The 115,343-nt window shown below is 39.8% G+C and carries 116 protein-coding genes, 1 tRNA gene and 1 pseudogene (2 of these 118 only partly in view); 59 read left to right on the forward strand and 59 right to left on the reverse strand.

Annotation, left to right across the window (positions count from 1 at the left end; genetic code table 11):
* From rsmG to rpmH, 7 genes are all read right to left on the reverse strand, one after another.
* Positions 1 to 301 carry the start of a 16S rRNA (guanine(527)-N(7))-methyltransferase RsmG gene (gene rsmG / locus R8G33_09755; protein MDW3095944.1) on the reverse strand. The gene continues 317 nt to the left of window position 1, outside the view, so 301 of the gene's 618 nt are visible here — the first part of the coding sequence; its start codon is at positions 299 to 301; the stop codon falls past the left edge of the window.
* Positions 302 to 362: 61 nt separating this feature from the next.
* Entirely contained in the window at positions 363 to 2,276 is a 1,914-nt protein-coding gene (gene mnmG / locus R8G33_09760) for a tRNA uridine-5-carboxymethylaminomethyl(34) synthesis enzyme MnmG (protein MDW3095945.1), read from the reverse strand.
* A gap of 58 nt (positions 2,277 to 2,334) precedes the next feature.
* Entirely contained in the window at positions 2,335 to 3,654 is a 1,320-nt protein-coding gene (gene mnmE, locus R8G33_09765; GenBank protein MDW3095946.1) for a tRNA uridine-5-carboxymethylaminomethyl(34) synthesis GTPase MnmE, read from the reverse strand.
* A gap of 9 nt (positions 3,655 to 3,663) precedes the next feature.
* Positions 3,664 to 5,340, reverse strand: a complete 1,677-nt coding sequence (gene yidC / locus R8G33_09770) for a membrane protein insertase YidC (GenBank protein ID MDW3095947.1) — start codon at positions 5,338 to 5,340, stop codon at positions 3,664 to 3,666.
* Entirely contained in the window at positions 5,333 to 5,569 is a 237-nt protein-coding gene (gene yidD, locus R8G33_09775; protein ID MDW3095948.1) for a membrane protein insertion efficiency factor YidD, read from the reverse strand. The genes yidC and yidD overlap by 8 nt, the downstream gene beginning before the upstream one ends.
* Positions 5,562 to 5,927 carry a ribonuclease P protein component gene (gene rnpA / locus R8G33_09780; GenBank protein MDW3095949.1) on the reverse strand — a complete coding sequence of 122 codons (366 nt, stop codon included), beginning with the start codon at positions 5,925 to 5,927 and terminating at the stop codon, positions 5,562 to 5,564. The genes yidD and rnpA overlap by 8 nt, the downstream gene beginning before the upstream one ends.
* A gap of 3 nt (positions 5,928 to 5,930) precedes the next feature.
* The gene (gene rpmH / locus R8G33_09785) at positions 5,931 to 6,065 is read right to left on the reverse strand and encodes a 50S ribosomal protein L34 (protein ID MDW3095950.1); all 135 of its coding nucleotides are present in this window, start codon (positions 6,063 to 6,065) and stop codon (positions 5,931 to 5,933) included.
* 166 nt (positions 6,066 to 6,231) lie between these two features.
* Here rpmH and dnaA point away from each other — a divergent pair, with 166 nt between their 5' ends.
* The 8 genes from dnaA (at position 6,232) to R8G33_09825 (ending at position 15,339) form a co-directional block, all read left to right on the forward strand.
* Positions 6,232 to 7,569, forward strand: coding sequence for a chromosomal replication initiator protein DnaA (gene dnaA / locus R8G33_09790; GenBank protein MDW3095951.1), 1,338 nt, complete (start codon positions 6,232 to 6,234; stop codon positions 7,567 to 7,569).
* A gap of 213 nt (positions 7,570 to 7,782) precedes the next feature.
* On the forward strand, positions 7,783 to 8,877 hold the full coding sequence (dnaN, locus tag R8G33_09795; protein ID MDW3095952.1) for a DNA polymerase III subunit beta: 1,095 nt from the start codon (positions 7,783 to 7,785) through the stop codon (positions 8,875 to 8,877).
* A gap of 17 nt (positions 8,878 to 8,894) precedes the next feature.
* The gene (gene recF, locus R8G33_09800) at positions 8,895 to 9,965 is read left to right on the forward strand and encodes a DNA replication/repair protein RecF (protein MDW3095953.1); all 1,071 of its coding nucleotides are present in this window, start codon (positions 8,895 to 8,897) and stop codon (positions 9,963 to 9,965) included.
* 28 nt (positions 9,966 to 9,993) lie between these two features.
* Positions 9,994 to 12,411, forward strand: a complete 2,418-nt coding sequence (gene gyrB, locus R8G33_09805) for a DNA topoisomerase (ATP-hydrolyzing) subunit B (protein MDW3095954.1) — start codon at positions 9,994 to 9,996, stop codon at positions 12,409 to 12,411.
* A 156-nt stretch (positions 12,412 to 12,567) separates the two neighbouring features.
* Positions 12,568 to 13,191, forward strand: a complete 624-nt coding sequence (locus R8G33_09810; GenBank protein MDW3095955.1) for a TIGR04211 family SH3 domain-containing protein — start codon at positions 12,568 to 12,570, stop codon at positions 13,189 to 13,191.
* 3 nt (positions 13,192 to 13,194) lie between these two features.
* Positions 13,195 to 13,959 carry an exodeoxyribonuclease III gene (gene xth / locus R8G33_09815; GenBank protein ID MDW3095956.1) on the forward strand — a complete coding sequence of 255 codons (765 nt, stop codon included), beginning with the start codon at positions 13,195 to 13,197 and terminating at the stop codon, positions 13,957 to 13,959.
* Between the two features lie 87 nt (positions 13,960 to 14,046).
* On the forward strand, positions 14,047 to 14,685 hold the full coding sequence (locus tag R8G33_09820) for a ParA family protein (GenBank protein ID MDW3095957.1): 639 nt from the start codon (positions 14,047 to 14,049) through the stop codon (positions 14,683 to 14,685).
* Positions 14,686 to 14,742: 57 nt separating this feature from the next.
* Entirely contained in the window at positions 14,743 to 15,339 is a 597-nt protein-coding gene (locus tag R8G33_09825; protein MDW3095958.1) for a L,D-transpeptidase family protein, read from the forward strand.
* Positions 15,340 to 15,358: 19 nt separating this feature from the next.
* Here R8G33_09825 and R8G33_09830 read toward each other — a convergent pair whose 3' ends face one another.
* Genes R8G33_09830 through R8G33_09840 form a run of 3 tightly spaced genes read right to left on the reverse strand, consistent with a single transcriptional unit; the run spans position 15,359 to position 18,262 of the window.
* Positions 15,359 to 16,108, reverse strand: coding sequence for a DUF4197 domain-containing protein (locus R8G33_09830; GenBank protein MDW3095959.1), 750 nt, complete (start codon positions 16,106 to 16,108; stop codon positions 15,359 to 15,361).
* On the reverse strand, positions 16,108 to 17,472 hold the full coding sequence (locus R8G33_09835) for an AmpG family muropeptide MFS transporter (GenBank protein ID MDW3095960.1): 1,365 nt from the start codon (positions 17,470 to 17,472) through the stop codon (positions 16,108 to 16,110). The genes R8G33_09830 and R8G33_09835 overlap by 1 nt, the downstream gene beginning before the upstream one ends.
* Before the next feature lie 4 nt (positions 17,473 to 17,476).
* A complete protein-coding gene (locus R8G33_09840; GenBank protein ID MDW3095961.1) occupies positions 17,477 to 18,262 on the reverse strand; it encodes an exodeoxyribonuclease III in 786 nt (261 codons plus the stop codon).
* A 79-nt stretch (positions 18,263 to 18,341) separates the two neighbouring features.
* Between R8G33_09840 and pyrE the strand changes: the two genes are divergently transcribed.
* Positions 18,342 to 18,980 carry an orotate phosphoribosyltransferase gene (gene pyrE / locus R8G33_09845; protein MDW3095962.1) on the forward strand — a complete coding sequence of 213 codons (639 nt, stop codon included), beginning with the start codon at positions 18,342 to 18,344 and terminating at the stop codon, positions 18,978 to 18,980.
* Positions 18,981 to 19,072: 92 nt separating this feature from the next.
* On the forward strand, positions 19,073 to 19,681 hold the full coding sequence (locus R8G33_09850; GenBank protein ID MDW3095963.1) for a DUF4124 domain-containing protein: 609 nt from the start codon (positions 19,073 to 19,075) through the stop codon (positions 19,679 to 19,681).
* Here R8G33_09850 and argB read toward each other — a convergent pair.
* The 4 genes from argB to coaBC are packed head-to-tail and all read right to left on the reverse strand — an operon-like array spanning position 19,668 to position 23,641.
* Positions 19,668 to 20,552 carry an acetylglutamate kinase gene (argB, locus tag R8G33_09855; GenBank protein MDW3095964.1) on the reverse strand — a complete coding sequence of 295 codons (885 nt, stop codon included), beginning with the start codon at positions 20,550 to 20,552 and terminating at the stop codon, positions 19,668 to 19,670. The two genes, R8G33_09850 and argB, sit on opposite strands and share 14 nt — an antisense overlap.
* Before the next feature lie 6 nt (positions 20,553 to 20,558).
* Complete coding sequence (locus R8G33_09860) at positions 20,559 to 21,929, reverse strand: phosphomannomutase/phosphoglucomutase (GenBank protein ID MDW3095965.1); 1,371 nt, start codon at positions 21,927 to 21,929, stop codon at positions 20,559 to 20,561.
* Between the two features lie 31 nt (positions 21,930 to 21,960).
* Positions 21,961 to 22,434: a dUTP diphosphatase gene (gene dut, locus R8G33_09865; protein ID MDW3095966.1), complete on the reverse strand. Its 474-nt coding sequence runs from the start codon at positions 22,432 to 22,434 to the stop codon at positions 21,961 to 21,963.
* Positions 22,409 to 23,641: a bifunctional phosphopantothenoylcysteine decarboxylase/phosphopantothenate--cysteine ligase CoaBC gene (gene coaBC / locus R8G33_09870; protein MDW3095967.1), complete on the reverse strand. Its 1,233-nt coding sequence runs from the start codon at positions 23,639 to 23,641 to the stop codon at positions 22,409 to 22,411. The genes dut and coaBC overlap by 26 nt, the downstream gene beginning before the upstream one ends.
* 59 nt (positions 23,642 to 23,700) lie before the next feature.
* On the opposite strand from coaBC, the gene radC reads away from it, so the two are divergent.
* On the forward strand, positions 23,701 to 24,372 hold the full coding sequence (gene radC, locus R8G33_09875) for a DNA repair protein RadC (GenBank protein MDW3095968.1): 672 nt from the start codon (positions 23,701 to 23,703) through the stop codon (positions 24,370 to 24,372).
* On the opposite strand, the gene bioF is transcribed toward radC, so the two are convergent.
* Both bioF and bioB read right to left on the reverse strand, forming a co-directional pair.
* Positions 24,364 to 25,539: an 8-amino-7-oxononanoate synthase gene (bioF, locus tag R8G33_09880; protein MDW3095969.1), complete on the reverse strand. Its 1,176-nt coding sequence runs from the start codon at positions 25,537 to 25,539 to the stop codon at positions 24,364 to 24,366. The two genes, radC and bioF, sit on opposite strands and share 9 nt — an antisense overlap.
* An 11-nt stretch (positions 25,540 to 25,550) precedes the next feature.
* The gene (gene bioB, locus R8G33_09885) at positions 25,551 to 26,504 is read right to left on the reverse strand and encodes a biotin synthase BioB (protein ID MDW3095970.1); all 954 of its coding nucleotides are present in this window, start codon (positions 26,502 to 26,504) and stop codon (positions 25,551 to 25,553) included.
* Between the two features lie 62 nt (positions 26,505 to 26,566).
* Here bioB and R8G33_09890 point away from each other — a divergent pair, with 62 nt between their 5' ends.
* Positions 26,567 to 27,289, forward strand: coding sequence for a ComF family protein (locus R8G33_09890; protein MDW3095971.1), 723 nt, complete (start codon positions 26,567 to 26,569; stop codon positions 27,287 to 27,289).
* Here R8G33_09890 and ubiA read toward each other — a convergent pair.
* Positions 27,282 to 28,154 (reverse strand): 4-hydroxybenzoate octaprenyltransferase, encoded by an 873-nt coding sequence (ubiA, locus tag R8G33_09895; protein MDW3095972.1) that lies wholly within the window; start codon positions 28,152 to 28,154, stop codon positions 27,282 to 27,284. The genes R8G33_09890 and ubiA overlap by 8 nt on opposite strands.
* Positions 28,155 to 28,241: 87 nt before the next feature.
* Between ubiA and R8G33_09900 the strand changes: the two genes are divergently transcribed.
* Entirely contained in the window at positions 28,242 to 28,772 is a 531-nt protein-coding gene (locus R8G33_09900) for a gamma carbonic anhydrase family protein (protein MDW3095973.1), read from the forward strand.
* A gap of 2 nt (positions 28,773 to 28,774) precedes the next feature.
* On the opposite strand, the gene aroE is transcribed toward R8G33_09900, so the two are convergent.
* From aroE to R8G33_09940, 8 genes are all read right to left on the reverse strand, one after another.
* On the reverse strand, positions 28,775 to 29,593 hold the full coding sequence (gene aroE / locus R8G33_09905) for a shikimate dehydrogenase (protein ID MDW3095974.1): 819 nt from the start codon (positions 29,591 to 29,593) through the stop codon (positions 28,775 to 28,777).
* Positions 29,594 to 29,603: 10 nt separating this feature from the next.
* Positions 29,604 to 30,599: a porphobilinogen synthase gene (gene hemB, locus R8G33_09910; protein ID MDW3095975.1), complete on the reverse strand. Its 996-nt coding sequence runs from the start codon at positions 30,597 to 30,599 to the stop codon at positions 29,604 to 29,606.
* A 10-nt stretch (positions 30,600 to 30,609) separates the two neighbouring features.
* Positions 30,610 to 31,524 (reverse strand): oxygen-dependent coproporphyrinogen oxidase, encoded by a 915-nt coding sequence (gene hemF, locus R8G33_09915; GenBank protein MDW3095976.1) that lies wholly within the window; start codon positions 31,522 to 31,524, stop codon positions 30,610 to 30,612.
* A gap of 9 nt (positions 31,525 to 31,533) precedes the next feature.
* Positions 31,534 to 32,079: an L-threonylcarbamoyladenylate synthase gene (locus R8G33_09920; protein ID MDW3095977.1), complete on the reverse strand. Its 546-nt coding sequence runs from the start codon at positions 32,077 to 32,079 to the stop codon at positions 31,534 to 31,536.
* A 21-nt stretch (positions 32,080 to 32,100) separates the two neighbouring features.
* A complete protein-coding gene (locus R8G33_09925) occupies positions 32,101 to 34,425 on the reverse strand; it encodes a DNA topoisomerase I (protein ID MDW3095978.1) in 2,325 nt (774 codons plus the stop codon).
* 36 nt (positions 34,426 to 34,461) lie between these two features.
* Positions 34,462 to 34,935, reverse strand: coding sequence for a DUF494 domain-containing protein (locus R8G33_09930; GenBank protein ID MDW3095979.1), 474 nt, complete (start codon positions 34,933 to 34,935; stop codon positions 34,462 to 34,464).
* 18 nt (positions 34,936 to 34,953) lie between these two features.
* Positions 34,954 to 35,898, reverse strand: coding sequence for a DNA-processing protein DprA (gene dprA / locus R8G33_09935; protein ID MDW3095980.1), 945 nt, complete (start codon positions 35,896 to 35,898; stop codon positions 34,954 to 34,956).
* 237 nt (positions 35,899 to 36,135) lie between these two features.
* Entirely contained in the window at positions 36,136 to 37,341 is a 1,206-nt protein-coding gene (locus R8G33_09940) for a LysM peptidoglycan-binding domain-containing protein (protein MDW3095981.1), read from the reverse strand.
* A gap of 107 nt (positions 37,342 to 37,448) precedes the next feature.
* Between R8G33_09940 and def the strand changes: the two genes are divergently transcribed.
* The 8 genes from def (at position 37,449) to R8G33_09980 (ending at position 46,639) form a co-directional block, all read left to right on the forward strand.
* The gene (gene def / locus R8G33_09945) at positions 37,449 to 37,985 is read left to right on the forward strand and encodes a peptide deformylase (protein MDW3095982.1); all 537 of its coding nucleotides are present in this window, start codon (positions 37,449 to 37,451) and stop codon (positions 37,983 to 37,985) included.
* A gap of 33 nt (positions 37,986 to 38,018) precedes the next feature.
* A complete protein-coding gene (fmt, locus tag R8G33_09950) occupies positions 38,019 to 38,972 on the forward strand; it encodes a methionyl-tRNA formyltransferase (protein ID MDW3095983.1) in 954 nt (317 codons plus the stop codon).
* 87 nt (positions 38,973 to 39,059) lie between these two features.
* The gene (locus R8G33_09955) at positions 39,060 to 39,617 is read left to right on the forward strand and encodes a DUF4390 domain-containing protein (GenBank protein ID MDW3095984.1); all 558 of its coding nucleotides are present in this window, start codon (positions 39,060 to 39,062) and stop codon (positions 39,615 to 39,617) included.
* Positions 39,605 to 41,818, forward strand: a complete 2,214-nt coding sequence (locus R8G33_09960; protein MDW3095985.1) for an ATP-binding protein — start codon at positions 39,605 to 39,607, stop codon at positions 41,816 to 41,818. The genes R8G33_09955 and R8G33_09960 overlap by 13 nt, the downstream gene beginning before the upstream one ends.
* A complete protein-coding gene (locus R8G33_09965) occupies positions 41,815 to 43,152 on the forward strand; it encodes a sigma-54 dependent transcriptional regulator (GenBank protein MDW3095986.1) in 1,338 nt (445 codons plus the stop codon). The genes R8G33_09960 and R8G33_09965 overlap by 4 nt, the downstream gene beginning before the upstream one ends.
* A gap of 60 nt (positions 43,153 to 43,212) precedes the next feature.
* Positions 43,213 to 44,586 (forward strand): Trk system potassium transporter TrkA, encoded by a 1,374-nt coding sequence (trkA, locus tag R8G33_09970; GenBank protein ID MDW3095987.1) that lies wholly within the window; start codon positions 43,213 to 43,215, stop codon positions 44,584 to 44,586.
* A gap of 16 nt (positions 44,587 to 44,602) precedes the next feature.
* Positions 44,603 to 46,057, forward strand: coding sequence for a TrkH family potassium uptake protein (locus R8G33_09975; protein ID MDW3095988.1), 1,455 nt, complete (start codon positions 44,603 to 44,605; stop codon positions 46,055 to 46,057).
* The gene (locus tag R8G33_09980; GenBank protein ID MDW3095989.1) at positions 46,058 to 46,639 is read left to right on the forward strand and encodes a class I SAM-dependent methyltransferase; all 582 of its coding nucleotides are present in this window, start codon (positions 46,058 to 46,060) and stop codon (positions 46,637 to 46,639) included. It begins immediately after the preceding gene.
* A 9-nt stretch (positions 46,640 to 46,648) separates the two neighbouring features.
* On the opposite strand, the gene R8G33_09985 is transcribed toward R8G33_09980, so the two are convergent.
* On the reverse strand, positions 46,649 to 47,524 hold the full coding sequence (locus R8G33_09985; GenBank protein ID MDW3095990.1) for a lysophospholipid acyltransferase family protein: 876 nt from the start codon (positions 47,522 to 47,524) through the stop codon (positions 46,649 to 46,651).
* Positions 47,525 to 47,545: 21 nt separating this feature from the next.
* A complete protein-coding gene (locus R8G33_09990; protein ID MDW3095991.1) occupies positions 47,546 to 48,295 on the reverse strand; it encodes an ATP-binding protein in 750 nt (249 codons plus the stop codon).
* A 29-nt stretch (positions 48,296 to 48,324) separates the two neighbouring features.
* On the opposite strand from R8G33_09990, the gene pip reads away from it, so the two are divergent.
* The 11 genes from pip (at position 48,325) to gpmI (ending at position 56,024) form a co-directional block, all read left to right on the forward strand.
* On the forward strand, positions 48,325 to 49,275 hold the full coding sequence (pip, locus tag R8G33_09995; GenBank protein MDW3095992.1) for a prolyl aminopeptidase: 951 nt from the start codon (positions 48,325 to 48,327) through the stop codon (positions 49,273 to 49,275).
* Positions 49,272 to 49,709: a D-aminoacyl-tRNA deacylase gene (gene dtd / locus R8G33_10000; protein MDW3095993.1), complete on the forward strand. Its 438-nt coding sequence runs from the start codon at positions 49,272 to 49,274 to the stop codon at positions 49,707 to 49,709. The genes pip and dtd overlap by 4 nt, the downstream gene beginning before the upstream one ends.
* Positions 49,710 to 49,762: 53 nt before the next feature.
* The gene (gene hisB, locus R8G33_10005) at positions 49,763 to 50,356 is read left to right on the forward strand and encodes an imidazoleglycerol-phosphate dehydratase HisB (GenBank protein ID MDW3095994.1); all 594 of its coding nucleotides are present in this window, start codon (positions 49,763 to 49,765) and stop codon (positions 50,354 to 50,356) included.
* 57 nt (positions 50,357 to 50,413) lie between these two features.
* A complete protein-coding gene (gene hisH / locus R8G33_10010) occupies positions 50,414 to 51,058 on the forward strand; it encodes an imidazole glycerol phosphate synthase subunit HisH (protein ID MDW3095995.1) in 645 nt (214 codons plus the stop codon).
* Positions 51,059 to 51,076: 18 nt separating this feature from the next.
* Complete coding sequence (gene hisA, locus R8G33_10015; protein ID MDW3095996.1) at positions 51,077 to 51,814, forward strand: 1-(5-phosphoribosyl)-5-[(5-phosphoribosylamino)methylideneamino]imidazole-4-carboxamide isomerase; 738 nt, start codon at positions 51,077 to 51,079, stop codon at positions 51,812 to 51,814.
* A 7-nt stretch (positions 51,815 to 51,821) separates the two neighbouring features.
* Complete coding sequence (gene hisF, locus R8G33_10020) at positions 51,822 to 52,595, forward strand: imidazole glycerol phosphate synthase subunit HisF (protein MDW3095997.1); 774 nt, start codon at positions 51,822 to 51,824, stop codon at positions 52,593 to 52,595.
* An 85-nt stretch (positions 52,596 to 52,680) separates the two neighbouring features.
* Positions 52,681 to 53,004, forward strand: a complete 324-nt coding sequence (locus R8G33_10025; protein ID MDW3095998.1) for a phosphoribosyl-ATP diphosphatase — start codon at positions 52,681 to 52,683, stop codon at positions 53,002 to 53,004.
* A gap of 40 nt (positions 53,005 to 53,044) precedes the next feature.
* A complete protein-coding gene (gene tatA / locus R8G33_10030; protein ID MDW3095999.1) occupies positions 53,045 to 53,227 on the forward strand; it encodes a twin-arginine translocase TatA/TatE family subunit in 183 nt (60 codons plus the stop codon).
* 18 nt (positions 53,228 to 53,245) lie between these two features.
* Complete coding sequence (gene tatB / locus R8G33_10035; protein ID MDW3096000.1) at positions 53,246 to 53,569, forward strand: Sec-independent protein translocase protein TatB; 324 nt, start codon at positions 53,246 to 53,248, stop codon at positions 53,567 to 53,569.
* Positions 53,570 to 53,631: 62 nt separating this feature from the next.
* Complete coding sequence (gene tatC / locus R8G33_10040; GenBank protein ID MDW3096001.1) at positions 53,632 to 54,474, forward strand: twin-arginine translocase subunit TatC; 843 nt, start codon at positions 53,632 to 53,634, stop codon at positions 54,472 to 54,474.
* An 11-nt stretch (positions 54,475 to 54,485) separates the two neighbouring features.
* Positions 54,486 to 56,024: a 2,3-bisphosphoglycerate-independent phosphoglycerate mutase gene (gene gpmI, locus R8G33_10045; protein ID MDW3096002.1), complete on the forward strand. Its 1,539-nt coding sequence runs from the start codon at positions 54,486 to 54,488 to the stop codon at positions 56,022 to 56,024.
* Between the two features lie 4 nt (positions 56,025 to 56,028).
* Here the strand turns inward: gpmI and R8G33_10050 are convergent, their stop codons facing one another.
* The 4 genes from R8G33_10050 to R8G33_10065 form a co-directional block, all read right to left on the reverse strand.
* Positions 56,029 to 56,829: a hypothetical protein gene (locus tag R8G33_10050; GenBank protein ID MDW3096003.1), complete on the reverse strand. Its 801-nt coding sequence runs from the start codon at positions 56,827 to 56,829 to the stop codon at positions 56,029 to 56,031.
* Positions 56,830 to 57,022: 193 nt separating this feature from the next.
* Positions 57,023 to 58,315 (reverse strand): porin, encoded by a 1,293-nt coding sequence (locus R8G33_10055; GenBank protein ID MDW3096004.1) that lies wholly within the window; start codon positions 58,313 to 58,315, stop codon positions 57,023 to 57,025.
* Between the two features lie 637 nt (positions 58,316 to 58,952).
* Positions 58,953 to 59,354, reverse strand: a complete 402-nt coding sequence (locus R8G33_10060; GenBank protein MDW3096005.1) for a hypothetical protein — start codon at positions 59,352 to 59,354, stop codon at positions 58,953 to 58,955.
* Positions 59,354 to 59,818, reverse strand: a complete 465-nt coding sequence (locus R8G33_10065; GenBank protein ID MDW3096006.1) for a hypothetical protein — start codon at positions 59,816 to 59,818, stop codon at positions 59,354 to 59,356. Before R8G33_10065 ends, R8G33_10060 begins: the two co-directional genes overlap by 1 nt.
* 51 nt (positions 59,819 to 59,869) lie before the next feature.
* Between R8G33_10065 and R8G33_10070 the strand changes: the two genes are divergently transcribed.
* Together R8G33_10070 and R8G33_10075 are read left to right on the forward strand one after the other, a co-directional pair.
* Positions 59,870 to 60,298, forward strand: coding sequence for a paraquat-inducible protein A (locus R8G33_10070; protein MDW3096007.1), 429 nt, complete (start codon positions 59,870 to 59,872; stop codon positions 60,296 to 60,298).
* A gap of 3 nt (positions 60,299 to 60,301) precedes the next feature.
* Positions 60,302 to 61,129, forward strand: a complete 828-nt coding sequence (locus R8G33_10075; protein ID MDW3096008.1) for a hypothetical protein — start codon at positions 60,302 to 60,304, stop codon at positions 61,127 to 61,129.
* A 9-nt stretch (positions 61,130 to 61,138) separates the two neighbouring features.
* Here R8G33_10075 and R8G33_10080 read toward each other — a convergent pair whose 3' ends face one another.
* Entirely contained in the window at positions 61,139 to 62,896 is a 1,758-nt protein-coding gene (locus R8G33_10080; GenBank protein ID MDW3096009.1) for a hypothetical protein, read from the reverse strand.
* 314 nt (positions 62,897 to 63,210) lie between these two features.
* On the opposite strand from R8G33_10080, the gene R8G33_10085 reads away from it, so the two are divergent.
* Positions 63,211 to 64,494, forward strand: coding sequence for an O-acetylhomoserine aminocarboxypropyltransferase (locus tag R8G33_10085; GenBank protein MDW3096010.1), 1,284 nt, complete (start codon positions 63,211 to 63,213; stop codon positions 64,492 to 64,494).
* 12 nt (positions 64,495 to 64,506) lie between these two features.
* Here the strand turns inward: R8G33_10085 and R8G33_10090 are convergent, their stop codons facing one another.
* The 13 genes from R8G33_10090 to R8G33_10150 form a co-directional block, all read right to left on the reverse strand.
* On the reverse strand, positions 64,507 to 66,057 hold the full coding sequence (locus R8G33_10090) for a GGDEF domain-containing protein (protein MDW3096011.1): 1,551 nt from the start codon (positions 66,055 to 66,057) through the stop codon (positions 64,507 to 64,509).
* Positions 66,058 to 66,186: 129 nt separating this feature from the next.
* Positions 66,187 to 66,263, reverse strand: a tRNA-Ile gene (locus R8G33_10095).
* A gap of 42 nt (positions 66,264 to 66,305) precedes the next feature.
* On the reverse strand, positions 66,306 to 68,150 hold the full coding sequence (rpoD, locus tag R8G33_10100) for an RNA polymerase sigma factor RpoD (GenBank protein ID MDW3096012.1): 1,845 nt from the start codon (positions 68,148 to 68,150) through the stop codon (positions 66,306 to 66,308).
* A 143-nt stretch (positions 68,151 to 68,293) separates the two neighbouring features.
* On the reverse strand, positions 68,294 to 69,958 hold the full coding sequence (gene dnaG, locus R8G33_10105; GenBank protein ID MDW3096013.1) for a DNA primase: 1,665 nt from the start codon (positions 69,956 to 69,958) through the stop codon (positions 68,294 to 68,296).
* A 115-nt stretch (positions 69,959 to 70,073) separates the two neighbouring features.
* Positions 70,074 to 71,687, reverse strand: coding sequence for an SPOR domain-containing protein (locus tag R8G33_10110; GenBank protein ID MDW3096014.1), 1,614 nt, complete (start codon positions 71,685 to 71,687; stop codon positions 70,074 to 70,076).
* A gap of 27 nt (positions 71,688 to 71,714) precedes the next feature.
* Positions 71,715 to 72,890, reverse strand: a complete 1,176-nt coding sequence (locus R8G33_10115; GenBank protein ID MDW3096015.1) for a deoxyguanosinetriphosphate triphosphohydrolase — start codon at positions 72,888 to 72,890, stop codon at positions 71,715 to 71,717.
* Between the two features lie 4 nt (positions 72,891 to 72,894).
* Entirely contained in the window at positions 72,895 to 73,983 is a 1,089-nt protein-coding gene (gene aroB / locus R8G33_10120) for a 3-dehydroquinate synthase (GenBank protein MDW3096016.1), read from the reverse strand.
* Between the two features lie 11 nt (positions 73,984 to 73,994).
* On the reverse strand, positions 73,995 to 74,513 hold the full coding sequence (aroK, locus tag R8G33_10125; GenBank protein MDW3096017.1) for a shikimate kinase AroK: 519 nt from the start codon (positions 74,511 to 74,513) through the stop codon (positions 73,995 to 73,997).
* Positions 74,514 to 74,607: 94 nt separating this feature from the next.
* Positions 74,608 to 76,752, reverse strand: a complete 2,145-nt coding sequence (locus R8G33_10130; protein ID MDW3096018.1) for a type IV pilus secretin PilQ — start codon at positions 76,750 to 76,752, stop codon at positions 74,608 to 74,610.
* Between the two features lie 81 nt (positions 76,753 to 76,833).
* The gene (locus tag R8G33_10135; protein ID MDW3096019.1) at positions 76,834 to 77,385 is read right to left on the reverse strand and encodes a pilus assembly protein PilP; all 552 of its coding nucleotides are present in this window, start codon (positions 77,383 to 77,385) and stop codon (positions 76,834 to 76,836) included.
* Between the two features lie 27 nt (positions 77,386 to 77,412).
* Positions 77,413 to 78,000 carry a type 4a pilus biogenesis protein PilO gene (locus tag R8G33_10140; protein MDW3096020.1) on the reverse strand — a complete coding sequence of 196 codons (588 nt, stop codon included), beginning with the start codon at positions 77,998 to 78,000 and terminating at the stop codon, positions 77,413 to 77,415.
* A 6-nt stretch (positions 78,001 to 78,006) separates the two neighbouring features.
* Complete coding sequence (locus R8G33_10145; GenBank protein ID MDW3096021.1) at positions 78,007 to 78,576, reverse strand: PilN domain-containing protein; 570 nt, start codon at positions 78,574 to 78,576, stop codon at positions 78,007 to 78,009.
* Positions 78,577 to 78,581: 5 nt separating this feature from the next.
* Entirely contained in the window at positions 78,582 to 79,643 is a 1,062-nt protein-coding gene (locus R8G33_10150; GenBank protein MDW3096022.1) for a pilus assembly protein PilM, read from the reverse strand.
* A gap of 165 nt (positions 79,644 to 79,808) precedes the next feature.
* On the opposite strand from R8G33_10150, the gene R8G33_10155 reads away from it, so the two are divergent.
* The gene (locus tag R8G33_10155) at positions 79,809 to 82,268 is read left to right on the forward strand and encodes a penicillin-binding protein 1A (GenBank protein ID MDW3096023.1); all 2,460 of its coding nucleotides are present in this window, start codon (positions 79,809 to 79,811) and stop codon (positions 82,266 to 82,268) included.
* Between the two features lie 9 nt (positions 82,269 to 82,277).
* On the opposite strand, the gene hemE is transcribed toward R8G33_10155, so the two are convergent.
* The 3 genes from hemE to rpsU form a co-directional block, all read right to left on the reverse strand.
* Positions 82,278 to 83,345, reverse strand: a complete 1,068-nt coding sequence (hemE, locus tag R8G33_10160) for a uroporphyrinogen decarboxylase (protein ID MDW3096024.1) — start codon at positions 83,343 to 83,345, stop codon at positions 82,278 to 82,280.
* A gap of 79 nt (positions 83,346 to 83,424) precedes the next feature.
* The gene (locus tag R8G33_10165; GenBank protein ID MDW3096025.1) at positions 83,425 to 83,883 is read right to left on the reverse strand and encodes a GatB/YqeY domain-containing protein; all 459 of its coding nucleotides are present in this window, start codon (positions 83,881 to 83,883) and stop codon (positions 83,425 to 83,427) included.
* Between the two features lie 16 nt (positions 83,884 to 83,899).
* Positions 83,900 to 84,115, reverse strand: a complete 216-nt coding sequence (gene rpsU, locus R8G33_10170; GenBank protein ID MDW3096026.1) for a 30S ribosomal protein S21 — start codon at positions 84,113 to 84,115, stop codon at positions 83,900 to 83,902.
* A 124-nt stretch (positions 84,116 to 84,239) separates the two neighbouring features.
* Here rpsU and tsaD point away from each other — a divergent pair, with 124 nt between their 5' ends.
* Entirely contained in the window at positions 84,240 to 85,250 is a 1,011-nt protein-coding gene (gene tsaD / locus R8G33_10175) for a tRNA (adenosine(37)-N6)-threonylcarbamoyltransferase complex transferase subunit TsaD (GenBank protein ID MDW3096027.1), read from the forward strand.
* Here the strand turns inward: tsaD and plsY are convergent.
* On the reverse strand, positions 85,247 to 85,864 hold the full coding sequence (plsY, locus tag R8G33_10180; GenBank protein MDW3096028.1) for a glycerol-3-phosphate 1-O-acyltransferase PlsY: 618 nt from the start codon (positions 85,862 to 85,864) through the stop codon (positions 85,247 to 85,249). The two genes, tsaD and plsY, sit on opposite strands and share 4 nt — an antisense overlap.
* A 32-nt stretch (positions 85,865 to 85,896) precedes the next feature.
* On the opposite strand from plsY, the gene R8G33_10185 reads away from it, so the two are divergent.
* The 7 genes and pseudogenes from R8G33_10185 to R8G33_10215 all read left to right on the forward strand — a co-directional run bounded on the left by R8G33_10185 (position 85,897) and on the right by R8G33_10215 (position 92,333).
* Positions 85,897 to 86,625: an alpha/beta fold hydrolase gene (locus tag R8G33_10185; GenBank protein ID MDW3096029.1), complete on the forward strand. Its 729-nt coding sequence runs from the start codon at positions 85,897 to 85,899 to the stop codon at positions 86,623 to 86,625.
* Between the two features lie 8 nt (positions 86,626 to 86,633).
* The gene (gene bioC / locus R8G33_10190; protein MDW3096030.1) at positions 86,634 to 87,482 is read left to right on the forward strand and encodes a malonyl-ACP O-methyltransferase BioC; all 849 of its coding nucleotides are present in this window, start codon (positions 86,634 to 86,636) and stop codon (positions 87,480 to 87,482) included.
* Positions 87,483 to 87,768: 286 nt separating this feature from the next.
* On the forward strand, positions 87,769 to 88,248 hold the full coding sequence (locus tag R8G33_10195; protein ID MDW3096031.1) for a DUF2244 domain-containing protein: 480 nt from the start codon (positions 87,769 to 87,771) through the stop codon (positions 88,246 to 88,248).
* Positions 88,249 to 88,319: 71 nt separating this feature from the next.
* Positions 88,320 to 89,039: pseudogene (gene coxB, locus R8G33_10200) on the forward strand (cytochrome c oxidase subunit II).
* Between the two features lie 113 nt (positions 89,040 to 89,152).
* Complete coding sequence (ctaD, locus tag R8G33_10205; protein MDW3096032.1) at positions 89,153 to 90,733, forward strand: cytochrome c oxidase subunit I; 1,581 nt, start codon at positions 89,153 to 89,155, stop codon at positions 90,731 to 90,733.
* Between the two features lie 138 nt (positions 90,734 to 90,871).
* The gene (locus R8G33_10210; GenBank protein MDW3096033.1) at positions 90,872 to 91,450 is read left to right on the forward strand and encodes a cytochrome c oxidase assembly protein; all 579 of its coding nucleotides are present in this window, start codon (positions 90,872 to 90,874) and stop codon (positions 91,448 to 91,450) included.
* A 10-nt stretch (positions 91,451 to 91,460) separates the two neighbouring features.
* Positions 91,461 to 92,333, forward strand: a complete 873-nt coding sequence (locus R8G33_10215) for a cytochrome c oxidase subunit 3 (GenBank protein ID MDW3096034.1) — start codon at positions 91,461 to 91,463, stop codon at positions 92,331 to 92,333.
* 67 nt (positions 92,334 to 92,400) lie between these two features.
* Here the strand turns inward: R8G33_10215 and R8G33_10220 are convergent, their stop codons facing one another.
* A complete protein-coding gene (locus R8G33_10220) occupies positions 92,401 to 92,604 on the reverse strand; it encodes a twin transmembrane helix small protein (GenBank protein MDW3096035.1) in 204 nt (67 codons plus the stop codon).
* A 55-nt stretch (positions 92,605 to 92,659) separates the two neighbouring features.
* Between R8G33_10220 and R8G33_10225 the strand changes: the two genes are divergently transcribed.
* From R8G33_10225 to cyoE, 4 genes are read left to right on the forward strand one after another with little or no spacing between them, the layout of a single operon-like run.
* Complete coding sequence (locus R8G33_10225; protein ID MDW3096036.1) at positions 92,660 to 93,397, forward strand: SURF1 family protein; 738 nt, start codon at positions 92,660 to 92,662, stop codon at positions 93,395 to 93,397.
* Positions 93,387 to 93,965: a hypothetical protein gene (locus R8G33_10230; GenBank protein ID MDW3096037.1), complete on the forward strand. Its 579-nt coding sequence runs from the start codon at positions 93,387 to 93,389 to the stop codon at positions 93,963 to 93,965. Before R8G33_10225 ends, R8G33_10230 begins: the two co-directional genes overlap by 11 nt.
* A gap of 6 nt (positions 93,966 to 93,971) precedes the next feature.
* Entirely contained in the window at positions 93,972 to 94,982 is a 1,011-nt protein-coding gene (locus tag R8G33_10235) for a COX15/CtaA family protein (protein ID MDW3096038.1), read from the forward strand.
* 48 nt (positions 94,983 to 95,030) lie between these two features.
* A complete protein-coding gene (cyoE, locus tag R8G33_10240; protein ID MDW3096039.1) occupies positions 95,031 to 95,936 on the forward strand; it encodes a heme o synthase in 906 nt (301 codons plus the stop codon).
* On the opposite strand, the gene rpoH is transcribed toward cyoE, so the two are convergent.
* Positions 95,915 to 96,778, reverse strand: a complete 864-nt coding sequence (rpoH, locus tag R8G33_10245; GenBank protein ID MDW3096040.1) for an RNA polymerase sigma factor RpoH — start codon at positions 96,776 to 96,778, stop codon at positions 95,915 to 95,917. The two genes, cyoE and rpoH, sit on opposite strands and share 22 nt — an antisense overlap.
* Positions 96,779 to 97,239: 461 nt before the next feature.
* Between rpoH and R8G33_10250 the strand changes: the two genes are divergently transcribed.
* A complete protein-coding gene (locus R8G33_10250) occupies positions 97,240 to 97,452 on the forward strand; it encodes a terminase small subunit (protein ID MDW3096041.1) in 213 nt (70 codons plus the stop codon).
* A 6-nt stretch (positions 97,453 to 97,458) separates the two neighbouring features.
* Here the strand turns inward: R8G33_10250 and ftsX are convergent, their stop codons facing one another.
* From ftsX to ftsY, 3 genes are read right to left on the reverse strand one after another with little or no spacing between them, the layout of a single operon-like run.
* A complete protein-coding gene (gene ftsX / locus R8G33_10255; protein MDW3096042.1) occupies positions 97,459 to 98,406 on the reverse strand; it encodes a permease-like cell division protein FtsX in 948 nt (315 codons plus the stop codon).
* A gap of 9 nt (positions 98,407 to 98,415) precedes the next feature.
* Positions 98,416 to 99,069: a cell division ATP-binding protein FtsE gene (gene ftsE, locus R8G33_10260; protein MDW3096043.1), complete on the reverse strand. Its 654-nt coding sequence runs from the start codon at positions 99,067 to 99,069 to the stop codon at positions 98,416 to 98,418.
* Positions 99,070 to 99,084: 15 nt separating this feature from the next.
* Positions 99,085 to 99,996: a signal recognition particle-docking protein FtsY gene (gene ftsY, locus R8G33_10265; GenBank protein ID MDW3096044.1), complete on the reverse strand. Its 912-nt coding sequence runs from the start codon at positions 99,994 to 99,996 to the stop codon at positions 99,085 to 99,087.
* A gap of 116 nt (positions 99,997 to 100,112) precedes the next feature.
* Here ftsY and R8G33_10270 point away from each other — a divergent pair, with 116 nt between their 5' ends.
* From R8G33_10270 to arsB, 8 genes are all read left to right on the forward strand, one after another.
* Positions 100,113 to 101,456 (forward strand): pitrilysin family protein, encoded by a 1,344-nt coding sequence (locus R8G33_10270; GenBank protein MDW3096045.1) that lies wholly within the window; start codon positions 100,113 to 100,115, stop codon positions 101,454 to 101,456.
* A gap of 14 nt (positions 101,457 to 101,470) precedes the next feature.
* The gene (locus R8G33_10275) at positions 101,471 to 102,787 is read left to right on the forward strand and encodes a pitrilysin family protein (protein MDW3096046.1); all 1,317 of its coding nucleotides are present in this window, start codon (positions 101,471 to 101,473) and stop codon (positions 102,785 to 102,787) included.
* Positions 102,759 to 103,349, forward strand: a complete 591-nt coding sequence (gene rsmD, locus R8G33_10280) for a 16S rRNA (guanine(966)-N(2))-methyltransferase RsmD (GenBank protein ID MDW3096047.1) — start codon at positions 102,759 to 102,761, stop codon at positions 103,347 to 103,349. Before R8G33_10275 ends, rsmD begins: the two co-directional genes overlap by 29 nt.
* Before the next feature lie 33 nt (positions 103,350 to 103,382).
* Positions 103,383 to 103,868 carry a pantetheine-phosphate adenylyltransferase gene (gene coaD, locus R8G33_10285; GenBank protein ID MDW3096048.1) on the forward strand — a complete coding sequence of 162 codons (486 nt, stop codon included), beginning with the start codon at positions 103,383 to 103,385 and terminating at the stop codon, positions 103,866 to 103,868.
* A gap of 2 nt (positions 103,869 to 103,870) precedes the next feature.
* The gene (locus R8G33_10290; GenBank protein MDW3096049.1) at positions 103,871 to 104,125 is read left to right on the forward strand and encodes a YfhL family 4Fe-4S dicluster ferredoxin; all 255 of its coding nucleotides are present in this window, start codon (positions 103,871 to 103,873) and stop codon (positions 104,123 to 104,125) included.
* A gap of 3 nt (positions 104,126 to 104,128) precedes the next feature.
* Positions 104,129 to 105,787, forward strand: coding sequence for a gamma-glutamyltransferase (gene ggt / locus R8G33_10295; GenBank protein MDW3096050.1), 1,659 nt, complete (start codon positions 104,129 to 104,131; stop codon positions 105,785 to 105,787).
* 193 nt (positions 105,788 to 105,980) lie between these two features.
* Positions 105,981 to 106,391, forward strand: a complete 411-nt coding sequence (locus tag R8G33_10300) for an arsenate reductase ArsC (GenBank protein MDW3096051.1) — start codon at positions 105,981 to 105,983, stop codon at positions 106,389 to 106,391.
* Positions 106,388 to 107,431, forward strand: a complete 1,044-nt coding sequence (arsB, locus tag R8G33_10305; protein ID MDW3096052.1) for an ACR3 family arsenite efflux transporter — start codon at positions 106,388 to 106,390, stop codon at positions 107,429 to 107,431. The genes R8G33_10300 and arsB overlap by 4 nt, the downstream gene beginning before the upstream one ends.
* 46 nt (positions 107,432 to 107,477) lie before the next feature.
* On the opposite strand, the gene mutM is transcribed toward arsB, so the two are convergent.
* The 5 genes from mutM to R8G33_10330 are packed head-to-tail and all read right to left on the reverse strand — an operon-like array spanning position 107,478 to position 112,355.
* Positions 107,478 to 108,290 (reverse strand): bifunctional DNA-formamidopyrimidine glycosylase/DNA-(apurinic or apyrimidinic site) lyase, encoded by an 813-nt coding sequence (gene mutM / locus R8G33_10310; protein MDW3096053.1) that lies wholly within the window; start codon positions 108,288 to 108,290, stop codon positions 107,478 to 107,480.
* A 10-nt stretch (positions 108,291 to 108,300) separates the two neighbouring features.
* Complete coding sequence (locus R8G33_10315) at positions 108,301 to 109,305, reverse strand: hypothetical protein (GenBank protein ID MDW3096054.1); 1,005 nt, start codon at positions 109,303 to 109,305, stop codon at positions 108,301 to 108,303.
* A 14-nt stretch (positions 109,306 to 109,319) separates the two neighbouring features.
* The gene (locus R8G33_10320) at positions 109,320 to 110,675 is read right to left on the reverse strand and encodes a GldG family protein (protein MDW3096055.1); all 1,356 of its coding nucleotides are present in this window, start codon (positions 110,673 to 110,675) and stop codon (positions 109,320 to 109,322) included.
* Between the two features lie 5 nt (positions 110,676 to 110,680).
* Complete coding sequence (locus R8G33_10325; protein MDW3096056.1) at positions 110,681 to 111,433, reverse strand: hypothetical protein; 753 nt, start codon at positions 111,431 to 111,433, stop codon at positions 110,681 to 110,683.
* A gap of 1 nt (position 111,434) precedes the next feature.
* Positions 111,435 to 112,355: an ABC transporter ATP-binding protein gene (locus R8G33_10330; GenBank protein MDW3096057.1), complete on the reverse strand. Its 921-nt coding sequence runs from the start codon at positions 112,353 to 112,355 to the stop codon at positions 111,435 to 111,437.
* A gap of 18 nt (positions 112,356 to 112,373) precedes the next feature.
* Between R8G33_10330 and R8G33_10335 the strand changes: the two genes are divergently transcribed.
* Both R8G33_10335 and R8G33_10340 read left to right on the forward strand, forming a co-directional pair.
* Positions 112,374 to 114,353 (forward strand): hydantoinase/oxoprolinase family protein, encoded by a 1,980-nt coding sequence (locus tag R8G33_10335; protein MDW3096058.1) that lies wholly within the window; start codon positions 112,374 to 112,376, stop codon positions 114,351 to 114,353.
* An 84-nt stretch (positions 114,354 to 114,437) separates the two neighbouring features.
* Positions 114,438 to 115,343: the 5' portion of a fatty acid desaturase gene (locus R8G33_10340; GenBank protein MDW3096059.1), read on the forward strand. 288 nt of this gene lie beyond the right edge of the window; the window shows 906 of its 1,194 coding nt (coding positions 1–906); it begins with the start codon at positions 114,438 to 114,440; its stop codon lies off the right edge, out of view.

The following is a 115,343-nucleotide window of genomic DNA, read 5'->3' on the forward strand; positions in this document are numbered from 1 at the left end:
CATTTGAATCAAGTAGAGTGAATGATATGTCAGGTAGCGAAATAGCTAAAGGAATACCTGGCAAGCCCGCACCACTACCGACATCTAATACAGGCGCCTTTTTCACGTATGGAACAATGGAAAGGCTATCTAGCAGGTGCTTTTGAAGCAATTCGTTAGTTTTTGAGGTGCCTACTAGGTTATATGCCTTATTCCAACGCTTAATCAATTCTAGATAAGTTAGCAGCAGATCTAACTGTGGGTTAGATAGTGGCACAGATAATTGCTGTGCACCCTTTTCCAACTGGGAGTGTGTTTCCATTAATAAACAAAAGCCGAGATTGTTAACCTGACTAACAGTAGTTGATCAATGGTAATTGTATTTAACCATCATGAGCAACTTGTGAATCTTCATAATCGCATGGTACGATTTTTCTACGAGCTTTTAAATGTACTAACAATAACGACACACTTGCGGGAGTGACTCCCGCGATTCTTGATGCTTGGCTTAGAGTTTTAGGTTTTATAGAATTTAGTTTTTGTAGCGCTTCGTTAGACAGACCTTTAACTAGATTATAGTCAAACGTTTCCGGTATCTGCGTATCTTCAAGGCGTTTTGATTTTTCAATTTCTGCTGTTTGGCGTTGCATGTAGCCTGCGTATTTTGCTTGAATATTTAATTGCTCTATGACTTCTTCATCATCAACATAAGGCGCATATTTGGATAGCTCTGCAAAAGTTGCGTAAGATACTTCTGGTCGTCGTAATAAACTCGACATACTGTACTCACGTTCAATTTTACTTCCAAACAAACGATTACCCTGCTCTTCTGTTACATGGCTTGCTTGAACAAAAGTTTTTTCTAATCTTACTTGTTCTTTTTCGATTATTTCTTTTTTCCATTTGAATCGAGTCCATCTTGCTTGATCAATCAATCCTAGATCATTAGCAATAGAAGTTAATCGAAGGTCTGCATTATCTTCACGTAAAATTAAGCGATACTCCGCTCGACTGGTAAACATCCTATAAGGCTCTTGGGTTCCTCTCGTCACTAAATCATCAATCATTACACCAATGTATGCCTGGTCTCGTCGTAAAATAACTGCCTGTTCATTATGCACTGCGCGCACAGCATTAATTCCTGCCATTAAACCTTGTGCTGCAGCCTCTTCATAGCCAGTAGTTCCATTAATTTGCCCAGCAAAAAATAATCCCGGTAGCGATTTGGTTTCTAGACTGGGTTGTAATCCAGTTGGGTTAAAATAATCATACTCAATAGCGTAACCTGGGCGAGTAATGTGACAATTTTCCAACCCAGGTATTGTGTGTACCATTTCCAATTGCACATCATAAGGAAGACTCGTGGAAATTCCATTGGGATACACTTCATGTGTATGTAACCCTTCAGGCTCAATGAACACTTGGTGTCGATCGCGATCTGCAAAGCGAGAAACTTTATCTTCTATTGAAGGACAGTAACGCGGGCCTATACCTTTAATTGCACCACTGTACATTGGTGACTCATGCATAGAGTCACGAATGATTTGATGGCTTAGTTGATTTGTATAAGTAATGTGGCAATTAACCTGTTCGGGGTGTTGCTCACGTGAACCCATAAATGAAAATACCGGTAACGGTTGGTCACCTGGTTGTACTTCCATTTTTGAATAATCTATTGTTTTGCCATCTATGCGAGGTGGTGTTCCTGTTTTTAAACGATCAACATCTAACGATTGTTCACGTAAACGATCAGCCAATCGCACGGAAGCAGAATCTCCCGCTCGGCCTGCTTGATAAGTTTGTGGACCCACAAATATTTTTCCGCCTAAGAAAGTACCAACGGTCAAGACCACTGCAGAAGACTTAAAATGCAACCCCATTCTTGTCACAACGCCTTTTACTTTACCTTGCTCTACAATTAGATCGTCGACCTCTTGTTGGAAAATAGATAAGTTGGATTGATTTTCAACACTTGAACGAATTGCCTGACGGTATAACGCGCGATCTGTTTGTGCACGCGTGGCTCGAACTGCTGGGCCTTTACGCTGATTAAGGACTCGGAATTGTATGCCTGCAAGATCAGCAGCAAATGCCATTACACCTCCCATGGCATCAATTTCACGCACTAAATGGCTCTTACCGATGCCGCCAATTGCTGGATTACAGCTCATTTGGCCAATAGTCTCGATATTTTGAGTCAGCAATAAAGTGCGCGCGCCCATACGTGCCGATGCCAATGCTGCCTCGGTACCAGCGTGACCTCCACCAACAATAATGACTTCAAATTCGTGTTGCATAACCTTGATATATTTGTGTTTATTTTAAGCTTGGCCAGAAATGATACAGTACGGCCGCTTACTTGCCGATACAAAATTCGCGAAATACGTAATCTAATAAGTCATCGGGAGTAAATTCCCCGGTAATTTCACCAACAATCTGCTGGGCTACGCGTAATTCTTCAGCTGCTAATTCCAATGGGCTTAAATTCTTGACTTGTTCTAGTGCTTGCTCAAAATGTTGCTGACTGCGCCTCAATGCATCTAGATGTCTAGCTCGTGCAGAAAATGGGGCTTGCTGATCAGAGGGTTGAATGTGTAATAGCTTTTGAAGATGTTGGCGCAAAGTATTTAAGCCTTGTCCTGTTATTGCAGAAATTAAAATCCCCGTTTCTGGCTGCTCAAAATTATTAGCTAATAGATCGCTTTTGTTTATAACTATAAGTTCATTATCGCCAATGTTTTTAAATTGATACGGTGCTGATAATTCTGTTCCATCAAATACATGAATTATTGCGTCGGCCATTTCGATGGCAGATTGTGCGCGCTTTATACCTTGTTGCTCAACCTCTTCAGCATATTCACGAATTCCTGCAGTGTCTAGTAGTCGAATAGGCACTCCATTTAACTGCATGTCTATTGAGACTATATCGCGTGTAGTGCCAGGAATATTTGTCACAATGGCTCTATCTTGAGTGCATAACGCATTAAATAGTGATGACTTCCCAACATTGGGGCTGCCTGTTAGTACAACTGTATAACCTTTTTGTAACTGAGCACCCTTTTGAGCAATATCGAACAAATCATTAACTTGTGTGTTTAAGGCAATTAATTTTTTGCTGACAATTTCTCTTGCTTCAGTTTCTATATCTTCTTCAGCAAAATCCAATGACGCTTCGATGTGTGTTCTTATTTGAATAAGTTGATTTAAAATTATTTGTACTTGTTGAGAAAATTTTCCCTGCATAGATTGCACTGCAGACTTAGCAGCTTGTGCTGAACCACTGGTAATCAAATCTGCAATTGCTTCTAACTGAGTTAAATCTAGTTTCCCATTAACAAATGCACGTTCACTAAATTCACCTGCAAGTGCCAAGCGTGCGCCTTCTTTATTTAAACAGTTTATTATTTGTTGACAAACATATGGATTTCCATGTGGTTGAATTTCAACTACATCTTCCCCAGTAAACGAGTTTGGTGCAGGAAAATAAATTGCAATGCCTTGATCGACAACGTCATCTTTTTCATCAAAGAATTGTGAAAAGTGTGCGTAACGTGGTCTGAGGTTTTTATGTGTAACTCGTTTTGCAATCTCTAGTGCACACTGACCAGAGATACGAATAACTCCTACGCTAGCATTGCCACTTGGTGTTGCTAGCGCACAAATTGTTTCTGACATTGACTCTCTTTAATCTTTTGCATATTTTCGAGTGATGTACCACTGCTGTGCAATTGAAAGCAAGTTATTTACAAACCAATATAAAACCAGCCCCGCTGGGAAAAACGCCATGAATACCGACATAAATACGGGCATTATCATAAATATCTTTTCTTGCATTGGATCTGGTGGTCTAGGGTTAAGCTTGAACTGAATAAACATTGATATGCCCATTAGCAACGGCAAAATAAAAAATGGATCTTTAGAAGAAAGATCTTGCACCCAAAGCATGAATGGCGCATGCCTCATTTCTACACTTTCAATTAACACCCAATATAGTGACAAGAATACTGGCATTTGAATCAAGATTGGTAGACAGCCACCTAATGGATTGATCTTTTCTTTCTTATAGAGATCCCACATTGCGGAATTCAATTTCTGTTTGTCATCCGCATAACGTTCGCGCAATGACACCATCTTTGGTTGTACTTTGCGCATCCTTGCCATTGAGCGATAACTTGCTGCTGATAATTGATAGAACACTAGCTTAATTAGCAGTGTGACTAAAATAATAGCCCAGCCCCAATTTTTTACATACTGATGTATAAAATCTAAAATCCAGAACAATGGCTTACATAATGGTGTAAATATTCCATAGTCAGTTGTTAATTCCAGGCCTGGTTGAATTTGCTCTATTCGTTTTTGCAATTTTGGCCCTGTATATAAACGGCTATTAAACTTTGCCTCTTCACCTGGCGCTATTCTTAACGGCTCTGAACGTAATCCAATAATATAGTCGGACCCCACTGCATTTTTGACCACATTGGTATAATAGAAATTTTTCTCAAATTCTTCAGCTAACCAGGCGGAGAAAAAATAATGCTGTAGCATTGCAGCCCATCCACCTGTAATTTCTTTTTCAAGTGGGTTCTCAAACATGTCATCAAAGGAAACTTTTTCATACTTGCCATCATAATATGCGCCACCAGTATAGGTTGGTAAGCGCAACAAACTCCTCTCTCCACTTACATAGCTATGGCGTAGTTGACGATACTGTCTGCCAATCCAGTCTTGTTGTCCTTGGTTAGATATTTTGTACTCTACTTCTATTAAAAACTTATCGCGTTTAAAACGATAAGTTTTTGTTACCAACACTCCTTTATCACTGCGCCACTGAAACGGCACAACTATCTCGTCTTGACCATCAGCTAAAATAAATTTTTTGTTATCTGCGCTGTATACATTATGGTGATTCGGAGCTAGGGGCCCAACATCCACATTAGGTACCTTGTCATGTAACAAACCTGATTGGCTTATATATGTCTTAGTTTCGTTATTAAGCAAGACTAAAGGCTGGTCTTTATGGTCATTGTCTATCGGATATGTTTTTAGCTCTGCACGATGAATGTCGGCACCGCGTGTATTTATGTGTATGGTAAAAACATCGGTGTCTACAACAACATATTCATCTTGTGTTGTAACATTGTTTGTTACAGATGGCTTTAACTTTGCAGGTGTTGTTGATACTGCTGATTGAGGAACATCATTTTGAGGAACTTCATTTTCAATATTTGTAGCTGATAAAGAATCTGATTCTTCAACTGATTGTGATTTTGCAACAGGCATATTTTCTTGAGACCAGTTATTCCACAATAAGTAACAAACCAACAATAGTGAGATGTATAAGAAAAAACGTTGATTATCCATTAGCTTTATCCAATTGTTTTTCCGGCACAGGGTCGTGTCCGCCCGCATGGAAAGGATGACATTTTGAAATTCTTTTAATTGCCAAGTACGTTCCTTTCACAACTCCATATGTATTGATTGCTTCTAAAGCATATTGTGAACAAGTAGGGGAAAATCGACAGTGTGGTCCCAGCATAGGGCTAATACACATCTGATAGAAACGAATCATTACGATAAAAATTTTATTCAGCATGTGTGTTTAAGGACTTCCAGTGTTTCTGTAGTTTCTCGGCTAGTGACTGATTCAGTATATTTGCACTATTTTTCTTGCATATTACTACCACATCAAAAGCACTAATAATATTCTTGTGAGTACGAAAACTTTCTCTAACAACTCTTTTTAAACGATTCCTAACTACAGCTTTCGGAACATTTTTCTTGCTCACTATAACGCCTAGTCTTGGACCTGATAATTGGTTAGGCCTAGCAAGCACTGTGTAGGCTGAATCAGAGGATTTTATTGGCTTAGCAAATACATCTTGGAAATCTTTTGAGGATAACAATCGATCCTGCTTAGAAAAACGGTTAGGCAGAAATATAATACTCAACCGCTATGGGCAAAGACGAGATCTTCCGCGTGCTCTACGTGCTCTAATAACCGCACGGCCACCGCGAGTTTTCATTCGTGCTCTAAATCCATGCGTACGTGCACGGCGCAAGTTACTTGGTTGAAACGTCCTTTTCACGGCAAATACCTGATTCTGAACTGTTGAAGGGGCGCAAACATTAATTGCATGATGCTATTTTGTCAACGATTATAATACTCTTTTAGTCCCCAGATAGAACATTATAATGATTAATTCAGCGCTAAACTGGTAAATTGTAAATACCTAAACCCCATATCAAATAATAATGACAAGCCCTCTTTGGAATCTGTGCGTGCGTCAGCTTGAGTCCGAATTATCGGAACAGTTGCTAAATACTTGGATTCGCCCATTACAAGCAGAAGAACAAAATCAAATACTTATGCTGTTAGCACCAAACCGTTTCGTGTTGGATTGGGTTAATGACCACTATTTTGAAAGAATTGGTCAACTAGTTGAATCTATAGGCAAAGAATCAGGTACCACACAAGTTACCATAAGCGTAGGAAGTCGGAATTCATCTGTACCACCAGCGAGCATACAGATGTCACCTCAACCACCCGCTGCTCCAAGCAATAAAGCCTATTCGCATAATTTAAACCAAGATTTTACCTTTGATAGTTTTGTGGAGGGCAAATCTAATGAATTAGCAAAAGCGGCATCACTACAGGTAGCTAATAATTCTGGAAAAGCCTATAACCCTCTTTTGTTATACGGTGGGGTAGGCTTGGGTAAAACACACTTAATGCATGCTATTGGGAATCAAATTTTGGCACTAAACCCAGAAGCCAAGGTTGTATACTTGCATTCTGAACGTTTTGTACAAGATATGGTTAAAGCTCTTCAACATAACGCGATCGACGAATTTAAGCGACATTATCGATCGGTTGACGCACTTTTAATCGATGATATCCAATTTTTTGCTGGCAAAGAGCGCTCACAAGAAGAGTTTTTCCACACTTTTAATGCATTGCTAGAAGGTCAGCAGCAAATCATTATGACGTGCGACCGCTATCCAAAAGAACTGGACGGTTTAGAAGAAAGACTCAAATCTAGATTTGGTTGGGGTTTATCTCAGGCTATCGAACCACCTGAATTAGAAACTCGTGTTGCAATTATGCAGAGCAAAGCCGAGGCCGTTAATGTTGATCTCCCTCATGATGTAGCATTTTTTATTGCTAAGCGGATACGTTCCAATATCAGAGAATTAGAAGGAGCTTTACGCAGAGTGTTAGCTAATTCTCAGTTTACTGGCGAGATGATCACATTAGAATTTGCCAAAGAAGCTCTTCACGACTTAATCACCTTACAAGAAAAACTAGTCACCATAGATAACATTCAAAAAACAGTCGCAGAATATTATAAAATTCGTATTTCTGATTTAAATTCTTCGCGCCGCACTCGTTCAATTACAAGACCAAGACAAGTTGCTATGGCACTAGCGAAAGAAGTTACTAATCACAGTCTTCCTGAAATTGGGGAAGCGTTTGGTGGGCGTGACCACACCACAGTTCTTCACGCATGTCGAAAAACTAAAGAATTACGGCAGAGTGACTTTAAAATAAATGAGGACTATGTGACTCTATTACGTATACTTAGCACCTAAGTTGTGGATAAGTCGTTCATAGTTATTGGATAACTAAATCCCAAAAAGTTTAGGATTCATTTGTGATGAGTTATTATTAATAACCAAATGGTTATACACAGCTTATACATCAATTAACCTACTGTATATATTATGAAAAGTCATGATATCCACAGGAAATCGACTGCATAATAACAATAATCTTACGTATATAAAAAATATTATTAGAGAGATATGAAGTTTAGTATTCAGAGAGAAGAGTTATTAAAACCAATACAGCTTATCGTTGGTGCTGTTGAACGTAGGCAAACGATGCCAATTCTGTCTAACTTTTTGTTTAGAAGTGTTGATGGGCGTTTAGTGATTACTGCTACAGATTTGGAACTTGAAGTGTCTGCCACAATTGATATCACACCTGAAGGTGATCCAATTACAGTTCCTGGTCGAAAATTATTAGATATATGTAAATCCTTACCTGATAGTAGTGAAATTCAATTTTCTTTTAATGGTGAAAAGGTAGAAATTAAATCTGCAAAAAGTCGTTTCTCTCTCGCAACATTAGCTGCTAATGAATTCCCGCTTGTTGATGAAATAGCTGTTGATCAGACTATTTCAATTAATAAAGAACAACTTCATTCTCTTATTGAAGACACTTCTTTTGCAATGGCGCAACAAGACGTTCGTTATTATTTGAATGGTTTAATGATGGAAGCGGAAGGTGGCAAGTTAAGAACAGTTGCTACTGATGGACATCGATTATCTATGGCCGATACAAAATTAGATGATTCTGTTCCAGACAGACAAGTCATCGTTCCAAAAAAAGCGGTACAAGAATTTATGCGTATATTGTCTGCTTCTACAGGAAATGTAGATTTGTCCTTTAGCCAAAACCATCTTCAAGCTAATTTTGGTGATATTAGATTTGTTACCAAGTTAATCGATGGTAAATTTCCTGATTATCAACGTGTGGTTCCAGAGGGACACCAGTATATTGCTTCTATAGAACGCGAAATTTTACGTTCTTGTTTAATGCGTGCATCTATTTTAAGTAATGAAAAATACCGTGGGGTACGATTAGGGTTTAGTGAAAATATTCTTAAAATACAAGCACATAACCCTGAGCAAGAAGAAGCTGAAGAAGAACTAGATATCTCTTACAGTGGCCCAGAATTGGAAATTGGCTTTAATGTTAGCTATTTAGTTGATGTTCTGAATACTGTTAAATCTAATGAAGTACAATTTTATCTTCAGGATACCAACAGCAGTTTACTTATTGTTTGTCCAGAGATGGAAAATCGCAAGTATGTCGTTATGCCAATGCGACTCTAGTGAGGCTTTACTGTTAAATGTGGTTGCAGCAATTGCAGGCGCAGGGACTGCGATCATTTACTGAGTGTCAGCTGTCCTTTTCTCCGGGAATTAATGTTTTATACGGTGATAATGGAGTAGGAAAGACTAGTATCTTAGAAGGAATCAATGTTCTAAGCTGTGGTAAGAGTTTTCGCACCAGTAAAGTAAGCGATATCGTTAGTAACGGCAAATCTGAATTGGTTCTATTTGGGGAAGTTTCTGATCAACAGGATTTGATTCAGTTGGGAGTCCAATTTGGTCATGGAATAAAAGAATTGCGTATTAATCGTGGAAAAGTCAGTAAGTGGGCACACTTAGCTAAAATTTTACCAGTTCTTGATATTCACCCAGAATCATATTTATTAATCACAGGTGGTCCTGTAGAAAGAAGAAAATACTTAAACTGGGGTATGTTCCACGTGGAACCAAATTATGCCCAAGTGTGGTCTGATTACACCAAGGCGCTAAAACAACGGAACTTTTGCCTAAAAACAAGAAATATTAAGCAAGCACGTCACTGGCATCAATGCATGGCAAAAAACGGCCAAAATATATCTGTAGCATTAAAAAAATACAGCGTAGATATCGCACCATATATCGACGGATTATTAGATAGATTTGGCTTCCCCGAGAGTATTGATTTGAAGTATTACCCGGGCTGGGACTTAGACTACAGTTTAGAAGCATTACTAGATGATGAATTGCAGACTAGTGAATTGCCATTATCGACTCAAAATGGCCCACATCGGGGTGATTTGAAGATTTATTGGCAAGGAAGGCTGTTTTCAAAGTCAAGCTCTAGAGGGCAACAGAAAGTTTTAGCTATCGCCCTAAAGCTTGCACAAGCTCAACTATTGCAACAAAGGTATGGTAAATCATCTATCTATTTGATTGATGAGTTACCGGCAGAGCTAGATAAACATAGACGAGAAGTAGCTTTAGAGATACTTGCGCAACTTGATTCCCAGGTTATTATCTCGGCGGTGTCTAAGGATTCAATGAGCTGTTTAGGAAAACAGTTAAAATGGTTCCACGTGGAACATGGCTGTGTTTCAGCAGTGGTATAATCACACTTTTACATACTAAAATTTAGCAATGAGTTACGATTCTTCGAATATTCAAGTTTTAAAAGGTCTGGAAGCGGTAAGAAAACGTCCAGGAATGTACATTGGTGATACCGATGACGGGACAGGCTTGCACCATATGGTGTTTGAGGTCGTCGATAACTCGATTGATGAGGCCTTAGCAGGCTACTGTAATAGTATTCAAATCAGTATTGAGGTGGATAATTCCATTACAGTAATTGATGATGGGCGAGGGATACCAACGGATATCCATCCAGAAGAAAATCGTTCAGCGGCGGAAGTAATAATGACGGTGCTTCATGCCGGGGGTAAATTTGATGACAATTCTTATAAAGTGTCTGGTGGTTTGCATGGAGTAGGCATTTCTGTAGTCAATGCACTTTCGGAATCGCTAACACTAACAATATATAAGTCTGGCAAGACCCATAAGCAAGAATACCTAATGGGAGAACCACAAGCACCGCTCGAAGTTGTTGGTGATACGGAAAAGTCTGGAACAAGAATTCAATTTAAGCCCAGCGGAAAAGTATTTACCGATACAGAATATCATTATGAAATCCTAGCAAAACGATTACGAGAGTTATCTTTCCTTAATTCTGGTGTAAATATTGAGCTCACAGATCATCGTTCGGGCAAGCATGATGTCTTTCATTATGAGGGCGGTATAAGCGCTTTTGTGAGTCACTTGAATTCAAAGAAAACCCCACTTCATGCCACAGTGATGTATGCAAAGAAAGAACGTGATGGAGTTGAGGTCGAAGCGGCGATGCAATGGAATGATTCCTACCAAGAAAATATATTCCCATTTACCAATAACATTCCACAAAGAGACGGCGGTACCCACCTTGCAGGCTTTAGGGGTGCCTTAACACGTAGCATAAATAACTTTATGGAAAAAGAGGGTTACAACAAAAAACATAAAATGACCCTTACCGGAGATGATACTCGAGAAGGACTAACCGCTGTGTTATCCGTGAAAGTGCCAGACCCAAAATTCTCTTCTCAGACTAAAGATAAGTTAGTTTCTTCGGAGGTAAAGCCAATTGTTGAGTCTGTGGTGACAGAGCTCCTGCAAGAATTCCTAATAGAAAACCCTACAGAATCTAAGGCAATTATTAGTAAAATTGTAGATTCCGCACGTGCACGTGAAGCAGCGCGTAAAGCGCGAGAAATGACTCGCAGGAAAGGGGCCTTGGATGTTGCAGGGCTACCTGGAAAACTAGCTGATTGCCAAGAGAAAGATCCTGCAAACTCTGAATTGTTCTTAGTCGAGGGAGACTCTGCAGGTGGTTCCGCAAAACAGGGTCGCGATCGTCATGCACAGGCAATTCTTCCACTAAAGGGCAAAATCCTAAATGTGGAAAAAGCACGTTTTGACAAAATGCTTTCATCACAAGAAGTAGCAACATTAATTACTGCGCTAGGCTGTGGAATAGGAAAAGAAGAATTTGATTTAGCTAAGTTACGCTATCACCGAATTATTATTATGACGGATGCGGATGTCGATGGCTCACATATACGCACACTGTTGCTAACATTCTTCTACAGGCAAATGCCAGAATTAATTGAAAATGGGCATATTTATATTGGTCAACCGCCGTTATTCAAAATTAAAAAAGGTAAACAAGAAACATATGTTAAAGACGAGTCTGAATTGAATAATCACCTGTTACAGATGGCAATTGAAAATGCAGAGCTTTATATCAATCCTGATTCTCCCCCCATTCAAGCAGCGGCTCTAGAGGCATTAGCAAAAGAATATATGTCGTCAATTGCAATTGTACAAAGACTTGCTCAAGCACATGACGATGAAGTGCTTAAAACCATGCTTAAGATTCCTATCCGTATCCAATCAGAAAATAGTGAATCTGAATTGGATTATACTCAGGATGAATTACAGCAGTGGGTTAATTCTATACTTGAATTACTAAATGCTAATCAGTCACCCGGAAGAAGGTACGAAGCAAAAACAGAATGGAATGATGAGGTTAAAAGAGTCATCGTACAGAAATTCGTCCATGGTTTGGGTAATGATGATATCTACCCTAAAGAGTTTTTTGAGAGCTCTGAATTTAAAATATTACAAAGTGTGGCATTAAACACCAATGCACTCATTGAAACTGGCGCTTACATAAAACGTGGTGAGAGAAAATTAGAAGTGACTCAATTCGGTGAAGTGATGGCTTGGCTGCTTGAGGAAGCTAAACGAGGCCAAACCATTCAGCGTTATAAAGGTCTTGGTGAGATGAACCCAGAACAATTGTGGGAAACTACCATGGATCCTGATACAAGGCTGCTAGTGCAAGTGAATATTGAAGATGCAGTTGCTGCAGACGAGATATTTTCAACACTGATGGGTGATCAGGTCGAGCCTCGCCGCGACTTTATAGAGAAGAATGCTTTAGCAGCTACAAATATCGATGTGTAGTTAACACGAGTATCAGCCTGTTCATTAATTAATAGTTTCGTCGCCTGAATTACCAAGGTTATGACTACGCTTATGGCGGGGTATACAGAAATATGGAACATTTTAGCTTTGACTAAAAAAGCGGTGTGAAATCACCAGATAGCGAGGCACTCCATAATGGCACATAAATTATTATCATTTCTAATCGTACTAATTCTATTACCTGTTAGCAGTCAGGCAGAGACAATTTTTGTCACTGACAGCTTAAAGCTCAAATTACGCGTATCGGCAAGTAATGATGCAAATGTTGTTACAAGTTTAGACAGTGGGCAGAAATTAACTTTGATAGAAAAACAAAAACGATTCACTCGTGTAAGAACTAGCGAAGGAAAAGAAGGTTGGGTACAGTCTTGGTTTCTTACCGATGAGCCACCAGCAACATACTTAGTTGCCGGTCTGACTAAAGATAATCAATCTCTCACTAGCCAACTAGCAGCTGCAAATACGAAGCTTAAAAATTTTGATAGTGTCACATCGCGTGAGAATGAGCAGCTTAAGACTTCGGTAGCTGCACTTACAAATAAAGTAGAGAGCCTCACTACAATAAGAAATGACTTACAGTCTAAGCTGGGATCACAAGCCAATGAATTAGCTAAATATCAGTTTGCAGAAAAATATAATTTAAATTTAATTATCCTATTATTCTTTTTGTTCTCATTTGCAGCAGGAGTTGTTAGTTATCGCATTTGGTCTAGTATGCAGGAGCGAAAACGTTTATGGGGATATCAGTTAGCACATTAATTTATGAAAATAGCCAGTTGGAATGTCAATTCATTACGCGTACGTTTACCCCAAGTATTAGAATGGTTATATCAAACAAACGTTGATGTTCTTGCCTTGCAAGAAACAAAAATTCAGGACCCGGATTTTCCACAAGAAGAAATAGAAAAGGCTGGCTATCAAGTATTGTTTTCAGGTCAGAAAACTTTTAACGGCGTAGCCATACTGGCTAAATCTGAACTTAAAGATCCAATAACCGATGTAAAAAATCTTGATGACCCGCAGCGCAGGATATTGGCAGCCACTGTGGAAGGAGTGAGGGTAATTAATTTATATGTGGTTAATGGTTCTGAGGTGGGCAGTGAAAAATTTGCCTACAAACTAGACTGGATTGAAAAAGTTACAGCTCATATTAAAAAGGAAATGCAAGTCCATAAGAAAGTAGTAGTCCTTGGAGATTTTAATATTGCTCCCGATGATCGCGATGTACATGATCCTGAAAAGTGGAAGGATAAAATCTTATGTAGTAAGGATGAGCGTCAATCTTATGAGAAGATGTTATCGCTTGGGTTAATTGATACATTTCGTATATTTGAGCAAGAAGATAATCAGTTTAGCTGGTGGGATTACCGCGGTGGTGGTTTCCGTCGTAACCATGGTTTAAGGATAGATCTCATACTAGCTAGTAACGCACTTAAAGAAATTTGTAAAAGCAGCATTATTGATAAAACACCGCGTAGCTGGGAAAGGCCATCAGACCATACTCCAGCAGTTGCTGAATTTGGCTAGTAAGGAAATCCTCGGCTTGAGACTTGACTACGCATAGTTCAGAATCACGGACTGATTTCATAAGCACCACCTACATTAGGGGGAAACATGCGTCATATCATGGTAATCAATGCCAAGGGCGGTTCTGGAAAAACCACGATTGCTACTAATCTCGCCAGCTATTTTGCGTCTCAGGATAAGAATGTCGCCATTATCGATTACGACCCACAAGGCAGTAGCCTTGATTGGATAGCGGAAAGATCATCAGCCAAACAGCCCATACAAGGAATTGCAGGCTTCAAGCGAAAATCAGAAAAACCACAAAGGAAAACAGATATAGTCATTATGGATGTTCCCGCAGCATTACATGGTGCTGAATTGACAAAGTTAGTTAGAAAAGCTCAAACCATATTGGTACCAGTGCTTCCATCGCCAATAGATATGCGTGCTGCTACTCACTTTATTAGTGAACTAAAAAAATGCGCACCAGTATCACAGAAGAAAGCTAAATTAGCATTAGTGGCCAATAGGGCCAGAGAAATAACAAATATTGCCTGGGAACTTGAGGATTTTTTAAGTAAGCAAAAAATACCTTACTTAACCATGCTGCGTGACAGTCAGAATTACGTCCGAGCAGCTGAAAGAGGGCTTGGAATATTTGAAATGGGTCCAGCAGCCACCGCTGTAGATAGAGATCAGTGGGAACCAATATTAAAATGGATTAAGAGTAAACGCAGTCAGCCTTAATTGCTGCTGCTGATTTGTTTGTGAGAAGCATTGTTTACAGGGAGTTTTATCGTTTTTATGCGAATAACAAATTTAGGGATGGTCGGCGGGTTACTATTTACAATGTCAGCATTGGTCTATGCAGATATTGATATACCTTTGTTGTTGGAACCAGTGCAAACTAAAATTCACGAAACACCCTTGTCTGAGAAGAAACAAGAACAAAGAAACGCAGCAGAGTTTGATGGATTCGTGGACTATGTGTTAGTGAAAAAAAGAGAGCGTAAGCTACATCTATATGCTGAAGATCGGCTGGTTAAGTCTTATAAAATTGCTCTAGGTAAGCAGCCGAAAGGACAAAAAGTAAAGGAAGGAGACTCACGAACTCCTGAGGGTTTATACACTCTGGATTGGCGTAATCCGAACAGTAAATTTTTTCGCTCTATCCATGTTTCATATCCAAATGTTTTGCAGTCAAGGTCAGCAAAAGAAGCTGGAGTTGATCCAGGAGGCGCGATCATGATTCACGGCCAACCAAGTGATTGGTCTGAACGAATTAAATTAACCTTTAGCTATCAGGACTGGACAGAAGGTTGTATCGCTCTCGAGAATCAAGACATGATAGAAGTATGGGATCTCGTGCGAGACGGCACCCCAATAAAAATAGACCCATAGGCCACTCCTAGAGTTTCTGCTACTTGGCGAAAACTTTTTTAAGTAGATCGGTCGTTCTTTTAGCGGGGTTTTCTCTGATAGCCTTTTCTTCTATAGCTAAATAATAAAATATTCCGTCTATGCCCTTGTCTAATACATGCTGACTTAAATCAGCTTGTACATCCGGGACTAGAGGTAACGCTTTATACTTACCCATTGCATTGTTGTAAGTTTTAATTGCGCCGACTTCATTCAAACTATTATCAACAATAGGCTTCATCTCTGCTGATAAAGGAGAAGACATTTTACCTTTGAAGTATTGAGTTGCGGCATCTTCAGGGCCGTTTAAAATAGTTTTAGCGTCACTCCAAGTAAGTTCTTTAATAGCATTTAAAAATAGTGGTTTGGCCTTTTCGGTTGCAATTTCTGCAGCCTCGTTAAGTTTATTTTCAAGATTATTTAAAGAGCTACCCATGCCAAACTTGTTCATTGTTTTTTGGACAGTTTGTAATGACTCTGGTAATGGAATATGAATATTTGGGTCAGAATTAAATCCACCAGCGGCACTAAGTTGAGTGACAACATTTTCTGATCCTACGCTTAACGCATCTTTCAATGCGCCCACAATTTCATTGTCAGTGACTGATGAACTTGGCGTACTTCCATTGGTATTTAGGGCGTCTTTAATTTTATCAAACCACCCGGCTTGTATAGGTGTGAAGCCTAGAATTATCATCAATAAAAATACAAAATAAAGTAAAGATATTTTTTTGAATTTATAGGAGACCATTATTTACTATCCTGAATTTGAGGGTTATCAAAACTAAGATTAGATATATTTTTACGAGTTCCCAAATATACGGCAATGATAATAGCAGGTATGCCCAATCCTCCTGCATACAAGAAAAAGTTAATATAGCCAAGCTTATCGACAATTTCACCAGAGAACCCGCCAATGAATTTTGCAGGAAGCAGCATAACAGAGCTAAGCAATGCATATTGTGTAGCGGTATAAACCTTATTGGTTAAGCTGGATAAGTAAGCTATAAACACGGTTCCAGCTATACCGCCACTCAAGTTATCAGCGGTAATGACAATTACAAGTAATACAGTTTTTGGTTCTTGTGTGGCCAACCAAGCAAAGACAAGATTTGTTACTATAACTAGTATGCCAGCAATAATTAGTACTTTTAAAATGCCCCATCGCATGACTAAAACACCACCTAACAAAGCACCTAAAATAGTGACAACGACACCAAAGGTTTTTGAAACCAAGCCTACTTGTAGCTCGCTATAGCCCATGTCCGCATAAAAAGGACCAGCCATTACACCCATGGTAATATCACTTAATCTAAATGTTCCTATAAATAAAAGAATCACGATGGCAAAAACGCCATTACGCTTAAAAAAGTCAGCAAACGGACAAATAACAGCACCGATAAACCAAGCTATAAAATTTTGTATAAAACTCGGTAAAGCATTCGGCCTTGCCATAAAGTCAACAACTGCTTTTTCATGTGAAGCGATATCTTTAGAAGTAAGCCTTTTAGGCTCAGAAATAACGAGGGTAGTTATAATGCCTATTAGCATGCTTGCCCCCATTAAACTATAAGCAAAACTCCAGTTATAAAAATGAGCAAGTGAAAATGCTCCACCACCCGCTAGTAGCATTCCTAGTCGATAACCTAATTGATAGGTACCCGCCATCGCTCCTTGTTCGTAATCAGGGGCTGATTCAATTCTCCACGCATCAAGGGCGATATCTTGTGTGGCAGATGAGAATGCAACTAATAGAGCAAACATAATTAGCAAGGATAGCTGCTCTTGTGGATTAACAGTCCCCAAAAGAATTAAACCTGACAGAACGCCAATTTGTGCTACTAACATCCAACCACGTCGTTGACCAAGAGATTTTGAGAGGAAAGGAATTGATAGTCGGTCAACTAATGGCGACCATAAAAATTTTAGGCCATAAATAGCCGCAACCCATGAAATATAACCTATGGTGCTTCTGTCAATTCCTTCCTTGCGCAACCAAAATGAAAGCGTGCCAAATACCAACAGCAAGGGCAAACCAGCAGAAAATCCCAATAACAACATAGCCAACATTTTTGGGCGTAAGTAAATTTGAAATGATTGCGCCCAAGAACTCATATAACTAAAGAGTCAGTTTGTATTGTATGGATAAAGGTGCGTGATCTGAAAAACGTTCATCTTTATAGATTGCTTCTGAAGTAGCGAGACCTTTTAAGCCTGGTGTAGTAACCTGGTAATCAATTCTCCACCCAACATTATTATCCCATGCTTGCCCTCGATTTGACCACCAGGTGAATTGATTTTCCTGTTTATTTACTTCACGGAATGCATCAACGTAATTCTGTTTATAAAATAAATCATCCAACCATGCGCGTTCCTCAGGCAAAAAACCAGAATTCTTTTTATTACCTTTCCAATTTTTTAAATCTATTTCTTTATGAGCAATATTCCAGTCACCACAAATTATGTATTCACGTTTACGGCGTTTAAGCGATTTTAGATGCTGCATAAAAACTTCCATGAAACGAAACTTGGCTTGCTGCCTTTCTTCGCTGGATGATCCTGAGGGGGCATAGAGTGATACAACGGCGATATCAGAAAACTGTACTTCTAAATATCGACCTTCATTGTCAAATTCTTCAACACCTAACTTAGTTATCACTTTATGCGGTTTTTTACGACAATAAATAGCCACACCACTGTAGCCTTTTTTTTGAGCATCTACATAATAGTGGTGATAATCTTCTGGGAAGAAAACTTTATCGGCTTCTAACTGGTCAATTTGTGCTTTAGTCTCTTGGATGCACACAACATCTGCATTTTGCTGGGGCAACCAATCAAAAAAACCTTTTCTAGCTGCTGCTCGAATACCATTGGCATTCAAAGAAATTATTTTTGTCGTAGGCAATGGAAAATAGGTGAGATTGTTATAAGGGGGCGCTTACTTTAGCATGCTGAAAAACAACTATCATTAGACTAATAATATTATGACTGCAGCATCTTTTGTTGAATTTGCCCTCGAAAATGAGGCATTACAATTTGGGGAATTCACCCTTAAATCTGGGCGTATTAGCCCCTATTTTTTTAATGCTGGGAAGTTTAATCATGGCGCCGCATTTAATGTGCTCGGCCAATTTTATGCTGAAACCTTGATGATGGCCGGGATACAGTTTGACCTATTGTTTGGCCCTGCTTACAAAGGGATTCCATTGGCGACAGCTACTTCAATTGCTTTAGATAGCCATTACCAGCGTTCTGTTGGGGTAACGTTTAATCGCAAGGAGGCTAAAACCCATGGAGAGGCTGGCAAATTAATCGGGGCGCCATTAGCTGGACGAGTGGTAATAGTTGACGATGTGATTACTGCTGGGACGGCAATCCGTGAGAGTATGGACCTAATTCAAGAGACTGGCGCAGAGCCGGCTGCCATATTAGTTGCCCTAGATAGACAAGAAAAGGGACCTAAAGGTGAAAGCGCCATCCAAGAAATTGAAAAAGCCTACAATATTCCGGTTTTAGCCATTGCAAAATTGGAAAACTTGCTGGAATTTGCAAAAACACATGAAAACCTATCCGGCCAACTGGAACAATTGACATCCTATCGACAAACTTATGGTATTGAATAAGAACTCGCCGGAAAATTAGTGATCTAATCTAAAGTTTTAACCAGGAACACCTTGTTATAGTCATCATCTGTATGCGACTAAATAGAGCCATAATGTTTACGTTGATAACCACTATTGTGTGGAGTGGCTTTGCCTCGGCCGAATACTATCGTTGGAAAGATAAAAATGGTGATACTCAGTATGGTGATCAAGTCCCTGCTGAAGAGGTAGATAATGGACGTATCCGCGTCAATGAGAGTGGGCAAATTGTAGAACAAGTAAGCCCAGCAAGAACACCTGAAGAGCAAAAAATTTACGAAGAACAGCAGCGTATTGCTAAAATTGAACGTCAACGTAAAGAAGAGCAAGAGGCATATGACAGGGTACTACTGGCCACATTTAATAGTACCGAAGAAATCATTCAGGTAAGAGATGAGCGAATAAGTCTGATCGAGCAATCTATTAAACTATCTCGAGAACGATTACGAAAGCAGCAAAAGGAGCTGGCTAAATTAAATGACAGTCGTAATCGGTTTATCGATAGAGACATGGAACCGCCTAAATGGATTGATAACAATGAGCGTAAAGTACTCAGCAGAATTGCGGGTATTGAAGAATATATCAGTGACAAAGGCTTAGAAAAGCAAAGACTTCGTCGACGTTTTGGTGAAGACCTCACTCGCTTTAAAGAACTTACTAAAAGATCTATTACCTCTCGATAAGGGTTCCAATTCCCTGGTCGGTAAATAATTCAAGTAATACCGCATGCTGAATGCGCCCATCGATAATATGTGCCGTCTTCACACCAGATTGCAATGCATCTATGGCACAACGTACCTTAGGCAGCATTCCACCGTGAATCACTTCAGAGTCAATCAATTCGTTAACTCGTGAAGGCGATAATCCAGTTAGTAGTGTGTCACCATCCATAACCCCAGTAGTATTAGTTAATAATATTAGCTTCTCACTCTTAACCACTGCAGCAATACTAGCAGCAACTGAATCGGCATTGATATTATAAGTTTCTCCATTATCACCAATACCTATAGGCGCTATTACAGGAATAATATCACTGGCAAAGAAAGTATCTAACACAGATGGGTTTATACCATTTACCTTGCCGACATGACCTAAATCGATAATTTCAGAAGCGTTAGCTTGTGGGTCAGAAGATGATATTTTTAGTTGCTTTGCATGGATTAAGTCACCATCTTTTCCTGATAAACCCACTGCACGACCACCTTGTTGGCTTATTAGGTGGACAATTTCTTTATTAACTTTGCCACCTAAAACCATTTCAACTACATCCATAGTTTCCTGATCGGTGACCCGCATACCTTCAATAAATTTTGATTCTTTGCCTAGCTCTTTTAGTAATTGACCAATCTGAGGTCCGCCACCGTGAACAATGATGGGCTGTAGCCCAACTTGCTTAAGTAAAACAATATCTCTTGCAAAGCTATTTTTTAAAGCTGGCTCGGTCATCGCATTACCACCATATTTTACAACAATGGTCTTCCCTGAAAATCGTTGTATATAAGGTAAAGCTTCGCTTAGGACTTTAGCAGTGTTAATAGCGTCACTAGAGTTCATAGTTGTCTAAAAAGGTAGATTAATCGTTGAATCGACCGAGTGAATTTGAGATTTAAAGTTATCTTTTAACTGCTCTAATTTTTGTTCACTTTCAGCTTCAAAACGAATGACTAATGATGGTGTTGTATTTGATGCACGCACTAAGCCCCAGCCATAATCAAAGTCTGCACGTACACCATCAATAGTGGATAGCTTCGCATCAGTAAAGTTCGATTGATCAATAAACTTTTTTATGAATTCATGTTGAGCTCCATCTCTATCAAGAGTAACGGTAATCTCAGGCGTACTTACATCATTAGGGAGCTGACTAAAAATTTCACTAACTGGCCTTGAGTCAGCTGCTAATATTTCTAACATACGTGCTGCAGAGTACAAGCCATCATCAAAGCCAAACCAACGCTCTTTAAAAAATATGTGCCCACTCATTTCCCCAGCTAATAAGGCGCCGGTCTCTTTCATTTTATTTTTAATAAATGAATGCCCAGTCTTCCACATAGTTGCTTTACCACCGGCTTGTTCAATGTAACTGGCTAAGTTCCGCGATGACTTTACATCAAAAATAATTTCAGCACCTGGGTTTCTGGATAGCACATCTTGGGCGTATAACATCATCTGACGATCAGCCCACAACACTTCACCATGTTCATCGACGATACCAACACGATCGCCATCTCCATCAAATGCGAGCCCTAAGTCTAATTTTTTATTAATTACGGTGCTGATTAAATCTTGTAAATTTTCTGGCTCACTAGGGTTAGGGTGATGGTTAGGGAAGTTACCATCAACATCACAGAATAATTCGCTGACATTACACCCCAAGCTGTTGAATAAATTAATTGCGCTTGGTCCTGCAACACCATTACCACAATCGATAGCAATAGAAAGAGAGCGTTTTAATTTAACCTCTTTACAGATAGTCGCTAAGTAGTCTTCAAGAACATCTACTTGATGTACATTTCCATTACCATTATTGAAGGTTCCTTTTTCAATACAGGCATATATATCTTGAATCATATCGCCAAACAAAGTTTTTTCGCCCATAACCATTTTAATGCCATTGTATTCCGGCGGATTATGACTGCCAGTGACCATTAAACCTGAGCCCGTACCCAGAGAATGTGTTGCGTAATAAAGCACGGGAGTTGGCACCTCGCCGATATCGATAACATCAATTCCTGTAGAACTTAAGCCTTTAATTAAGTTATCAGCAAGCTCTTTACTAGTAAGGCGGCCGTCACGACCAATGGCGACTTTTTTGCATTGCGGATACAGGGTACCGATAGCTTTTCCGATTAGTAATACAACATCAGGGCGTAAATCTGTTTTAACTACACCTCTGATATCATATGCACGAAATATGCTGGAGTTTACGTCCACTGTTATCTCCTAAATTTATAAATGTTATGCATTACTGTTTTCCTGTATGTCCAAAACCACCTTCGCCACGCTCAGTTTCTGTAAATTCTTCGACGATTTCAAAATTAGCTTGCACTACAGGGAGAAAAACCAACTGAGCTATTCTATCACCTGGCTCAATGTTAAATTGCTTATTACCTCTGTTCCACAGGGACACCATTAAAGGACCTTGATAGTCAGAATCAATTAAGCCGACTAGGTTGCCAAGCACAATGCCATGTTTATGACCTAAGCCAGATCGTGGGAGTATGACTGCTGCTAGCGAAGGATCATCAATAAAAATTGAAATGCCAGTCGGGATTAAATGGGTTTCGCCAGGCGCTACAGTCATACTTTGCTCAACGCAGGCCTGTAAATCCAAGCCGGCGGAACCGTTGGTGGCATAGTTTGGTGTTGGAAATTCAGTTCCAATACGCTTATCTAGTACTTTTAGTTTGATTTTATTTAGATTGGAGGTAGGTGACATTAGTTTTAGAATTCTGTTTTTTAAATTGATTTGCAATGTGTTTAATTATGATTCGCGCAAGCTCGGCTTTGCGAGTTCGACTGACTGACACAGTATTAGTATCGGTAATAATTTCAACTGCATTGTAATCACTATCAAAGCCTTGGTCGGCTAATCCAACTTGATTAGCAACTATCATATTTAGTGATTTTATCTTTAGTTTCTCAGTTGCATGTTTAACTATGTTTTCTGTTTCAGCAGCAAAGCCGACGCAAAACAAGTCAGCATGTAATTGTTTAATATCTTTTAGAATGTCAGTTGTTGGCGATAACTTTATTGTTAGAGTGTCATCGACCTTCTTAATTTTTTGCGTTGCTATAGTGACAGGGTGGTAATCAGCAACTGCAGCCGACGCAATAAATAAATCTGCATTGTCACAATGTTCAACAACTGCAGCATGCATTTGTTGGGCAGTTTCAACATGTACATAATGGATGCGCTCATTCTGTTGCAAATGCGTGGGACCACTAATGACGGTTACATGCGCCCCTGCTTCCATAGCGGCATCAGCAATGGCATAACCCATTTTTCCAGAAGAGCGATTACTGATAAAACGAACAGGGTCAATAGGCTCTATTGTGGGGCCTGCGGTGATAACAACTTTCTTTGCAGATAGGCTGTTATTAGAAAATAAAGAAATGCACTGATGAACTAGGTCGTCAGGTTCAAGCATTCTTCCTTCGCCCAATTCCCCGCACGCCTGTAAACCCTGGGCAGGCCCGAAAACTTTGATGTCGCGTTCACGTAAATCAGCAATGTTATTTTGCGTCGCGGTATTATTCCACATTGCTTGATTCATTGCGGGTGCAACTGCTAGTGGGCCTATATGAGCAAGGCACAAAGAACTAACAAAACTGTCAGCGACACCATTACTAATTTTGGCGATTATATTTGCGGTCGCAGGAGCAACAATGATGGCATCCGACCAGCGTGCCAAGGCAATGTGATCCATTCCTGCTTGATCAAAACTACGATTATCAGAGGCATGCACCGGATAACCAGAGAGGGCTTGAAAGGTAAGTGGAGTTACAAACTTGGTTGCACTTTCAGTCATTACTACACGTACTTGTGCGCCTTCCCTTTGAAGAGCGCGTACAAATTCGGCACTCTTATAGGCAGCAATTCCGCCGCTGACGGCGACAAGGATATGTTTGTTTGCCAGCTTCATGGCAAAGAAGTGTACCAGAATCAATCCTTAGATCGTGAATCTAACCCTAGTTTTTGTTGATGATGATACGAAATTGGCCACTAGAAAGTCGTCCTCGAGAAAGGCTTATTAACGAAGGCGCAGATGTATTAACTGACGCAGAATTACTCGCTATTATTTTGAGAACGGGGACAGTGGGTAAAGGGGTGCTTGAGCTATCACAAGAGCTCCTAAATCGTTTTGGTGATTTGCGTGGATTACTTGGTTGCGAAAGTGATCAATTACAAGCGATTAAAGGTCTTGGGCCCGCTAAATTTGCTCAGATTGCTGCGATTAGTGCAATTACACAACGCAGTCTAAGACAGCAATTAGTGGCACGCCCAGCCATGACAGGGACAAAGGACGCAGCTAAATTTTTACTGGCTAAAATGCGTGATTATCAATCTGAGGTATTTGCGTGTTTGTTGTTAGATACTCGCAATCAATTAATTCGATACGAGGAGCTTTTTACTGGTTCAATAAACGGAGCGAGCGTATATCCACGAGAAATAGTCAAGCTAGTTCTAAAGACTAATTCTGCAACTGTCATATTTGCACATAACCACCCTTCAGGAAATCATCAGCCTAGCGAAGCAGATAAACTTATAACGACAAGACTTAAAAAAGCGTTAGATCTAATTGATGTGACAGTACTCGATCATATTATTGTTGGTGAAGACACTTTTTCCATGGCTGAGCATGGATTAATTTAATTGTTGCGATTCAATAGCGTCTATTTTTACTAAAGCATCTACTAATTGGTCAATGTTTTGATGGGTATGTTCACTCGATAATGTAATACGTAAACGAGCAGTGTTATTAGGCACTGTAGGTGGCCGTATTGCTAATACGAGTAAACCATATTTCTCAAGTTGCTGACTAAACCAAACGGTCTTTTTATTCTCGCCAATAATAATAGTTTGAATTGCTGTAATAGAGTCTAATAAGGTCAGCCTTGTTTCAGATAATTGTTTGCGAAAGTAGTCAATATTTGAATGTAACCGTTGGCGTCTTTCTGGTTCGTTAATTATAATATTTAAACTTTGCTGTGCAGCAGCAGCAAGCGCAGCTGGAGGGGAGGTGTTATATATCAACGTACGTGCTTTCTGAATGAGATAATCAATCGAATCATTATCTGCTAATACAAAAGCACCGCTACTCCCAAATGATTTTCCAAACGTCCCAATTAAAATATCTACTTTAGAAGAGTCTGTTCCAGTATGCTCTATGCTACCTTTCCCATCTTTACCTAACACACCTATCCCATGAGCATCATCTATTATTAACTTATCATTAGGGCTAGATTTTAGCTCATAAAGTTGATCAATTGGTGCAATGCTTCCTTCCATGCTAAAAACGCCGTCACTGACAATCAGACGTGATGATGACTGGTGACCTTCTAAAACATCTTTGGCATGTTGTATATCACGGTGATGGTAGCGCTTTAAAACACTTCCAGCATATTTTGCAGCATCAATGAGTGATGCATGGTTTAAGCGGTCTTCTAAAATTAATTGATGGCGGGAACTAAACGCAGAGATCACACCAAGATTGGCTAGGTAACCTGAAGAAAATAAAACACAACGTTGGTAACCAAGATAATCGGCTAATTTTTCTTCAAGCGATGCATGTGCTGATGAGTAACCACTAATAAGCTGGGAGGCGCCACTGCCAACCCCAAATTTTGAAATAGCTTCTGTTGCTGCTTGGCAAATTCGTTTGTCGTTAGCTAGCCCAAGATAATCATTACTGCAAAAGGATAAAAATGATTGACCATCTATAGTGACCTGAACTCCTTGAGGGCTATCTAACGGACGACGTTTTCTATATGCGTCTTGCTGTTTTAGCTCAGTTAACTGTTTTGATACTGAAGTTTGCACCGATAAAGAGGCTAGTGACTCGCTTGTGCTTCTAAACTCATTCCTAGGCGGTCAAATAGACGTGTATCTTCATCGATATCAGGATTCGGAGCAGTTAATAATTTTTCCCCGAAAAATACTGAATTGGCGCCGGCATGAAAACACAGAGCTTGCATGGCATCATTCATTGATTCGCGGCCTGCAGATAATCGTATATATGTTTCGGGAATTAATATGCGCGTTGCAGCAATCATGCGAACAAACTCTATAGGGTCAAGTTCATCGGTGCCATATAAAGGCGTTCCTTCAATTTGTACCAATAAGTTAATAGGTACTGATTCAGGTTGAGGATCCATATTTGCTAGTTCAAGCAGCAAGCCTACACGTTGTTGACGATTTTCACCCATCCCGAGGATACCGCCGGAACAAACATGAATACCAGATTCTCGAACATTCTTTAAGGTGTCTAATCTATCTTGATAATCACGAGTGGTAATAATCTCGCCATAAAATTCTGGGGAGGTATCTATATTATGGTTATAAAAATCTAAGCCAACATCGGCTAATCGCTTAGATTGTTTTTCTGTCAGCATCCCCAGTGTGACGCAGGTTTCTAGTTGCTCCGATTGAACTTCCTTAATCATCTCAATGACTGTTTCAAGGTTCTTATCCGTTGGGTTACGCCAGGCTGCTCCCATGCAGAAGCGAGTTGCACCTTGTTGTTTAGCGTTACGTGCAGCTTCTCTGACCTCATCTAGAGATAGTAAGCGTTCACGCTCTAAACCGGTGTCGTAGCGTGCGCTTTGAGGGCAATACGCACAATCTTCAGGGCAGGCGCCTGTTTTGATTGAGAGTAGGGTGCTAGCTTGGATTGAGTTTGGATTGTGATGAGAGCGGTGAATGCTTTGTGCTTCAAATAACAGGTCATTAAAAGGCTTAGCGAAAATATCGCTAACCTCTTGTTTACTCCACGCTTTATTGGTCATTTACTATTTGCTCAATCAGATATTTAGGTACCGGAGTCTAAACACCTACAGGCACTTGTCAAATGAAAGCTGTTGTTAAACTTTACAAGTGGGGCCAAGTTATCAACCGGACAGTATATCCATGGATATGCTGCGTATGTGGCAGCAATGATCATAGAGGAATTGGGGTGTGTGATGCTTGTATTCATTATTTGCCCTGGTGTTCTGAGAATAGGCTATGTGGCATTTGCGGCCTACCAATTGCAGCAGAAATGAGCGTAACTAAGATATGCGGTAAGTGCCAACAATTACCTCCTTACTATGATGCTACCCATGCTAATTTTTGGTATCAGCCACCTATCGATAAATTAATCTCACACTATAAATATTTTAATCAATGGCAAAATGCACATACATTAGTAAAATTGTCAGCTAATAAATTTAGTGCTGTTGCTAAAACTGGTCTTGTAATACCTATGCCCAGTCATCCTGCGCGAGTTCGTCAAAGAGGGTTTAATGCCGTATTCGAGTTGATTAAATTATTTAGAAAAGAAATAAAATTTGACTATAGCCTTAACTGTGTGTTTCGAACTAAAAATACCCAAACACAAACAAACAAATTAAAGAATCAGCGTAAAAAAAATGTAAAGAACGCTTTCAAAGTAACTAGCCAAATTGATTATGACCACGTGATTATATTTGACGAAGTAGTTACAACAGCAGCGAGCGTAAATGAGCTTAGCTACTGTTTAAAAAAAGCAGGTGTTAAGCGAGTCAGTATCTATGCAATAGCGCGAACTAAATAGGTAACCAATAACTCGCAGCAATACCTATAAATATAACCAGTCCGACGTAATTGTTATTTAGAAACGCGTCAAAGCAATCAAACGGTCTTCGAGAATAAATAAGTATTTGTTGATAGAAGAAAAGTAATGCGGCTAAAGCTAAACTACAAAAATACCAATAGCGCAAATCAGTTTGTGTACCAACTGATATTAGAGCCAGTATCACGAAGGTTTGTAATATGGCGATAATAGTACGGTCAGCAGGGCCAAATAAAATAGCCGTAGATTTAACGCCAATTCTTACGTCATCTTTACGGTCTACCATACCATATATGGTGTCATAAGCAGTTGTCCAGATTAAGGTCGCAATAAATAGTAACCAGCCCCATTGCGGCGGAAATGCACTAGTATGTGCAACGAATACCATTGGGACAGCCCAAGCAAATGCCAGACCTAAATGAACTTGCGGTAAGTAATGCAGACGTTTAGTGAACGGGTAAGAAGCTGCTAATACAACGGCGACTAAAGAAAACATTAATGTCAGCTTATTTAGAAAAAAGACCACTAAAAAGAAAGCAATGAGACTTAATATAAGAAAAATTGAAATAGCTTCTAAGGAAGACACATTACCTGTGACCATAGGGCGATTTCTTGTTCTCTCTACATCAGCATCAAATTTTTGGTCAGCATAATCGTTTATCGCACAACCAGCAGAGCGCATTAAAAATACACCAAGTATAAATACAATTAAAATTGTTAAGTCTGGCTTTCCCTCACTAGCAATTAGCAATGCCCAAAGTGTGGGCCATAAAAGAAGAAAAATACCTATAGGTTTATTTAAACGAATAAGGTGGGAATATGCAGTTAACTTTTGTTTTATAGGCATAATATTGCGTAAGTAATTATCTGCTTTATGTCTAGCATGATAGCATTACCATAAATAATCCAATCATCAAGATCAATTAACCACGTTATGACTATTAGAACTTTTCAAAATCATACTCCTAATATACATAAGTCTTCTTATATTGACCAAAGCGCATTGGTGATTGGCCAGGTAGAAATAGGAGCTGATAGTTCAATATGGCCAATGTCAGTTGTTAGGGGAGATATCAACACCATTACAATTGGTGAACGAACTAACATACAAGATGGTTCGATTTTGCATGTTAGTCATGATGGGGAGTTCAGTCCAGGCGGTGCTAGTATGACGATTGGCAGTGACGTTACAGTGGGTCATTCAGTAGTGCTTCATGCGTGTACATTGATGGACTGTTGTTTAATCGGTATTGGTTCTGTGATTCTTGATAAGGCTATCGTGCACAAACATGCGATGGTTGGTGCTGGCTCTCTTGTGACAAATGGAAAAGAACTTGATGGAGGATACTTATGGATGGGAAGGCCTGCTAAAAAAGTACGTAAATTACGTGAGCGAGAAATTGAATACTTATCTTATTCGGCCAACCATTATGTAAAGGTTAAACGAATGCATGAGAGCTCTTAATTTCAACTTTTTGGCCGTAGTAATTTAAATACCGGTTTTGTATCTGGCCTAAAATTTCTCCAAATATAATAAGATTCAGCAGCTTGTTCTATCAGCATCCCAATGCCATCGATGGATAATTTTGCATTCAATTTATTAGACCATTCTATAAATGCCGTAGGCTTATCACTATACGCTAAGTCATAACAAACAGACTCTGTGCTTATAATGGTTTCAGGTACGGCTGGTAGGTTGTTGTCTAAACTTGCAGATGTCGCATTAATAATCACGTCAAATGCTTGAGTGTCAATATCCTTAAAACCACAGCCGTCAATATTGCCTTCACTTGAAAAAGCATTCGCTAAATCAATTGCTTTAGAAATAGTGCGGTTTGCCAGTAAGATTTGTGTCGGAGCTTCTTTTAGTAAGGGTAAAAGAATACCTCGTGTTGCACCGCCAGCGCCGAGGATGAGTATATTTTTATCCCTTATCTGGAGATTAAGATTATTTTTTAAGTCTTTTAGTAATCCAATTCCATCGGTGTTGGCGCCTAGCCAACCAGTGTTTGGGTCGAAACTAATGGTATTAACTGCTTGAGCGGCTTTTGCATATTTATTTAACTGCAGGCACTGTTCATAAGCTTTGACCTTAAATGGAATAGTGACATTTAGGCCTAAACCCCCATCCTTTACAAATTGATTAACAGTCGAGATAAATTTATTTTTATCAGCTTGGATGCGTTGATAATCAATGTTAACGTTTTCCTGCTGCGCAAAAGCAGTATGTATTTGTGGGGATTTACTGTGCTTTATAGGGTTACCAATGACGGCGTACTTATTCATTGGTAGAAAATTATCTAGTACGTAACCAGGTAGCCACGTCTTTAGCGTAGTAAGTTAAGATTGCATCTGCACCAGCACGCTTCATGCCTAATAGTGCTTCTAATACACATGACCTTTCATCTAGCCAACCATTTTGAGCGGCGGCTTTTAACATCGCGTATTCTCCGCTGACGTGATAGACGAATGTAGGAACGCCAAATTCCATTTTTATACGTTGTACGATATCGAGGTAAGGCATACCAGGCTTGACCATGACCAAATCGGCACCTTCATCTAAATCTAGCTGAACCTCTCTTAACGATTCATCGCTATTAGCCGGGTCCATTTGGTAGCTGTATTTGTTCCCACCACTTAAATTTGTTGAGGACCCTATAGCATCACGAAAAGGCCCATAAAAACTTGAGGCATATTTTGCTGCATAGGAGAGGATTTTAGTATTAACGAAGCCATGTGCTTCAAGCTCTGTGCGGATTGCTCCAATCCGTCCATCCATCATATCTGATGGAGCGACAATATCTGCACCGGCTTGTGCGTGAGATAGTGCTTGCTTTACTAATACTTCTACTGTTTCATCGTTAACCACATAACCATTATCATCAATTAAGCCATCCTGTCCGTGAATGGTGAATGGATCTAATGCGACGTCTGTTATCACGCCAAGATCGGGTAGTTCTGATTTGAGCATACGTACCGCACGTTGGGCTAACCCTTCTGGATTGTATGCTTCCTCAGCGCCCAGTGATTTTCTTTCATCTGGTGTCACGGGGAAAAGCGCAATGGCAGGTATCCCAAGTTGGCTTATGTCGGCCGCTTCTTTTAATAACTGGTCTAGACTCACGCGCTCTATCCCAGGCATGGAAGCGACTGCCTCACGCTGGTTATTGCCTTCAATGATAAACATTGGGTATACGAGGTCGGATGCTGTCAATATACTTTCTTGCATTAATGTCCGACTAAATGTGGCTGAACGCATTCGTCGCATTCTGCTATTGGGAAAATAACTCACCAAGTTGTCCTTATAGATTTAACCAATCTTTTGCGTGTAAGAAATTGTCATATAGGTCAGCTTCTGCGCTTCCCTTTTGTGGCTGCCAATTATACTCCCATCGCACCTGTGGGGGCAGCGACATCAAGATCGACTCCGTTCTTCCGCCAGACTGAAGGCCGAATAATGTGCCTCGGTCATAGACTAGGTTAAATTCTACGTATCGACCCCGACGATATAACTGAAATTGTCGCTCGCGCTCTGTAAAAGATAAATCTTTACGCTTTTCTACAATAGGCACGTAAGCTGGGATAAAGTGATCACCAACACTGCGTAGAAAAGAAAAGCTGGTGTCGAAATCTGGTTCATTCAAGTCATCAAAAAATAAACCACCAATACCGCGCGGCTCTTTTCGATGTGGGAGATAGAAATAATCGTCACACCATTTTTTGTATCTAGCATAGGTATCGTTGCCGAAAGGATCGCATGCTTTTTTGGCTGTTCTATGCCAGTGAACAGCGTCTTCCTCAAAACCATAATATGGAGTTAGATCAAACCCGCCACCAAACCACCAAATAGGATCTTTATCTTTAGGGTGGGCAAGAAAAAAACGAACGTTGCAATGGCTAGTCGGGGCATATGGGTTATTTGGATGCAACACTAAAGAAACTCCCGCTGCTTCAAAACTACTCCCTGATAGCTCTGGGCGTTGAGTAGTTGCAGCCTTTGGTAATTGACTGCCACTTACACGGGAAAGATTCACGCCAGCCTGTTCAAAAACAGAACCATTTTTTAAAACACGGCTGCGCCCACCGCCGCCTTCTTCTCTTGTCCATTGATCTTGTGAAAATTTATTTCCGTCTATCTTGGAAAGTGCGTCACATATATCGTCTTGAAGAGATTCTAAGTAACTAAGTACGTCGGATAAAATGGGAACGTTGTGCATAACTTAATTCTACCTACGTAAGATGGTCTTGCTGCATAAATCAATAATAGTACTCGATTTTGCGGTTCCAGGCGTTTGATTCTGATCAATGTAATCGATGCTAGGCCCAAAGACTGCGCGCGCATGATAGATGTCACTACAGATTGGTTGGCCGGCAATATTTGCGCTAGTTGATGCTATGGCTCCAACATAATCACAGATTGACTTAATACCAACATGGTTAGTAATGCGTACAGCAATTTTTCCTGTTTCACCAATTAGCTGCAAAGGAACATGATCATTTGCCGTGACTAGCCATGTAGTAGGTTGCTTAGTCTCTGTGTTTAAGGTGTCTAGCTCTTTATCGCTAACCTGAATATATTTATATAAATGTTGTATAGACGACGCTAGTAAAATAAAACTCTTTTGTAATTCGCGTTGTTTAATTCGGGTTAAGCGTAGTAGTTGTGTTTCTATAGGCAGGCATGCGAGACCAATAACGGTATCTGTTTGGTGTGCAATGACACCATGATTGTTTAGTACAGAAATTGCTTGGTCTTGCGATGAAGAAGTCATCAACAAATATTTGTAAATAGACTAGGAAGATTTTTTCTTTTTAGCAGTCTTGCGCCGAGCTTTACGAACTGGCGCTTTGGCGATCATTTCTTTGCATTGTTCTAACGTCAATGAATCAGGCTCAACGTCTTTCGGTATTTTGGCATTCTTCTTGCCATCTGTGACATAGGGGCCATAGCGCCCATTAAGAACCTGAATACCATCCTCTTCAAATTCTTTAATAAATTTATTTGCATCCTCTTCTTTTTTAATAGCAATAAATTCAAGCGCCTGTTCTAAAGTGATTGTATGGGGGTCTTCACCTTTAATTGAAGCATACTTAGCGCCATACTTAACATATGGCCCAAAACGACCAAAATTGGCAGAGATTTTCTCTCCATCTTCAGTTTCACCTAAGTCGCGTGGTAATTTAAATAATTCTAGCGCATCTTCCATGGTGACAGAATCCATTTTCTGCCCTGGACGCAGACCTGCAAATTTAGGTTTTTCCTCGTCATCCTTGGTGCCAATTTGAACGAAAGGGCCATAGCGACCCATTCGTACACTCATTGGTTTGCCTGATTTTGGGTGTACGCCTAACTCGCGAGCCTCGATGGCTTCTTCACGAGTTACAGATACTTCTTTATCTTTTACTAACTCATCAAACGGATTCCAAAATGATTCCATAACTGGAACCCATTCCTTCTCACCGCGTGAGATTTCATCAAGTTCGTCTTCAAGGCGTGCAGTGAAATCGTAATCGACATATTGAGTAAAGTGCTTCGTTAAAAAACGAGTTACTAATCGACCTATGTCAGTTGGGAAAAAACGTCGACTTTCTATTTCTGCATATTCTCGATTTTGAATAGTCGAAATAATTGAGGCGTAAGTTGAGGGTCGTCCAATACCATATTCTTCTAATGCTTTAACTAAGCTTGCCTCGGTAAAGCGCGGAGGTGGTTCAGTGAAATGTTGCTCACAACGAATCTCTTCTAAATTGATATCGTCACCAACTTCCATTGCAGGTAATAATTTTTCATCGCCAGTATCCGGAGTTTTATCGTCCGCACCCTCTTGATAAACAACCATAAAGCCAGGGTCTTTGATTGAAGAGCCTAAAGCTCGGAAAATATTATCTTCATTACCGCAGTGTAATTCTACCGCAACTGTATTCAAAGTTGCATGAGTCATTTGACTAGCAACAGTTCGCTTCCAAATTAAGTCATATAACTTGTACTGCTCTGCACTTAGAAATTCTTTTATATCTTCAGGCAGGCGCAAAGCAGAAGTAGGTCTAACAGCTTCGTGAGCTTCCTGGGCATTTTTGGATTTTGTTTTATATGTTGGCGGAGTTGCGGGCAGTGAATCCTTGCCATAACGATCACTGATCAATCCACGGATTTCCTCGACGGCTTCTTTAGCTAAAATCACGGAATCAGTACGCATATAAGTGATAAGACCAACCGGACCTGACCCTAAATCAATACCTTCATAAAGTTGCTGTGCAGTGCGCATCGCCTTTTGTGCTGAGAAGCGTAGTTTACGAATAGCTTCTTGTTGCAATGTTGAGGTAATAAAAGGAGCAGTAGGATTTCTACGCCTTTCTTTTTTATCTACTTTGCCAACTGTAAGATTGCCATCAGCGGCTTTAGTTAATGCTTTGTGTGTAGCCTGCGCTAATTTTTCGGTATTAATATCAAATTGGTCAAGCTTATCTTTTTTGTAATGAGTTAGCTTTGCATGGAAAGGTTGCTTTTCTTTTTTACAGTCCGCTTCTATTGTCCAATATTCTTGAGCAACAAATTTTTCAATCTCATCTTCGCGTTCACAAAGTAATCGTAATGCCGGGCTTTGAACACGCCCTGCTGATAAGCCGCGTTTAATTTTTTTCCATAATAAAGGAGATAAATTAAAGCCAACCAAGTAATCTAATGCTCGTCTGGCTTGTTGTGCATAAACTAAATCGTTTGCTAGCTCGCGTGGATTTTCTATGGCATCTTGTACTGCAGATTTTGTGATTTCGTGGAATACAACTCGATGGACCTCTTTCTCATCAAGTAGTCCCCTTTCTTTTAGTAATTCATATAAATGCCACGAAATAGCCTCGCCCTCACGGTCGGGGTCAGTTGCGAGGTATAATGCATCTGATTTTTTTAGTGCCTTACTGATCGCTGTGACATGTTTTTCATTACGCTCAATTAGCTGAAATTTCATTGCGAATTGATTTTCAGGATCGACAGCACCTTCTTTAGGCACGAGATCCCGTACATGTCCGTATGATGCCAACACACTAAAATCTTTGCCTAAGTATTTTTCGATCGTCTTGGCTTTTGCCGGCGACTCTACGATGACTAGGTTCTTACCCATTTTGGAACTACAGATGTAAAAAAGTGACTTGTACTTTTAATGAATGTGAGATGAGGATAAGTCCATAATAACGTCTTCTAACCAGTTATATGGCACATCAGTGCCAGAGAGGTTATATAACACAATTAGACATACCCATCTAAGTTGTTCGATATTTATCTCATCTGCTTCCAAAGCCATAACTCTATCAATAACAAGCTCTCGGCTAGCAGCAGTTAAAATGCCCATTTGCTCCAGCTCCAACAAATACCCTTGACAGTCGGTATCAAGTTTTTTCAGTTCCCAAGGATTATAGACCCTTGTAGAACCTGACACAGGAGACTTAAGCTCTAGGTCATCATTTGAAGTAGGGAGATCGGCTAACCAATTAAAGGCCTTCTCAACATCGCCGTGATCAAAGCCCACTTCTACTAACTCTTCTAATAACGCCTCACGATTAAACATGGCGTCAGCTTCTTCGAAGTAGCTTTCAAACATGTAAGTTAAGACATCAAGAACATTTTCTTTCATTTAATTAAAACCCGTAGCTTAAGCGCGAATATAGTGACCAAAGGCGTCAGATACTACCTGACCGCCGATTTCAAACTCTGTCAGCATGGAGGAAACTTGTTCCGGGGTCAATCCACTTTTTTCAATAATTAACTCAATAGTCATAGGGGTGTACTCCAGGAAGCAGAGTAATTTATCAACTTCGCCTAGTTTGACCTGATGGTTTTTTGTACTAATTTTTGTTGGTGAATTTGAACGATTCATAATCGGTAATTCAGAAAATATATCTCCAATGGAAGTCGTTAGTTTGGCTCCTTGCTGGATAAGGTTATGGCATCCTTTATTAAGAGGGTTATTTACCGGGCCTGGTACTGCAAATACCTCCCGATTCTGCTCAAGCGCCGACTGTGCAGTAATTAAAGAGCCACTTCTCTCAGCAGCTTCAATAACTATTGTGCCTAGACTAAGACCACTTATAATTCTATTACGCTTTGGAAAGTGCTGGGGTAAGGGTTTTACGCCTGGCGGAAACTCTGACAGTAACAGACCTCTAGAAATAATGTTATCCGCTAGTTCTTGATGTTCACTAGGGTAAATTGTATCCAGACCATTAGCCAGTACCGCAACGGTAGTACCACTCTTTACACTTAATGCCCCAAGGTGTGCCTGTTTATCAATACCACGTGCCAATCCACTAATAACGGAGACACCTGATTCCGCAAGTTGTGCTGAAAACTCGTATGCTAAAGACTTGCCTAAAGAACTTGCTTTTCTCCCCCCGACAATGGAGATGAATGACTTTCCATTTAATAACGTTACGTCGCCACTTGCATAAAGAATAGGAGGAGGAATATATATCTGCTTAAGTAACTTTGGATAGTTAGCTTGGGAAGATAAAATAATGTGATTTTTAGGATTTGATTTAAGCCAGTGAATGTCACTGTGGTAGCTTTTAGAGCTAGCACTAATGATGGCCTTCGCCACATGTCTGGGCACATCATTTCCTACGAGCTCTTTATAACAGGAGGAGAATATTATACTTGGGTTAGGAAACTTAGTTAGTAAGTAATTAAAGGTTTTTGGCCCAATGCCAGGTATATGAGACAGTTTTAGCCAGTGTTCTAATTCATTCATGTAAGTTCCTCTAATATTTTAGAGGAACTTAGCTTAGTTGACTTTACCCTTGGAAGAGCTTAACGCACATTCAAACCATGAAATTTTTCAAGGTGATGTAACAATGTCTCCAGTTCTAACAGGGCGATTTGCGTCTAGAATGAATAAGTAGCTTATTCCCTCAAATACACGAAAAACTATAGCATCTGCAGTTTGCTCATTAGGCAATGCAACCATTTCATCTTGTGTCTCTTCAGCATAAGGGTCGACTACAGTATTACCAGCTCTACTGATTGCTAGAACGTGCCCTTTTTCAATACCATGTTGAGTACCAATGTTGGTGACTACTATTTGATATGCGCCAACTTGTGATATTGCGTCATGCAGGTAAATAACGTGGCCATTAACATCTTTATCAGGCTCGCGCGGATACAATGAGCTATCGGCGTCTATGTTATCAACTTCAATGATTCGGTCGCCACGTAAAATTTCTCGCTTTGCATCTGTAAGATAAAGTGAAGCAGGTTCACCTTCTTTAGTTAACTTCCCGTCACCAACATGAATAGCTTCATAGCCTATGAGCTCATTGGTTATTGGGTCATTAAAAGCGCTGCCTGGGCGGTAGACGTTATATACGCTATCTAGTTTTAAATGTCCCGCATCTCTAACATAGACAAGATCATTAGCGCCATAAACCAATCTACCATCTTTAGAGGCAACAATATGAGGTGAAGATTCTAACTCTCCAAGGCTAACAACAAGCGGTCTAGTTAAAAACTGTTCGATAATTTGAATAGGAATAACTTTCTGGGATGCTTCAATTGGCTCCCCGCGCATTACTGGTGAGAGCCGCTCAATACCCGATACTCTATTATCGCCATTAACAGTGATGTAAGGTTTACCTCCTACATAAAATACATTGATAACATCACCCGGGTATATCAGATGTGGGTTCTGTACCTGCGGGTTCATGTACCAAATCTCTGGCCAGTACCATGGTTGATTGAGGAACTGATTAGATAAATCCCACAAGGTGTCACCTTTTTGCACCACGTATTGCTCTGGTGCACTAGCTTTTAAAGTTGCTTGGTTATTTTGAGGTGATGTGGGAAGGTTTTGTACGTCAACATCATCAGCATTATCAACTTCGTAGACGACTGTTGTAGGTTTTTCCTCTTCCATGACTATGGCTTCTTCTACCATTTCTTTGCTGGTATCAGGTTCATTAGGTGTTGTGCTACATCCTGAAGATACAAGCAATAGACCTAGTAAAAGAGGTGATAAAGTATAAATTCTATTAAGATATTTGCGCATTGGACTTTACGATGGTTTAAAATATTAGCGATAGTTAAGATCTGAATTGTAGACCTAAGAAATTTATTTAACAAAGCGAAACTTGTTTAATCAACTTTAATAACTCAATGGCACTGCTTGAAATATTACACTTTCCTGACCCAAGATTAAGGCTTAAAGCACGTCCTGTTACTCAGGTGGACGATCAAGTGCGACAAATGGTGAAGGATATGTTCGAAACTATGTATCAGGCCCCTGGAATCGGTTTGGCAGCCACTCAGGTCAACATTCAACTTGATGTAATTGTTATAGACGTATCTGATGATAAAAATCAGCCCCTATGCCTGATCAACCCTAAAATCCTTGAGTCCGATGGCAGTGAAGAAATGCAGGAGGGATGTCTTTCAGTTCCCGGTTTTTATGAAAATGTGACCCGGGCAGAAAAGGTTAAAATTCAAGCACTTAATGAAAATGGTGAGTCATTTGAGTTAGAGGCGGATGATTTGCTTGCGGTGTGTATCCAGCACGAAATGGACCATCTTCAGGGCAAATTATTTGTTGATTATCTATCGCCATTGAAAAGACAGCGTATTAAGAAAAAACTGGTTAAACTTGAAAAATCAGGCGAACTCTCTAGCACGAAACACAAATCTAACGCTATTTAAGATTTAGCATTTTCCTTTGATTATATATTGACCATGCAAAGTTTACGCATTGCGTATGCCGGAACACCTGAGTTTGCGGTACCTGCGCTTGAGGCAATTATGCATAGTCATCATCAACTGGTAGCAGTAATTACACAGCCAGATCGAAAATCAGGCCGTGGCCGTAAAATCTCAAAAAGTGCTGTTAAACAATCAGTAACTTCACGAAATGTGCGTGTAATTCAACCGGAAAACGTAAATTCTGATGAAGATATAAATGAATTATCAAAGCTAAATTTAGACTTACTAGTGGTGGCGGCATATGGGCAAATTTTTTCTCAAAAGCTGTTGAATTTACCAAAAATGGGATGTTTAAACATACATGCATCCTTGCTTCCTAAGTGGCGTGGGGCTTCTCCCATTCAGCATGCTATCTTGGCTGGCGATAGGGTAAGTGGGATTACAATTATGCAGATGCAGCAGGCTATGGATGCCGGGGAGATATGGCTACAAGCGGAATGCCCCATACTTGATAATGATAATGCTAAAAGTTTGCATGATAAATTGGCCAAACTTGGAGGATCAATCATTCTCGAAGCAATTAATCTAGTGTCACAAAAGGCGACTGAGCCTAAACCACAAGACCCTTTGCTCGTAAGCTATTGTTCAAAACTTAAAAAAAATGATGGTTTAATCGATTGGAGCGAATCCGCGCAACTAATATGGAGAAAAGTTCGAGCATTTCACCCATGGCCAGGCGCATATACTAGATTTAATGGGCGCAGGCTGCGTATAACTAAAGCATATTTAGCTGAACCAATAACCTCAACTAAATCTCTGCCAGGAATGGTATTTGAAGCCAGTAAATCAGGGATAGTTGTAATTACTGGTAAGGGTAATTTGGTCATAACAGAATTAGTTCCTGAGGGTGGTAAACGTGTATCCGCAGCAGATTTCGCGAATTCAAATCAGCTGAAAAATCAAAAGCTTGGTGAAACCATCAATTAGGGCTTCTAACTAGGTATAAGTGTATATTTCAAGACACTGATGTCGAATTTTGGCAAGATAGAACTATCCTGAGCAGGAAAAACAATAATGCGCCTACTCTCTCTACCGAGTTTCCTATTTATTTTCTCAATAGCATTATGCTGCACATCAGCATGGGCAGAAAAAGGTATTCGCGTCAATGACTTATCATCCAGTGTAGTTGATAAAAAAATAAGAGTCGATTGTGAGATCCACTATGGATTAAGCGATAAGGTCAAAGAAGCACTTAGAAACGGTATTGAGATGTCATTTCTTCTGGAGGTTGAGCTTCGTCAGGAAAGCCTCTACTGGCTTGATCCGCTAGTCAATAATCTGTTTAGAGAGTTTCGAGTAAAATATCATGCTCTGTCAAAACAGTTCGTAATGATTGAAATGGGTAGTCACAAGGAGCGGAGCTTTCCTGACCTGTATTCTGCATTTTACTATCAAAGAAAAATTCACAATGCTGAGCTAGCCAGTATTGATTCATTAGATGTAAAACATGAGTATTATATTAGAGCAAGAGCACGACTGCTTTCAGAAAAGCTCCCCTTGCCTCTGCGCATAAAAAGTTATGTATCTTCTAGTTGGCGACCATCAAGTGGATGGACAGTATGGCCAATGTAAGGAAGGTTTTAGTCCGTGAAAGATGGCTGTTAGCCATCATGTTTGCCGCATTAATTGCGGCTATCTTACTAATGGCTGATGCAACACAAAGTGTTGCCTATTTTGGTCGCCTGCATAAGTGGTTGCTTCCAATAAACACAGCGTTGCTGGCTGTGTTTATTGCACTAATCATTTACAACATTGGACGTTTAGTAAGGCGTTTAAGACGACAAGCTCCGGGGGCAAAACTAACATTACGATTAGTATTATTGTTTGTGCTTACTGCTAGCACGCCAGTATTTATAGTATACACCTTCTCTATTTGGCTATTAGAACGCGGCGTTGATAGTTGGTTTGACGTGAAGGTTGAAAATGCATTGCAAGATGCCGTAGATTTAAGTCGTTCCTCACTTGATTTGCATATAAGAACATTACGTCAGCAAGCTGAACCATTAGTATTACAGTTCATAGACGCAGAACCATTTAACGCAACGTTACTAATTAATGACTTACTTGGTAGCACTGGTGCAGCAGAAATTGCATTGTTTGATTCGAATAATCGCATCGTTGCATCTGGTAACGCTGAGCCAAGTGCTGCTGTACCGCAACTCCCCGGCGAAAGTGTTTTGCAACTCGTGTTGCAGGGCGAAAGCTATGTTGCATTAGATCCAACAACCGAAGCGGGATTGCAAATCAGAATGGTTTATCCAGTGCCATCTGACTCTGCGGCAGGTGAAACTAGACTACTTCAATTTTTATATCCTGTATCAGACCGAATAGGAAATTTGGCTGGTAATGTGCAAGCTGCTTTTGGCCAATACAATGAATTAATTTATCTGCGTACACCACTTAAACAAAACTTTATACTTGTGTTAACTCTAGTTCTTGCATTAGGGGCTTTATTTGCTGTATTTGCTGCATTTTATTGGTCGAGGGTATTAGTAGCACCAATACAAGAACTTGCTGAAGGTACTAAAGCAGTTGCTGCGGGTCAGTACCACAAAAAACTTCCAGTGAGACAACAGGATGACTTGGGCATGTTAGTCGCCTCATTTAATAGGATGACTGAGCGACTAACAGTTGCACGCGACACCACTATCATCAACCAACGCATTATTGAAAACCAACACACTTATTTGCAAACCATATTAGAACACTTATCTTCTGGGGTGTTGAGCTTAGATAGTTCTTTTGCACTTAAAACAATTAACGCTGCGGCAAGTGAAATATTTCATATCAATATGAACCAATTTATCGGCAAACAGTTTGTACAAATTGGAACAACACATAGCTTTATGAAAGATTTTTGTACATTAGTTGCAAGTAAAATTAGAGAGTCATCTGAAGAATGGCAATTAGAAATGGAAGTGTTTACACCGCAAGGTAGAAAAACAATCCTATGTAAGACAGTAAAATTGCCGAGCGAAGAAGAGTCGCAACGCGGATGTGTGCTTGTATTTGATGATGTAACTACTCTATTACAAGCACAAAGAGACTCAGCATGGGGAGAGGTTGCTAGACGTCTAGCGCATGAAATTAAGAACCCGCTTACACCTATACAGCTTTCAGCTGAGCGGCTACGTAGAAAATTGTTACCGAACTTAGCCTCTGAACAATCAGAGATAGTAGATCGAGCAACGCATACAATTGTTCAACAAGTGGAATCGATGAAGTCAATGGTTAATGATTTTTCTGACTATGCGCGTATGCCGACTATGGAACCTAAGCCATTGGATTTAAATAGCTTGGTATTTGATACTGTTGAGTTATATAAGGGCGATCAAAAAAATGTAAGTATAAAGTTGGGGTTAGATGCTAACTCACTAAATATACGTGGAGATTCCGTTAGGCTTCGCCAAGTCATCCACAATTTAATTAAAAATGCGATTGAGTCTATGCCTGAAGGCAAAAAATGTATTTTAACTATTAATACATTTCCGTTTGAATTTACTAATGCAAAATATGCTGGAATGGAAATTGCTGACAATGGGCCCGGTTTCCCTAAAGATTTGTTAGGACGTGTATTTGACCCCTATATGACTACTAAGCCAAAGGGAAATGGCTTGGGTTTGGCCATAGTAAAGAAAATTATAGAAGAACATAATGGTGTAATTAGAGCTACCAACCAAAAACAAGGTGGTGCTGCGATTAATATACGTTTTCCCCTGTATGATTATGGTGTAAAGAGAGAGAAAACCAAATTGAGTGTAGAAAATAGGTGAATACTGAAAGAATACTAGTAGTAGACGATGAGCCAGATATTTGTGGTTTGGTCAGTGATATCTTAACTGACGAGGGCTATAGGGTGAGCGCTGCAGAAACGGCAGCCAGTGCACGCCAACAAATAACTCAGTCAGAATATGATTTAGTTTTGTTAGATATTTGGATGCCAGATGAGGATGGAATTACCTTATTAAAAGATTGGAAGGATAATAAAGTATTACATTGCCCAGTAGTGATGATGTCGGGCCATGGCACGGTAGATACAGCTGTAGAAGCAACAAGGCTAGGCGCATATGCTTTTGTTGAAAAACCACTAACCACTGCAAAATTAATTCAAACAATTCGTAAAGCACTTGATAGTAGGGATGTACAGGAAGATGTAAGCGCTATCGCTAGAAATGTGAATAAAAATTACGTCACGCCTGTAGGCTCAAGCGCTGTGATGAAAAAGCTATTCGAAATTTGTGAACGCTGCGCTCAAGTTAATACTAATTTACTTATCTCTGGTGAGGAAGGCGTAGGTCGATATACTATAGCGCGTTACATACATGAAAAAAGTGAGCGTGCTGGCAATCCATTTGTAATGGTAAGTAACGAACAGTTCGATATAAATACGGTAGAAGAATCAAATTGGTCTAAGCTTAAAACTGAATTAATTGATTCAATCAAGCTAGCACAAGATGGGACCATTTTTTTTCAAAATGTTGATCAGATAAACCCTGTGGTACAAAAAAGATTTACAGATTTATTACATCAGTTATCCGCCGTACAGGTATTTAAGCGCTTTAACGTTAAGGTCATTGTATCGATTTTGTCAAACACATCAGCTGCATTAAATGAGCTACAACAGACTTTATCTATGACACGTATTAGTGTTCCGGCATTGAGAAACCATAGTGAGGATATCCCAGAATTAGTTAGCTATATAATTGATAATTTATGTGCCAGTGATAACTATAACTATAGGAAGTGTTCGATTGCGGCTCAAAATGCATTCTTACATTATCAGTGGCCACGCAATATCTCTGAGCTTAAAACTATAATTCAAGAGTTACTAGTGACGGGAGATAATGAAGAAATAAGTGTAGAAGACGTTAAACGGGTATTCTCAAATAGATCGACTGAAACGGAAAACAAGGCTGCTATCGTTGAAAGTTTATTGGATATGCCGCTACGTGAGGCCCGAGAAGCATTTGAAAAGCAATATTTATTGCATCAACTCAAGAGAGTCGAGGGTAGCGTAAGTAAACTTGCAGAATTGGTCGGAATGGAGCGAACTCATCTATATAGAAAATTACGATCATTAGGCATAGGTTCAAAAGATTCCAGTTAACGGTGTTTGTTAGCTGCAATTGAAGTTACAATTCGAGCCAAATTTTACCTCGTAATATAAATGAAGATAATAATTCTAGGCGCGGGTCAAGTAGGTGGATCATTAGCACTAAGTCTGGCTAATGAGTCTAACGATATTACACTGGTCGATAGTAACCCTAAGGTGCTACGAGAAATCCAAGACCGAGCCGACTTGCAGACAATCACGGGACATGCTTCTTACCCAAGTATCTTAGAGCAGGCCGGTGCGCGTGATGCCAATATGATAGTCGCTTTAACCAATAGTGATGAAACCAATATGGTTGCGTGCCAGGTAGCATACACCTTGTTTCACACACCTACTAAAATTGCACGTGTTCGCACGGCAGACTATCTCGACTATAAGGACTTATTTGTACAAGAGGCACTTCCAGTTGATGTATTAATCAGCCCAGAGTTACTTGTATCTAAATATGTGCAAAATTTAATTGAGCATCCAGGAGCTCTACAAGTGTTAAATTTTGCTAATGGAAAAGTTCAGTTGGTAGCGATTAAAGCCAATGCAAACAGCCATATAGTAGGTAAAGCAATTAGTAAGATATTTGATGGCATGAAAACAATGGAGACTTCAATTGTTGCAATGTATCGTGAACAAGAAACGTTGAGCATAGAAGATGACCCTATTATAGAGGTCGGAGATGATTTGTTTTTTGTTGCATCTGGCGCACAGGCAAAAAATGTTACAACTATGCTGCAAGGATTAGACAAGCCTAATCGTAGAGTGCTAATTGCTGGTGGTGGGAATATTGGTTCACAACTAGCACAAATTTTAGAGCCACATTTTCGAGTAAAACTGATAGAGCGTGATGCAGATCGTGCGCGTGTATTATCAGAAACATTAGATAAGACAATTGTTTTATATGGTGATGCAGCTGACGAAGATATGCTAGTTGATGAGAATATTGACAGCGTTGATGTTTTCTGTGCACTAACCAATGATGATGAAGCGAATATTTTGTCAGCTATGCTTGCAAAGCGCTTAGGTGCAAGGAAAACAATGTCGTTAATTAATCGACCTAGTTATGTGGAACTGGTTGAAAGCGGCATGATTGACATTGCCATATCACCTCAACAAGTGACAATTGGTGCTTTGCTTGCACATATACGTCGTGGTGATGTAGTTGCGGTACATTCTTTGCGTAAAGGATCAGCGGAAGCTATCGAAGCAGTGGCTCATGGTGATGCCAACACATCAAAAGTAGTAGGCCGCAAAATATCTGAACTAAAGTTACCTAGAGGTGCTGCAATAGGCGCTATTGTTAGAGAAGAAGAGGTGCTTATCTCTAAGCCAGATTTAATCATTGCATCTGAAGATCACGTCATAATGTTTTTAGCAGATAAAGACAAAGTCAGAGACGTAGAAAAAATGTTTCAGGTCAGTGCAACATTTGTATAAGTAATTAAAGACTAGTATGCAACGTACTGTCATTCAACGTATCTTAGGCCAGCTATTAATGTTGTTTAGCATTACTATGTTGCCACCTTTGTTAGTGGGCATGTATTACGGAGAAGTTGATGTCTACAATAGTTTTGGAAATTCGTTCATAGCAACGTTATTAACTGGCTTTTTACTGTGGTTGCCATATAACAAGCACCATGGTGATTTACGTCTCCGCGATGGATTTATTATTGTGGTTTTATTTTGGACCGTGCTAGGAGCATTTGGATCTTTGCCATTATTGTTGTCTGATGCAATACATATTTCAGTGGTTGATGGGTTGTTTGAATCAATCTCAGGGTTAACAACAACGGGCGCTACGGTGTTAACAGAATTAAATACGCTGCCGTATTCAATACTGTTTTATCGTCAGCAATTACAATGGCTGGGCGGAATGGGAATAATTGTTTTAGCCGTCGCGATACTGCCCATGTTGGGTGTTGGTGGAATGCAGTTATACCGTGCAGAAACTCCAGGCCCTGTTAAAGATAGTAAATTAACCCCACGTATAACAGAGACAGCAAAAGCGCTATGGTATATCTATCTATCGTTGACAGTAGCATGCGCGTTTACTTACTGGGCTGCGGGGATGAGTGTATTTGATGCAATCAGCCATAGCTTTTCAACTATTGCTATTGGTGGGTTTTCAACACACGATCAAAATATTCAATACTTCAACAGTACAGCAATAGAGTGGGTAGCTATCGTTTTTATGCTTGCTTCGGGTGCTAATTTTGGATTGCACTTTATAGTATGGCGTAATCGTTCCATGTTGTATTACTGGCGCGATGCTGAATTTAAAATGTATATCTCTACATTAACACTGGTCAGTGTTGGCACGTTTTTTATTCTTTATATGCACCATGCAAATCCTCAGTGGCTGGCATTAGCCACAAAATCAATTTTTCAAGTAGTGTCGATGGGGACGACAACAGGTTTTACCTCTACTGATTTTTCTGTGTGGCCAACATTATTACCAGTTCTATTAATAATGATTAGCTTTATTGGAGGATGTGCAGGCTCTACTGGTGGTGGTATGAAGGTGATTCGGATACTGCTTCTATTCAAGCAAGGAATGCGTGAAATAATGCGTCTTATACACCCTAATGCTCAATTCGCAGTAAAGCTTGGTAAGAAGCCGGTAGAAAATAGAATCATAGAGGCGGTGTGGGGTTTTTTATCTGCTTATATTGCTGTGTTTATTGTCATGCTGCTATTGTTACTAGCAACAGGTTTAGACCAGGTAACTGCATATTCTGCGGTAGCTGCGACACTTAACAATCTGGGTCCAGGTCTTGGAGAGGTTGCGAATAATTATTCAACAATAAATGATTTTAGTAAAATTGTCTTATGCCTGGGTATGTTATTAGGCCGTCTTGAGATATTCACATTGCTAGTAATATTTACACCAGTATTTTGGCGGCGTTAAATGCCTACTACTAAGGCAGATAAATGGAATAAAATTTATTCTCAACAAGATTGCAAACAGGCAAAAGCCAGTCGCGTTGTTGTTGAAAATGCTTATTTATTACCTGCAAGTGGCAGGGCTTTAGACTTGGCATGCGGTATGGGGGGGAACGCAATTCTGCTAGCACAAAGTAATCTTACAGTTAATGCTTGGGATATATCTTCAACAGCTTTAGATAAATTAAGCAAATATTCGCAAGAAAATAATTTAAATATTGTTACCCGTGAGGTCGATGTAGAGCAACAGCCTCCAGAGAAAAATAGCTATGATGTCGTCGTCGTCTCGCAATTCTTGCATCGGCCAACATTCAAAGCACTATGCGAGTCTCTATATATTGGGGGAATATTATTTTATCAAACCTTCAGTGCAGATAAAGTTGATGATACTGGTCCAACAAATCCAGATTTCTTATTAGCCAAAAACGAATTATTGAATTTTTGTAAAGGGATGCAAGTATTAGTTTATCGTGAAGAGGGTGCGCAAGGCGACAAACAAAAAGGTTGGCGTAATCAGGCAATGATTGTTGCAAAAAAAATGACTTAGCAAGAGGCTTTAATAAGGATAATTGTCATCAGCTGCAGGCCTCTTGAATCTTTTGTAACCCCATATATATTGTTCAGGTGCAGCGCGAATAAATTTTTCAATACATTTATTTAAAGTATCTGTACCCAATGAAATATCGTCGCTATATATTTCATTGGGGGCATCATAATAGTAAGCATTATATTTTAATGGAATTTCGTTGCTTCTTAGGGCATAACAAAATACCACGGGACATTGTAATTTTTTAGCTAACTTGCAAACTAAGGTACTAGTGTAAGCCTTTCTTTTAAAAAAAGCAGAATAAACACCGCCATTACCATCAGGAACCTGATCGGGCAATATCCCTACGCTTCCCCCATTTTTAATATGACGAATCATATGTTTTACATTTAATTCATCAGTACTAATGACAGTGCCGCCAGTACTACCTCGACCTTGGTATGAAAGCAACCCTACCTGTTTAGATTTAGGTGGCGCGTATAAGATGAGTAGATCGCTACTTGAAGCTGTAAGTAAACCTATAAATTCCCATGAGCCGAAATGGGGTGTGACAAAGATGCTACCTTGCGATGAAGCTCGCTTGAGTAAATGCTGATTCTCTATGCTGCCAAGTAAAGAGCTTAATACTTGCTGCGGATGTTTCCATAGCCAAAAACATTCTAGCAGTGTTTTGCCGTTCTCTTCTAAGGAATTTCTTAATAATTTTTCTTTATCTTTTGCGCTGAGGTTAGGGAAACATATGCCAATATTTACTTGTGCAATATGTTTATTTCTATTCTTAAAGATGAAAAGTAAATAACCTAATAGTTTGCCTATGCGATGGTGGGTGCTGAGAGAAAATAAAGATAATAAGCGTAAGCTTAATTTGGTTAGTATAGTACTCAAAGCTTCAGTATATTTAGAATTTTAATTGGTCGCTTGATCGCTAGTATTATTTTTGCTGATTAGTGGTCGCATTGCAGATAACAAACTTTTATATACGCCAGGATTGTTTTTCTCTTCGTTATTTAACAACTGTTTAAAATAAAAACGCTGCGTTGGCATATCAAAACATGCTGGGCAGTTTTCTGTTATCACAGGCAATTTTGCTTCGTGAGCAAACGCTTTGGTCTGTCGTTCGCGAGCATAGACTAATGGACGGATCACCCGCAAATCTCCAGCATCAATAATATAGTTTGCTTTCATTGTATTTAGTTTGCCACCATGAAAAGCAGACATTAAAAAACTTTCTGCAAGATCATCTAAATGTTGTGCAAGCGCGATTACATTGTAGTTTTCATTTCTAGCAGTGCTGTAAATAATGCCGCGCTTCATACGAGAGCAGAATGAACAAAAAGATTTATTGTCCATATGTTTGTCAGCTAAATCTAAAATAGGCTCCGATCGATAAAAATATGGCACTCTCAATAATTTTAAATATGCTTTTAGTGGCGAGGGATCAAATGCTTCTGATTGAGGGTCAACAGTGATCACGCCAACATCAAAAGAAATCGGTGCATGACTTTTCAGATGTAATAAAATATGTAAAAGACTTAATGAATCTTTCCCGCCAGAAAGCCCAAGCAGTACACGGTCATTAGGCTGGATCATTTCATAATCAGCGATAGCTTTGCCGGCTAGGTGTAATAGTGATTTAGGTGGTTTTGTATATTGCATGCAATTAACTCAAAAACTGAATGACACAAATGTTAACACTTTATCCTGAGATATCCTCGAACAAGGAATTTTATCTAACAGTATCTGGCGGCCATGAATTATGGGTTGCTGAATACGGCAATCCTTATGGTATTCCAGCCGTTTTTCTACACGGTGGTCCTGGAGCGGGTTGTGAAAGTTACCATCCAAGGTTCTTTGATCCAGAAAAATACCGAATTATACTTTTCGATCAACGTGGGTCAGGAAGGTCTAAGCCACATGCAAGTTTGCAGGAAAATACAACCCAGCACTTAATTTCGGATATTGAAACCATACGACGCGAATTGAATATACAAAATTGGGTGGTTTTTGGCGGGTCCTGGGGTTCTACTTTAGGCCTCGCTTATGCACAGACACACACGAATAGAATACTGGGGTTAGTGCTTCGTGGAATTTTCCTGTGCCGTCCTGATGATATTCGTTGGTTCTACCAGCATGGCGCAAGCGAGATGTTTCCTGAATATTGGCACGATTACGAAGCCATCATACCTAAACAAGAGCGTAGTAATATGGTGCAAGCTTATTACCGTAAATTAGTTAGTGAGGATAAACAAGAGCGGCTTAAAGCGGCACGTGAATGGTCAATTTGGGAGGGCCGTACTTCTACTCTGCATCCAAAGAAGAGCGTAACTGATCATTTCGCTAGTGGTGATGTTGCGTTAAGTCTTGCAAGAATTGAGTGTCATTATTTTATGAATAACTCTTATTTAGAGCAGGATCAATTGCTTCGAAATGCACCATCATTACGCAATATCCCTGGTTATATTATCCATGGCCGATATGATGTGGTTTGCCCAATTAATCAAGCATATGCTCTTCACCAAGCTTGGCCTGAGGCAAATTACTATATAGCCCCAACCAGTGGACATTCAGCAAGTGAGCCAGAAATCGTCAGCGCTTTAATTGAAGCCACCAATCAGCTAGCCGACAAATATTCATGATAGGGCTAATACAGCGGGTTTCAGCTGGACAAGTGCTGATTAATGACCAGTGTATAGCAAAAATTCAGCGTGGGATTGTTGCTTTGGTGGCAGTGCAGCGTGGAGATACTGATGATAAGGGCAAGCGTTTGTTAGAGCGAATCTTAAATTACCGAATATTCCCGGATAATGCTGATAAGATGAATCTTAGCTTGTTGGATATTGATGGCGGGTTAATCATCGTTCCACAATTTACCCTGGTAGCCGATACTGCACGTGGAAACAGGCCCAGCTTTGGTAAAAATGTATCTGCTGAAGAGGGGAAAAAGCAATTTGAACAACTAATTGGCCATGCGAAAACTGAATATAGCTTGGCTCAACAAGGTGTTTTTGGTGCAGATATGCAAGTGACGTTGACTAATGATGGTCCAGTGACCTTCTGGCTTGAGGTATAATTTAGCACTACAATCACATTCCTAATAAAACTGTAATCACATATTGAATTGCTATGGCCTCACGTGCAGCAAAAATTGAACGAAATACTTTAGAAACCCAGATCTCTGTGGAGTTAAAAATAGATGGTAGTGGGAAAGCTGATCTTGATAGCGGAATTCCTTTTCTAGATCATATGCTTGATCAAGTCGTGCGTCACGGGCAGTTTGATATCTCTTTAAAAGCGAAAGGCGACCTTCACATTGATGCACACCATACCGTTGAAGATGCTGGTATCACATTAGGCCAGGCATTTAGTAAAGCCATGGGAGATAAAAAAGGTGTGCGTCGATACGGACATGCTTATGTGCCATTGGATGAAGCGCTATCACGGGTGGTCGTTGATTTCTCAGGCCGTCCTGGGCTTGAGTACCACGTAGATTATCCGCGTGCTCGCATTGGGGATTTTGATGTGGACTTGGTGATCGAATTCTTACAAGGATTTGTCAATCACGCCCAGGTAACTATGCATGTTGACAACTTGCGCGGTTGTAACGCGCATCATATTGCCGAAACCATTTTTAAAGCACTTGGAAGAGCTTTACGTATTGCGTGTGAAATGGATCCACGAATGACTGATCAACTACCTTCTACTAAGGGAGCCCTGTAACTAGTCTAGAGAATAGAGCAAAAATTACAGCTCTATATTAGCCGTTATATTTGCATCATGGAAAAAGTAGCCATTGTAGATTATGGAATGAGTAATTTGCATTCTGTATTTAGCGCACTTACTAAAGTATCGAACAATAAATTTGATATTCAAATCAGCAAAGATCCTACTGTCATCAATAATAGTGATCGCGTGGTATTCCCTGGACAAGGAGCTGCCGCTGACTGTATGCATCAAATAAATGCGTGTGGTTTGGCTGAATCTATTAAAAAGGCGGCTGAAGAAAAACCTTTCTTAGGAATATGTATGGGTATGCAAGTATTACTAGATCGAAGTCAAGAAAATGATGGCACTGAGTGTCTTGGTTTGCTCAAAGGTACAGTTGAATCATTTTCTGAGACATTAAAACCATCTGCTGAGAATACCTATAAAATTCCTCATATGGGATGGAATACTATCGAGCAGCAATATGACCATCCTATATGGTCTGGCATTGAGCAGAACAGTTACTTTTATTTTGTCCATAGCTATTACATTAGCTTGGCTGATCAAGGCCAGTCTGCTGGCATGACAGACTATGGAATTAAATTTTCATCGGTACTTGCAGATGGTAAGGTGTTTGCTATGCAATGCCACCCTGAAAAAAGTGCTGATAATGGCTTACAATTACTAACCAACTTCCTAAATTGGAACGGCAATTAAACAGAGTTAATAACAGACATGATTATTATTCCTGCGATCGACATTAAAGAAGGCCGCTGCGTACGTTTACGCCAGGGCCGAATGGATGACGAAACAATATTTGATGAAGACCCAGTGGCTGTTGCTGAGCGTTGGATAGAAGCAGGCGCCCAACGATTGCACTTGGTTGATTTGGATGGCGCCGTCAGTGGCGCACCACGTAATTTTGACATTATTAAAGCGATTACATCAAACCATCCTGATATCCCAATTCAAGTTGGTGGTGGAATACGCGATGAAGATACTGTGCAGGAGTATTTAGAGGCTGGCGTGCAATACGTCATCATTGGCACGCGTGCCGTAACCGCACCTCACTTTGTTAATGATCTGTGTTTAGAATTCCCAAACCATATCATAGTTGGACTAGATGCAAAAAATGGAAAGGTGGCCATTGATGGCTGGTCGAAACTATCCCATCATGATGTTGTTGACTTAGCTCAGCACTTTGAAGCTGATGGTGTTGCCGCGATTGTATTCACGGATGTTAGCCGCGATGGCATGATGCAAGGATTAAACGTTGATTCAACTGTCGAACTTGCTGAGGCAATTCATATACCCGTCATCGCATCAGGTGGTGTCACGAATATCGATGATATTAAGAAGCTATGCGCAACTGATGAAGAAGGTATTATTGGTGCCATTGTTGGACGCGCACTATATGAAGGAACAATCGATCTTACAGAAGCGCAAGAAATTGCTAACAAACGCATGACATAAGCAAATTATGTCACTCGCAAAACGTATTATCCCCTGCCTCGATGTAGATGCTGGTCGTGTTGTTAAAGGTGTCAAGTTTGTCGATATTCGTGATGCGGGTGATCCGGTAGAAATTGCCAAGCGCTATAATGCAGAAGGCGCGGATGAAATAACATTTCTAGATATTACCGCCAGTTCTGATGAAAGAGACACAATTGAATATGTAGTTGAAAAGGTTGCTTCACAAGTATTTATTCCCCTAACTGTTGGAGGGGGTATTCGTAGCGTAGAAGATATTCGTAGAATGCTGAATGCCGGTGCTGATAAAGTGGGTATCAATACTGCCGCAGTCCATAATCCAGAATTTGTGCAGGAAGCATCTGAGAAAGTTGGTTCTCAATGCATAGTAGTCTCAATCGATGCAAAAAAAGTATCTTCTGGTGATGATCCAGCTAAATGGGAAATATTCACCCATGGTGGACGTAAGGGTACAGGTATAGATGCAATAGAATGGGCGATAAAAATGTCCTCCTATGGTGCCGGTGAACTTCTATTAACCAGTATGGACCGAGACGGCACGAAATCAGGCTTTGACCTGGAGCTGACAAAAAAAATTAGCCAGTCTGTGCCTATCCCAGTAATCGCCTCGGGTGGTGTTGGTACCCTACAACACCTATGTGACGGTGTATCAATTGGTTGCGCTGATGCGGTATTGGCTGCAAGCATCTTCCATTTTGGAGAATATTCGATCAGCCAAGCAAAAGACCATATGCGAAAACAAGGTATTACCGTTCGAGGATAAACTTTCTCACCTCCATACCCTCTGAAGCATTGAGTTGAGTGGGTGTGATATCCTTAATTATAGCTGAAAAGATATAATGACTAGCATGCAAAATAGAGAAATACTGGAGCAGTTGCAACAAGTCTTAATTGAGCGCAAAGCAGCAAAAGTAAATGAGTCTTATGTGGCCAGCTTGTACGACAAAGGGCTAGATCACATATTAAAAAAAGTCGGCGAAGAATCCAGCGAAGTGATTATTGCCGCAAAAGGATCAGACGCTACCGAATTAACCAAAGAGGTTGCTGACCTGTTGTTTCATTGCATGGTGTTACTTGTCAGTAAAGATATAGGTATTAATGATGTTTTAACTGAATTAGATCATAGGTTTGGCATTTCTGGTTTAGAAGAGAAAGCCAATAGAAAGAACTAGTAGATCAACTTATAAATAGAAAAGAATTAGGAGACCTGTAATGGGAATTAGTATTTGGCAATTGGTAATAATTTTGGCGATAGTGCTACTTTTATTTGGCACTAAGCGCTTAAAAAATATGGGCGGAGATATTGGTGGCGCAATTAAAAATTTCAAGTCAGCAGTTAAGAATGAAGAAGCTAATGATAATTCAGCTGACACTGATAAACCAAAAGATAATTAATAACATTAGTTAACTAAGATGTTTGATTTTAGCTTTTGGGAGCTAGCGATAGTACTGGTTGTAGCACTATTGGTTGTTGGCCCAGATAAATTACCTGGACTTGCAGTAAAGATTGGTCGTTGGGTGGGTAAAGGCAAGCGTATGATGATGTCTGTTCGCTCAGATATTGAAAGTGAATTAAAAGCGGCTGAGCTAAAAGATATGCTGGATAAGCAACAAAGCGAAATTTCTCAACTAAGAAATATTCTTAACGATACACAAACTGACACGCAGCAAGAAATCCAAAAAGCAATAGATAGCAGTGATGCCGAACAAGCAAAAATAACTAATCATACAGATTAAGTCTTACTATATAACTATAGCGGTAACACCCCATTGAGATTTATTTGTAAAAGATCATGTAAATGACGACTGAAACAGAGGAAGAAAAACAAGAATCTTTAATCACTCATTTGATTGAACTGCGTAATCGTTTGATTAAAATAATAATTGGGATTGTAGTAGTAGTCTTGTGTTTATTCCCTTTCGCTAATGATATTTATTCTTTTTTAGCAGAGCCATTATTAAAACACTTACCTGAAAGCAGTACCATGGTGGCCATTGATGTGGCGTCACCATTCCTAACGCCATTCAAGTTGGTGATGTTATTAGCTGTTGTGGTAACTATTCCGTGGATTCTATATCAGCTATGGGCATTTATTGCACCTGGCTTATATAAACATGAGAAACGATTAGTGCTACCACTTCTTGCGTCTAGTTCTTTATTGTTTTATTTGGGGATGGCATTTGCGTATTTTGTTGTATTCCCGTTAGTGTTTGGATTTTTTACTAAGGTGACTCCCGATGGCGTGGCAGTAATGACTGACATTAGCCGGTATTTAGATTTTGTCACAAAACTGTTTATCGCGTTTGGGGCTGCTTTCGAAGTGCCAGTTATTACATTTGTACTAATTATGACGGGTGTTACAACTGTTGAAGCACTCTCTGCTGCTAGGTCCTATGTCATTGTTGCAGCATTTGTAATTGGTATGCTGCTAACTCCGCCGGATATAATTTCACAGGTTTTGTTAGCAATTCCAGTATGGTTATTGTTCGAGTTAGGTTTAATTATGTCGAAGATATTTAATAAACGAAGAGGGCCTGAGGATAGACGATTTAGACCTATGACAGATGAAGAGATGGATATCGAGCTAGATGAAATAGAATTGCTTGAATCAGAGCCAGAAAATAAAATAAATAAACCTTAAAATTAATCACAATGTCTGTAAATGAAAGTGACGCCTTCCGCCGTGCAATTTTAATTATCCTAGATGGATACGGTGTCAATTCTGATGGTGAAAATAATGCTGTTACGCAAGCTAATACACCGAGACTAGATAAGTTTTTTTCAACTAATCCATATACAACACTTGAAGCTTCCGGCTCTGCAGTTGGGCTGCCTGAGGGTCAGATGGGTAATTCTGAGGTTGGTCATATCACTATGGGTTGCGGAAATATTATACATCAAGATCTAGTATTAATTAATGACGCTATTCATGACGGAAGTTTCTTTAAAAATGCTGTACTGCTGGCTGCTTTAACGTCAGCAAAAGAAAATTCTCGTCCTATTCATTTATTAGGCTTAGTGTCTGATGGCGGGGTTCATTCACATATTGAACACCTTAAAGCTTTATTGGCTATGTGCAAATTAATTGGTGTTGAGCCTGCTGTGCATATGATTACTGATGGTCGAGATACAAGTCCTAATAGCGCACTTAGTTTTCTTGATGAAATCGAAGAATTAATAGAGGAGGCTAATGGAGCAGTGCATAGTGTTATTGGGAGATACTATGCGATGGATCGCGATCGGAGATGGGAGCGTACAGAACTTGCTTGGAAAACACTGGTTAGTGATGAGGGTCTTCAAGCAGCTTCACCCAGAGACGCAATCAAGGCATCTTACGAAAATGAAGTCTTTGATGAATTTATAATTCCAACAGTTATCAAAAATACTAGCAGAATTGAGCGCAATGACGAAGTTATCTTTTTCAATTTTAGAAATGATCGTCCACGTCAATTAGGAGCTGCACTTGCAGAGCAAGGCTTCGAAGAATTCGAGCGGGATCAATTTGAAGCTATAAACATGTGCACAATGACACTTTTCCATTCCTCATTTTGTAGCCCCGTAGCGTTTACTTCTGAACACCCTAGAGTGTCGTTAGCAGAAGTAGTGAGTAATATGGGTTTAAGGCAACTACATTGCGCTGAAACAGAGAAATATCCACATGTCACCTTCTTCATTAATGGTGGGAAAGAAACACCGTACCCTGGTGAAGACCGAATTATGGTGCCTTCACCTAAAGTTGCTACCTATGACTTAAAACCTGAAATGAGTGCAAAAGAAGTCGCTGATGAGGTGATTAAATCTATAGAGGATAAGGATCATAGTTTAATAATAGTAAACTTTGCCAATGGAGATATGGTTGGACACACTGCTGTACGTGATGCAATTATTGTAGCACTTGAGGTAATGGACAAAGAAGTAGGTCGAGTACTAGATAAAGCCATAGAATATGAGGTTAATGTGTTATTAACTTCCGATCATGGCAACTGTGATGAAATGTATGATGCGTTAACTGGTGAACCTCATACACAACACACTACAAATCCAGTGCCATGTATGGTGATAGATCATAAGAATAATAATATTAAGTTATCGAGTGGAAAGGGGTTGGGTTCTGTAACCCCGACTATTCTAGAATTAATGAATATAGCTGTACCTGGGAATATGGAGGAAGAGTCGTTAATAACTAAATAAAAGCTTAGTCAAACGGGTTCCACCATTTCTTCTTCTTCTTCTTCTCTTCTTGTACTTCTTTATATGTGGGTTGAGAAGCTAGGTATTCTTCTTCAGTGGGTGGGACATAGTTATCATCTAAAACACGTGCAACTTCACTAGATGATTCTCCGCTACTCTGAGCTTTTGTTACATCAGCTAATGTTCTAATCGCGTTTACCATTTGACTTGGATCGGCAGTATTTCGTAACGGAATGATAGTAGTGTTTCCAACCTCAAAGGTTTCAAATTTTCTTTCCAACAATATTCTTTTATCAACATCTACGTCTGCCCAGGGGTCAGCGGTGACAAACTTGCGCTTTATGGAATTACTGGAAACCTCGAGTTGTTGTTGCCCTAGCATCAGCAGCTTTGCTCTGGATGCATTCACTTTCAAATCATCGCGAGATACAGAAAAAGCCACATCAATACATTTATCAAGCCAATTCTCCACAGTTGGTTCTAGTTTCCATTTGATGCAGACTTTTCTTATATAGTTGATTCCATTGGTCGTGATATCGACAGATCGTCCATCAATTCCACCGCGTAAAGCACTAATCGCTTTTCTTTCTTCCGCATTGACTCCAGTAGCGTAGCCTTCTTGAACAATAACAACAGGCTTTTGGTAGGGTTGGTAGCTAGGTGTGCTGTCGCCGGAAGATGAGCATAGCTTTGTTATCTGCTCTTGGTTAAAGCCTTTATCCAAGTAAAACTGGATCGCTTCTTGGGTGCATGCCGCGAAACTTGTTGCAGGGAGGATAAGGAAAATGAATGTTAAACGAAACATATTTGAGCCTGTAATTATAATTATTTGATATGAAGATATAAGATTATAGTATGAAGATATAGTTCCTTTATCAACTTTAAAAGAAAAATTATTGTTTTCAGAATAAAAAAAGCCCCCAATATAGGGGGCTTTTTATAATGGTACCTAGTATTTGTAGCTAGACTAGGCTTTGTATGTATAGCAAGAGGTTTTATTAAAATCCTGCAGTTATACCAATACCCCATACAGTTGAATCTGCACCATTTGGGATACCGCCATCATCAGCAGACCAAAAACCTGTGTCGTAACGAGAATTATCTTCGTTATCAACATGGGCATACTTAAGTGTAAACATAGTACCGCCAGGAGTAGTGTAACCAATACCACCAGTGATAGCAGTTGCGTCAGTATCGTCTTCAGTAGAGCAACCATCAGTTACATCACAGTCAAACTCACCTGCATCCATGTAAGTACCGCGGATGTCGAAGCCGTTACCAAATGCATGGGTGAATGAAACTAACCATGTATCTTTCTCTAACTTAAGATTAGAAGATCCATTGTCTACAGAAACCATAGACGCTAAAGAAACAGCACAATCTTCCCAATCATACTCAAGGTTTTCCCACATAGCGGCTATTCTAGTAGATGCACCGCCACCCCACTGTTTAGTGAAGTTACCAGCGAGTCTGTAACCTGTGTCATCAGAATCAGAACAGTTGAAATCAACAGCTGCCCATTCATCATGCTTTGAGTAAGTTGCTGCTAGCCAAAATGCGTCGCCACTTGATAGGGTAGAAGTGTAAGAAACACCAGCTTCCCATAAGCGAGGATCAAGTTTTTCAGGGCCTGTAGCAGAAGTCACTTCAGTGTCACCTTGGTCACCATTTGATGTTGCAACTCGGAAGTGTAAACCACCCATGCTTGGAGACCAGTATTGAACTAAAGTACTTTGACGCTTGTTGAAGCCATTATTAAATCCAGCACCACTACCAGCAGATGGATTTGTTCCTGGACCTGTATAGTCAAAGCTGTTGATAGTTCCCATCAAAGCAGTGTGAGATGTGAAGTCAGCGTCCCAGTATGGATCGATATGGCCAGCGACAACTTCATTGTATGGCGTTAACCAGTTACCCCACATGATTTCACCGAAGGCACCGCTAACACTGATTTTAGAGTTACGATTACACCAGTCACCACCGTCACCGTTTCCAAAGAACATAAACTGTTCACACTGGAAGTTTGTTTTGACAGCTTGGCCGCCCATAGAAAGGCCAGTCTCAACGCTTCCTCTCATACCAATGTGTGCAGCGTTATTTCTGAGTCTTTGTTGCTTTTGATCGTCGCCTGTAACTGCAGTAGTGTCATCCACATCTGTGAATTCATACGTCCAGTTCTGCCAACTATAGATTTGCCAGTCAGCCGCTGAGCTACCTATTGTTCCTGCAGCTGTAGCAGCTGTAGAAGCAAGGCCTAACGCAAGCGCTGTTCCTAATAGTTTAATTTTCATTTAGATGTACTCCATCTTTAATATTTAAGTTAAATGTACTCGAGTAATTGCTTGCCGTGGATTGTAGCGGTAGTGATTTTGTTAAGAACCAACTCCCTCCCTTCCTTATTAAGTCCACTCAGTATTTAAATTACACTCCGTAATCCTTAGGAAGTGATTTATATGATGTAAGAACAACATAAACTTAACCAAATACCTATCAAGCGTTGCGATCTTACCACAGTGATTTTGTAGATTTCCAACAAATATGGGAAAGTTGTTGTTTTGATGCAACATTTAAAAAAATCACCTAACATTAGGATAATAATAGGGATTTTAGTTTTAAATTAGAGCATTAGTATCTCTTAATACTTTAATTTCATAGATCGAAGGTAGCAAAAGAAGGTCAAGAGACTAGAGCGCATGTGGTAAATGTGCAACGGTTAAATGTGACTGGGTTATCAATGTCCCCACATTATCAGGGAATAAAACAATTTCATCGCCATTGTAAGTAAAAATAGCGATTTTAATCATATAGTTAGCCAATAATTATAATTATCATGACAAATAATAATGACAGTAAATTTGACGATAGCCTTAATAATCTTAATTTTGAGTATAGGCTGGGCAATGTGGGGTTGGGTTAATCGCTAAGCAATTATAGAAGATCCTTTTTAGGGATAAATTTGATTGGAATAGGGTCAGCGTATAGTTGATCGTTTATTAGTTCAATTGATACGCGGTCTTCGTAGTTCGATATCTTAAGTTGTTTCAAGTGTACATATCTTGAGGCGAGATAAGCGCACGCTAAAGCAATAGTGGCGTCATCATCATTATTTAATGCATTGACGATTAAGTTGGCCATGAATATAGCTTTATCCTGATCAGTGGGATGCTGTATGAACTCACCAGCAAGATGAATTCCCTGTTTTAGTTTTTCATCTGCAGCGAGTAAATCATGTTGCTGTTTATCAGTTAATTCTCGGTTACGAAAATATTCCAAGGTTTTAACAGAATTAAGTGTCACTACAAATGGGTTAGATTGTAATTTCTCGCTCATTAACTTTTTAATGTCCCTTCATATGTGTAGATCAAGTTGCTACGCATTTTTATAAGTGTGTTCACTAATAAGTCAGCGATATCAAGTGTATCGTGTAGCTCCCATATCTCAGAAAGAAATAATAACTGTTCTGTCATTCCTGACTGATTATTTCTAGCGTCTAATGTGTGAATATTAATTTCAAATAAATGATGCATGCTAGTTATAAACTTATCAGATAAGGGGATTCTATAAGGTCTTTCAGCATCCAAGTAAAATAATTTAATACATTGTAGAGTAGCAAAATAATAAGAGCCGGTTTCTGAGTGTTCAATGTCAAAATAAGGCGAATAAAATTGTTTTAGTCGCTTTATGTAGCGCTTCTCAATAGAATTATAAAATACATTATGCTGTAAGCTTTCTTCTAAGATTAACAGCGTTTCTTCTAGCTGCAATACAGCACTATTATTATTTAGTATTTCCATGTAATTGAGGAAATTATAATTTTAAACTTCAGATTAATATATTTTTTACTAGTGATTTCTGGCGCTGTAATTTTTATTGCATCAATCTTTAGTCCGTTGCTTTCAGTAAGTGAATTATATATTTTTACTAGCACGATAACGATATTTTCTGCGTTAGCAACTTTACTAATAGACGAGGAATGGTTGTTATTTTGGGTAATCCTCATATTCGCGATAGTGCTCCCAGCCGTCAAATATATGCTATTAATTACTAATGTTATAAAATCAAATCCACCATCAAATAATACTTATAAGTTGTTAGAGGGTATTAGTAAATGGGCAATGCTAGATGTTTTTGTTGTAGCAGTGATAGTTGCTAGTGTAAAACTAAAGTTGTTCGCTCAGGCTCAAACACATTTTGGTTTATATTTATTTGTAATAGCAGTGATACTGTCTATTGTATGTGCGAATTTACAGAAGAAATTTTTGGCCAAAAAATAATTCATGAAACAATTTCTTGGAGCTGTTATGTCTTGCCTGATAGTTACTTCTGTGGGCTATGGGCAGGAATTCGGGAGTAAAAATTGCCAGCATTATAGAGATTATATTCAAGAATATAAAAGTGCAGTTTTATCTGGGCGGTACCTTCCTCAATCATTAGTAAAATCTGAAGAAGAAGCATATTTAATGCAAGCATGTCTTATCAGGAGTGACTCTAAAAAGATTATCGGATTCAAGGCAGGTTTAACAAGCAATGCGTCGCAGAAAAGATTTAATGTGGGTGAGCCTGTATTTGGTGTTATTACTGAAGAAAGTCAACATACTTCAAATGAATTGTTAGTAGAAGATAATAAGACAATGTTAATTGAGGCTGAGTTAGCATTTAGATTGGGTAGGGATATTTATACGCTAAAAGATATTGATAAGGTTGCTAGCGAACTAGTAGATGCTGTTGCACCAGTAATAGAGATGCCTTTATTTCATTTTAAGGATTTGGGTACGTTAACTGGCAATGATATAATTGCTACTAATGTAGGGGTAAATAAATTTTTATTAGGGGAATTTGTTTCAATTGATAAAGTGTATGTGAATTCTGTACACGTTTCCTTGAATGAAGGTGGTCAGGAAATTGATAGTAGTGTGGATAAAGTTAAAATCAATCAATGGCAATTATTAAAATGGCTAATAATGAAAAGCTATCTTGAAGGTTATAGGTTAAGAAAAGGAATGATTTACCTAACAGGGTCTCTAGTAAATCCCGCGAGAATGAAAAAAGCAAGGTACATCGCTGATTATTCTCAATTCGATAGCATTGAACTGATAGCTAAATAAATATCAAAACTATTGCAAATCAGCAAGTAGATTAATTGCCTCTTGGTCGGGGGAGATCTCGATCGCGCGTTGCAGAAAATATTTTGCACGTCTGGAATTTCCATCCTTAATATCTAGCTTAGCCCATGTTTGGTAGCGTTTCTTTATCAGCTGAATGCCTTTTAATGCTTGATTGTTATTTGGGCTAATCTCAAGGATTAATTTATATGTTTCTAGTGCATTATCAGATGGTGGTGTACTTAGTTTCTTTTGACTGATTTGTGATTCTGCAATCTGTAGAAGTTCAAAGACTCTATTCTGGTTGATGTAATTACTGTCGATAGAGGCGGAAACCCCTTCAATAGGGATATTAGTTTTTTCGTGCGGAGTGGTTTGTGCGTCATTACTTGAATCATTAGGGTAAATTATGTTTTCAATGTGAGCGCGTATCTCATCGTAAGTGATTACTTTGGATGAGAATAAATAATATGTACCTAAGAGAATAGCTAGGATAAGGAATGTCCACAAGAAGGCTGAATTGCTGGCATTGCTAGTTGCTGTAGTCAATTGAACAGGCTCAATATTGGAAGATTCGTATTGGCTATATGGGTCAGCGTCATCATAACTTGGACTTAAAGGAGTGTTGATATTCTTTATCGCTTCAAGATGATAGTTATCCTTGTAGCTGGATTCGTCTTCAGTCACGGAATCCTTGTTAATTTCATTTAACTCAGAATCGGCAGAGGATATTTCTATAACTATATTGTCATCTTCGGCGTCTACTTCTGAGTTTGTAGAGGCCATAACCTTTTCATAGACGTTTTTTTGTTTTGGCTCTACATTGGTTTCAACGGGACTAGATTCATCGATATATACTGTTTTCGCTGTCTTGTTCTTAGCTACAGATTTCTGTTGTTGAGGCTGTTCTGAGAATTCAATATTTTCACTTCTATCGTTTATAATTTCATTGATTGTTTCAGAAGCGCCAAATTCAAAGTTAGCAGAAGGGTAACTAGTCAGAAGTTGGTTACACTTGTCATCTTTGAGTATTTCATCTATGGACCCAACAGTAACTTTAAAGTTACCAGTATGTATTGCATATTCTCGACACCATTCCAATAAAATACTAGCTTTATATAGGCTACCATTTGCATAGGTGGTAATTTTCTTTAATGCATATTTATTGAACTTAAGCTTTTTAGATTCTACGCTCTCAGCTTGTTTTTCATCTATATATGCTTGAATATCATCTTCAGTAATTTCGTCGAGAGAGCAGTGCACTAAACCTAATCTAGTAATATCTGAGATTTTCTGTATAAGGCCTAGTAAATCCGGACCGCCTGAAAAAATAAAATTAACGTTGTTTTTACTACTGTTAATTCCAATCGCGAACTTGATGAGCTCATTCAATATTTCTAGCGGCAGTTGGTCGGCGTCACTAACTACAATTGCAAAGTGTGTATCAAGGTGGATAGACTCATAGACAACCGCTGAAATCATAGATAACTCATGCGTGGCATTGCTTTGACCAGATGCGTCCTGTGGGAATGAGTCACTATTTAAAAGGATAGTACGAATTTGATCGCTATTGTCGCTGAAGCACTGCTGTATAAATAAAGATTCTTTATCACGTTGCGAGCTAGTAACGAGTATGACATCTACACCGCTGTAAATATGTTCTAACAGTAGTTGTTTACTGCGCGGGCTGATGCTACCAGTACTGGTACCATCATTATCATTTAAGACAAATGTAATGTTATTACTGATATTTGTTTCTGGTAGGTTCACGAATTTTTACTGAGTTATAACGGTCGACAGTAGGAATATAGATAAAGATGGGGCTGAATACGTTGTTCTATTTCACGCATTTGCATGCCTAATCAACTGTAATTTATATAATTTAAAAACACATAATAAATGCAAGTGTGATTTGTCTCACATAGCTTTTATTACCATGTATAGATGTGTCGAGGTTGAGTTGATTGGATATAACTAAATCAAACTTTAATGACTCAGCCAATATTATGAATTACCCAGTCATCAAAAATGAGATATCATTAACATTTTAGATAACATTAACTTACATAAAGTAGAGGACCAAAGTGGCCGACAACTCTAAACACGGATTTGCAACAAGATCAATTCATGCAGGTGCAGAGCCTGATCCAACCACAGGAGCACGTTCTGTCCCAATTACTCAAGCGACAGCCTATGTGTTTAAAGACGCTGATCACGCTGCGGCGTTGTTTGGTTTAGAAGAGTCAGGGTTTATTTATTCTCGTCTGACCAACCCAACGACAAGCGTATTTCAAGACCGAATGGCTAGCCTTGAAGGTGGGGTTGGCGCAACATGCACTGCATCTGGCCATTCTGCCCAATTGCTCGCTTTATTTGCTTTGATGGAACCTGGCGATGATTTCGTGGCTTCAAATAAACTCTATGGTGGCTCAATTACTCAATTTGGTCATACATTTAAAAAGTTTGGGTGGAATGTAATTTTCGTTGATCCCGTTGACCCTGAGAATTTTCGTAAAGCAGTCACACCAAATACTAAAGCTATGTTTACTGAGAGCTTGGCTAACCCAGGTGGAGTTGTATGCGATATTGAAAAAATTGCAGAAATTGCACATGAAGCAGGTGTTCCGCTGATCGTAGATAATACTCTCCCTACACCAGCATTATGTCGTCCGTTTGAGTTTGGTGCTGATATTGTTGTTCATTCAACCACAAAATTTATTTCAGGCCACGGCAATGCCATGGGTGGAGCTGTTGTTGACTCAGGTAAATTTGACTGGGCGCAGAACGATAAATTTAAAAGTTTAGCTGATAGTTGTGGCGCATACCATGGGCTGAACTTCTATGAAAAATTTGGACCAATGGCTTTCACTATGTACGGTCATGCAGTGGGGCTCAGAGACCTTGGGCCAACCATGTCGCCAATGAATGCTTATTTATCCTTTACAGGTGCAGAAACATTGCCATTACGAATGAAGAAGCATGCTGATAATGCATTACAAGTCGCAAAGTGGTTAACAACACATAATCAAGTTGATTGGGTGTCTTATGCAGGTTTGCCAGATAGTCCTTTCTATTCGCTTGCCCAAAAGTATTGTCCCGAAGGTGCTGGTGCGGTATTTACTTTTGGAGTCAAGGGGGGCTATGAAGCAGGCGTGAAAATAGTTAACCGTTGTGAGTTATTTTCTCACTTAGCAAATATCGGCGATACACGATCGCTAATTACTCATCCTTCTTCTACAACACATAGACAATTATCGGAGCAGCAGCAAATCTCAGCTGGTGCGGGCCCAGAAGTAGTAAGATTATCTATTGGTATTGAAGATGTTGAAGATATTATTGCTGACTTGGACCAAGCATTACGAGATTAATAACTTGCGATGCTAACTAGCAATTTTTTTATCCTGTTCTACAGAGTGAAAGTCGCTAACTAGACAATATTGATCTCTACCATTGTTCTTAGATTGGTATGTTGCTTGGTCAGCATGTCTGACTAGCTCATGCCAATTTTTTAAATCTTTATTACTACCCTCGTATACACAAGCTCCTGCTGAAACTGTGATATGAGCGATCTTGTCATTACTGAGTTTCATAGTGGTATTGCGGAAGGCATTGATAATTCTATTACATGTGATATTTACACCCTCCTCATTTGTACCTGGTAGTATGATGGTAAATTCTTCGCCTCCATAACGAGAAACTATGTCTGAGTCTCTAGTACAGTCCAGTAAAATGCTCGAGACTTGGCGAAGTACCTCATCCCCTGCATCGTGACCTAAATTGTCATTAATTTGCTTGAAATAATCAATATCAATAAATATTAAACCTAAAGGCCACTGATATTTGTTAGCATTTTTAAATTCAACTTCAATTGATTCGTCAAAGTAGCGGCGATTAAATAGTTTAGTCAGCCCATCCCTGCGATTAAGCTCTTCGAGTTCAGCTGTTTTAGATTCGAGTTTCTTGGCAGCTTTTTGCAAACTTTCAGTCTCTTTAATCTGGTTAAGGTTTCTTAGAATAAGAACTTCTTTGGCCTGCTCTGAAATGAAATCCAGCATGTTTGGATTTTCTATCTCAATATCGAACATTTGTGCTAGATCAGCATAATTTTCAGAAGCGGTTTCGATAATACTGTGAAATTCTTTATCATTAAAGTTGATAACCTTTTTCGCATGATTGATAGAGTTTGATAATAGGGGATGGATGTCTTCTTCTTCTGCTATGAATATATCTGCGAACAGGCTGGAACAAGCGACTGTTTTTGAGAGGTCTGAATCATACTCGTGATCGTCATCCATAACCGAATGACTATGATGTATAGGTTCAAGTAAGTTACTAGGTAGATGCCATTGTTCCAAAAGCCAAGCCCCTACAAGACTATGATCTGCTTGTAGAGAGCTTTGCTCTAACTGAAATAATTTTTCATGTTTGGCTTGATCAAGTCCAATGTTTTTATATAAATTTGGTGCCGCTTTATCAAGAGCCAACATGCCTATGTCTTGTAATAGACCAGCCAAAAATGCACAGTCTTTTGAACAGCTACCAATTCGTTGGATAATGTCTTGAGACAATATGGCGGAAGCAAGTGAGCGTTTCCAATATAGATTGTAATTTAATCCTGAATTGCAATCTTCAACAGCACTTTGTTTAAGTGAAAAACTTAATGCGATATTTAAGGTTCCATTTAATCCAAATAGCAAAATTGCTTGTCTAAGGTTCTCTACTTTTCTTTGTTTTGTGTAAAGAGGTGAATTAGCCATGCGTAGCAGTTTTGCGCTTAAAGCAGGATCTATGCTGACAACATCAGCAACATCACTTAAACCAGAGGTTTCACATGAGCTTAATTCTATAATTTTAGTGGCAATAGCCGGAGGGCTCGGAAGATCTGTACACGACTTCAACATTAACAGTAACGAATCGCTTAATTGTTCCATGGATAACCTAATCGGATTGTTATTTTGACTATAGAAGTAATATCGACCAATAACAGCACGGCTTTAGTGGAAAATTGACAATACGTCGGTAAATTGTCGCCGTGTTTACCGATTTAAAAAATGAGTTATTGGTGGGCCCGGTAGGACTCGAACCTACGACAAAAGGATTATGAGTCCTCTGCTCTAACCAACTGAGCTACGGGCCCGGAGACGGGTAATTACTAAAAGGTTTAAATACTAGAGAAGCGTTATTCCAATTCAAGGAAGCTACGTAATTGCTCTGAGCGGGTTGGGTGCCTAAGTTTACGTAAAGCTTTGGCTTCGATTTGGCGAATACGTTCACGAGTGACATCAAATTGTTTGCCCACTTCTTCAAGGGTATGGTCAGTATTCATATCTATACCAAATCTCATGCGCAATACCTTTGCCTCTCGTGGAGTAAGGGAGGCAAGTATTTCACGAGTTGCTTCACTTAAGCCAACGCCTGCTGCTGCCTCGACGGGAGATTCAATATTGGCATCTTCAATGAAATCACCGAGATGTGAGTCTTCATCGTCACCAATAGGAGTTTCCATTGAGATAGGCTCTTTGGCAATTTTTAAAACTTTGCGTACTTTATCTTCAGGCATTTCCATGCGCTCAGAAAGTTCTTCTGGAGTCGCCTCTCTTCCCATTTCTTGTAACATCTGACGAGAGATGCGATTAAGCTTATTGATTGTCTCTATCATGTGCACTGGAATACGTATCGTGCGCGCCTGATCAGCGATAGAACGAGTAATTGCTTGTCGTATCCACCAAGTTGCATATGTTGAAAATTTGTAACCTCGGCGGTATTCAAATTTATCAACTGCTTTCATTAGTCCGATATTACCTTCTTGAATTAAATCTAAGAACTGTAGCCCTCGATTTGTATATTTTTTAGCAATTGAAATTACTAAGCGCAAGTTGGCCTCGACCATTTCTTTTTTAGCTCTTCTTGCTTTTGCTTCACCAATTGACATGCGACGGTTAATTTCTTTGATTTCAGCAATAGTCAGCTTGGCGCCATCTTGAATTGTGGATAATTTTTGTTGTTCCTTAACCACTTCCTCTTGGACTTCTACTAAAGTTTCTGAGTAAGGCGCTTTTCCATTAATTAAACCTGCAACCCACTCAATGTTTGTTTCGTTTTCTTTAAAAGACTCAATAAACTTCTTTTTTGGAATCCGAGAATAATCTACGCATAAAGCCATAATTAATCTTTCATGGTTACGAATGCTGCTTACTGTTGTACGCAGGCTTCCCGCAAGTGCATCGATAACTTTTTGGGTTAGCTTGAGGCGCATGAACCATTCTGCAACTTCTTCACGTGCAGCAACTGCTTTTTTAGGGTTTTTAAGCACCGCGGCAGATTGAGAAACTTTGTATAAACTAGCTAACTTCTCAAAGTGTTCTCTTGCTTCTTCTGGATCAGGACCGGTATCAATTTCTTCCTCATCTTCCTCATCTTCCTTGTTGCCATCAGATTTTTCAGCATCTGCTCCTCTGTTAACAACTGCAGGCGTAGGAATTTCATCCACTGCATCTGGGTCAAGAAAACCAGATATGAGGTCTGTCAGACGCATTTCTTCAGCTTCAACTTTCGCGTAAAGCAACAGTAGAGTTTCAATCGAACGTGGGTAATGTCCTATCGCGAACAATACTTGTGAGAGCCCCTCTTCAATGCGCTTAGCAATCTTAATCTCGCCCTCACGGGTTAGCAGGTTAACCGTGCCCATTTCACGCATGTACATTCGCACTGGGTCAGTAGTTCTTCCAAATTCACTGTCCACTGAGGCGAGGGCAGCGGCGGCTTCTTCTGCTAAATCTTCGGCAGATGCTGCTGTTTCAGAAACTAATAAAGAGTCTTCGTCTGGAGCTTGCTCATGGACGCGTATGCCCATGTCATTGATCATACTGATGATATCTTCGATTTGCTCTGGATCTACTATAGAATTAGGCAGATGGTCATTTACTTCAGCATAGGTGAGGTAGCCTTGTTCTTTCCCCTTAGCAATTAAGTCTTTGAGGCTATATTGTTGATTTTGCTGATCTGTATTTGATTCTGGTTCCATTAAGCTACCTGTGCGAATTAACGATTAATCAAACCGCCCATTATATGCATGTGTAAAAAATATATATACCCGCCAAATGAGGTGTATATGCCTTTTATGTGCGTTGAGACTCTATCTATACCATTTTAGAAGGATCTGTCGGCCTATAAGTTTTCTGACTGGATAATAGAATCGAGCTCATTTCGCCGAATATCCTCCTTAAAGCGATCCATCGTTTGTTTAAACGATAACTCGCGATTTTCCATATCCGGTGGATCCCATAAAAGTAATTTTTGCAGGGATCCATAGTCATTTTGGTCGTGGAATCTTTCTACTAACGCAATTGGGCTAATATTGGGGTCCGCATTAATGATTTCAAGTAGCTGTATTAATAAGCTAATACCAGGCACTGATAACAAATTAGAAAGTTCTTCAGTAGGTAAAGCATTTTTTGCTAATGATGGATCTCTAATAAGCAAAGCGACGGCCAAACGAGTTTTCGTGTATTTAAGTGAGCGATTCTGTTTGTTTGCATTAGACGCAGATTGAATGGTGTGATTAATGATAGAAGATGCCACAGGAATTGTAGTGCCGACCCTCTCATTTAGTTCCTTGTACATAAGATCTCGGAATACTGTAGGAGGAATTTTTGCTAAGAGAGGTTTAGCAGTGCTAGCTAGTTTTGCTCGACCATCTGGTGTTGAGGTATCTATATCTTTTATTAAGTTAGTAAAAAAATATTCTGATAAAGAAGCAGCATTATTCAAATAATCATTAAAAGCATCTTTACCTAGACTGCGAATCAAAGAATCTGGATCGTCTCCCTGAGGCATAAATGCAAAACGAATATTGATCCCATCTTTATATTCAGGAAGCATCTGATCAAGTGCTTTCCAAGCAGCATCTCTGCCAGCGCGGTCGCCGTCAAAACAGAAAATTAGATCAGAACTAAAACGGAGTAAGTTGCGAATATTTTGAGTCGTTGTAGCGGTGCCTAAAGTGGCAACACAATTTTTTATATTATGTTGTGATAGTGCAACTACATCCATGTAGCCTTCCACAATTATTAATTGATTAAGTTTCCCTAGTGACTTCCTAGCTTCATAAATTCCGTAGAGTGTATTACCTTTATGAAATAACTCTGTTTCAGGGCTATTCATATATTTTGGCATTGTGTCATCAACTGACCTGCCACCAAAACCTATAGTTCTCCCACGTGTATCTTTTATTGGAAACATAATTCGACTGCGAAAGCGATCATATGTTTTTTTTTCAGATTTTTCAGAGAGCAAACCAGTATTTACTAAGCACGCTTGTCCAAAATTATTACTAAATGCTTTAGAAATATTGTTAAAACCTGTTGGCGCAAAACCGATGTTAAACATAGAAGCAATCTCGCCAGAGATGCCACGAGATTTTAAATAGGAAATCGCATCCTGATTTATACGCAGTTGATTTTGATAGTACTTATTGGCCTCTTCCAATGCTTCATAAAGTTTATGATTGTCGCTGCGTGGGGCATTACCTTCTTCAGTTGTTACCTCAAGCCCCAATCTATTCGCAAGCACTTCAATGGCTTCAATAAACTGAAGCCCTTCATGCTCCATTAAGAAATTAATAGCTGTACCGTGTGCACCGCAACCAAAGCAATGATAGAACTGTTTTTCAGGGCTAACAGTAAATGAAGGTGTTTTTTCTCCATGGAATGGGCAGCAAGCAGTAAATTCTCTGCCTTTGTTTTTTAATTCAACGTAGCCATTGATCAGATCGACGATATCCGTCTGATTTAATACTTGATCAATAAAAGGCTGTGGAATTTTTCCAGCCATGGCTAGTTATCTCAGTATATTTAAGAAGTTAATGATAGGCTAGAAAGCCTACTCGTTGTTGCAGGGATGTCAACATTATCAGCAGCAGGGGTTTCTGCTGGCTAAAATATCAAAATTAATTTAAAAACTTTTGAATGTTTTTAAGGGCGACTGGCCAAGGTTTATTTTTTCTTAGGTTAGAAGGTAGCTTTTCAATAGCGGTTAAAGCGTCGTTACGTGTTTTATAGTTACCAACTACTAGAACATAATACGTTGCATCCTTGACCGGCTTATCAAAATACGCGTAGTTCTCTTTTAAGTTTTCTTTCTTTATAAGTGACTCGAGCTGCTTAGTATCTTTTGTTGCGACTACTTGTAAAGTGTAGCTTTCTGGATCAAGAGCTTTCAACCAATTTTCGCCTTTTTTAGCCACAGCTACTTGAGTGGGAGGTGTAGGTGATTTTTCAACTGGATCTGATTTTTCAGCAATTTTAGGCGAGTTATTTGGGGTGGAATTTTCTGTAACAGATGTTTGATTTTTCTCTGTTAATTTTTCCTTGAGAGTCTCTAATTGCTTGATGTCAAGATCCTCGATGGATTCTGCTAAAAGCGAATCCTCGATAACAGCTGGTTCTTTTTTTGCAATTTGCGGAATTTTAATCGCGCTAACATCCAATTTGTCAGATGGAGCTGTTGGCGCATTAGGTAGAGGCAAAGAAGGAGTTTGCTCGGCTGGGTCTATATTGGACCCCTGCATAATAGGCGAAAGTGTAGGCTCGTTTGTGAGTGGCTTTTGAAGTGGGATAATGTCATCGTCCAATTCTTTATTACTAAAATAATTATTAAAGTAAAAACCAACACCAATAATAGCCAAAATAGAAATTAAAAATACGGGCACCTTGGGTTTAGGATTACGTATTGTGATGTGTGGATCTAATACATTTCCCAGTGAATCTTCTCTGCATTGGTTTTGTAATGCTAAAACTGCTACCTCATGAATTTGCCGGATATTACCTAAGGTGGATTTATATATTTCAGTTATTTTTGGTTCATCAAGTAATACTTCATTTTCTAATCCAGCCGTTTTAAGGCGATGCTCGATATATTGCCCTGTTTGTTCTCTGGTAAAGGGGCGCACATTAATTTGATACACTTGAGTGCATGCAGGATTTGAGTCTTCAAGATCGGTAATGGCTAACTTTAAAGTATTTTCTCCTGCTAATATAAATCCAAGGCTAAGGGGGCAGGCTAATCCTATTCTATGCTTGAGAGTGAATAATCGGTCTAGAGTTGATGAATCAAGAAAATGTGCATCATCTATAATAAGAACAGCATGAGTATGCTCTCTTAAGTAAGTGATCACATAATTTTCGATTGAAAGGTCAGCGACGGATGAAAGCCCACTATTTTCAGGTAGTACCCAGCGTTGTTTAATTTTATTTTCAATAAATTCGAAGTCTGTATCTTCATTAACGCGAAGTGTGCAGAATTGATATTGCTGATACCCTAAACGTAGCACCTTACGTAGAAACGTTGTTTTACCAACACCATCTTCACCAGTGAGTACTATGGTAGTTGCAGGACTATTCAAGTACTCCATGATAATGTTAGAAGTCATCTCTAGCTGGCTGTCACTATATAGATATGTGTCATCAGCATGCTCAGTAAACGGATGCTCTCTTAAACCTAACTTGTTAAGTTCTTCTTCGGTTAACAAGGTTGGGTCAGTCTGTAGTTGGTCTTCACTCATAAGCGCATTCGAAAGTTTGACTAGTAGTTAGTTAATTCGGCCGTACTCAATCTGTGCATAACGGTCTGTCATACCGGCAATATAATCAGCAATAACACGAGCGAATTCATTATTGCCACCAATTTCTTTTCTTTTTAACGCCTTGATTCGATGCTCCTCGGGAAGTAGCTCAGGACTATTGTAGAAGCTAATAAATAAATTAGAAATAATTTTTCTTGCGTTAGCACTCATCTTATTCACTTGTTCATGCTGATACAAGTTGATATGCAAGAAAGATTTTAGCTCACCCATTTGTTTTTTTAGTTCAGAACTAAAAACAACAATAGGCTTTTTAGAGGAGCGCACATCGTGGATGGTTTTAATCTGATTATGTTCAATATTATTAACTGTATTATCAATCAAGCCGCAAACTAGTTGGTTAATAATGCGCCGAATAGCTTCTTGAGCCTTTCTCTTTTCTGGCAAGTCAGAAAATCTTTCGTTAACATCAAAATAATGACGACCAAATAAATCCACCTGTTTTAGCTGTTGGATGGTTATGAGACCTGAGCGTAATCCATCGTCAACATCATGATTATTATATGCAATTTCATCTGCAATATTAGTTAGCTGCGCTTCAAGACTTGGTTGAGTACGATCAATAAATCGTTGGCCGATTGTACCCATCTCACGCGCATTTTTGATTGAACAGTGCTTAAGTATGCCTTCGCGAGTTTCAAACATTAAATTCAATCCATCGAAGTCTGGATATTTTTCTTCGAGAAAGTCCACCACGCGTAACGATTGGAGGTTATGCTCAAACCCACCATATTCTCTCATGCATTCATGCAAAGCATCTTGACCAGCATGACCAAAAGCCGTGTGTCCTAAATCATGTGCAAGAGCAATTGCTTCAGTTAGATCTTCATTTAAATTTAACGCGCGCGAAATTGAACGAGCAATTTGAGCTACTTCAACGGAGTGTGTGAGGCGAGTGCGATACAAGTCACCTTCATGGTTGATAAAAACTTGTGTTTTATATTCAAGCCGTCTGAATGCTGTGCTATGGATGATGCGATCGCGATCGCGTTGATATTCATTGCGAGTTTGACAGCGGGGTTCTGAGTATTTTCTCTTGAGTGATTGGGCTTGTGTGACTGCATATTCGGCTAAGCCAGAATTGACAGGCTTGGTTTTAGAAGAATGCGCAGATATAGCGACCATATATTTAACTATTGTTGAGTAACTCAGTCAGCGAACTGTAAAGTAAATCATGATTAAAATCGCTTGTTAAAACAGCTTCTCCTATATCTTTTAGTAATACAAGGTGGAGTTTGCCGTCTTGTACCTTTTTATCTATAGACATCAGTTCAAGCATTTTGCTTGCTGTTAGCTCTGAAGGTGGTTGCGTAGGCAAATTTGCAGCTGTTATCAAATTAGAAACTTTACTTACATCTTTACTAGTCAGCCAACCTAGCTTTGCTGAAAATTGAGCAGCCATTACCATCCCACAACCTACCGCTTCACCATGTAGCCAATTGCCATAACCCATACCAGTTTCAATCGCATGGCCAAAAGTATGCCCAAGATTTAACAATGCACGCCTACCGCTTTTTTCATATTCATCACTAGCTACTATTTCAGCTTTGCATGAACATGACTGCTCAATAGCATATTCTAAAGCATCGGTGTCTAATTTTAACAAACGATCAATATTACTCTCTAGCCAACCAAAAAATGGCTTATTTGCAATAAGCCCATATTTAATGACTTCGGCTAGACCTGCACTTAATTCACGACTTGGTAAGGTACTTAAAGTGCTGATATCTGCTAAAACACATTGTGGTTGATAAAATGCGCCAATCATATTTTTCCCTAACGGGTGATTAACGCCTGTTTTGCCACCTACAGAAGAGTCTACTTGAGAGAGTAATGTAGTTGGGACTTGAATGAAATCTACACCACGTTGGTAACAAGCTGCAGCAAACCCGCTAATATCTCCTACAACACCTCCTCCTAGTGCAATTATCGTAATGTCACGTGCACATCTTTTTTCTAATAGTTGGTCAAAAATCAACTCAATAGTAGCTAATGTTTTATAGCTTTCACCATCTGATAAAATTATTTTGTGCGCTTGTAAATTTTTCAAGGCAACTAGCAAGCTATCCAAATATAAAGGTGCAACTGTATCATTAGAGATAACAACAACTTGCTTTCCATTTATATGAGTTGTTAATAATTCATTTTCAGATAGTAAGTTTTCGCCTATATAAATCGGATAAGAGCGAGATCCAAGGTCAACTTTCAACGTGCGCATGAGTATAGTGCTTAATTTTTAATGTTATTTACGTGTGCAATTATTTGTTCGATAGACGAACTAATACTTTGGGCATCAGTATCAATTATAATATCTGCAAGCTCGCGATAGATTGGATTGCGAGTATTTGCAAGATTTTGAAGTGTAGCATGACGGTCTTGGGTTTGAAGCAACGGACGTTTTTTATCATGCCTAGTCCTTTTGATTTGAGAATTAACACAAGCACTTAAATATACAACTATACTATTTGTACTTAGTAATTTTATGTTTTCTGAAAGCAGGATTACGCCACCACCTGTCGCGATCACAGAATTCTCTTTATCGGTCAATTCTTGAAGAATTTTTGTTTCACGTTGCCTAAAACCTTGTTCGCCTTCTAGCTCAAAAATCGTAGTAATTGTAACACCGGTACGCTCTTCTAAAACTTTATCACAGTCGTAAAATTTTCGATTTAGTTGCCTGGCTAACCTTTTACCGACTGAAGATTTCCCTGCACCCATGGGGCCGATTAAGATAATGTTTCTTAACATTCGCTAGATCTAGTTTGAATAAAATTAAGCATATTCTAAACAAAAAGCCCCGCTATTGCGGGGCTTTTTAATGAACTGCTAAGAACTGTTAATATTATCTTGTCAGATTTAATTGTTCATCAATTATTTTAGGCGTTATGAATATTAACAGTTCTGATTTATTGTTAGTACTTGTGTCATTTCTAAATAGTCTACCAGCTATAGGAAGATCGCCAAAGAATGGCACCTTGGTAACAGCTCCAGATGATTCTTCTGTATATATTCCCCCAAGAACTACAGTCTGACCATTGTTGACAAGTACATTTGAAGTGATTTCATTTGTGTCGATGCTTGGTATCCCTTGAAAGACCTGCCCTACACTGTCATTTTTTACGTTAACTTCCATATTTATTCGATCATCTGGTGTGATCTGTGGGGTGACTTCAAGAGCTAATACAGCTTTCTTAAATTCGACATCGGTTGCACCACTAGAAGTCTGTGACACATAAGGAATTTCGGTGCCAGACTCAATATTTGCTGTGCTCTGGTTAGCAGTAATTACTCTTGGATTTGAGATTACTTCGGCGCGACTTTCCAACTGTGCAGCTGAAAGTTCGAGATTCAAAGCATACCCAAAAGGTAGCTTAATGAACGATAATGCAAATTGACCACCTGCGACGCCACCACCCTCACGTTCTGGTACCGGTAAATTTACATTCAGTGTATCCGCAATTGGAATTGGGTCTCCTGCTGTTAATGGTTCAAGTAGATCTAAGTTACCACCAATTACATCGGCAACGTTATTATTGCCTAAGTCGCCTCCATTAGCATTAAATACACCAAACTTAGCGCCTAGTGTTTTACTAAAGTCATCATTTGCAACAACTATTCGTGATTCAATTAGTACTTGCTTCACAGGTGTGTCTAGACGTTCAACTAAACGGCGTATTTCATTTAATTTTAGAGCTGTATCTTGAACGAGTAATGTATTAGTTCGATCATCTACGCTTACTTGTCCGCGATCAGATAGTAAAGTGTTATCACTATCTTTAAGCAGGCTAGCTAAGTCAGAGGCTTTTGCGTAATTGATTTCTAAAAATTCCGAACGTAATGGAGCGAGTTCTTCAACCTGTTGCTGTGACTCTAACTCCAGTTTCTCGCGAGCTGCTATTTCTTCATTTGGTGCAATATAGAGAACATTGCCATTCTCACGCATGCCCAATCCCTTAGTTTTTAGAATTATATCTAATGCTTGGTCCCAAGGAACATTTTTCAAGCGCAATGTTAATGCGCCGCCAACGGAGTCACTAACGACTAGATTTAGGCCTGTGAAATCAGCGATTAACTGAAGTACTGAGCGGACCTCAATGTTTTGGAAATTCAATGATAAGCGTTCACCTTCGTAAGTCTGTTTGCGCCTTGCTTCAATTAATTCGTCAGGGACTTCTCTTACTTCAAGGACATATAAATTATCAGATTGGTATGCGAGATGCTCATAATCTAAACCTGCATCTGGCTGAATTACGACTTTAGTATCATTACCTTTCGATGATGATGAGATGAAGTTTACAGGTGTAGCAAAGTCCTTAACATCAAAACGTTTTTGCATTGATGTTGCTAATGCGGTGTTTTCAAAGTTAAGAATGATACTGCCACCTTGCTCAATAAGACTTACAGGGACATTCGGATTAGATAAACTGATAAGAACCCGCCCTGAGTTATTGTCTCCACGTCTGAAGTCTATTAAATCAATATTGTTCCCAGTAGCTTTATTAGTTGTTTTTCTGGGGGCAGTAGCAGTATTGCTGGAAACAATAGCTGGATCATTTGCAGATGCTAAATCACCATCGCCTATTCTAAGGATATAATTATTTCCTTCCTGGCGAAGCATATATTCTTGCAGTGAACTTAAATTTACGACGACTCGTGTACGACCATTTGACTGAACAGTGTTAATTGTTTTTGCTTGACCTATATTGATGTCTTGAAATCGATTTTGAATTGCGACATTAGTATCAGCAAAGTCCAGTGCGATTCTTGCTGGATTATCTGTGGTAAAGGCCAATGGCTCAGAAGGAGACGAGCTGAACTCTAAGGTGATTTCAACTTGATCATCTGGTAGAGCTGACACTTTAACATTGTTAAGCTGGTTCTCTGCCTGTGCTATAGCGCTGAAGATTAGTAAGCTTAATCCAGTTAAAAGCACGCTTGTGATGCTTTTTATTGAGGGGGTACTATAATTTGAGCAATAGATTTCCATGATGCTTACCATTCCATTAAGGTGTTAATGAATCTTGATTGAAGTTTGTATTTAGTCATGTCTAGTTTCGATAATTAGTAGCTATTCGCTGAGTGCAATTGAGGATGATCGTTCACGCCACCCACCAAACTCATCAGGGATTATTTCGGCTAGTTCAACTTCATCATCGGCGACAGAGATTATTTTTCCATTGTTTTGGCCTAGATAGTTTCCTTCTAATACTCTCTGAATAGTATTGTCAGGCGTCTTTATTAATGCCCAAGTTTGTTCGTCCTGCTGCATTGTTCCAACCATGCGTAATGTGTCTAACGGAAAACTTTCTAGGTACTCAGGAACTCTATTAGAGTCTGGAGTTATACTTGAAAAATGTTTGGGAGCTGTCTGGCCAATCTTTGGACGAAAAATACTGGCATCAAATGGATCACGTTTATCGCTTTTATTATAAGCAAATGTTTTATAGGGGATTACTTCAGGCAAGGGTTCGACGCCCTGTTGAGGTCTTGCTTTAACATCTGCTACCCAAGCTTCTAGATCAGATGTGCCTTCGGTACAACCACTCAGTGATAAAACTGACACATAAAATGCTGTTGCGCTTATCAATAAAAGGTATTTGTTTGTTATACGATTTTTCATTTGAATTTATACGTTACGCTTTATGTTTTATTCTTGGTCATCATCTAGATAGCGATATGTTTTAGCTGATGCATTCATAGTCATAAATTCGCTGTCTTGTCCGGGTGTTAGCTTAATGTTATGCAGAGTAACAATTCGAGGTAATGCAGCAACTTCGCTCGCAAAAAGCCCAAACTGGTGATAGTCACCTTGTAACATTAGTTCGATTGGTTTTTCTGCATAAAATTCTTTCTCAGATTCATTGCCTGGCCGAAATAACTTTACTTCTAAACCACTTGCGAGAGCGGTCTGAGATATATCTACAATAAGAGCGGGAATTTCAGTTTTACTTGGAAGTTGGCGTAACAATGTGCCAAAAGTTCTTCTCATTTCTTCTAGTTGGGCTTTATGTTCTTCTAGGTTTGCTGCTTTCTTGACTTTAATTTCAAAAGTGCTTCTTAACTCTGTTTCCTTAGCTTTTGCCACATCGAAATTAGCGAGCTGATCTTTTGTATCAAAATAGAATCCTAGACCCATAATTGCTGCAGCAACAAATGCAACAACTATTACTTTCACTGCTAATGGTGCGGTACCAATATTACTGAAATCTATATTATTAATATCAGAAAACGTCATAATTAATTACTCTTCTAAGTCCGTGTCCGAATCAGGACTAGTTTGCGCGAGTTGCAATGAAAAAGAACTCACTCTAAATCCATCGTCGTTTTCTTCAGTGGAAATAACACCTAATTTTGGCTTGGTCAGCCATTCTGATTCTTCTATATTGCGCATATATGAGGAAACTCGAGCATTAGATTCGGCAAGACCTGATAGACTGATGCTGTCACCATTTTGAGATAACTCGGTTAGGTGTAAGCTATTCGGTAAAGTTTTTACTAACTCATCAAATAAATGAACAATACCCGGGCGAGTTGCTTGGAGGTTTTGAATTACCTCCATTCTTTCTACAAGTGCACGTCGAGTAGCATCTAGTTTTTGTATTTCTTTTATTTTCTCGTCTAATACAACAATTTCATTTGTTAGGTAGGCATTACGTCTCTCTTGTCCTTTGATCTTTGCTTCAACTTGAAAGTGGACTAACAGCACAGCAAGTACTGCAACTGCAGCGCCGACACCCAGCATAACGAAGAATTCTTGCTGCTTTTCTTTGCGCTGCGTTTCGCGCCACGGGAGTAAATTAATTTTAGCCATGGTATTTAATCAAATGCCCTCAATGCTAGACCGCAAGCAATAAGTAAGGCAGGTGCGTCATTGCCTAAAGCTTGGGGATTAACTTTTGGTCCTAGCGAAACATGCGTAAATGGATTAGCAGTAGTTACTGAAATACCTAATTCATTTTGAATTCTTTCATCCAAACCAGGAATTGATGCGCAACCTCCTGCTAATACAATGTGGTCAACAGTTGAGTGCTGGCTTGCAGAATAGAAGAATTGTAAAAAACGATTAGCTTGTTGTGCAGCTGTTAATTTAAACGGTTCTAACAAATCAGTAATGTAATTGTCAGGAAGGCCACCCTCTTTTTTAGCAAGACCAGCTTCTTCATAAGTTAAGCCGTACTGATGCATAATTTCTTCGGTGAGCTGTTTGCCACCAAAAGGCTGTTCGCGTGTATAGATCATGGTGCCGTTTTGCATGACATTTAAACTTGTCATGGTAGATCCAATATCCAGGATACCGACTGTTTTATCTATACCCTGGCCTGGCACTTGATCTGCAACTAATGGGTAAACGCTTTCAATAGCATACGCTTCAACATCAACAACTACCGGTGTTAAGCCTGCAACCTCAGAAGCGGCCACTCGCATCTCAACATTTTCACTACGAGAAGCGGCTAGTAAAACATCAACAGTCTCAGGATTACCCTCTGTAGGGCCAAGCACGTTAAAATCTAGATTAACCTCTTCAAGTGCATAAGGAATGTATTGATCAGCTTCAATTTGAATTTGTCCTTCCATTTCTGCATCAGATAAAGAAGAGGGCATTGTGATAACTTTAGTAATAACTGCAGAACCGGCCACGGCGAGGGTACATTTTTTAGCCTTGGTTCCTGTTCGCTTGAGCACTTTTCGTATAGAGTCGCCAACCGCGTCAACATCTGAAATCACTTTTTCCGTGATACAGTTTGCGGGTAGAGGTTCTACACCATAATGTTCTACACGGTATCCAGAGCCACTGTGAGAAAGCTCTAATACCTTGACTGAGGTTGAGCTAATATCAATTCCAATGACTGGATTTTTTCGCGAAGTAAATGGAAGCACGTTTAGTTTCCGTTAGTTATTTAGTGTATTTGTATTTTTTGTAAAATTATAAGCCGAACTCTATAACAAGATGTGAGTTTTTGACAATTAAGTTAACTTGAGAACTCTTTCATATCATTACTGCCTTAGATTCGTAACTTACAGAATTAATAACATTTTAATCATATGTCATTGAATATAAAGTTGTTTAAACTAGGTTTTATCGGATTAATCGTTATGTCCGTCGCAGTGGTGGCAATTTTGTCGACTGCGTACCTAATTTATTCCCCTCAACTCCCTCCTGTTGACTCTCTTCGAGACGTAAAATTACAAACGCCGCTGAAGGTTTATAGCCGCGAAGGCAAGCTTATTGCGTTATTTGGAGAGAAGCGCCGGATTCCTCTTCGTTATCAGGAACTTCCTCAAGCAATGATTGATGCGTTCTTGGCCGCTGAAGATGATCGATTTTTTGAACATCCTGGTGTTGATTACCAAGGTCTGCTAAGAGCGGTAATAAATCTAGTCATCACCGGACAAAAGGCACAGGGTGGTAGCACGATTACCATGCAGTTAGCACGAAACTTCTTTTTGACACCCGAAAGGACCTATACACGTAAATTCAAAGAAATAATGCTAGCGCTTCGAATTGAAGATGAGCTTAGCAAGCAAGAAATACTTGAGTTGTACTTGAATAAAATCTATCTAGGCCAGCGGGCTTATGGGGTGGGTGCAGCAGCAGAAGTGTACTATGGTAAGAGTGCTACAGAGCTATCACTTGACCAGGTAGCAATGATTGCAGGGCTACCCAAAGCACCATCAAGATTCAATCCTATTAGCAATCCTGAACGGGCTACCGTGCGCCGAGATTATGTTTTAGGGCGCATGCTGGAGCTCAATAAGATTTCTAAGGAAGACTATGAGATAGCCATTGCAACACCTGTAGAAGCTAAAAGATATTCAGTAAATCTGGAGGTTGATGCTCCCTATATTGGTGAAATGGTACGTGCACATATGGTTGATTTGTATGGCGAAGAAGCATATTCCGCAGGATACAATGTTTTTACTTCGGTAGAAGCAAATAAACAGCAAGCCGCGGTTGATTCAGTACAAAGCGGCATATTAGCTTATGACATGCGCCATGGTTATCGTGGACCTGAAGGAAGCATACCGGTAGATCAATTAACTGACATTGAGGTGGTGGCGGAACTAGTAGGGAATATGCCTACGGTTGGTGATCTTCAACCAGGGGTAGTGACAGAGCTGAACGAAGACTCTGCTATCGTGGCATTAGCCAGTGAAATAATTCAGTTAGATTTAAATGGTGTCACGTGGGCACGGATGTATAAGTCACAAAATAGCCTTGGTCCTAAGATAAAAACAATGGCAGATGTTTTAAAAGCTGGCGACATCATTCGTGTCATCAGCACGGCTAAAGGATGGCAGCTGCGTCAAATACCAAAGGCAGCCAGCGCTTTAGTTTCATTGCGTCCTGAAGATGGCGCTATAACAGCATTAACAGGTGGCTTTGACTTTTATGCCAGCAAGTTTAATCGTGCTACGCAGGCTGAACGGCAACCAGGATCGTCATTTAAACCATTTATTTACTCAGCAGCTATCGAGGCTGGTTTCTCTCCAGCTAGTATTATCAATGATGCCCCAGTTGTTTTTGAAGATCAGGCAACAGAAGATTCTTGGCGACCTCAAAATTATTCTGGCAAGTTCTTTGGCCCTACACGAATGCGGTTGGCACTGACTAAATCAAGGAATATGGTATCAATTCGCTTGCTGCGTGATATTGGGCGTAAATTTGCCCGTGATCATGCAGGTAAATTTGGTTTTGATGCCCAGCAATTGCCGAAGGATTTAACACTCGCGTTAGGCAGTGGTGCTGTCACACCACTAACATTGGCTAATGCGTATGCGATATTAGCTAATGGTGGCTATAAAGTAGATGCCTACTTTATAGAACGTATAGAAGGTCCTGATGGAGATGTTTTATTTACTGCGGACCCAGCGCGAGTATGTGACGAAGAATGCACTCGCTTAGCAACAGAGATCTCTGTACATGCTGAGGAATTAGCTGAGCTAGGGCTTTCAGAGTCTATTGGGTCAGAGAATGCAGGAATCCAAGTAGCATCAAGAGTAATTTCAGAAATGAATGCCTACCAAATGGATAGTATGCTTAAAGATGTTATCAAATTTGGCACTGGCAGACGCGCCTTAGTACTAAATCGTAATGATATTGCAGGTAAAACAGGCACTACAAATGATCAACATGACGCATGGTTTGCTGGGTATCATCCAAATGCAGCGACTGTTGTCTGGCTTGGATTTGATGAAAATAAACCACTAGGCCGAGGTGAAGTCGGAGGTGTAGCAGCACTACCCATTTGGATTGATTTCATGCGTGTAGCTCTTCAAGGAGAGCCTTATATAGAACGGCCATTACCTAAAGATATGGTCTTGCTAAAAGTGCATCCAGAAACGGGAGCAATAATAGACCAAGAAAGTGGTTTTGGTATTGAGGAAGCTTTTCATATTGACCAAGTACCTGAGTTAGATTTTTCTGCGCCACAATCTATCAGTGTAGAGCAAAATCCTGACGAGGTTGGTCAGCCGCAAAGACCTGCTGAGCAGTTATTTTAAGTTTATTAGCTATTTTTGATTAAGCGATGAACTGTATTCATGCACGAAGTCGACTAAAGTTTTAACTTTTTCTGGGTCAATAGCAGGATGTATACCATGACCAAGGTTAAACACATGCCCGGTATTCTGACCATAATCATCTAACACTTTTTTTGCATGCTGTTTGATAGAGTCTTTCGAACTATAAAGAATTGCTGGATCAAGATTCCCCTGTAACGCGACTTTATTTTCTACTATACGACTAGCATCACCAATATTTATTGTCCAATCGAGTCCCACTGCATTGGCACCAGAAGTTGCTAAATTTGCAAGTGAATGATTTGCGCCTTTTGAGAATAGTGTTACTGGAATAGTACTTCCATTGTAACTACGATGTAATTGTTCAACGATACGTGTCATTGAGTTTAGTGAGAAGCGGCGATAATCCTCTGGCGTCAAAGCTCCACCCCAAGTATCAAATATCATTACTGCTTGAGCGCCCACTTCAATTTGAGCGTTTAAGTAAGTTGCTACACTATCACTTAGAATATCAAGTAATTTGTGCATATCACCAGGTTGGTCATACAACATACCTTTAACTTTGCTGAAATCCTTAGAGGAACCACCTTCAACCATGTAAGTAGCAAGCGTCCATGGGCTACCAGAAAAACCAATTAAAGGCACGCGACCATCTAATTCCTTTCTAATTAAAGACACTGCATCAGTAACGTAACGCAATTCACCACATGGGTCTGGAATAGAAAGCTTATCTATATCACTTCTTGTCTTTATTGGATCGCTAAATGTTGGGCCGTCTCCTTCTCTAAACTCTAGTCCTAAACCCATAGCATCAGGGATAGTTAAAATATCAGAAAATAAGATAGCTGCGTCCAATTCAAAACGATCTAGTGGCTGCATTGTGACTTCACATGCTAGTTCTGGAGTTTTGCATAATGTAAGAAAATCCCCTGCTTTCTGACGTGTTGCACGATATTCTGGTAAATATCTACCAGCTTGACGCATTATCCAAATGGGTGTTTTATCGACTGATTGATGCAAAAGTGCTCGAATGAAGCGATCGTTCTTTAGTGGCGACATGGGGGAATTTTTAGTGGTGATTTGCTTTCATATTAAGTAGAAAGCGTAGCCGAAGATGCTCGCTATGCGAAGTTATATTTTAACTAGAGAGCCTAGCTTTAATTAGCTTACTCACCTTACTCATATCAGCCCGGCCTTGCATTTGCGGTTTGAGTATTGCCATTACTGCACCCATTTCCTTCATCGATGAGGCAGAGGTCTGGCTAACCGCTTGATCAATTAGAAGATTTACTTCAGCTTCACTCAAAGCTTGCGGAAGGTAATCCGAAATAATCGCTAGCTCAGATTTCTCTTTGTCTGCGAGATCATTTCGACCTGCTTGTTCAAATTGATCAATAGATTCACGACGTTGTTTAGACATTTTGTCCAAAATTCCGATGAGATCTTGATCATTTACATCAGATCGAGTATCAACTTCGACCTGTTTTACAGCAGATAAGATCAAGCGAATAGTCGCTAGTCGCTCTTTATCGCCTGATTTCATGGCAGATTTCATTTCTGCCACTATTTGTTCTTTCAGTGAACTTGTGTTGGTCACTTTGTACAGCTATTGCTTAGTACAAACGTCGTCGTTTAAGAGTAGTGCGAAAAACGCGCTTAAGGTTGCGTTTAACAGCTGCTGCCGCTTTACGTTTGCGCACGGCGGTTGGCTTCTCATAAAACTCTCGTCTGCGAACTTCAGTTAATACACCGGCTTTTTCACATGATCTGCGAAATCGGCGTAAAGCCACGTCAAATGGTTCATTTTCTTTTACTCGTACTCCAGGCATAAATCCTCGTTACTATTGTGATGAATTGACAAAAAGACGGTGGATTATAATTGCGCTATGCTCGATTACAACTATAAAACTGACTTTTTCACCACTTTTTCCACAAGGAAGTGCAAATAATCTAATGAAAGTGCTCGGAATTGAATCCTCTTGCGACGAAACAGGCGTTGCAATTATCAATGAGAAGGGAGAAATACTCTCTGAGCGACTATTTAGCCAGGTCGATCTTCATGCTGAATATGGGGGTGTGGTGCCAGAATTAGCCTCACGTGATCATATTCGTAAGATATCCCCATTATTAAAAGAAACTCTCTACGAAGCCAATTTAAGTATAAATGAGCTGGATGCAATTGCTTACACAGCAGGGCCCGGGCTGGTAGGCGCACTATTTGTGGGTGCCTCAGTCGGACGGTCAATAGCTTGGTCTTTAGGGTTACCTTCAATCCCGGTGCACCATATGGAAGCACATTTATTGGTCCCGTTTCTTAATCAAGAGACAGGGCTTCAGTTCCCTTTCTTATGTTTATTGGTTTCGGGCGGACATACCATGATTGTGCAGGCCAATAGCCTTGGGAAGTACCAAGTGCTTGGTGAGAGCCGAGATGATGCCGTTGGAGAAGCCTTTGATAAAGTGGCAAAACAATTATCGTTAGGTTACCCCGGAGGACCCGCCATTGAACGCCTTGCAAAAGCTTCATTATCAAAACGAGATAATTTTCCCAGACCCATGATAGATAACCCTAGTTTAGATTTTAGCTTTAGTGGTTTGAAGACGCATACACTACTGGAGTTCAAAAAATCACAACAGACCGAAGAAGATAAGGCTGATATAGCTCATGCCTTTCAACAAGCGGTGACTGAGACGCTATTCATAAAATGCCAACGAGCAATTCAACAAACTGGTTTACAAACATTAGTGGTGGCGGGTGGTGTTAGTGCGAATCGGGAGCTACGCACTAAGTTTAATCAGATGGGCGATGTAGATGTCATTTTTCCGGGTATGAAAGTGTGTACCGATAATGGAGTAATGATAGCTTACACAGGACTGCAATATGCGTTGGAAGGAAAATTTGGTGATACTAATGAAATAAAGGTATTTCCACGTTGGTCATTGCAGTCTAAAAATAAGCATTAGTTTTTTGCGTTAATTTTAGTCTCTTTACCGCTAAGTAAATTTTTAATATTAGATTGATGACGCCATATGACTAGAATTGCGATGCAGCCAGTAAGATAAATTACTGCGGCAGGTAGGTTGATAAAATATGCAGCAATAGGCAATAAAGCCGTCGCAACTAGAGCGGCTACAGATGAATAGCCTGATAATTTCGCAGTACTAACCCATGTTACAACCCATACTAATGCAAGCATCCAATTAATACCTAGCAACACGCCTAATGTTGTGGCAACACCTTTACCGCCGCAGAATCGATAATAAATTGGAAACATGTGGCCTATCGTTGCTGCCATTCCCATTAAGCATAGTACGAATAATTCGACACCAAAGTAACGTGCAATTAGAAGAGGGATTAACCCTTTTAGTAGATCTCCTATTAAAGTTAATGCTGCTGCTTTTTTGCTCCCGGTGCGGAGCATGTTTGTCGCGCCTGGGTTACCTGATCCCAGGCTGCGAGGGTCAGGCAAGTGCAATGCGCGTGCAATTAAAATAGAGCTTGATATGGATCCTGCTAGATAGGCAAGTATGATGCACACTGCATAGATTAATTGTAGATTGCTTAAGGCAAGATTCATAAAAACTATTTTAATAGCTTAGGAAGATAGAAGTGCAAAAAGACATACTAATGCTGACCGGTTGGGGTGCAACTTGTAAAGTATGGGAGCCAATTATTCCAGCATTGAGCAATGGTTGCCAGATAAATTGCCTGACACCCACTTGGTTGAGTGATTCTCAAATTAAGTCGTCGTTAAGTGATATCGAAGGCTACATTGAAAGATTAGGAGCAATGATTAATGCGCCAGTCAATATAGTGGCATGGTCAATGGGTGGATTAATAGCTATTAAACTGGCAACGCGCTTTCCAGCGTTAGTTAGAAGTATTAGTTTTATTGCGTCTGTGCCAAAGTTTGTGAGTGCTGACAATCAAAATACCGGAATTGATTTCCAATGGTTTAATATGTTTGTTGATCAGTATCAATCAAGCCCAGCAGAGACGCTGAAAAAATTTTTAACACTACAAGTTAAGAATGACAGTATGGCTAGAGACTGTTTGCGCGTGCTAAAAAATGCTTGTGAAGTGGGTGATTACGATATGATTGAATGTGGTTATGGTTTGAATTTGTTGCAGCAGTTAGATTTATCTAAACAGTTGCAATCACTTGAATGCAAAACTTTGTTTGTACACGGTGAAAATGATGCGGTTGTTAATCTTCAGTCAGCACAATATGCCGCATCACTATCTGGCGCACCATTAGAAGTGATTTCAGGCGCGGGACATGCGCCACACATATCTAGACCTAGCGAGGTCGCAAGATTCATCAATAATCACTTGTAATTTTTCAAATGAAAATCTCTAAAGACAGTGTTAAAGCTGCGTTTGCCAAAGCCGCTCTTTCTTACAACGATTCTGCTGTTGTGCAGAAAGAAATTCTTGTACGATTGGTCGAGAAACTAAAAGTTTTGCAGAAAGACTCTGTTGATACTTTACTGGATGTTGGTAGCGGTACTGGCCTTGCTAGTGAATTATTGCGTGAACACTATGGTAGCGAGTGTTACTACGCCATAGATTTTGCTTCACCAATGTTGGCCTGGGCAAAAAATCAATTTGAAGTTAATTATCAATATGCCGTATGTGGGGACGTTGAAGTGCTGCCATTTCGAGATAATTCTTTAGACGTTATTTTTTCTGCATCAACATTTCAATGGTGTAATGATGTTGGTAATGCTTTTCAAGAATGTTCTCGGACCTTAAAAGAACAAGGCTTGTTAATATTTTCAAGTTTTGGTCCTGAAACATTAAGAGAGTTACGCCATTGCTTTGCACAGGTAGACGATTATCCGCATGTCAGTTCGTTTATTGATATGCAATCGCTTGGCGATGGCCTGTTAGCAAATGGTTTTGATTCACCCGTAATGGAATCAGAGATTATTACGGTTGAATATAATGGCCCAATGCAATTACTTAGAGACCTGCAAGCGACAGGAGCCACCAATCATATTGAACAACGCTTACGAGGGTTGATGACTAGGCAACACCTCAATGATGTCATCAAAGAGTACAATAAATTTATATTACCTAACGGCAAGTTTCCGGCTAGTTATGAGGTACTTTATGGGCATGGCTGGAAGAAGAATCAGCCATCATTGGGCCAAAATAGTATAAATACGTGGCAGCCAATAAAATTTAGCTAGTGAGTTGAGATGGATAAAATTATTGTGTGCCCAAGAATGGCGGTTAAAATTAAAGCGTTTTGAGAGGGAAGATAAGGGCTTGAAGTAATTCGGTTAAAATGCGATCAAGATTTTACATGATTTACATCAACTGTATATAAATCAGTCATGAAATATCCATAAGAGGCGCTATGAATTTCGCATCAATAATTGCTAACATTAGCGTATAAGTATTCACTGTAATTGAATGTCCTAAGTACGAATTAATTTCTGCGCATGAATTCAGTCAACACGGTAGTTAAGTAGCATGGAAGCGGGAGTAAAAAGTGATTCTCTCTCTACTTTTGTGGTGACGCCGAATTGCTCTATGTCATGGCAAGAGAATAAAATTTTGGTCGCGAGCTTAGCAATTGTATGTTTTGGCATTGCTGGGGCATTCGCTATGCGCGGATTATGGGTCATCCTACCGTTTGCTGGCCTCGAGATCATGATGCTGGCAGGAATACTATACTGGTCAAGCTTGAGAGCCAGCCGGTGTGAAGTAATATCGATTGATGCCGACAACATCACTGTTGAGGTGGGTCGAAAGAATATGCGGCAATTGCATAGTTTTCAACGAGCATGGACAAAGGTGGAACTGTATCCTCCTACTATGCCTAATAGGCAAAGTCGTTTAGTGATGAGATCAAAAGGAAAAGAGCTAGAAGTTGGTGCGTGCCTAACAGACCATGAACGAAATGGGTTGGCAGCGTCAATTAAGGAAGCACTTTTGCCATCAGTTAAGTAAGATTTTTTATATAGGGAGTATGTAAGATGAGTGGTAATAACTGGCTCAAATGGCTATTAGCTGTTAGCAGTATGTTTACTGCATTTGGAGTTGCTCATGCCGGACAGCCAATCAATATGCCTGTTGGTGTGACCGATATCAGCAAAGAAGTCTATGATTTGCACATGATTGCTTTTTGGCTATGTGTTGTCATTGCAATAGTTGTATTCGGAGCAATGTTCTATTCGATATATGCCCATCGCAAGTCTAAGGGAATCACCCCAGCGACATTCCATGAAAGCACAACCGTTGAAGCAGTTTGGACAACAATCCCTTTCATTATTTTGATTGCGTTAGCAATACCGGCGACTAAAACACTAGTAGATATGGAAGATACTAGTAATTACGACTTAACTGTAAAAATAACCGGTTATCAGTGGTTATGGCGCTACGAATATATAGACGAAGGTGTTGATTTTTATAGTGTACTTAAGACACCTCGCAGCCAAATTAATGGACAAGAATCTAAAACCGAGAACTACCTATTAGAGGTGGATAATGAACTGGTCTTGCCGGTAGGTAAAAAAGTTCGATTCTTAATTACTGCAAACGATGTAAATCATGCTTGGTGGGTCCCCGATCTGGCTGTTAAGAAAGATGCAATTCCGGGATTTATTAATGAAGCGTGGGCAAAAGTGAATACCCCTGGTGTTTATCGCGGCCAATGTGCAGAACTATGTGGCCGAGATCATGGGTTTATGCCAATTGTGGTGCGTGTCGTGGAGCAAGCTGAATTTGACCAGTTCCTTGCTGACAACACAACACTAGAAAAAGATGGCACAGAATACGCGGCAGTGACCCAATAAAAGTCTAGCCTAATGAATTCAAGATTATTATTTAATGTTACATACTTAAGGAGTACACAATGAGTACGGTTGCTACCGACGATCATCATGATGATCACCAGGAAAGTCCCTATTCGATAAAGCGATGGTTATTTACAACTAACCACAAAGACATTGGTACCTTGTACCTATGGTTCTCATTTATCATGTTTTTGATTGGCGGCGTGATGGCTTTGGTTATACGAACAGAGTTGTTCGAGCCAGGCTTGCAGTTTGTTGATCCGCAATTTTTCAATTCAATGACTACCATGCACGCGATTATGATGATCTTTGGTGTGGTAATGCCAGCCTTTACAGGGTTAGCTAACTGGTTAATTCCAATGATGGTAGGTGCTACGGATATGGCGCTTCCTCGTATGAATAACTGGAGTTTTTGGATTTTGCCTTTTGCTTTTGCAATGATGTTATCCACATTATTCATGGATGGCGGTGGACCAGCAGGTGGTTGGACGTTATACCCGCCACTGGTATTGCAAACAGGTGATGCGCTCCCATTTGTTATTTTGTCTATGCATTTCATGGGCTTGTCTTCAATCATGGGTGCAATCAACGTGATTGCAACTATTTTAAATATGCGTGCACCTGGCATGACGTTAATGAAAATGCCTCTATTTGTATGGACTTGGTTAATTACGGCATATCTTCTAATTGCAGTAATGCCAGTGTTAGCTGGTGGTATTACCATGCTACTTACAGATAAGTTCTTTGAAACTAGCTTCTTTAATGCGGCTGGGGGTGGTGACCCTGTAATGTTCCAGCACATTTTCTGGTTCTTTGGTCATCCTGAAGTATATATTTTGATTCTACCGTCGTTTGGTGTGGTCTCAAGTATCATTCCAACCTTTGCACGAAAACCGCTATTTGGTTACGCGTCGATGGTGTATGCGACAGGTTCAATTGCATTCTTGTCATTCATTGTATGGGCTCATCACATGTTTACCGTAGGAATGCCATTAGCTGGTGAGTTATTCTTTATGTTTGCCACTATGTTGATTGCAGTACCAACAGGAGTAAAAGTATTTAACTGGATTGCGACCATGTGGCGTGGGGCTATGACTTTTGAAACACCAATGTTATTTGCACTGGGCTTTATTGTCATGTTCTCAATTGGTGGGTTCTCAGGATTGATGCTTGCACTAGCGCCCGTTGATTTCCAGTATCACGATACTTATTTCGTTGTTGCCCACTTCCACTATGTATTAGTGCCAGGCTCAATCTTTGCGATTATTGCTGCAGTTTATTACTGGTTACCTAAGTGGTGTGGGAATATGTATAACGAAGGATTAGGGAAGTTACATTTCTGGTTATCTACAATTTTTGTGAATCTAACCTTCTTCCCTATGCACTTTGTGGGTTTAGCGGGTATGCCAAGACGTATTCCTGACTATGCATTGCAATTCTCAGATTACAATATGCTAGCTACTTACGGCGCGTTTGGTTTTGGCTTTGCTCAATTACTATTCCTATATTTGGTGATTAAAGCAATTCGTGGCGGTGAAAAAGCTACTAGCCAAGTGTGGGAAAATGCAGAAGGTTTAGAGTGGACATTGTCTTCACCTCCCCCTTACCATAGTTTTACAACTCCTCCTGTTATCAAGTAAGAGTAGGATTGAAGTTCAGTAATGGACGCTAAACATAAACAACAAAAAGCAGCCAACAAAACAGTAGTAATACTGGCGTTGGTTGCTGCTGTTATTTATGTTGGATTTTATTTTTTAGTTAGCGGCTCACATTAGACAATGGATACGCAGGCTAAAAGTTCTAAAAACGTTGTCGCTAAGCTAGCGTTAGTTTGTGTATGCATGTTTGGTTTTGGTTATGTATTGGTACCTTTGTATGATGTGTTTTGCGATCTAACAGGATTACGATTCACGCAGGATTCCGAGCAATTAGTTGCTCAAGAGATAAAAGAGGATACGACACGTTTTGTCACGGTTGAATTTGATGTCTCTATGAATCAATCAATGCCTTGGAATGTAAAACCAGCTGTAAGTAAGTTACAGGTACACCCAGGGCGTGTTTATACAACTAACTACATTGCAAAAAATACGACACAATCATCAATGATTGGGCAAGCTGTGCCGAGTGTTACTCCGTATGTAGCAAATAAACATTTGGTTAAGACAGAATGCTTCTGTTTTGAAAATCAGCCTATTGATGCTGGCAAAGAAGTAGAGATGGCGTTGAGTTTTATGATCAACCCTAAATTGCCGAAAGATGTAAAAGTCGTCACGCTTTCTTATACATTTTTCGATATCACGCAAAGCGCAAAAATTAATAAACTTGATTCAAAAGAATCTGTATTAGCATTTAATTGAGGATTAAATTATGGCACACGCTGATAATTCATATTATGTTCCACACGGAAGTCACTGGCCGATAGTTGCCTCCATAGGCGTATGTACGCTAATGGTAGGTTTTGCTAACTTTCTAAATAATGTTTCATGGGGCTCACCAATGATGATGGTGGGTTTAGCCATTGTGTTCTTTATGATCTTTGGTTGGTTTGGAACCGTAATTAAAGAAAACCAAAAGGGCATGTATAACATGCAAGTGGACATGTCATTTAGATGGGGTATGTTCTGGTTTATATTTTCCGAGGTAATGTTTTTTGCCGCTTTCTTTGGAGCACTGTTCTATGCGAGGCAATATTCACTTCCATGGTTGAGTGGGGAAGGAAGTGGAATCACTACCAATGCATTTATATGGGATGGATATGAAGGATCATGGCCAAATTCAGCTAACGGGCCAGGTAATGTCGGTGGAGATTACACGACAATTGGGCCATGGGGGCTTCCTTTACTTAACACGGCATTGCTTCTAAGCAGTGGTGTGACGTTGACATGGGCGCATCATGCACTTAAGGCTAATCATCGTGCTCAATTAATTATTGGCTTATTTTTAACAGTATTACTTGGCGTTATATTTATGTTTGTTCAAGGCGCTGAGTATATTCATGCATATCAGGACTTGGGATTAACATTAGGCTCTGGCATATATGGAACAACGTTCTTTATGCTGACTGGATTCCATGGTTTTCATGTAACTATTGGAGCAATTATATTAACAGTCATCTTGTTTAGGTGTATCACTGGGCACTTTACACCTGAAAGACATTTTGCCTTTGAGGCAGCGGCTTGGTATTGGCACTTTGTCGATGTTGTTTGGCTTGGGTTATTTATATTTGTGTATGTGCTCTAATGTCAAAGTATTATAATAATAAGGCGTCTTCTTAGGCGCCTTTTTTATTTTAGCCAACTATAAAAGCTTATATGCCATGAGGCTGTATCCAGCCTAATTTTGCGCTTATGATTATAATGACAAATGCCAATACAGATAGTCCGATGCGATAGGTTAATGCTCGAACGGTTTTGTCATTGCTTTCTTTAGAGACCATGAGATGAAATAGAGCGGATGCAAGATTCCAAATAATGAGTAGGAATAGAATTACAATAACAATTTTAATTAACATGAATGGCTCAGAATATTTGGGGTCGAAAGCTAAGTATAGCGGGCATTGCTGAAAAATGCTTTTACCAATAAGACCTACAGGACAATTCTGGATTGTACAGCTTGTTGCAATTACATTATTTGCATTGTTTGTTACTCTAGGATCGTGGCAGCTTGGTCGTGGAGATGTAAAAAGTGAAATAGAACATGCGGTAAGTGACCAGGATGAGGTATTTGAAGCAATCAGATTGCCACTTGTAGAAATTGAAAAATGGCGATATAAAAAAATTAAATTAATTGGTCAATACGATACAAAAAAACAGTTTTTATTCGATAACCAAGTGCGAGGCGGTATCACAGGTTATAATGTATTAACGCCATTTTATGTCGTTCAGTTTAATGCGTGGGTGCTAGTTGACCGAGGATGGTTGCCCCAAGGCGAATCAAGAGATCACCTGCCTGATATTGAGTTTCAAAGTAATGAGACTAGCATAGCGGGGAGAATTTATGTTCCTTATGATCAAGCCTATAGCTTAGGGGGAATTGCAGAAGGCGAAGATTCAGGTTGGCCTAGAAGAATTCAGTTTGTTGACTATCAACAGTTATCGTCACGTTATGATCAAACACTACAACCATTTACCTTAAGGCTTAATGAGCAGCAACCTAATGGCTACAGAAGAGACTGGGCAGAAACTAATTTAACAGCTAAAAAACATTACGGATATGCATTTCAATGGTACGCCATGGCTTTAGCTTTAGCTGTTATATGGTGGCTATATAGTATTAAACCTTTATTTAAAAAAAATGAAAACTGAAAAATCAAAGTTATCTGGCTATTTGTTAATAGCTGTATTTGTTGTTCCATTATTAATTGCAATGCTTATGTATGCAATGCGCGATTATGTTCCTACTGTAAAATCTCTATCTCATGGTGAGTTAATACATCCCGCGCAGCCAATTACTATATTTGAGTTGCAACAAACACCAAGTCAATTGAAAACGCTTGATGATATAAAAGGAAAGTGGACATATCTCATTTATTCGCCCAATGCTTGTACGCTTGAATGTGAGGCGTCACTATTTAAACTACGTCAAACTAAAATTGCCACAGGTAGAGAATCAAATCGTATTCAATCTGTATTGATAGTTGGTGAAAATAAAATTAGCTCAAACATTCTTGATCGTAATAAACGCACACATGTTGGTAAACTACTTAAATTCGAGCTGGAAAATCAACCAGGTTTTCAGAAGCAATTACAACAGGGAATGGTTTACCTGGTAGATCCTAATGGAAATTTAATGATGCAGTATGATACAACTAGTACCTCAAGAGGCATGCTTAAAGATATAAAGAAATTACTAAAAATTTCCAACATAGGGTAATTGGTAATGAGTGCAACATTTAGAAATATCGTTTTAGCAACATTATTGCTTACCTTCATTGTGGTTGTGCTAGGAGCATATGTTCGATTATCAGATGCAGGTTTAGGGTGTCCAGATTGGCCAGGATGTTATGGGCATATTATTGGTGTTCCTGAGACTGAAACAGAAATAGACCATGCGCATTCTAATTATGACCGAGCTGTAGAAGCTGCTAAAGCATGGAAAGAAATGATACACCGCTACTTTGCTGGGGCCTTAGGCATCTTAATTTTTATAATTTCAATATTTTTATTTAAAAAAGATCAGCATGGCCAGAGACATATATTTGCTGGAACTGTACTTGCGGGTACTTTGCTGTTCCAAGCATTATTGGGAATGTGGACAGTAACTCTTCAGCTTAAGCCTTTAGTTGTTATGGGGCATTTGTTGGGAGGTTTTACATTATTTATTTTGGTTGCATGGCAATTTCTACGCACGACGTCTTTAAAGCCACAGGTTGATTTAAGCCTTTCCAAGTCACTATTTAAACTTTGTGTATTTGCGATATTTATTCTAGCAGGGCAAATCGCTCTAGGCGGCTGGGTAAGCTCTAACTATGCTGCATTAGCTTGTGTCGACTTCCCTAAGTGTCAGCAATCCTGGTGGCCTACAATGGACTTTAAGGATGCCTTTATCATATGGCGAGGCCTAGGTGTGGATTATGAATTCGGTGTGTTAGACCATCCTGCACGTGTAGCAATTCATTATGTGCATCGTATCGGCGCATTAGTTGCGACGTTAGCAATCATATTTTATGCGACGCGATTGTGGAAACATACCGATGTAGGTCAGTTACTTAAAACAAATGCTGTAGTGATATTAGGATTGTTGGCTTTGCAAGTTAGCTTGGGGATATCTAACATTGTATTTAAACTGCCATTGGCTGTAGCGGTACTTCATAATGGCGTTGCTTTACTGTTGTTATTTAGTCTTGTAGCAAGTTTATATATGCTAAAATCCGCCCGCTCTAGCCATTAGCTTCTGTCTACTTACATTAATATGTCTACCAATTCATCGTCATCATCAATGAGCTCAGCCCTTGGCTCTCTAAGCCGATGGCAGGACTATCTGGAGTTGTGTAAACCAAAAGTGGTTGCATTAATGGTATTTACTGCAATTGTAGGGATGTTGTTGGCTGATCCGGGCAATGTCGCCTTAGAAACAATTATTTTTGCAACAATAGGTATAAGTTTAGTTGCCAGTTCGGCAGCCGCGATTAATCATATTGCTGATAGCCGTATTGATGCGGCAATGGATAGAACAAAATTACGTCCTTTGCCATCAGGGGCATTGAGTAAGACCTCCGTTTTAGCGTTTGCAGGAATTATTGGTGTCACCGGTATGGCATTATTGATTATTAAAATTAATATGCTGACTGCCATTCTGACGTTTGCCTCATTAGTCGGTTATGCGGTTATCTATACGATGTATTTAAAGCGAGCTACGCCGCAAAACATTGTTATAGGTGGTCTCGCTGGCGCTACGCCACCATTACTTGGCTGGACTGCTGTCACGGGACAAATACAGGCTGATGGTCTTTTGTTGTTACTGATAATTTTTACATGGACGCCGCCACACTTCTGGGCATTGGCGTTATATCGTAAAGAAGAATATGCCAAAGTTGATATTCCAATGCTACCAGTGACACATGGTGAGGATTACACTCGGTTACAAATTACCTTGTATACAATTTTGATGTGTGTAATCACTATATTCCCATTCTTAACTGATATGTCAGGGTGGGTATATTTAGTCGGTGTGCTTGTGTTGAATGCAGGATTTTTATATTACGCAATCAGTCTGCAAATCACCAAAAGTAGAACGAAGGCTATTAATACCTTCGTCTATTCGATTATTTATTTGATGGTGCTATTTGCAATACTTCTTTTTGATCGATATCTACCGCTAATTCAAGACGCAATACAAGCTTGAAGTTTTTTCATGGCGTTGTTTTCCAGTTGACGTATGCGTTCAGCAGATACACCATATTGTTTAGCAAGATTTTGTAATGTTTGCTTTTTCTCAGACAGCCAACGAGCTTGAATAATAGTGCGGCTACGATCATCTAACTCATTCATGGCCTGTTCTAATTGTACTATTTGATGTTCAGTCCAATCATCTTTTTCAAAACTAGAGGCAGGGTCTTCGCTATCGTGTGCTAAGAATGCGGAAGGAGATGAGATATTGTCTTCATCATCTGAATGACCAGGCGCATCGAACCCTAGGTCTTGTCCGCTAAGGCGCGATTCCATTTCAAGTACATCACTAGGTTTAACGCCTAATTCCATAGCAACTGATTTCACCTCATCGTGGTTTAACCAGCCGAGCCTCTTCTTTTTGCTGCGCAGGTTGAAGAACAGTTTACGTTGTGCTTTTGTGGTCGCTACTTTAACAATACGCCAGTTGCGCAGAATGAACTCATGGATTTCGGCGCGTATCCAGTGCACGGCAAATGAGACCAATCTCACATTCAGAGATGGGTCGAACCGTTTGACCGCCTTCATTAGGCCGATATTGCCTTCCTGTATAAGGTCTGCTAAAGCTAAGCCATAGCCGTTATAGCCACGAGCAACACGAATAACAAAGCGCAAGTGATGAGTAATGAGAGTACGTGCGGCCTCCAGATCTTGATGATCACGCAGCCGTATTGCCAAGTTTTGCTCTTCTTCAGCAGACAGAATAGGTAATTGGTGCGCCGCATTGATATAGGCGTCCAAACTTCCCGCTGTTAAAGTTAGCTCTTGTGGTTGTGTAATGACCAAGCTGTTGCTCATGTATCGAACTCTCCAAATTTACTTTAAGTTAGTTTAGCACTCTCAGTTTTAGAGTGCTAACCAGTTGTATAGTTCCGTAAACATCCAGTCGGATCGTAGTGTTCACTTTATCGACCATACTTGCCCACAGAGGGGAATGATTGTAGGTATTGGTAAATGATTCAGGTACCGTTCATTTCTATACCCCAACTAGAGGAAAGGGTTGCTCGAGTGAGCACTTAGGGTGAGATGATAATTTCGATAAACGGTCAATATCGAGAGATAGTCGGCAATAATCGTTAATTATCTGTGATTTATACTGCGTATGTCATGATGAAAGTAGTGAAATGTCATACATAAATTACGTGTAATTTGCCCTGCATGTAGATCAATAAGCTAAAAATAATAACGATCGCAAATGTGCTTAAGTTTTTAAACTAATTTTCCGTAACACGGTAAATACAAATTAAGAGATAGATTTCATGCCAGGAGTCCAAGTTAGCAAAGCTGATCTTGCCCATATCTTTGGTGTAGACCAACCGACCATCGATGGATGGTTGGAAAAAGGCCTGCCTCATATGCAAAAAAGAATTCAAGATCATGAACGCCAATCAGTCACTAGAGAATTAATATTCGATACCGCTGACGCAATCAACTGGCGATTAACAGCGAATAATTTAGTAGAAGATTGGTAGCAGCGATTAACTATAGGATTTAAGCTTGTGTGTGACCGCAACCCAGGCGGCCCCGACACCAAGAAGGCTGGCACTTAGCATGATTAACCCAGCTAAACCCATTGATAACGACGTTAACTGAAAATCACTTCCAAACAGTGATGATAGTTTGATAGTAGATTGCTGAATAAACAAACCGCAGATAGATACCATTATCAATGCCACAATAGATCCAATTAAACCCAACCAAAATCCCGAATACAGAAATGGACGTCTGACATAAGTATCACTTGCACCCACTAGCTTAATAATCTCAATTTCAGCATGCCGACTGGTTACTTCCCATCTGATTACATTAGCAATGATTAAGGCAATAGCTAATAGTAATACAAAGCTAACAATCCATTGAATACGATTAATAGCACCTAGTATTGCTTGTAATCTTTGAAACCAAATCAAATCAAATTGCACTTCTTGCACTTGCTTTAAATTGCTTAATTCAACTTCTAAAGATTGTAGGGCTTGTAAATCTGAAAGTGAGCTTTCAGGGTTTGCAATTATTAAATGAGGCAGGGGATTTTCCGGTAAATTTTCTGTAATCGACTCTAAGCTCATCTGTAATTTGAATTCATCAAGCGCAGTATTCTTATTGATGGCATAGGCTTCAGCAATCATGTCTTTATCGGCAATGGAGTCTGCAAGTTTCTGGGCTTCAGAGTAGCTTAGCTTGTCTTTTAAGAATAATGTAATTTGTTTGTCATTGTCCCATTGATCAGTCAATTGTTGAGCACTAGAAAAAACGACATAAAGACTCATTGGTATCGAGAGGGCGATAGCAATCATTAATACAGTAAAAATAAATGAAACAGGGCTATTGATTACGCGTGTAAAGCTTAGCCTGAAGCTATCTATGTGATGTTCTAACCAAAGAAAAGCATGATTGTTAAGATTGCTTTTAGAGCTTTTATTTTTCATGGGAGAGCGTTAGTTTATTAAACGCCCACTATTTAAATTTAGAATTTTTTTGTTAAAGCCTTTAATTAGGCTTAAATCATGGCTAGCAATTAACGCTGTTACACCAACCTGATTAAATTCTAAAAATAATTTCATAATGTCGGCTGATAATTCCGGGTCAAGATTTCCAGTTGGTTCGTCCGCTAATAGTAAGCGCGGCCTATGGACGATGGCGCGTGCAATACCTACACGTTGTTGTTCACCGCCCGACAAAGAAATTGGATTAGACTTTTCCTTGTTCAGTAAACTAACCTTATCTAGAGCGGCCCGCACTCGCCTTGGAATATCCTTGGGATTGAATCCATTAATGCGTAAGGGCAAAGCAACATTTTCAAAAACATTGCGATCGTTGAGTAAGCGATGGTCTTGAAACACAAGGCCCATCTTTTTGCGAAAAGAAGAGATGCTGGATTTATTTAAACCGGTAACGTTGCGCTCATCAAAATAAAGTTTGCCTCGCGTCGGCGGCTCAATCAAAGCAATGATTTTAAGTAGAGTGCTCTTACCCGAACCAGAAGGCCCTGTTAGAAAACACATTTCACCATCTTCAAGTTGCAGGTCTATTTGAGCTAGAACCTCACCACTTTCAGGAAAACGTTTGCAAATATTTTGAAGACGAATCATTTAATAGCTCGTGTACTAGCAACCAACAAGTGCAGAGGTAAATTCTTTTGCGTCGAATACTTGAAGGTCATCAATGGATTCACCGACACCAATATAACGAATAGGAAGTCCTAATCGATCAGCAATGGCAATCACAACGCCACCTTTAGCGGTGCCGTCAAGTTTAGTTATGCATAAACCAGTTACGTTCATAGATTGATGAAATTCTTCTGCTTGTCGTAATGCATTTTGACCCATACTCGCATCCAAAACTAATAACGTTTCATGAGGTGCATTCTCATCAATTTTAGTCATAACTCGCTTAACTTTTTGTAGCTCTGTCATTAAATCGTTTTGGGTGTGAAGGCGGCCAGCAGTATCCGCAATTAACACGTCAATACCTCGTGCGCATGCTGATTCTAGTGCATCGAAAATAACCGAAGCACTATCCGCGCCCGTTGACTGCGAGACGACAGGAATATCATTTCGTTCACCCCAAGTAATTAATTGTTCTACGGCTGCTGCGCGAAAGGTATCCCCGGCAGCTAGCATCACTGATTTTCGATTTCTCTTAAGGCGTCGCGCTAGTTTTCCAATAGTAGTCGTTTTGCCAGCACCGTTAACCCCTACCACTAATATTGAAAAAGGTTTGATGCGGCCGAGTAGCATAGGTTTATTACTTGGTTCGAGAATTTCTAATATACACTGGGATAGTAATTCCGGAATATTGGCTCGTGAATTGGTTTGCTTTTCAATCAGGGCCTTCAATTGAGTCATTAGCTTGTCGGTAGTCTCTATGCCTACATCCGCCATCAATAAGCCATCTTCAATATCTATGATAATTTCATCTATGGTCTTGGAAGAGTCTTCTTGGACACCTTCAGCGAGGACACCTCGAGTTTTAGATAAACCTTGTTTTAAGCGATCGAGCAAATTTTGGTCAGTCATATATTAAGTAATTAATGGCAAGAAATATAATGCTATGCTTGGGTTGAACAAACGAATTCACCTGCTGTCGTAAGACATGAATCTTATTGTAACGTAACCACAGTTAGTCAATACGAATGAAGAAAATTATTTTATCAATAAATACAATTCTAGTTTCTTTTTTATTAGCGACAAATAGTTGGGCAACAGTACATGAAAAAACACTAGAAAACGGTCTGAAAGTGATCGTTAAAGAAGATCATCGAGCACCTGTGGCGACTGCTCAAGTTTGGTACAAAGTCGGTTCGGCCAGTGAATATGGTGGCATTACTGGTGTTTCTCACGTGTTAGAACACATGATGTTTAAAGGCACACCTAAATATCCAGTGGGCCAGTTCTCAGAGATCTTGGCAAGTATCGGTGCGCGTGATAATGCCTTTACTGGTAGAGACTTTACTGCCTACTATCAATTGTTTGATGTCTCAAAGTTAGAAACAAGCTTCGATCTCGAATCTGACCGAATGGCACAGTTAAATTTAGATGAAGCAGAGTTCACAAAAGAACTTGAAGTAGTTAAAGAAGAAAGGCGACTGCGCACTGAAGACAATCCTAACGCGCTTACCTATGAGCAATTCAATGCTACGGCATATAATAGTAGTCCATACCACAATCCAGTCATTGGATGGATGAACGACCTTGATAGTATGCAAGTGTCAGATCTGCAGAATTGGTATCAGCAGTGGTATTCACCAAACAACGCCACCTTAGTTGTGGTCGGTGATGTAGATCCGCAAAACGTGTTTGCATTAGCTGAAAAGTATTACGGACCTGTGCCATCACGTGAAGTGGCAACCCTCAAGCCCAGACTGGAGCCTAGACAAGTAGGGACACGCCGTGTCGAAGTGAAAGCGGTGGCTAAGCTTCCTTATATGATAATTGGCTATAAAGTACCGACATTAAAAACAGCTAAAGATAGCCGCGAGGCATATGCGTTAAATATCCTGTCTGGAATACTAGACGGTGGAAGAAGTTCGCGCTTAAGCAAACACTTAGTGCGGGAGCAAGAAATCGCTGCAAGTGCGGGCGCGGGATACGACCTTTATTCTGCGAGAAACAGCATGTTCTTATTCGATGGTACACCAAATGCAGAACATACCTTGGAAGAATTAGAACAAGCGATAAGTAAAGAAATTGAAAAATTACAAACCGAACTGGTCAGCGAGCGCGAGTTAAAGCGTGTGAAAGCACAAGTAGTTGCGGGTGAAGTGTATCAACAAGATTCAGTTCAAAGGCAAGCCTATATTATAGGTTCTTTAGAGACTGTCGAACTCGGTTGGAAAACAATGAATGAATATGCTGACAATATACAAAAAATCACAGCTGAAGACGTGCGTGAGGTAGCCAAAAAATATTTGGTCGATGATTCTAAAACAGTTGCAATTTTAACGCCGCTAGAGCCTAAAGGCTTTGGTGCTAAATGATAATTAATACCACTATGTTCATTCGATCTACAATTGTATTTTTTTTCTTATGTATGTCTTCTGCTGTTTATGCTTTACCAGAGATAAACACATGGGCAACTGACAATGGCATTAAAGTGCTACATGTCAATTCACCAGAACTTCCTATGATAGATATAGCGTTAACATTTGATGCCGGTAGTGCGCGTGATAATGAGCTAGCAGGCTTGTCATCAATGACACATGGCCTGCTTGATAAGGGTACAGGAAAACTTGATGCTGATGATGTTGCTTCAAGATTTGAAGATGTAGGCGCGCAATTTAGCGCTAATGTAGATTTGGATCGATCAAGTGTGACATTGCGTAGTCTTACCGATGATGAATTTTTTAATGATGCCTTAACAATGTTTATTAAGGTTGTATCAAATCCTTCTTTCCCTGAGCGTGACTTTGATAGAGAAAAGAAAAGATTATTAATTGCTTTGGAGGATAGTGATCAACGCCCAAGTGATATTGTTGGGCGAAAATTTTCTGAACTTCTCTATCAGCAACACCCCTATGCGCAACCGCGCAGCGGAACTAAAGAGAGTGCAAATAAAATTACACTCAAAGATATAAAGCAATTTCATAAAAATTATTTTGTAGCAACAAATTCTATTTTGGCAATTGTTGGAGATGTCTCGCAAAAACAAGCTAAAGTGATTGCGAATAAAATAAGTGCTTCAATTCCAACTGGGAATGCACAAGAAAGGATTAAAGCAGCAAAACCATCAGTAGAGACAAAGCAGCATGTTGATTTTCCCTCACAACAATCGCATGTGCGAATGGGTCAAATTGGCATTGAGCGCGGGAACCCAGATTATTTTAATCTGTATGTGGGTAATCACATTCTAGGTGGTGGCGGATTCACTTCTCGCTTAGTTAAAGAAGTGCGTAGTAAACGAGGGTTGTCTTATAGTGTTTATAGTTATTTCCTGCCCTATGAGCAGTCTGGTCCGTTTATGCTAGGCCTACAAACACGTTCAGATCAAGTGACAGAAGCGATTCAAGTATGTAATGAAGTGCTTGCAGAATTTATTGAAAATGGGCCGACCCAAGAAGAACTTACTCTAAGCAAGCAAAACATCATGAATGGTTTTCCGTTACGTGTGGATAGCAACAGGGATATTTTGGGTTATTTGTCCTTGATTGGTTATTACGATTTACCATTAACTTATTTAAATGACTTTAATAGCAATATTGAAAAAGTCACCCTGGAAGATGTGAAGCAAGCATTCCGCAAACATCTTGATCTGGATACCTTTGTGACTGTCGTGGTTGGTAGTGAGCAAAAGCCAGAAGAAGACGCATAAATTAGCGCGAGCGCCTCAGCAGGTTAAGGTTATTGCTGGGCGTTGGCGCGGCACTACATTGCCCGTTGTGCTGCGAGATGATGTTCGTCCCACACCAAGTCGTGTTAGAGAAACACTTTTTAACTGGCTACAAGCACGCATCGAAGGAAGCCATTGCTTGGATCTTTTTACCGGTAGTGGTGCCTTAGGTTTTGAAGCGGTCTCGCGTGGCGCGGCACACGCAACTCTTGTTGATAACGATCAAAAAATTGTGTCATTACTCTCACAACAAGTAGAAAAATTAGATGCGCAAGAAATTAGTTTAACCTGTGCTAATGCTTTAGCGTATTTACAAAATTGTTCTGCTCAGTTCGATATAATTTTTCTTGACCCGCCATTTGCAAAATATAATCCTGAAGAATTACTGCAAATGATAATTGGCAGCGAGTGCGTTAAAAAAGGCGGTTTGATCTATCTGGAAGCTTCCCCAGAAAAATTCCCCCAAACATTGCCAGATAAGTGGCAATGGAAGAGACAGTTAAAAGCAGGTCAAGTAGAATGTGGGTTAATAGTAGCGAAATAATGCTACAGTAATTAAACCTGAGCAAAATTACCCATGTCAAAGATAGCTGTTTATCCTGGTACATTTGACCCAGTCACCAATGGTCATGCTGACTTGGTACGTAGAGCCAAGCACGTATTCGATAAAGTAATAGTCGGTATTGCGGATAGCCCACAGAAGGAACCATTATTCGCTTTAGATGAGCGTGTCTCTTTAGCCAAGGCGGTACTTTCAGAGTACGAAGGCGTTGAGGTGTGCGGTTTTAATGGTTTACTCGTGGATTTTGCTAGAGACCATGGTGCAGTGGCAGTATTGAGAGGTTTGCGAGCAGTATCTGACTTTGAATTTGAATTTCAGTTGGCGACTATGAATCGTCATCTTGATCCCACACTAGAATCTATATTTTTAACTCCAGCAGAACAATTTTCATTTATCTCGTCAAGTATTGTCAGAGAAGTTGCATTACTGGGCGGCGACATTTCAACATTCGTACACCCCAAAGTTGAGCAAGCGCTAAAAAATAAGTTTTCAGACGAATAATCATGGCGCTATATATAACTGACGAATGCATAAATTGTGATGTATGTGAGCCGGAGTGTCCCAATGACGCGATATTTGAAGGCGAAGAAATCTACGAAATAAAACATCAACAATGTACCGAGTGCGTAGGACATTTTGATGAGCCTCAATGTGTGGAAGTATGTCCAGTCGATTGTATATTGATTGATCCAAACCATCGTGAAACAAATCAACAGCTACAAAATAAATACACTGAGCTCATGATGAAAAAATCTTAAGCGATGATTATTCGTATTCTAATGTTATTAATTTTTACCTCGTGGTTAACCCATGCAGGTGAAAATAAAAATCCATATGCAGTAGCTAGTGCTCATAAGCTAGCATCACAAGCCGGGGAACAAATTTTACGAGCCGGAGGTAACGCATTTGATGCTGCTGTTGCTATCAGCGCAGCTTTAGCGGTAGTAGAGCCTTATGGTAGTGGTATCGGCGGCGGTGGGTTTTGGTTACTACATGATGCCTCGAGTAATACAGATGTTGTCATCGACGGCAGAGAAGTCGCACCATTAGATGCCACGGATGATATGTATTTTGATCAAGAAGGTCGACTAACCGGCCAATCAATTAATGGCCCACTTGCAGCGGGTATTCCTGGTGTAGTTGCAGCACTGGAGCATATTACTCTAAATTATGGCCGTTTGACCTTAGAAGAAAATCTGCAACCCGCCATTAGATTTGCTAAAGAAGGTTTTACCCCGGGCAATCATTATTTAAAGTTGGCGAGTTTACGCAAACAAGCATTATTAGCCTCTCCAGAAGCGAGTAGCATATTCTTAGAAGATGGCGACGTTCCAAAAAGTAATTTCATCATCCAGCAAACTGACTTAGCCAACACATTGGAAAAAATTGCCAAACAAGGTGCAAAAGGTTTCTATTATGGTGAGGTGGCACAAAAACTTGTGCAAGGCGTGCAAGCAGCAGGAGGAATATGGCGCTTACAAGATTTGGCGGCTTATAACATTGAAACGAGAACGCCAATTAAAACCGAGTACCATGGCATTGAAATCATTATGCCACCACCACCAACTTCTGGCGGTGTAGTAATCACTCAAATTCTAGCTATGCTCGAACAATCGCAAGCATCATTGAATCTTGATGATGCGGAGTCAATACACAAAGTAGTAGAAGCCATGCGCCGTGCCTACCAAGACCGCGCAATATATTTAGGTGACCCGGCTTATACTGACATGCCACTAAACAAATTGCTTAACAAGGAATACGCACAAGAAAAGTTTTCTAGTTTTAGCCAAGCCCATGCAAGCACCAGTGAATCACTTGTGAACAAGCTTGAATCAAACGGTGAAGACACCACACATTTTTCAGTTTTGGACAGTGAAGGCAATTATGTTGCCGCAACACTTTCCATTAACTACCCATTCGGTAGTGGCTTTGTGGCACCAGGAACAGGGGTACTGCTCAACGATGAAATGGATGATTTTTCAATGGCGGGAGGTGTGGCTAATATTTGGGGTTTAGTTGGTTCAGACGCAAATGCAATTGAGCCTGGTAAGCGAATGTTATCCAGCATGACGCCGTTGTTTGCTCGTGATAAAGAGCGCACATTAATTGTTGGCACACCCGGCGGAAGTCGAATAATAAGTATGCTGGCGTTGGCGTTAATAAAACATCAACAAGGAGCCAATGCCAAAGAAATAGTCAGCCAAAGAAGATTTCACCATCAATACCTACCTGATGAAATTCAATTTGAAATAGATGCATTGTCAGAAAAAGAAAGATCAATACTCACTAGCAAAGGACATCAGCTAAAAGAAATGTCACGTACTTATGGAAATATGCATGCCATTACGTGGTATCAAAAAAATAATATTGTTGAAGCGGCTTCTGATCCGCGTGGTGAAGGGTTAGCGATAGTCGAATAAAGTGAAAATTATATAGCAAATGTCTGCTATCGACTTATAGGGGGCATTCTTGATTTACCAACAACTATTTAATTGATATAAAATAACATAATTTAATCACATTCTTAGACAAGGATTATTCTAGTAATAATTATTCAAGTATCTATCAATTCAGAAAATCAGAGATCCACTCAGTGACAATGTCTAATAGCTAATGAAGAACATTCTTATACTTTGCACCGGCAATTCATGTCGTTCGATTATGGCTGAAGCACTTATTAATCAGCTAGGAAAGGGGCATTACATTGCTGAGAGTGCTGGCAGCAATCCTACAGGTTATATTCATCCCAAGACCATCGATACGCTAATACGACACAAAATAGAAATTGGTGAGCCTCGCAGTAAATCTTGGCATGAGTTTGTAGACCGCAACATCGATCTGATCATTACTGTCTGTGATCAAGCCGCCAATGAAAATTGCCCTATATTTTCAGGTAATTATAAAAAACTGCATTGGAGTATCCCTGATCCGGCAAATTGCACAGGAACTAAAGAAGATATTAATCTTGCATTTGATGGGGCACTTCAAAAACTCAAACAGCATATAGAGGATGAATTGATATGAGTAATGACTCTCAGTCACCCATTGGTGTATTTGAACGATATTTATCTTTATGGGTTGCTGTTTGCATTGTTGCCGGCGTTGGCTTGGGGAATACCATGCCAAATATATTTGCGGCAATTGCAGTCATTGAGTATGCCAATGTCAATCTAGTGGTTGCTGTCTTCATTTGGATAATGATTTACCCAATGATGGTCAATGTAGATTTTAACTCTATAAAAGATGTAGGTAAGAAGCCTAAGGGTTTATGTATCACGCTTGTTGTGAATTGGCTAATCAAACCGTTCTCTATGGCTGCACTAGGTATTTTATTTTTTGAGTATATATTTGCTGGCATAGTTGATCCATCATCAGCTAAAGAATATATCGCTGGAATGATATTGCTTGGTGTTGCACCTTGTACCGCAATGGTATTTGTGTGGAGTCAACTTGTTCATGGCGACGCCAATTACACATTGGTGCAGGTTTCTATCAACGACATCATTATGATATTTGCTTTTGCACCAATCGCAGCGGTCCTGCTTGGAGTAACCGATATAGCGGTGCCGTGGGAGACTTTGCTACTCTCGGTAATGCTCTATGTTGTTATCCCGTTAGTGGCCGGTTACCTAACACGTAAAATGTTGGATGGTTCTGGTGATCATCAACGCATCAAAGATTTTACCGCCAAGATAAAACCGTTCTCAGTCATGGGGCTACTAGCCACAGTTGTTTTATTGTTTGGTTTTCAAGCACAAACTATTATCGATAAACCATTAGTTATTGGTTTGATTGCAATCCCATTACTTATTCAAAGTTATGGTATTTTTGCCATTGCCTATGGTTGGGCATATTTATGGAAAGTGCCTTTTAATACAGCAGCGCCTGCTGCACTAATTGGTACATCAAACTTTTTTGAACTTGCTGTAGCGGTAGCAATAAGCTTATTTGGTCTTAATTCTGGGGCCGCATTAGCTACCGTTGTTGGCGTATTGGTTGAGGTGCCAGTGATGCTGTCATTAGTTGCCTTTGCTAATCGAACGCGTGCAAATTTTAAAGTTTAGAAAGATACTTGCTTGGATGACATATAACGGTAATTTAACTCAACTTTTAACGTTGACACTGCGAACAATATGTCGTCGTCCGCTGCCCTTGCTTTGTAGAACGGAGTGGACGAGCACACACAACACATGGCTTCTTAGTTCTTCCGTAGACTTTTAACTCTTGCTGAAAATAACCCGGTTTTCCATCTTCTCGTGTGAAGTCTCTTAATGTCGTTCCGCCGCGTTGGATTGCTTCGGATAAAATCACTTTAATAGCAGTGACTAGTAATTCGTATCGCGCAAAGGATATTTTTCCAGCCGCACGAAGTGGATGAATCTTACTAGTGAATAAGGCTTCGGTAGCATAGATATTTCCCACGCCCACCACCACATGAGAATTCATAATAAATTCTTTCACAGATATACGTCGGTTACGCGAAGCCTCATATATATGTTTAGCAGTAAAGTCTTCGTCTAATGGTTCCGGGCCTAATGACACTAATAGTTTGTGAGAGAGCGGATTATTGTTCGTCCAAAGGACGGCGCCAAAGCGGCGCGGGTCGTGTAGGCGCAATATATTTTTTTTAAATACCACATCCACATGGTCATGTTTTTGAGCAGATGCGGTTGTCTCTGTGACGCGCAAACTGCCAGACATTCCCAGGTGAATAATTAATGTGCCCGACTCGGTTTTGAGTAATAAATATTTTCCGCGTCGGTTAACTGAGGTAATGACTTTTTGGCTCAAATTTTTGTTTAGTTGGCTGGGAATAGGCCAGCGTAATTTTTTAGTGCGAGTAATAACAGATAAAACCTTTTGCCCATTGATATGTGGTTCTATACCACGTCGTGTTGTTTCTACCTCTGGGAGTTCTGGCATAACAGTGACGTTATAGGATGGGGATTATCGCGAGTGCTTCTATTTCTACAGATAAATCTGAACGACACATATCACCCTGTAAATAGTAGACTGGTGCACTTGGCCCTAATATTTGTTGGATGTGTGTGCATACCGTATCTATATCATTTGGGTTTTTGATATAGATCTTGAATTGAGAAAAATCTCGTAAGGTAATCGCTGTCATATTCTGTTCGTTGACGGCAGTAGAAATCAACTGTTCTATGTTGGATAAACAAATTTCAGTCTGCCGATTAATGTCGCCTGCATATTGAGTGTCATGCCCAGTAATGCTTGCAGTACCTGAGACAAATAATATTTCTTGAGAGTGATTGCGGTGTAATAGAGCCCGAGAAAATAACGGCGGATCCTGGCTATAAATAGAAGGATAGTCGAACGCGCTGACCTGTTGAGCATTTTCAATACCTATTCCTGATTGTTTGGCGGCAATAAAGAAAATTTGCATGCTCGCTTGTTGCGTTCCAATAACAGTGGCTGCGGGGTAAACTTGCTCAGTTAAGGATTGTTGCTCATAAGCACGTGATCTCCCGGAACAAAATAGCTGATAATTATTTGAGCCCGCATAACCATCACTCGTGATGCCAGAGAAAAAATTCCAAGTACGCACCAGGTAGGGATAGTCACAAGCATGCATTTGTTCAAACATCGCGGTGTACGCTGCCTCGGTAGCTTGGTCAATTGGCAAATGAGAGAACAATGATGTTGGTACACAAGCTAATAGATATTGGTCATTTTGGAATAACTCCCAGCCATCAGGGTGGTTAGTATTATTAATTGCACCTTGCCATGATTCAAAAATTTGTTCTGATTGTAAGGAAGGAATAGCGACATTTGTCAGTGAGTGAATAATGTTATCCGCAGGCTCATTGCTATATCTCACTGTAAAAAACTCATGTAAGCCACTCACAATGTCTGTGCTGACATTGATATTCAGTGCTTCGCTAACCGATCCGTGTGTTATCGCAGAGGTATTCATATTAATTTCTTGGTTTAATGCTTATGGCGTCGCCAACGTATTACAAGACCTGTTCCAACTAAAAGGCCTGGAACAAGAAGTAATAATATTAGAGCAATGAATGTTACATCCTTGTCTCCTAGCTCTAAACTTTGATCTGGCGCTGCTCGGTGTGTAATGGAGAGTAACTTATCGTCCTCAGTTAGCCAATTTATTATATTCAAGCTAAGTTCAAAGTTGGCACCAAAACCAATATAGCCATTGGCTATAAAGTCAGAGTCACCGATGACTATCACACGTTGTTGCTGTTCTTTATGTTTGCGCGATAAAGAAAGTCCAATCGTAAGAGGGCCTTGTGTGTCACCAATATCTTGCTCGTATTTTAACTTATCTGTATTTATCTCTCCAACTTCGGCCCAAGAACGCTCTAGCGATCTAAAAAGTGTATGTGCTTGCCAGTCAGAACCAGTTTGATGTCTCATTGCACTAGCGAAAGGAAATAGCAAATGCGTTTTTAACGTTTCTGTGATGCTATGTTTATGAAATTCCGTCACGGGAATCACGGCAGCATGTTTAATGCCCAGTAATATGCGTAGTTTTGTATTGGCATCAATAACAACGCCTGGGATGAGGGATAAGCTTAATGATTCATCTAGGCTAGAGAAGTAATTTTGTTTGGCAGGGTCGCGCAACCAAAGTAAATTGCCGCCGTTTTCTAAGAATTCTTCGATTAGCTTGAGTTCGCCGCCTAAATAAGCGTTTCGTGCCCCAGCGATAATCAATACTTTAGTGTTGTCAGGAATTACCGCTTGAGACAAAAGGTTAATTGGTTGAACTTTAATGCCGGTTTTATTTAGCTCACTGACTAATTTGCTTAACCCATTATTACCTGCATCCAGTGGGTCACGTTCGCCGTGACCTTGAATTACGGCTATCCAAGTGTCTTCTTTTCTCGCGACTTTAAATAAAGCGCTTGTCATTTCTTGTTCGTTAAGACGATTAATAAATGCGTCATTCTCTGCATAAGATATTTTGAGTTCACCCTGTTGACTGAAACCCATATCAATCAGTTGGTCACTGGACAATTGATTATCAACAAACTTTAATGAGATATCTTGTTTGAATCGTTTATATTTATCGATAAAGCGGATGACTTGTTGCCGGGTTTTACTGTCGCTATCGAAGTATGCTTGTAATGAGACAGGGCCATCCAACTTTTGTAGTAATTCAATGCTGGATTCATTAATGGTATTCCGTGAGCCCGCCGTCCAATCGGATTGCCAGTTGTTTAAGCTGTTTAGCCATAGCAAACAAAAGCCAACGACTATGCATAGCAAAGAGTAAACATATAAGCAGAACTTGGCGCGACGTTTGTAGTTAAAATTTGGCAAAATCACTAGTCTCTTTTGAAACGCAAATAGATAATCGACAAGACGCTGAACATTAACGTCACGATAATAAAATAAAACACATCAACGCTAGTGATTAACCCAGATAGCGGCGAGAGCAGATGAGAGAAGCTCGATATATGCAAAAATAAATTACTGGCACTTTGTTCTGAAGTAGCCGAGTAAAATAATATGAAGGAGAAAAGAAACATTCCCAAGCAACTGAGCAACGTAAACATGATATTTTGAGTCAGCATCGCAATCCATACACATATCGCCGCATAACTTATTTGAAACATCAACATGCCTAGAATACCTGCTGCAATCTTGCCCCAATCCAAATTAACGATGCCAGACATGGTGAGCGGGAATATTAAATTTAGAAGTGCAAAACCAATAGCAACAGAAGCAATAGCTAATAACTTGCTGGTAATAATGGTTGTGCATTTAATCGGCGCGCAGCTTAGTAAAGTATTTTGACGGCGAATTTTTTCTTCTGTTATCACGCGTAATGTAAATATAGGCATCATCAATGCGCCAATTATTGAGCTCCAAAACAACATAGGGTAAAACACAGAATCGGTCACGCCTGGTGCATTGTCATTGCCAGCAAACTTGACCTGTATGTCTAGGTGAAAATTATTCAGCAAGACTAAAAATAATAATGCAATAACAATAAAAGTTAAGCCTAGCACTATCCATACTAAAGGCTGCATCCAAATACGGCGTAATTCATTTAATAAAATATTGACTGCCACCATGTTAGTGAATACCTCTTAATACTTCAGAGACGAATACATTTTCCAATGTTTCACGAATATCGTAGATTTCCACTAAGCCCCAATGATTTGATTGTGACATGGCGAGTAAGTCAATTTTTACTTTATCTAAATCTTCGCTAATTACTAATTCAATAGTGTTGTCATTGATGGTATGTACTTTCTCTATTGCATGAATATTATTTAACGCGCCAATTGGAGGTGTGATGTTAAAGCGTGCACGCACTCGAGTTGCCTGTTGAAGGTCGTCGATTTTTTTACAAAATACTGTGCTACCTTGTTTGAGCATATGTACACGATCACAAATTTGTTCAACATCATTTAAATGATGAGTAGATAATAAAACGGCTGCATCATTGCGTAAGTGCAGAATAAGATCACGCATCTCATGAATTTGAGTGGGGTCTAATCCATTTGTGGGTTCATCAAGGATAATTGCTTTTGGTTCATGGATAATCGCTTGAGCAATGCCGATCCTTTGTTGATAACCCTTAGACAATTTTTTAATTAAGCGGTTACCCACTGACTCTAACTCGCAAAACGTTTTTACTGCTTGGACACGCTGACGTATTTGCTCTCGGTTCATAGAACGGATACTTGCGCAGTAGCTTAAATATTCATTCACACTAAGGTCGTCATATAATGGTGCTGTATCAGGGAGATAACCTAAGCATTTTTTTGCTTTTAGTGGGTGTAAATTTAAATCGATGTTATTAATTGTGATTTGCCCTGAATCGGGCGCTAGTTCACCACTCAGTAATCGCAAAGTGGTTGTTTTGCCAGCGCCATTAGTTCCTAACAAGGCCATGACTTCACCATGGCCTAAAGTTAAGCTAAGCGCCTTAACCGAAGATTGTTTCCCATAATGGTGGCTAACGTTTGTTGCCTGAATAATTGCTTGCATAGAGATTAGCTAAATTTAATGAATTCGAAAAACATGCCCGAGTTGGTTGGAATTGATACAGGTGGAACATTTACGGATTTCATATTATATAAAAATGAATCATTTGTTAGCTATAAAATTCCTTCTACCCCGAATGCTCCAGAACAAGCCATTACAGCAGGATTAAAGCATCTAAACATTAATTTGACAGATGCGCATTTGGTTCATGGTACTACGGTTGCCACAAATGCGCTGCTAGAAGGTAAGGGCGCTAAGACGGCATTTATTACTAACCGTGGTCTTAAAGATTTATTGCATATTGGAAGACAAACACGAGATCAGCTATATAGTTTATGTCCTTCACGAAGCCGTCAACTTGTAGAAAAATCATTGTGTTTTGAATTAGACGCTCGAATTCAAGCATCGGGCGACCCACTTCAACCTGTTTCTCAACAAGAACTACAAACACTTAAGACAACACTTGCCTCTCAGAATGTAGAAGCGGTTGCCATTTGCATGCTTTTCTCATTCTTAAATGATACCCATGAGCGTGAAATTGAAGAAGCTTTAGAGAAAGACTTATTTGTTTCGTGTTCCAGTCAAATCCTTGCTGAACAACGCGAATATGAGCGAGCAGTTGTCACATGGTTGAATAGTTATCTGAGTCCTATTACGCAACGATATTTGCACAATTTACAATCAACACTAACGACACCATTGCATGTAATGCAAAGCGATGCGACTACTATGCCGGCTATTAGCGCAGGTACACAAGCAGTGCGACTATTGTTATCAGGCCCTGCTGGAGGTGTGGTTGCAGCAACCTCTATTGCAATAAACAGCGGACATGAAAAACTACTAACTTTAGATATGGGGGGAACATCTACTGATGTTTCGTTAATTTATCAAAAGCCCAGTTATACCAATGATGGCCATGTGGCGGAGTTTCCTTTGGCCATTTCGATGCTGGATATTCATACCATTGGCGCGGGTGGTGGTTCGATTGCTCGCATTGATGACGCCGGTGGGTTACATGTAGGCCCAGAGTCTGCAGGTGCTCAGCCAGGGCCGGCTTGTTATAGACTTGGTGGAAATGAGGCGACAATCACTGATGCCAACGTTGTGCTTGGGCGCATACCTGTGAATCAAATTTGGACTAGCGGATTGCAATTAGACTATCGATTGGCTCAAAAGGCGTTACAGCCTCTAGCTGATAAAATGAATTGCACCATAGAAGAGGCGGCATTGGGCATTGTCGAATTGGCCAATGCACATATGGCGCAGGCATTAAGAGTAATTTCAATCCATCGTGGGCATGACCCCAGTGAATTCAGCTTATTTCCGTTTGGTGGCGCAGGTGGTTTGCATATGTGTGCTGTAGCTGAGCAATTAGCCATGCCTAGTATCTTGGTGCCGGTCAATGCAGGTATATTATCTGCACAAGGTATGTTGAGTGCGCCAGTGGGCCAGATGGCTTCAAAATCGATATGTCGATTATGGTCTAACTTAGATCAAAAAATGCTTACGGGATTGCTCGGACAGTTAAAGCACGAAGCAGAAAAACAACTTGCGGCAGTAAATATTGTTCCTAATCGAGTCAGTCAATGGTTAGATTTACGTTACCAGGGCCAATCTAGTGCGATAAGCCTTCCATGGTGTGGCGACGAGATAGTATTAGAGTTTCAACAAGCTCATTATAAGCGTTTTGGGTTCAGCTTATCGGCAGATAATATTGAGGTAGTGACTGCTAGAGTATGGGCGTATAAGGATAGTAATACACCAGATGTATTATCAGTTAGGCAGGGCCAACCTTTGCAAGTCAAAGAGTATGTAGAGGTAGTGGGGGTGTCTGAACCTGTCCCAGTGTATAAGCGTAATCAGTTAGTTGTTAGTCAAAAAATTACTGGTCCGTGCATCATCTTAGATCATTCTGGTACGCTCTATGTTGACAGACATTGGCTTGGAATTGTTAATCCACAGGGGCATATTCATCTGCAATTGAGTGCTGATTGTCCTTAATTTGGTGAATTTCTTGCCGACTATCCCTATGCCCACGTATGATTTGCCAATAGCGATCTCGAGGATACTTAAGGAATTTATTGTATGTTAGATGGAATATTACAGTTGCCATGGTGGGGAGATTTAATCTGTGTATTAGTTGCGACACATCTTACGATTGTGTCGGTGACACTATACCTGCATCGTTGCCAAGCTCATCACGCCATTACCCTACACCCTTTTCTAAGCCATATATTCCGTTTCTGGATATGGTTTACCACGGGTCAAAATACTAAAGAGTGGGTTGCAGTTCATCGTAAGCATCACGCCTGTACCGAAGGTGAAAATGATCCGCATAGCCCTTATGTGCACGGAATCAAGAAGGTGCTTTTTGAGGGTGCTGAGTTATATCGTATCTCTGCCTTTGATCCACAAGTAAGTCAAGAATATGGTCATGGCACACCCGAAGACTGGGCAGAGAAAATCTATAAACGTTATAGCTATACTGGCATGGGTATTTGTCTAATCGTTTATCTCACATTATTTGGTCCTATTGGTCTCACTTACTGGGCTATTCAATTAGTTTGGATTCCTTTTTTTGCTGCGGGTTTAGTCAATGGGGCTGGCCATTACTGGGGTTATCGTAATTTTGAACCACAAGATGGATCTACTAATCTGACTAATTTCGGAATTATTATTGGTGGTGAAGAACTACATAATAATCACCATGCTTATCCTAGTTCGGCGCGATTTTCAGTTCACTGGTGGGAATTTGATATCGGCTGGATGTACATTCGATTTTTAAGTGCATTGGGCTTAGCTGAAGTTAAGAAAGTGGCGCCTAGACCAAAGCAAGCAAGTCTCCCGGTTGAAAAAGAGCTACTCGATCTTGAATCGGTACGCGCTATGCTAACGAGCAAGCTTCATGTCATGGCCGATTACGCAAAGCTGGTGACATTACCTGTGCTAAAAGCAGAAATTGGCCAAGCGGATGGCAATTACAGAAGAGCA

Source organism: Gammaproteobacteria bacterium, assembly GCA_033344735.1.
Lineage (GTDB): Bacteria > Pseudomonadota > Gammaproteobacteria > UBA4575 > UBA4575 > UBA1858.

What these genes read in the sequence shown, in the direction of transcription:
- ubiA (MDW3095972.1), bottom strand. Translation starts at nt 28,154, where the DNA reads ATGCCTATAAAACAAAAGTTAACTGCATATTCCCACCTTATTCGTTTA.
- R8G33_10300 (MDW3096051.1), top strand. Translation starts at nt 105,981, where the DNA reads ATGAAGAACATTCTTATACTTTGCACCGGCAATTCATGTCGTTCGATT.
- fmt (MDW3095983.1), top strand. Translation starts at nt 38,019, where the DNA reads ATGCAAAGTTTACGCATTGCGTATGCCGGAACACCTGAGTTTGCGGTA.
- dnaA (MDW3095951.1), top strand. Translation starts at nt 6,232, where the DNA reads ATGACAAGCCCTCTTTGGAATCTGTGCGTGCGTCAGCTTGAGTCCGAA.
- pip (MDW3095992.1), top strand. Translation starts at nt 48,325, where the DNA reads ATGTTAACACTTTATCCTGAGATATCCTCGAACAAGGAATTTTATCTA.
- R8G33_09930 (MDW3095979.1), bottom strand. Translation starts at nt 34,935, where the DNA reads ATGAAAGAAAATGTTCTTGATGTCTTAACTTACATGTTTGAAAGCTAC.
- dnaN (MDW3095952.1), top strand. Translation starts at nt 7,783, where the DNA reads ATGAAGTTTAGTATTCAGAGAGAAGAGTTATTAAAACCAATACAGCTT.
- mnmE (MDW3095946.1), bottom strand. Translation starts at nt 3,654, where the DNA reads ATGTCAGAAACAATTTGTGCGCTAGCAACACCAAGTGGCAATGCTAGC.
- R8G33_09900 (MDW3095973.1), top strand. Translation starts at nt 28,242, where the DNA reads ATGACTATTAGAACTTTTCAAAATCATACTCCTAATATACATAAGTCT.
- tsaD (MDW3096027.1), top strand. Translation starts at nt 84,240, where the DNA reads ATGAAAGTGCTCGGAATTGAATCCTCTTGCGACGAAACAGGCGTTGCA.
- aroK (MDW3096017.1), bottom strand. Translation starts at nt 74,513, where the DNA reads ATGTTAAGAAACATTATCTTAATCGGCCCCATGGGTGCAGGGAAATCT.
- hisF (MDW3095997.1), top strand. Translation starts at nt 51,822, where the DNA reads ATGTCACTCGCAAAACGTATTATCCCCTGCCTCGATGTAGATGCTGGT.
- R8G33_10145 (MDW3096021.1), bottom strand. Translation starts at nt 78,576, where the DNA reads ATGGCTAAAATTAATTTACTCCCGTGGCGCGAAACGCAGCGCAAAGAA.
- R8G33_10235 (MDW3096038.1), top strand. Translation starts at nt 93,972, where the DNA reads ATGAGTGCAACATTTAGAAATATCGTTTTAGCAACATTATTGCTTACC.
- recF (MDW3095953.1), top strand. Translation starts at nt 8,895, where the DNA reads ATGTGGTTGCAGCAATTGCAGGCGCAGGGACTGCGATCATTTACTGAG.
- ggt (MDW3096050.1), top strand. Translation starts at nt 104,129, where the DNA reads ATGATTATTCGTATTCTAATGTTATTAATTTTTACCTCGTGGTTAACC.
- R8G33_09975 (MDW3095988.1), top strand. Translation starts at nt 44,603, where the DNA reads ATGCAACGTACTGTCATTCAACGTATCTTAGGCCAGCTATTAATGTTG.
- R8G33_10065 (MDW3096006.1), bottom strand. Translation starts at nt 59,818, where the DNA reads ATGGAAATACTAAATAATAATAGTGCTGTATTGCAGCTAGAAGAAACG.
- ftsX (MDW3096042.1), bottom strand. Translation starts at nt 98,406, where the DNA reads ATGAAAAATAAAAGCTCTAAAAGCAATCTTAACAATCATGCTTTTCTT.
- gpmI (MDW3096002.1), top strand. Translation starts at nt 54,486, where the DNA reads ATGTCTGTAAATGAAAGTGACGCCTTCCGCCGTGCAATTTTAATTATC.
- hemF (MDW3095976.1), bottom strand. Translation starts at nt 31,524, where the DNA reads ATGCACAACGTTCCCATTTTATCCGACGTACTTAGTTACTTAGAATCT.
- R8G33_09890 (MDW3095971.1), top strand. Translation starts at nt 26,567, where the DNA reads ATGAAAGCTGTTGTTAAACTTTACAAGTGGGGCCAAGTTATCAACCGG.
- R8G33_10225 (MDW3096036.1), top strand. Translation starts at nt 92,660, where the DNA reads ATGCTTTTACCAATAAGACCTACAGGACAATTCTGGATTGTACAGCTT.
- R8G33_09990 (MDW3095991.1), bottom strand. Translation starts at nt 48,295, where the DNA reads ATGCAATATACAAAACCACCTAAATCACTATTACACCTAGCCGGCAAA.
- R8G33_10115 (MDW3096015.1), bottom strand. Translation starts at nt 72,890, where the DNA reads ATGGTCGCTATATCTGCGCATTCTTCTAAAACCAAGCCTGTCAATTCT.
- R8G33_10220 (MDW3096035.1), bottom strand. Translation starts at nt 92,604, where the DNA reads ATGTTAATTAAAATTGTTATTGTAATTCTATTCCTACTCATTATTTGG.
- ftsY (MDW3096044.1), bottom strand. Translation starts at nt 99,996, where the DNA reads ATGACTGACCAAAATTTGCTCGATCGCTTAAAACAAGGTTTATCTAAA.
- pyrE (MDW3095962.1), top strand. Translation starts at nt 18,342, where the DNA reads ATGACTGCAGCATCTTTTGTTGAATTTGCCCTCGAAAATGAGGCATTA.
- plsY (MDW3096028.1), bottom strand. Translation starts at nt 85,864, where the DNA reads ATGAATCTTGCCTTAAGCAATCTACAATTAATCTATGCAGTGTGCATC.
- bioB (MDW3095970.1), bottom strand. Translation starts at nt 26,504, where the DNA reads ATGACCAATAAAGCGTGGAGTAAACAAGAGGTTAGCGATATTTTCGCT.
- coaBC (MDW3095967.1), bottom strand. Translation starts at nt 23,641, where the DNA reads ATGAAGCTGGCAAACAAACATATCCTTGTCGCCGTCAGCGGCGGAATT.
- rpsU (MDW3096026.1), bottom strand. Translation starts at nt 84,115, where the DNA reads ATGCCTGGAGTACGAGTAAAAGAAAATGAACCATTTGACGTGGCTTTA.
- R8G33_10290 (MDW3096049.1), top strand. Translation starts at nt 103,871, where the DNA reads ATGGCGCTATATATAACTGACGAATGCATAAATTGTGATGTATGTGAG.
- R8G33_10110 (MDW3096014.1), bottom strand. Translation starts at nt 71,687, where the DNA reads ATGAGTGAAGACCAACTACAGACTGACCCAACCTTGTTAACCGAAGAA.
- R8G33_10155 (MDW3096023.1), top strand. Translation starts at nt 79,809, where the DNA reads ATGTCATTGAATATAAAGTTGTTTAAACTAGGTTTTATCGGATTAATC.
- R8G33_10315 (MDW3096054.1), bottom strand. Translation starts at nt 109,305, where the DNA reads ATGAATACCTCTGCGATAACACACGGATCGGTTAGCGAAGCACTGAAT.
- R8G33_10050 (MDW3096003.1), bottom strand. Translation starts at nt 56,829, where the DNA reads ATGTTTCGTTTAACATTCATTTTCCTTATCCTCCCTGCAACAAGTTTC.
- rpoD (MDW3096012.1), bottom strand. Translation starts at nt 68,150, where the DNA reads ATGGAACCAGAATCAAATACAGATCAGCAAAATCAACAATATAGCCTC.
- R8G33_10090 (MDW3096011.1), bottom strand. Translation starts at nt 66,057, where the DNA reads ATGGAACAATTAAGCGATTCGTTACTGTTAATGTTGAAGTCGTGTACA.
- tatA (MDW3095999.1), top strand. Translation starts at nt 53,045, where the DNA reads ATGGGAATTAGTATTTGGCAATTGGTAATAATTTTGGCGATAGTGCTA.
- R8G33_10325 (MDW3096056.1), bottom strand. Translation starts at nt 111,433, where the DNA reads ATGGTGGCAGTCAATATTTTATTAAATGAATTACGCCGTATTTGGATG.
- R8G33_10135 (MDW3096019.1), bottom strand. Translation starts at nt 77,385, where the DNA reads ATGAAAAATCGTATAACAAACAAATACCTTTTATTGATAAGCGCAACA.
- dnaG (MDW3096013.1), bottom strand. Translation starts at nt 69,958, where the DNA reads ATGGCTGGAAAAATTCCACAGCCTTTTATTGATCAAGTATTAAATCAG.
- dtd (MDW3095993.1), top strand. Translation starts at nt 49,272, where the DNA reads ATGATAGGGCTAATACAGCGGGTTTCAGCTGGACAAGTGCTGATTAAT.
- ftsE (MDW3096043.1), bottom strand. Translation starts at nt 99,069, where the DNA reads ATGATTCGTCTTCAAAATATTTGCAAACGTTTTCCTGAAAGTGGTGAG.
- aroB (MDW3096016.1), bottom strand. Translation starts at nt 73,983, where the DNA reads ATGCGCACGTTGAAAGTTGACCTTGGATCTCGCTCTTATCCGATTTAT.
- R8G33_09835 (MDW3095960.1), bottom strand. Translation starts at nt 17,472, where the DNA reads ATGAGTTCTTGGGCGCAATCATTTCAAATTTACTTACGCCCAAAAATG.
- R8G33_09830 (MDW3095959.1), bottom strand. Translation starts at nt 16,108, where the DNA reads ATGGTCTCCTATAAATTCAAAAAAATATCTTTACTTTATTTTGTATTT.
- R8G33_10335 (MDW3096058.1), top strand. Translation starts at nt 112,374, where the DNA reads ATGAATTCGAAAAACATGCCCGAGTTGGTTGGAATTGATACAGGTGGA.
- R8G33_10210 (MDW3096033.1), top strand. Translation starts at nt 90,872, where the DNA reads ATGGATACGCAGGCTAAAAGTTCTAAAAACGTTGTCGCTAAGCTAGCG.
- yidC (MDW3095947.1), bottom strand. Translation starts at nt 5,340, where the DNA reads ATGGATAATCAACGTTTTTTCTTATACATCTCACTATTGTTGGTTTGT.
- mnmG (MDW3095945.1), bottom strand. Translation starts at nt 2,276, where the DNA reads ATGCAACACGAATTTGAAGTCATTATTGTTGGTGGAGGTCACGCTGGT.
- tatC (MDW3096001.1), top strand. Translation starts at nt 53,632, where the DNA reads ATGACGACTGAAACAGAGGAAGAAAAACAAGAATCTTTAATCACTCAT.
- gyrB (MDW3095954.1), top strand. Translation starts at nt 9,994, where the DNA reads ATGAGTTACGATTCTTCGAATATTCAAGTTTTAAAAGGTCTGGAAGCG.
- hisA (MDW3095996.1), top strand. Translation starts at nt 51,077, where the DNA reads ATGATTATTATTCCTGCGATCGACATTAAAGAAGGCCGCTGCGTACGT.
- R8G33_10330 (MDW3096057.1), bottom strand. Translation starts at nt 112,355, where the DNA reads ATGCAAGCAATTATTCAGGCAACAAACGTTAGCCACCATTATGGGAAA.
- R8G33_10270 (MDW3096045.1), top strand. Translation starts at nt 100,113, where the DNA reads ATGAAGAAAATTATTTTATCAATAAATACAATTCTAGTTTCTTTTTTA.
- R8G33_10075 (MDW3096008.1), top strand. Translation starts at nt 60,302, where the DNA reads ATGAAACAATTTCTTGGAGCTGTTATGTCTTGCCTGATAGTTACTTCT.
- xth (MDW3095956.1), top strand. Translation starts at nt 13,195, where the DNA reads ATGAAAATAGCCAGTTGGAATGTCAATTCATTACGCGTACGTTTACCC.
- cyoE (MDW3096039.1), top strand. Translation starts at nt 95,031, where the DNA reads ATGAGCTCAGCCCTTGGCTCTCTAAGCCGATGGCAGGACTATCTGGAG.
- R8G33_09925 (MDW3095978.1), bottom strand. Translation starts at nt 34,425, where the DNA reads ATGGGTAAGAACCTAGTCATCGTAGAGTCGCCGGCAAAAGCCAAGACG.
- R8G33_09825 (MDW3095958.1), top strand. Translation starts at nt 14,743, where the DNA reads ATGCGAATAACAAATTTAGGGATGGTCGGCGGGTTACTATTTACAATG.
- tatB (MDW3096000.1), top strand. Translation starts at nt 53,246, where the DNA reads ATGTTTGATTTTAGCTTTTGGGAGCTAGCGATAGTACTGGTTGTAGCA.
- R8G33_10195 (MDW3096031.1), top strand. Translation starts at nt 87,769, where the DNA reads ATGGAAGCGGGAGTAAAAAGTGATTCTCTCTCTACTTTTGTGGTGACG.
- hisB (MDW3095994.1), top strand. Translation starts at nt 49,763, where the DNA reads ATGGCCTCACGTGCAGCAAAAATTGAACGAAATACTTTAGAAACCCAG.
- R8G33_09955 (MDW3095984.1), top strand. Translation starts at nt 39,060, where the DNA reads ATGCGCCTACTCTCTCTACCGAGTTTCCTATTTATTTTCTCAATAGCA.
- ctaD (MDW3096032.1), top strand. Translation starts at nt 89,153, where the DNA reads ATGAGTACGGTTGCTACCGACGATCATCATGATGATCACCAGGAAAGT.
- R8G33_09810 (MDW3095955.1), top strand. Translation starts at nt 12,568, where the DNA reads ATGGCACATAAATTATTATCATTTCTAATCGTACTAATTCTATTACCT.
- R8G33_09920 (MDW3095977.1), bottom strand. Translation starts at nt 32,079, where the DNA reads ATGACTTCTTCATCGCAAGACCAAGCAATTTCTGTACTAAACAATCAT.
- R8G33_09850 (MDW3095963.1), top strand. Translation starts at nt 19,073, where the DNA reads ATGTTTACGTTGATAACCACTATTGTGTGGAGTGGCTTTGCCTCGGCC.
- R8G33_10025 (MDW3095998.1), top strand. Translation starts at nt 52,681, where the DNA reads ATGCAAAATAGAGAAATACTGGAGCAGTTGCAACAAGTCTTAATTGAG.
- R8G33_09960 (MDW3095985.1), top strand. Translation starts at nt 39,605, where the DNA reads ATGGCCAATGTAAGGAAGGTTTTAGTCCGTGAAAGATGGCTGTTAGCC.
- def (MDW3095982.1), top strand. Translation starts at nt 37,449, where the DNA reads ATGGCACTGCTTGAAATATTACACTTTCCTGACCCAAGATTAAGGCTT.
- mutM (MDW3096053.1), bottom strand. Translation starts at nt 108,290, where the DNA reads ATGCCAGAACTCCCAGAGGTAGAAACAACACGACGTGGTATAGAACCA.
- rpoH (MDW3096040.1), bottom strand. Translation starts at nt 96,778, where the DNA reads ATGAGCAACAGCTTGGTCATTACACAACCACAAGAGCTAACTTTAACA.
- arsB (MDW3096052.1), top strand. Translation starts at nt 106,388, where the DNA reads ATGAGTAATGACTCTCAGTCACCCATTGGTGTATTTGAACGATATTTA.
- R8G33_10140 (MDW3096020.1), bottom strand. Translation starts at nt 78,000, where the DNA reads ATGACGTTTTCTGATATTAATAATATAGATTTCAGTAATATTGGTACC.
- R8G33_10275 (MDW3096046.1), top strand. Translation starts at nt 101,471, where the DNA reads ATGTTCATTCGATCTACAATTGTATTTTTTTTCTTATGTATGTCTTCT.
- aroE (MDW3095974.1), bottom strand. Translation starts at nt 29,593, where the DNA reads ATGAATAAGTACGCCGTCATTGGTAACCCTATAAAGCACAGTAAATCC.
- R8G33_10250 (MDW3096041.1), top strand. Translation starts at nt 97,240, where the DNA reads ATGCCAGGAGTCCAAGTTAGCAAAGCTGATCTTGCCCATATCTTTGGT.
- bioC (MDW3096030.1), top strand. Translation starts at nt 86,634, where the DNA reads ATGAAAATCTCTAAAGACAGTGTTAAAGCTGCGTTTGCCAAAGCCGCT.
- radC (MDW3095968.1), top strand. Translation starts at nt 23,701, where the DNA reads ATGATGATACGAAATTGGCCACTAGAAAGTCGTCCTCGAGAAAGGCTT.
- coaD (MDW3096048.1), top strand. Translation starts at nt 103,383, where the DNA reads ATGTCAAAGATAGCTGTTTATCCTGGTACATTTGACCCAGTCACCAAT.
- R8G33_09940 (MDW3095981.1), bottom strand. Translation starts at nt 37,341, where the DNA reads ATGCGCAAATATCTTAATAGAATTTATACTTTATCACCTCTTTTACTA.
- R8G33_10215 (MDW3096034.1), top strand. Translation starts at nt 91,461, where the DNA reads ATGGCACACGCTGATAATTCATATTATGTTCCACACGGAAGTCACTGG.
- hisH (MDW3095995.1), top strand. Translation starts at nt 50,414, where the DNA reads ATGGAAAAAGTAGCCATTGTAGATTATGGAATGAGTAATTTGCATTCT.
- R8G33_10055 (MDW3096004.1), bottom strand. Translation starts at nt 58,315, where the DNA reads ATGAAAATTAAACTATTAGGAACAGCGCTTGCGTTAGGCCTTGCTTCT.
- trkA (MDW3095987.1), top strand. Translation starts at nt 43,213, where the DNA reads ATGAAGATAATAATTCTAGGCGCGGGTCAAGTAGGTGGATCATTAGCA.
- R8G33_10060 (MDW3096005.1), bottom strand. Translation starts at nt 59,354, where the DNA reads ATGAGCGAGAAATTACAATCTAACCCATTTGTAGTGACACTTAATTCT.
- hemE (MDW3096024.1), bottom strand. Translation starts at nt 83,345, where the DNA reads ATGTCGCCACTAAAGAACGATCGCTTCATTCGAGCACTTTTGCATCAA.
- argB (MDW3095964.1), bottom strand. Translation starts at nt 20,552, where the DNA reads ATGAACTCTAGTGACGCTATTAACACTGCTAAAGTCCTAAGCGAAGCT.
- R8G33_09980 (MDW3095989.1), top strand. Translation starts at nt 46,058, where the DNA reads ATGCCTACTACTAAGGCAGATAAATGGAATAAAATTTATTCTCAACAA.
- R8G33_10230 (MDW3096037.1), top strand. Translation starts at nt 93,387, where the DNA reads ATGAAAACTGAAAAATCAAAGTTATCTGGCTATTTGTTAATAGCTGTA.
- R8G33_10130 (MDW3096018.1), bottom strand. Translation starts at nt 76,752, where the DNA reads ATGGAAATCTATTGCTCAAATTATAGTACCCCCTCAATAAAAAGCATC.
- dut (MDW3095966.1), bottom strand. Translation starts at nt 22,434, where the DNA reads ATGTCACCTACCTCCAATCTAAATAAAATCAAACTAAAAGTACTAGAT.
- R8G33_09820 (MDW3095957.1), top strand. Translation starts at nt 14,047, where the DNA reads ATGCGTCATATCATGGTAATCAATGCCAAGGGCGGTTCTGGAAAAACC.